The organism is Agromyces indicus, from assembly GCF_031432295.1.
Taxonomy (GTDB): Bacteria; Actinomycetota; Actinomycetes; order Actinomycetales; family Microbacteriaceae; genus Agromyces; species Agromyces indicus.
Map to the genome: position 1 here is coordinate 392767 of NZ_JAVKGS010000003.1, position 100884 is coordinate 493650.

97 protein-coding genes, 1 pseudogene and 1 riboswitch (1 of these 99 only partly in view) are annotated in these 100884 nt (G+C 72.0%); of the genes and pseudogenes, 50 read left to right on the forward strand and 48 right to left on the reverse strand.

The window, feature by feature from the left end:
* A protein-coding gene (locus RH861_RS11730) for an immune inhibitor A domain-containing protein (protein WP_310521110.1) crosses the window boundary here: on the forward strand, nt 1-1230 show its 3' portion. The gene continues 1080 nt to the left of window position 1, outside the view; 1230 of the gene's 2310 nt are visible here — the last part of the coding sequence; its start codon lies off the left edge, out of view; the stop codon is at nt 1228-1230.
* A gap of 121 nt (nt 1231-1351) precedes the next feature.
* On the opposite strand, the gene RH861_RS11735 is transcribed toward RH861_RS11730, so the two are convergent.
* Nucleotides 1352-1570, reverse strand: a complete 219-nt coding sequence (locus RH861_RS11735) for a hypothetical protein (RefSeq protein ID WP_310521111.1) — start codon at nt 1568-1570, stop codon at nt 1352-1354.
* A 182-nt stretch (nt 1571-1752) separates the two neighbouring features.
* Here RH861_RS11735 and RH861_RS11740 point away from each other — a divergent pair, with 182 nt between their 5' ends.
* Both RH861_RS11740 and RH861_RS11745 read left to right on the forward strand, forming a co-directional pair.
* A complete protein-coding gene (locus RH861_RS11740) occupies nt 1753-2643 on the forward strand; it encodes a bifunctional helix-turn-helix transcriptional regulator/GNAT family N-acetyltransferase (RefSeq protein ID WP_310521112.1) in 891 nt (296 codons plus the stop codon).
* Between the two features lie 134 nt (nt 2644-2777).
* Nucleotides 2778-3236, forward strand: a complete 459-nt coding sequence (locus RH861_RS11745; RefSeq protein ID WP_310521113.1) for a DoxX family protein — start codon at nt 2778-2780, stop codon at nt 3234-3236.
* 61 nt (nt 3237-3297) lie between these two features.
* On the opposite strand, the gene RH861_RS11750 is transcribed toward RH861_RS11745, so the two are convergent.
* Together RH861_RS11750 and RH861_RS11755 are read right to left on the reverse strand one after the other, a co-directional pair.
* Nucleotides 3298-4800, reverse strand: coding sequence for a DUF3482 domain-containing protein (locus RH861_RS11750; protein ID WP_310521114.1), 1503 nt, complete (start codon nt 4798-4800; stop codon nt 3298-3300).
* On the reverse strand, nt 4797-6365 hold the full coding sequence (locus tag RH861_RS11755; protein ID WP_310521115.1) for a DUF2868 domain-containing protein: 1569 nt from the start codon (nt 6363-6365) through the stop codon (nt 4797-4799). The genes RH861_RS11750 and RH861_RS11755 overlap by 4 nt, the downstream gene beginning before the upstream one ends.
* Nucleotides 6366-6762: 397 nt before the next feature.
* Between RH861_RS11755 and RH861_RS11760 the strand changes: the two genes are divergently transcribed.
* Together RH861_RS11760 and RH861_RS11765 are read left to right on the forward strand one after the other, a co-directional pair.
* The gene (locus RH861_RS11760) at nt 6763-7704 is read left to right on the forward strand and encodes a DUF1214 domain-containing protein (protein ID WP_310521116.1); all 942 of its coding nucleotides are present in this window, start codon (nt 6763-6765) and stop codon (nt 7702-7704) included.
* Between the two features lie 262 nt (nt 7705-7966).
* The gene (locus RH861_RS11765) at nt 7967-8383 is read left to right on the forward strand and encodes a CBS domain-containing protein (RefSeq protein WP_310521117.1); all 417 of its coding nucleotides are present in this window, start codon (nt 7967-7969) and stop codon (nt 8381-8383) included.
* Between the two features lie 75 nt (nt 8384-8458).
* On the opposite strand, the gene RH861_RS11770 is transcribed toward RH861_RS11765, so the two are convergent.
* Entirely contained in the window at nt 8459-8968 is a 510-nt protein-coding gene (locus RH861_RS11770) for a methylated-DNA--[protein]-cysteine S-methyltransferase (RefSeq protein ID WP_310521118.1), read from the reverse strand.
* Nucleotides 8969-9121: 153 nt separating this feature from the next.
* Here RH861_RS11770 and RH861_RS11775 point away from each other — a divergent pair, with 153 nt between their 5' ends.
* Nucleotides 9122-9277, forward strand: coding sequence for a hypothetical protein (locus RH861_RS11775; RefSeq protein WP_157356673.1), 156 nt, complete (start codon nt 9122-9124; stop codon nt 9275-9277).
* A gap of 263 nt (nt 9278-9540) precedes the next feature.
* On the opposite strand, the gene RH861_RS11780 is transcribed toward RH861_RS11775, so the two are convergent.
* From RH861_RS11780 to RH861_RS11790, 3 genes are all read right to left on the reverse strand, one after another.
* Nucleotides 9541-9774 carry a hypothetical protein gene (locus tag RH861_RS11780; protein WP_310521119.1) on the reverse strand — a complete coding sequence of 78 codons (234 nt, stop codon included), beginning with the start codon at nt 9772-9774 and terminating at the stop codon, nt 9541-9543.
* A gap of 410 nt (nt 9775-10184) precedes the next feature.
* A complete protein-coding gene (locus RH861_RS11785) occupies nt 10185-10976 on the reverse strand; it encodes an SDR family oxidoreductase (protein ID WP_310521120.1) in 792 nt (263 codons plus the stop codon).
* Nucleotides 10973-11479, reverse strand: a complete 507-nt coding sequence (locus RH861_RS11790; protein WP_310521121.1) for a hypothetical protein — start codon at nt 11477-11479, stop codon at nt 10973-10975. Before RH861_RS11790 ends, RH861_RS11785 begins: the two co-directional genes overlap by 4 nt.
* A gap of 86 nt (nt 11480-11565) precedes the next feature.
* Here RH861_RS11790 and RH861_RS11795 point away from each other — a divergent pair, with 86 nt between their 5' ends.
* From RH861_RS11795 to sigJ, 5 genes and pseudogenes are all read left to right on the forward strand, one after another.
* Entirely contained in the window at nt 11566-12066 is a 501-nt protein-coding gene (locus RH861_RS11795; RefSeq protein ID WP_310521122.1) for a nucleotidyltransferase family protein, read from the forward strand.
* On the forward strand, nt 12063-12398 hold the full coding sequence (locus RH861_RS11800) for a HepT-like ribonuclease domain-containing protein (RefSeq protein WP_310521123.1): 336 nt from the start codon (nt 12063-12065) through the stop codon (nt 12396-12398). Before RH861_RS11795 ends, RH861_RS11800 begins: the two co-directional genes overlap by 4 nt.
* Before the next feature lie 38 nt (nt 12399-12436).
* Nucleotides 12437-12739, forward strand: a pseudogene (locus RH861_RS16360) (choice-of-anchor Q domain-containing protein); the annotation flags it as partial.
* A 30-nt stretch (nt 12740-12769) separates the two neighbouring features.
* Nucleotides 12770-13141, forward strand: coding sequence for a PxKF domain-containing protein (locus tag RH861_RS11805; RefSeq protein ID WP_310521124.1), 372 nt, complete (start codon nt 12770-12772; stop codon nt 13139-13141).
* A 59-nt stretch (nt 13142-13200) separates the two neighbouring features.
* The gene (sigJ, locus tag RH861_RS11810; protein WP_310521125.1) at nt 13201-14184 is read left to right on the forward strand and encodes an RNA polymerase sigma factor SigJ; all 984 of its coding nucleotides are present in this window, start codon (nt 13201-13203) and stop codon (nt 14182-14184) included.
* Nucleotides 14185-14326: 142 nt separating this feature from the next.
* On the opposite strand, the gene RH861_RS11815 is transcribed toward sigJ, so the two are convergent.
* The 4 genes from RH861_RS11815 to RH861_RS11830 form a co-directional block, all read right to left on the reverse strand.
* Entirely contained in the window at nt 14327-15673 is a 1347-nt protein-coding gene (locus RH861_RS11815; protein ID WP_310521126.1) for a GmrSD restriction endonuclease domain-containing protein, read from the reverse strand.
* A 26-nt stretch (nt 15674-15699) separates the two neighbouring features.
* On the reverse strand, nt 15700-16470 hold the full coding sequence (locus RH861_RS11820) for a G5 domain-containing protein (RefSeq protein WP_310521127.1): 771 nt from the start codon (nt 16468-16470) through the stop codon (nt 15700-15702).
* A gap of 221 nt (nt 16471-16691) precedes the next feature.
* Entirely contained in the window at nt 16692-18359 is a 1668-nt protein-coding gene (locus RH861_RS11825; protein ID WP_310521128.1) for a DNA/RNA helicase domain-containing protein, read from the reverse strand.
* Between the two features lie 76 nt (nt 18360-18435).
* Nucleotides 18436-18756, reverse strand: coding sequence for a nucleotide pyrophosphohydrolase (locus tag RH861_RS11830; protein ID WP_310521129.1), 321 nt, complete (start codon nt 18754-18756; stop codon nt 18436-18438).
* Between the two features lie 620 nt (nt 18757-19376).
* Between RH861_RS11830 and RH861_RS11835 the strand changes: the two genes are divergently transcribed.
* From RH861_RS11835 to RH861_RS11865, 7 genes are all read left to right on the forward strand, one after another.
* Nucleotides 19377-20852: a DUF8370 family protein gene (locus RH861_RS11835; protein ID WP_310521130.1), complete on the forward strand. Its 1476-nt coding sequence runs from the start codon at nt 19377-19379 to the stop codon at nt 20850-20852.
* A gap of 138 nt (nt 20853-20990) precedes the next feature.
* Complete coding sequence (locus RH861_RS11840) at nt 20991-23462, forward strand: helicase C-terminal domain-containing protein (RefSeq protein ID WP_310521131.1); 2472 nt, start codon at nt 20991-20993, stop codon at nt 23460-23462.
* Between the two features lie 661 nt (nt 23463-24123).
* Nucleotides 24124-24327: a hypothetical protein gene (locus tag RH861_RS11845; protein ID WP_310521132.1), complete on the forward strand. Its 204-nt coding sequence runs from the start codon at nt 24124-24126 to the stop codon at nt 24325-24327.
* Nucleotides 24328-24401: 74 nt separating this feature from the next.
* Nucleotides 24402-24827, forward strand: a complete 426-nt coding sequence (locus RH861_RS11850; RefSeq protein ID WP_310521133.1) for a (deoxy)nucleoside triphosphate pyrophosphohydrolase — start codon at nt 24402-24404, stop codon at nt 24825-24827.
* 175 nt (nt 24828-25002) lie between these two features.
* A complete protein-coding gene (locus RH861_RS11855; RefSeq protein WP_310521134.1) occupies nt 25003-27975 on the forward strand; it encodes a DEAD/DEAH box helicase in 2973 nt (990 codons plus the stop codon).
* Between the two features lie 323 nt (nt 27976-28298).
* Nucleotides 28299-28448 carry a hypothetical protein gene (locus RH861_RS11860; protein WP_310521135.1) on the forward strand — a complete coding sequence of 50 codons (150 nt, stop codon included), beginning with the start codon at nt 28299-28301 and terminating at the stop codon, nt 28446-28448.
* A 92-nt stretch (nt 28449-28540) separates the two neighbouring features.
* On the forward strand, nt 28541-30127 hold the full coding sequence (locus RH861_RS11865; RefSeq protein WP_310521136.1) for an SLC13 family permease: 1587 nt from the start codon (nt 28541-28543) through the stop codon (nt 30125-30127).
* A gap of 14 nt (nt 30128-30141) precedes the next feature.
* Here RH861_RS11865 and RH861_RS11870 read toward each other — a convergent pair whose 3' ends face one another.
* From RH861_RS11870 to RH861_RS11880, 3 genes are all read right to left on the reverse strand, one after another.
* Nucleotides 30142-31398, reverse strand: a complete 1257-nt coding sequence (locus tag RH861_RS11870; RefSeq protein WP_310521137.1) for a hypothetical protein — start codon at nt 31396-31398, stop codon at nt 30142-30144.
* A gap of 85 nt (nt 31399-31483) precedes the next feature.
* Nucleotides 31484-32845, reverse strand: coding sequence for a hypothetical protein (locus RH861_RS11875; protein WP_310521138.1), 1362 nt, complete (start codon nt 32843-32845; stop codon nt 31484-31486).
* Between the two features lie 68 nt (nt 32846-32913).
* Nucleotides 32914-33348 carry a DUF1761 domain-containing protein gene (locus RH861_RS11880; RefSeq protein ID WP_310521139.1) on the reverse strand — a complete coding sequence of 145 codons (435 nt, stop codon included), beginning with the start codon at nt 33346-33348 and terminating at the stop codon, nt 32914-32916.
* 177 nt (nt 33349-33525) lie between these two features.
* On the opposite strand from RH861_RS11880, the gene ppk2 reads away from it, so the two are divergent.
* Nucleotides 33526-34368, forward strand: coding sequence for a polyphosphate kinase 2 (gene ppk2, locus RH861_RS11885; protein ID WP_310521140.1), 843 nt, complete (start codon nt 33526-33528; stop codon nt 34366-34368).
* 128 nt (nt 34369-34496) lie between these two features.
* Here ppk2 and RH861_RS11890 read toward each other — a convergent pair whose 3' ends face one another.
* Entirely contained in the window at nt 34497-35075 is a 579-nt protein-coding gene (locus RH861_RS11890; RefSeq protein WP_310521141.1) for an alpha-ketoglutarate-dependent dioxygenase AlkB, read from the reverse strand.
* Nucleotides 35076-35232: 157 nt separating this feature from the next.
* Here RH861_RS11890 and RH861_RS11895 point away from each other — a divergent pair, with 157 nt between their 5' ends.
* Nucleotides 35233-35424 carry a hypothetical protein gene (locus RH861_RS11895; protein ID WP_310521142.1) on the forward strand — a complete coding sequence of 64 codons (192 nt, stop codon included), beginning with the start codon at nt 35233-35235 and terminating at the stop codon, nt 35422-35424.
* An 89-nt stretch (nt 35425-35513) separates the two neighbouring features.
* On the opposite strand, the gene RH861_RS11900 is transcribed toward RH861_RS11895, so the two are convergent.
* The 5 genes from RH861_RS11900 to RH861_RS11920 form a co-directional block, all read right to left on the reverse strand.
* Nucleotides 35514-36320 (reverse strand): cytochrome c oxidase assembly protein, encoded by an 807-nt coding sequence (locus tag RH861_RS11900; RefSeq protein WP_310521143.1) that lies wholly within the window; start codon nt 36318-36320, stop codon nt 35514-35516.
* Nucleotides 36313-36810, reverse strand: a complete 498-nt coding sequence (locus RH861_RS11905; protein ID WP_310521144.1) for a DUF2243 domain-containing protein — start codon at nt 36808-36810, stop codon at nt 36313-36315. Before RH861_RS11905 ends, RH861_RS11900 begins: the two co-directional genes overlap by 8 nt.
* An 85-nt stretch (nt 36811-36895) precedes the next feature.
* Nucleotides 36896-37996 carry a LacI family DNA-binding transcriptional regulator gene (locus tag RH861_RS11910; protein WP_067945563.1) on the reverse strand — a complete coding sequence of 367 codons (1101 nt, stop codon included), beginning with the start codon at nt 37994-37996 and terminating at the stop codon, nt 36896-36898.
* Between the two features lie 17 nt (nt 37997-38013).
* Nucleotides 38014-38943, reverse strand: a complete 930-nt coding sequence (locus RH861_RS11915; RefSeq protein ID WP_310521145.1) for a PfkB family carbohydrate kinase — start codon at nt 38941-38943, stop codon at nt 38014-38016.
* Between the two features lie 96 nt (nt 38944-39039).
* Nucleotides 39040-40056 carry an SIS domain-containing protein gene (locus RH861_RS11920; protein WP_231878504.1) on the reverse strand — a complete coding sequence of 339 codons (1017 nt, stop codon included), beginning with the start codon at nt 40054-40056 and terminating at the stop codon, nt 39040-39042.
* Nucleotides 40057-40422: 366 nt separating this feature from the next.
* Between RH861_RS11920 and RH861_RS11925 the strand changes: the two genes are divergently transcribed.
* The 6 genes from RH861_RS11925 to RH861_RS11950 all read left to right on the forward strand — a co-directional run bounded on the left by RH861_RS11925 (nt 40423) and on the right by RH861_RS11950 (nt 46316).
* Nucleotides 40423-41742 carry an ABC transporter substrate-binding protein gene (locus tag RH861_RS11925; protein WP_310521146.1) on the forward strand — a complete coding sequence of 440 codons (1320 nt, stop codon included), beginning with the start codon at nt 40423-40425 and terminating at the stop codon, nt 41740-41742.
* The gene (locus tag RH861_RS11930) at nt 41720-42694 is read left to right on the forward strand and encodes a carbohydrate ABC transporter permease (RefSeq protein ID WP_082846916.1); all 975 of its coding nucleotides are present in this window, start codon (nt 41720-41722) and stop codon (nt 42692-42694) included. Before RH861_RS11925 ends, RH861_RS11930 begins: the two co-directional genes overlap by 23 nt.
* Nucleotides 42688-43524, forward strand: a complete 837-nt coding sequence (locus RH861_RS11935) for a carbohydrate ABC transporter permease (RefSeq protein WP_067945569.1) — start codon at nt 42688-42690, stop codon at nt 43522-43524. Before RH861_RS11930 ends, RH861_RS11935 begins: the two co-directional genes overlap by 7 nt.
* Nucleotides 43521-44372 carry a sugar phosphate isomerase/epimerase family protein gene (locus RH861_RS11940; RefSeq protein WP_310521147.1) on the forward strand — a complete coding sequence of 284 codons (852 nt, stop codon included), beginning with the start codon at nt 43521-43523 and terminating at the stop codon, nt 44370-44372. The genes RH861_RS11935 and RH861_RS11940 overlap by 4 nt, the downstream gene beginning before the upstream one ends.
* 62 nt (nt 44373-44434) lie before the next feature.
* A complete protein-coding gene (locus RH861_RS11945) occupies nt 44435-45448 on the forward strand; it encodes an SIS domain-containing protein (protein WP_067945574.1) in 1014 nt (337 codons plus the stop codon).
* A gap of 10 nt (nt 45449-45458) precedes the next feature.
* A complete protein-coding gene (locus tag RH861_RS11950) occupies nt 45459-46316 on the forward strand; it encodes a PfkB family carbohydrate kinase (protein ID WP_310521148.1) in 858 nt (285 codons plus the stop codon).
* A 67-nt stretch (nt 46317-46383) separates the two neighbouring features.
* On the opposite strand, the gene RH861_RS11955 is transcribed toward RH861_RS11950, so the two are convergent.
* On the reverse strand, nt 46384-47016 hold the full coding sequence (locus RH861_RS11955) for a response regulator transcription factor (RefSeq protein ID WP_310521149.1): 633 nt from the start codon (nt 47014-47016) through the stop codon (nt 46384-46386).
* Entirely contained in the window at nt 47013-48266 is a 1254-nt protein-coding gene (locus RH861_RS11960) for a sensor histidine kinase (RefSeq protein ID WP_310521150.1), read from the reverse strand. The genes RH861_RS11955 and RH861_RS11960 overlap by 4 nt, the downstream gene beginning before the upstream one ends.
* A gap of 112 nt (nt 48267-48378) precedes the next feature.
* On the opposite strand from RH861_RS11960, the gene RH861_RS11965 reads away from it, so the two are divergent.
* Nucleotides 48379-48870 carry a hypothetical protein gene (locus tag RH861_RS11965; protein ID WP_310521151.1) on the forward strand — a complete coding sequence of 164 codons (492 nt, stop codon included), beginning with the start codon at nt 48379-48381 and terminating at the stop codon, nt 48868-48870.
* A gap of 31 nt (nt 48871-48901) precedes the next feature.
* Here the strand turns inward: RH861_RS11965 and RH861_RS11970 are convergent, their stop codons facing one another.
* The gene (locus RH861_RS11970; RefSeq protein ID WP_310521152.1) at nt 48902-50074 is read right to left on the reverse strand and encodes a hypothetical protein; all 1173 of its coding nucleotides are present in this window, start codon (nt 50072-50074) and stop codon (nt 48902-48904) included.
* 162 nt (nt 50075-50236) lie between these two features.
* Nucleotides 50237-50348, forward strand: a riboswitch (TPP riboswitch).
* On the opposite strand from RH861_RS11970, the gene thiM reads away from it, so the two are divergent.
* The 3 genes from thiM to RH861_RS11985 all read left to right on the forward strand — a co-directional run bounded on the left by thiM (nt 50339) and on the right by RH861_RS11985 (nt 54839).
* Nucleotides 50339-51304 (forward strand): hydroxyethylthiazole kinase, encoded by a 966-nt coding sequence (thiM, locus tag RH861_RS11975; protein WP_310521153.1) that lies wholly within the window; start codon nt 50339-50341, stop codon nt 51302-51304. (Overlaps the previous riboswitch by 10 nt.)
* Nucleotides 51301-53517 (forward strand): bifunctional hydroxymethylpyrimidine kinase/phosphomethylpyrimidine kinase, encoded by a 2217-nt coding sequence (locus tag RH861_RS11980; RefSeq protein ID WP_310521154.1) that lies wholly within the window; start codon nt 51301-51303, stop codon nt 53515-53517. Before thiM ends, RH861_RS11980 begins: the two co-directional genes overlap by 4 nt.
* A complete protein-coding gene (locus RH861_RS11985; protein WP_310521155.1) occupies nt 53514-54839 on the forward strand; it encodes an MFS transporter in 1326 nt (441 codons plus the stop codon). Before RH861_RS11980 ends, RH861_RS11985 begins: the two co-directional genes overlap by 4 nt.
* Nucleotides 54840-54909: 70 nt before the next feature.
* Here the strand turns inward: RH861_RS11985 and panD are convergent, their stop codons facing one another.
* The 8 genes from panD to gap form a co-directional block, all read right to left on the reverse strand.
* The gene (panD, locus tag RH861_RS11990) at nt 54910-55338 is read right to left on the reverse strand and encodes an aspartate 1-decarboxylase (protein ID WP_310521156.1); all 429 of its coding nucleotides are present in this window, start codon (nt 55336-55338) and stop codon (nt 54910-54912) included.
* 42 nt (nt 55339-55380) lie between these two features.
* The gene (locus RH861_RS11995) at nt 55381-56070 is read right to left on the reverse strand and encodes a 4a-hydroxytetrahydrobiopterin dehydratase (RefSeq protein ID WP_310521157.1); all 690 of its coding nucleotides are present in this window, start codon (nt 56068-56070) and stop codon (nt 55381-55383) included.
* Nucleotides 56071-56143: 73 nt separating this feature from the next.
* Nucleotides 56144-57259 carry a fatty acid desaturase family protein gene (locus RH861_RS12000; RefSeq protein ID WP_310521158.1) on the reverse strand — a complete coding sequence of 372 codons (1116 nt, stop codon included), beginning with the start codon at nt 57257-57259 and terminating at the stop codon, nt 56144-56146.
* Between the two features lie 242 nt (nt 57260-57501).
* Nucleotides 57502-57690 (reverse strand): hypothetical protein, encoded by a 189-nt coding sequence (locus RH861_RS12005; RefSeq protein ID WP_067947467.1) that lies wholly within the window; start codon nt 57688-57690, stop codon nt 57502-57504.
* 104 nt (nt 57691-57794) lie between these two features.
* Nucleotides 57795-58439 (reverse strand): NADPH-dependent F420 reductase, encoded by a 645-nt coding sequence (locus tag RH861_RS12010; protein ID WP_310521159.1) that lies wholly within the window; start codon nt 58437-58439, stop codon nt 57795-57797.
* A gap of 73 nt (nt 58440-58512) precedes the next feature.
* Nucleotides 58513-58848 carry a hypothetical protein gene (locus RH861_RS12015; RefSeq protein WP_310521160.1) on the reverse strand — a complete coding sequence of 112 codons (336 nt, stop codon included), beginning with the start codon at nt 58846-58848 and terminating at the stop codon, nt 58513-58515.
* 125 nt (nt 58849-58973) lie between these two features.
* The gene (locus tag RH861_RS12020) at nt 58974-59528 is read right to left on the reverse strand and encodes a dihydrofolate reductase family protein (protein ID WP_310521161.1); all 555 of its coding nucleotides are present in this window, start codon (nt 59526-59528) and stop codon (nt 58974-58976) included.
* A gap of 263 nt (nt 59529-59791) precedes the next feature.
* Nucleotides 59792-60787: a type I glyceraldehyde-3-phosphate dehydrogenase gene (gene gap, locus RH861_RS12025; RefSeq protein ID WP_310521162.1), complete on the reverse strand. Its 996-nt coding sequence runs from the start codon at nt 60785-60787 to the stop codon at nt 59792-59794.
* A 189-nt stretch (nt 60788-60976) separates the two neighbouring features.
* On the opposite strand from gap, the gene RH861_RS12030 reads away from it, so the two are divergent.
* Entirely contained in the window at nt 60977-61432 is a 456-nt protein-coding gene (locus RH861_RS12030; RefSeq protein WP_310521163.1) for a VanZ family protein, read from the forward strand.
* Between the two features lie 72 nt (nt 61433-61504).
* On the opposite strand, the gene RH861_RS12035 is transcribed toward RH861_RS12030, so the two are convergent.
* Entirely contained in the window at nt 61505-62452 is a 948-nt protein-coding gene (locus RH861_RS12035; RefSeq protein ID WP_310521164.1) for a GlxA family transcriptional regulator, read from the reverse strand.
* Nucleotides 62453-62494: 42 nt separating this feature from the next.
* A complete protein-coding gene (locus RH861_RS12040) occupies nt 62495-63109 on the reverse strand; it encodes a TetR/AcrR family transcriptional regulator (RefSeq protein ID WP_310521165.1) in 615 nt (204 codons plus the stop codon).
* A gap of 68 nt (nt 63110-63177) precedes the next feature.
* Here RH861_RS12040 and RH861_RS12045 point away from each other — a divergent pair, with 68 nt between their 5' ends.
* Nucleotides 63178-64206, forward strand: a complete 1029-nt coding sequence (locus RH861_RS12045; protein ID WP_310521166.1) for an NAD-dependent epimerase/dehydratase family protein — start codon at nt 63178-63180, stop codon at nt 64204-64206.
* Between the two features lie 92 nt (nt 64207-64298).
* Here RH861_RS12045 and RH861_RS12050 read toward each other — a convergent pair whose 3' ends face one another.
* Entirely contained in the window at nt 64299-65042 is a 744-nt protein-coding gene (locus RH861_RS12050) for a glucose 1-dehydrogenase (RefSeq protein WP_310521167.1), read from the reverse strand.
* A gap of 201 nt (nt 65043-65243) precedes the next feature.
* Here RH861_RS12050 and RH861_RS12055 point away from each other — a divergent pair, with 201 nt between their 5' ends.
* A complete protein-coding gene (locus RH861_RS12055) occupies nt 65244-65432 on the forward strand; it encodes a hypothetical protein (RefSeq protein WP_310521168.1) in 189 nt (62 codons plus the stop codon).
* Nucleotides 65433-65492: 60 nt separating this feature from the next.
* Here the strand turns inward: RH861_RS12055 and RH861_RS12060 are convergent, their stop codons facing one another.
* The 5 genes from RH861_RS12060 to RH861_RS12080 form a co-directional block, all read right to left on the reverse strand.
* Complete coding sequence (locus RH861_RS12060; RefSeq protein ID WP_310521169.1) at nt 65493-66665, reverse strand: NAD(P)/FAD-dependent oxidoreductase; 1173 nt, start codon at nt 66663-66665, stop codon at nt 65493-65495.
* 48 nt (nt 66666-66713) lie between these two features.
* A complete protein-coding gene (locus tag RH861_RS12065) occupies nt 66714-67778 on the reverse strand; it encodes a Gfo/Idh/MocA family protein (protein WP_310521170.1) in 1065 nt (354 codons plus the stop codon).
* Nucleotides 67778-68548 (reverse strand): amino acid ABC transporter ATP-binding protein, encoded by a 771-nt coding sequence (locus RH861_RS12070; RefSeq protein WP_310521171.1) that lies wholly within the window; start codon nt 68546-68548, stop codon nt 67778-67780. The genes RH861_RS12065 and RH861_RS12070 overlap by 1 nt, the downstream gene beginning before the upstream one ends.
* Nucleotides 68545-69336: an amino acid ABC transporter permease gene (locus RH861_RS12075; RefSeq protein WP_310521172.1), complete on the reverse strand. Its 792-nt coding sequence runs from the start codon at nt 69334-69336 to the stop codon at nt 68545-68547. Before RH861_RS12075 ends, RH861_RS12070 begins: the two co-directional genes overlap by 4 nt.
* Nucleotides 69337-69420: 84 nt before the next feature.
* Entirely contained in the window at nt 69421-70275 is an 855-nt protein-coding gene (locus tag RH861_RS12080; RefSeq protein WP_248599733.1) for an ABC transporter substrate-binding protein, read from the reverse strand.
* Between the two features lie 203 nt (nt 70276-70478).
* Here RH861_RS12080 and RH861_RS12085 point away from each other — a divergent pair, with 203 nt between their 5' ends.
* Nucleotides 70479-71537 (forward strand): LacI family DNA-binding transcriptional regulator, encoded by a 1059-nt coding sequence (locus tag RH861_RS12085; protein ID WP_310521173.1) that lies wholly within the window; start codon nt 70479-70481, stop codon nt 71535-71537.
* Between the two features lie 12 nt (nt 71538-71549).
* Here RH861_RS12085 and RH861_RS12090 read toward each other — a convergent pair whose 3' ends face one another.
* Nucleotides 71550-72410, reverse strand: a complete 861-nt coding sequence (locus RH861_RS12090; RefSeq protein WP_310521174.1) for an NAD-dependent epimerase/dehydratase family protein — start codon at nt 72408-72410, stop codon at nt 71550-71552.
* Between the two features lie 112 nt (nt 72411-72522).
* On the opposite strand from RH861_RS12090, the gene RH861_RS12095 reads away from it, so the two are divergent.
* Complete coding sequence (locus tag RH861_RS12095; protein ID WP_310521175.1) at nt 72523-72942, forward strand: hypothetical protein; 420 nt, start codon at nt 72523-72525, stop codon at nt 72940-72942.
* Nucleotides 72943-72961: 19 nt separating this feature from the next.
* Here the strand turns inward: RH861_RS12095 and RH861_RS12100 are convergent, their stop codons facing one another.
* Together RH861_RS12100 and RH861_RS12105 are read right to left on the reverse strand one after the other, a co-directional pair.
* Nucleotides 72962-73489, reverse strand: a complete 528-nt coding sequence (locus RH861_RS12100; RefSeq protein WP_310521176.1) for a hypothetical protein — start codon at nt 73487-73489, stop codon at nt 72962-72964.
* 86 nt (nt 73490-73575) lie between these two features.
* Nucleotides 73576-74532, reverse strand: coding sequence for a 5'-3' exonuclease (locus RH861_RS12105; protein ID WP_310521177.1), 957 nt, complete (start codon nt 74530-74532; stop codon nt 73576-73578).
* A gap of 162 nt (nt 74533-74694) precedes the next feature.
* Between RH861_RS12105 and msrB the strand changes: the two genes are divergently transcribed.
* Genes msrB through RH861_RS12120 form a run of 3 tightly spaced genes read left to right on the forward strand, consistent with a single transcriptional unit; the run spans nt 74695 to nt 76841 of the window.
* Nucleotides 74695-75192, forward strand: a complete 498-nt coding sequence (msrB, locus tag RH861_RS12110) for a peptide-methionine (R)-S-oxide reductase MsrB (protein ID WP_310521178.1) — start codon at nt 74695-74697, stop codon at nt 75190-75192.
* Complete coding sequence (gene msrA / locus RH861_RS12115) at nt 75189-75734, forward strand: peptide-methionine (S)-S-oxide reductase MsrA (protein WP_310521179.1); 546 nt, start codon at nt 75189-75191, stop codon at nt 75732-75734. Before msrB ends, msrA begins: the two co-directional genes overlap by 4 nt.
* Before the next feature lie 21 nt (nt 75735-75755).
* A complete protein-coding gene (locus RH861_RS12120) occupies nt 75756-76841 on the forward strand; it encodes an FUSC family protein (RefSeq protein WP_310521180.1) in 1086 nt (361 codons plus the stop codon).
* 52 nt (nt 76842-76893) lie between these two features.
* Here RH861_RS12120 and RH861_RS12125 read toward each other — a convergent pair whose 3' ends face one another.
* On the reverse strand, nt 76894-77115 hold the full coding sequence (locus RH861_RS12125) for a hypothetical protein (protein ID WP_310521181.1): 222 nt from the start codon (nt 77113-77115) through the stop codon (nt 76894-76896).
* 147 nt (nt 77116-77262) lie between these two features.
* Here RH861_RS12125 and RH861_RS12130 point away from each other — a divergent pair, with 147 nt between their 5' ends.
* The 6 genes from RH861_RS12130 to RH861_RS12155 all read left to right on the forward strand — a co-directional run bounded on the left by RH861_RS12130 (nt 77263) and on the right by RH861_RS12155 (nt 85042).
* A complete protein-coding gene (locus tag RH861_RS12130; RefSeq protein WP_310521182.1) occupies nt 77263-80172 on the forward strand; it encodes an aminotransferase class III-fold pyridoxal phosphate-dependent enzyme in 2910 nt (969 codons plus the stop codon).
* A gap of 54 nt (nt 80173-80226) precedes the next feature.
* Nucleotides 80227-81435, forward strand: a complete 1209-nt coding sequence (locus RH861_RS12135; RefSeq protein WP_310521183.1) for an adenylate/guanylate cyclase domain-containing protein — start codon at nt 80227-80229, stop codon at nt 81433-81435.
* A gap of 134 nt (nt 81436-81569) precedes the next feature.
* The gene (locus RH861_RS12140) at nt 81570-82796 is read left to right on the forward strand and encodes a carboxylate-amine ligase (RefSeq protein ID WP_310521184.1); all 1227 of its coding nucleotides are present in this window, start codon (nt 81570-81572) and stop codon (nt 82794-82796) included.
* Nucleotides 82797-82877: 81 nt separating this feature from the next.
* The gene (locus RH861_RS12145; RefSeq protein WP_310521185.1) at nt 82878-83771 is read left to right on the forward strand and encodes a TspO-related membrane protein; all 894 of its coding nucleotides are present in this window, start codon (nt 82878-82880) and stop codon (nt 83769-83771) included.
* Nucleotides 83772-83879: 108 nt separating this feature from the next.
* Nucleotides 83880-84566, forward strand: a complete 687-nt coding sequence (locus RH861_RS12150) for an alpha/beta hydrolase family protein (RefSeq protein WP_310521186.1) — start codon at nt 83880-83882, stop codon at nt 84564-84566.
* Between the two features lie 62 nt (nt 84567-84628).
* Nucleotides 84629-85042 carry a TM2 domain-containing protein gene (locus RH861_RS12155; protein ID WP_310521187.1) on the forward strand — a complete coding sequence of 138 codons (414 nt, stop codon included), beginning with the start codon at nt 84629-84631 and terminating at the stop codon, nt 85040-85042.
* 57 nt (nt 85043-85099) lie between these two features.
* Here the strand turns inward: RH861_RS12155 and RH861_RS12160 are convergent, their stop codons facing one another.
* Nucleotides 85100-85855 carry an SDR family NAD(P)-dependent oxidoreductase gene (locus RH861_RS12160; RefSeq protein ID WP_310521188.1) on the reverse strand — a complete coding sequence of 252 codons (756 nt, stop codon included), beginning with the start codon at nt 85853-85855 and terminating at the stop codon, nt 85100-85102.
* Nucleotides 85856-86057: 202 nt separating this feature from the next.
* On the opposite strand from RH861_RS12160, the gene RH861_RS12165 reads away from it, so the two are divergent.
* Entirely contained in the window at nt 86058-87623 is a 1566-nt protein-coding gene (locus tag RH861_RS12165) for a molybdopterin-dependent oxidoreductase (protein WP_310521189.1), read from the forward strand.
* A 227-nt stretch (nt 87624-87850) separates the two neighbouring features.
* The gene (locus tag RH861_RS12170; RefSeq protein WP_310521190.1) at nt 87851-88327 is read left to right on the forward strand and encodes a hypothetical protein; all 477 of its coding nucleotides are present in this window, start codon (nt 87851-87853) and stop codon (nt 88325-88327) included.
* Between the two features lie 29 nt (nt 88328-88356).
* On the opposite strand, the gene RH861_RS12175 is transcribed toward RH861_RS12170, so the two are convergent.
* From RH861_RS12175 to RH861_RS12185, 3 genes are read right to left on the reverse strand one after another with little or no spacing between them, the layout of a single operon-like run.
* A complete protein-coding gene (locus RH861_RS12175) occupies nt 88357-90102 on the reverse strand; it encodes an amidase (protein WP_310521191.1) in 1746 nt (581 codons plus the stop codon).
* Complete coding sequence (locus tag RH861_RS12180; protein WP_310521192.1) at nt 90099-91139, reverse strand: agmatine deiminase family protein; 1041 nt, start codon at nt 91137-91139, stop codon at nt 90099-90101. Before RH861_RS12180 ends, RH861_RS12175 begins: the two co-directional genes overlap by 4 nt.
* On the reverse strand, nt 91136-92644 hold the full coding sequence (locus RH861_RS12185) for a purine-cytosine permease family protein (RefSeq protein WP_310521193.1): 1509 nt from the start codon (nt 92642-92644) through the stop codon (nt 91136-91138). Before RH861_RS12185 ends, RH861_RS12180 begins: the two co-directional genes overlap by 4 nt.
* Nucleotides 92645-92719: 75 nt before the next feature.
* Between RH861_RS12185 and RH861_RS12190 the strand changes: the two genes are divergently transcribed.
* Nucleotides 92720-93379 (forward strand): TetR/AcrR family transcriptional regulator, encoded by a 660-nt coding sequence (locus tag RH861_RS12190; protein WP_310521194.1) that lies wholly within the window; start codon nt 92720-92722, stop codon nt 93377-93379.
* Here RH861_RS12190 and RH861_RS12195 read toward each other — a convergent pair.
* On the reverse strand, nt 93333-93584 hold the full coding sequence (locus RH861_RS12195) for a hypothetical protein (protein WP_310521195.1): 252 nt from the start codon (nt 93582-93584) through the stop codon (nt 93333-93335). The two genes, RH861_RS12190 and RH861_RS12195, sit on opposite strands and share 47 nt — an antisense overlap.
* Before the next feature lie 93 nt (nt 93585-93677).
* Here RH861_RS12195 and RH861_RS12200 point away from each other — a divergent pair, with 93 nt between their 5' ends.
* The 3 genes from RH861_RS12200 to RH861_RS12210 all read left to right on the forward strand — a co-directional run bounded on the left by RH861_RS12200 (nt 93678) and on the right by RH861_RS12210 (nt 100663).
* Complete coding sequence (locus RH861_RS12200; RefSeq protein WP_310521196.1) at nt 93678-96545, forward strand: helix-turn-helix transcriptional regulator; 2868 nt, start codon at nt 93678-93680, stop codon at nt 96543-96545.
* Between the two features lie 184 nt (nt 96546-96729).
* Complete coding sequence (locus RH861_RS12205; protein WP_310521197.1) at nt 96730-100296, forward strand: TM0106 family RecB-like putative nuclease; 3567 nt, start codon at nt 96730-96732, stop codon at nt 100294-100296.
* Between the two features lie 82 nt (nt 100297-100378).
* Complete coding sequence (locus tag RH861_RS12210) at nt 100379-100663, forward strand: glutaredoxin family protein (RefSeq protein ID WP_310521198.1); 285 nt, start codon at nt 100379-100381, stop codon at nt 100661-100663.
* Nucleotides 100664-100884 lie beyond the last annotated feature (221 nt).

A 100884-nucleotide genomic window follows, 5' to 3' on the forward strand; every position in this document is an offset into this window, starting at 1 on the left:
ATGTCGAGCGGCTCGTGGCTCGGCGACGGCGACGGCTCCATCGGCAACAAGCCCAACTACATGGGCCCGTGGGAGAAGCTGCAGCTCGGCTGGCTCGACTACGCCGTGGTCTCGCCGGGCGAGTCCGGCGAGTTCACCCTGAGCCCCGCCGCCCGGCAGGTCGACGGCCAGGAGCAGGCGCTCGTGGTCGACGTCCCCGACGCGGGCATCACCACCGAGTACACCACGCCCGCCTCGGGCTCGTACGCCTGGTGGTCGGGCAGCGCTGACGACCTGAACACCACGCTCACGCGCAGCCTCGACCTCACCGGCATCCGCTCGGCGACGGTCACGGCGAAGGCGTGGTACGACATCGAGGCCGGCTACGACTACCTGTACGCCGAGTACCGTCCGGCGGGCACCACCGACTGGATCCGCATCGGCAAGCCCATCGACGGCTCGACGAGCGGCAAGTGGTCGAGCCTGCGGCTCACCGTGCCCGGTGGCGGCGAGGTCGACTTCCGGTTCCGCTACCAGACCGACGGCGGCGTGCACTACGCCGGCGCGTTCCTCGACGACATCGTCGTGAAGAACGGCGGCACCACGCTGTTCGCCGACGACGTCGAGTCGGGCGACAACGGCTGGACCGCGAACGGGTTCACGCGCAGCACCGGCACCGAGACGAGCGAGGGCGACCGTTACTACCTCGTCGAGAACCGGACCTACGTCGACTACGACACCACGCTGCAGACGGGCCCGTACCAGTTCAGCTACGGACTCACCGCGCCCGACAAGGTCGAGCACTTCCCGTTCGCCGACGGCATGCTCGTGTGGGCGGTCGACGAGGCGTACAGCGACAACAACACCATCGAGCACCCGGGCCACGGCCTGGCCTTGCCGGTGGACGCCCGGCCGGCGAAGTTCACCTACGCCGACGGCACCGCGCCGAGCAACCGGCGCCAGCCGCTCGACGCCACCTTCGGCCTGCAGGACGCCGACGGCGTGGTGCTCCACAAGGAGGTCACGGTCGGCAAGGGCAAGTCGCAGACCGTGCAGCAGGTCGGCGCCGCGGCGCCGAACGACCGGCAGACGGCGACGTTCACCGACCGCGTGGTCGACGCGTACTTCCACGCGTCGAACCCGCTCGGCGGCGTGAAGGTCGCCGGGCACGGCGTCGACGTCACGGTGCTCACGCAGGAGACCGGCGGCGTCATGACGGTGCGCGTCACCAACCCGGGGGTCCAGCCGTAAGGCCGGCGACCGGCGTCAGCGGATGACGCGGCGGGCCCGCTCCACTCGGAGCGGGCCCGCTTCGCGTTCGCGGGCCGTGGCGCGTCGCGTTGCGGCGGTGCCGCGTCGCGTGCGCGGCCGCTCAGTGCGACAGGCGGTGGGCCCGGGAGTGCTGCAGGGTGGCGGCTTCGACGACCGCGTGCCAGATCCGCTGCCTGATCGACGTCGTGGCGCCGGTCGCGGTGGTGCGCTCCTCGGTGCGGCGCTCGGCGGCGATGCGTCGGTACTCGTTGACGCGTTCGGCGTGTCGGGCGTCGGCGGCCTGCGTCGACTGGGCCAGGTGGTGGTTCGCGAGGTCCATGGTCTCGATCCCTCCGGTGGTCGGATGCTGCGGGATAGGGCCCGTCGGTGATGGATACGTCGAGGGTCGCGCGATCGCGCGGTCGCGGCATCCGTGGTGACCCGAGACCCGGACGGGTGGGGGCCCTGAGTCCGCCAGGCCCGTGCTTGATCCCCGCAAATCCTCTGACTAAAGTCAGAGATATGGACGGCATCACCCGGGTCCGCGAGTTCAACCGCACCGTGACCGAGCGCATCGGCGCGCTCGACGACCACTACCTCGCCCGCGGCCGCCCCCTCGGCCAGTCGCGCCTGCTGTGGGAGATCGGCGCCGCCGGGCCGGAGGGCGCCGAGCTCCGCGACCTCCGCGAGCGGCTCGGGCTCGACTCCGGATACCTCAGCCGGCAGCTCCGGGGGCTCGAGGCCGACGGGCTCGTGAGGGTCGAGCCCGCCGCCGACGACTCGCGTGTCCGCGTCGTGCGGCTCACCGAGCCCGGCCGCGCGGAGCGCGCCGAACTCGACCGCGGATCCGACGACCTCGCCCGCGGCATCCTCGACCCCCTCACCGACCGGCAGCGCACCCGCCTGCTCGACGCGATGGACGAGGTGCGACGCCTCATGACCGCGTCGGCCGTCGAGGTGCGCGTCGTCGACCCCGCCGAGCCGGCCGCGCGAGCGAGCATCGACGCGTACTTCGCCGAGCTCGCGACGCGGTTCGACGTCGGGTTCGACCCGGGGCAGTCGCGGCCCACGAGCGACGACGAGTTTCGCGAGCCGCAGGGCGCGTTCCTCGTCGCGTTCCTGCACGGCACCGCGGTCGGATGCGTCGGGGTGAAGCGGCGCCACGGCGACGAGTACGCCGAGATCAAGCGGCTCTGGGTCTCGCCCGACGCGCGCGGCATCGGGCTCGGGGCACGGCTGCTGCGCGAGGTCGAGGCGGCCGCGCGGCGGCTCGGCGCGGCATCCGTTCGCCTCGACACGAACCGCACGCTCACCGAGGCGATCGCGCTGTACCGCGCGAACGGGTACGTCGAGATCGACGACTTCAACGGCGAGCGCTACGCCGACTTCTGGTTCGAGAAGCCGCTCGACTGACCCACGCGGGTCCGCGCGCGCCGCGATGCATGAGAATCCGGGCGACGGATGCCACTGGGGCGCTGTGACGCGGATCCTGCTGCATTCGGGCAGGCTGCGGCTGCGGCGCAGCGGCCGCCTGCGAGACTGGGGCGATGCCCCGCCGTCGCCGCCCTGCCGGCCCTCCCGCCCGCCCCGCCCGCCCCTCGGTCGTCCGCACCGTCGCGCGCTGGCTGCTCGCGGGCCTGCTCGTCTTCGCCGGGGTCGCGCACCTGAGCTGGGGACGCCGCGGGTTCCGCATCGCGGTGCCCGACTGGGTGGCATCCGACCGCGCCGGGAAGGACGTCGTGGTGGTCACGTCGGGCATCGCGGAGATCCTGCTGGGCACCGCGACCGCCGTCGCCCCGGCGCGCGAGCGTCGCACGGTCGGCGCCGCGGTCGCCGCGTTCTTCGTCGCCGTGTTCCCGGGCAACGTGCACCACTGGCGCAGCGGGCGATCGGTGCCGTTCATGCGGACCGACCGGGCGCGGTTCCTGCGACTGTTCCTGCAGCCGGTGCTCGTCGCCTGGGCGCTGTGGAGCACCGGCCCGGCGGCATCCCGCCGCGCATCCTGAGCAAGCCCGCGCGTCGACGGATGCCGCGGCTCGCGGGCGGCGGGCGCCGCCCCGACGCCGCTCAGCCCCTGAACTCGACCTCGCGGAGCGCCCCCGGGTAGAGGCGGTCGAGCAGGCCGAGCGCGAGCGACCGGAGCACCGCCTCGAGCTCCTGCCGCATCCGCTCGTCGTCGCCGCGCGACCCGGCCGACTCGCGCGTCTGCGCCCACACGACCGCGAGCCGCTCCTGCTCGGCGACGACGGCCTCGACGACGAGCTCGCGCCAGAACGGCGGGTACTCCCCCTCCGTCCAGGCGCCGCGCCCGCGGCCGTAGTGCGCGACCGCCAGGTACCGCAGCAGCGACGACGTCACGAGTCCGTCGAGGAAGGCGTCCTCCCAACGCAGGCTGGCGTCGCTGCGGCCCCGGTACACGTTCACGCCGCGCGCGAGGCCCGCGCCGCCCAACGCGCCGACGATCGCGCCCGCGACCATGCCCGCGCCGAATGTGAGCCCGCCCGCGGCGAGGTCGGCGCCGAGCCCGGTGAGCGCCCCGGAGACCACGCCGCCGAGCGCGGCCGTCCGGCCCTCGTCGAGCGGCGCATCGACGTGCACGTCGTCGGCGACGCGCTCGAGCACCGCGTCGGTCGCGCGCCCCTCGAGCCGGTGGATGGCGATGAGCTCGTCGGTGCTCGCCCGCAGGTCGTCGCGCAGTCGGGCCGACATCCGCTCCGCGGCATCCGCTCGCGCCTGCGACCGTGCCGGGTTCGGCAACCCGAACGACCCGCCGACGCGCGAGGAGAGCGGCTCGGCCGGCAGCACGACCCGGTCGGCCGCGGCCCGCTCGATGGGCCCCGCGAGCGCCGCCATCGACCGCTCGAACTCGTCCATGCGCTGGTCGCGCCACGCGGCGGCGAGGCGCCCGAAGGCCGCCTGCGACCCGTCGGGGACGAGGTCGTCGATCGCGTCGAACAGCGTGAACTCCTGCACCCAGCACCGGGCGAACGCGTCGAGGGCGAGCACGCCGCGCACGTGCGGCCGGTCGGCGAGCGCGGCCTGCCAGCGCGCGGCATCCGCGGCTTCGACCGCCGGTTCGCGGGGCGGGCCGGTCTGGTTGAGCAGCACGAGCACGGGCTTGCCGATCCACTCGAGCACCTCGAGCTCGGGGCCGAGGTAACCGGCGTCGTCGGGCTCCTCGGCGGCGTTGACCAGGTAGAGCACGACGTCGGCCTGCTCGGCGACGTTGCGCACCGCGAGCTGGCTGAGCCACAGCGCGCGGTCGCGGTAGCGGTCCCACACCTGCGACAGGAACCAGCCGATCGGGTTGCGGTCCTGCCGCAGACGGCGCACGAGGCGCACGCTGTCGCCGAAGCCGGGCGTGTCCCAGAGAGTGAGCAGGTCGCCGTACGTGGTCTGCACGAGCGGATACGGGGTCGCCTCGGCGGTGACGTGCGGGGCGTCGCGCACCTCGCCGACGTCGCGGCCGAGGAGCGTGCGCGCGAGCGTGGTCTTGCCGGCGTTCGTGTGCGAGATGAGCGAGAGCGACACGGCGCCCGCGTCGCGGCCCGGCACGTCGGCGGCGGTCATCGCCGGCTCCGCCCGTCGGGGCGGGGTGCGTCGACGGATGCCGCCTCCGCGAGCTGCGCGGCCGCCCGCTCGGGATCGGGGTCGGCGAGGTCGACGAACAGGGCGGTGCCGCCGTGCGCCTCGACGAGCTCGCGCCAGGCGGCGCGGCGCGCCTCGCGGCGGGCGTGGTCGTCGGGCCAGCGGGTGAGGAACGGGGACTCGTCGATGAGGGCGACGGTGGTGGCGCCGGGGTCGGTGGGGCGGGCGGCGGCCGAGCGGGCGGCGGCCGCTCGGCCGGGGGCGGCAGGGCGGCCGGGGGCGGCGGGGCGAGCGGATGTCGCGACCCCACCCAGTTCGTCGAGGAACCGCCCGTGCGCGTCCTCCTCGGGGGTCGCGGTCAGCGAGAACAGGGGCAGGCGCAGGCCGGCCGGGCCCGCGGCATCCGTCGCCGTCGCCCCGCCGCCGCTCGCGTCGCCGAGATCGTCGCCCCACGCGACCGACCGCTCGATGGCGGCCGTTGCGTTGCCGAACGCGCGCGCGAGCACCGCCTCGAGGCCGGCGCGCGCGTCGGCGGCGAGCGTGTAGCTGTACGGGATGATGCGCACCGGCGTCGGCTCGCCCACCCACGCCGACACGAGCCGGCGGAAGTACGGGTCGCCGAGCGGCAGCGCCACGCGGCGCGCCCGACGACGCTCGACGAGCCACGCGGCGAGCGCGAGCACGAGCCGCGGCAGGACGACGACGGCGACGACGGTGGCGGCCATGAGGTGCATCCACGGTGCGGCGTTCTCGCTCGCGGGCGCGCGGATCGCCTCGATCGCGGCGACGTCCGGCACCGGGATGCCCGTGAGCAGCGAACCGGGCGCGAGCGTGACCGCGAGCAGCGCGTGCACCTGCTCGGCGCCGAGGAATGTGCTCTCCCACGAGGCCCGGTACTCGAACGCGAGGCCGCGCGTGTAGAGGCCCGCGATCACCCCGAGCGCCGTCGCCGCGGCCGCCAGGTGCAGCACGCGCGCGGCGCGGGCCGAGTAGAGCGGCGCGGCGATGCGCGCCCACTCGCCGGGCAGGCCGGTGAGCACCGACCGGCGGGCGACGGCGCCGTCGCCGCGCCATCCGTCGACCGCACCGCGCACGGCCGCCGCGCGGATCAGCACCGCCCGCACCGGACCGACCGCACCACCGCGGAGCACCACCGGCCGGAGCAGCAGCCACACGTACACCACGAGGTTCCACGCGACGAGCGCGAACACCGGCGGCGCGAGCAGGTTGATGCTCGACCCGCCGCCGATGCGGTCGACGACGACGCCCAGCACGAACGCGCCGAGCACCGTGACGACGCCCACCCACGGGCGCCAACGGATGCCGCGCACCGTGCGCGTCACGCCCGGTTGGCGCGTGCCGATGCGCTCGAGCACGAGTTGCGCGCGCCGGGCGAGGAACGCGTCGGCGCTCGCGCGCTCCCCCACGATCGCGGCGGCCGCGCGGCTCGCCCACTCGCGGTCGGCGTCGGACCACAGCACCCGGTCGCGCTCGCCGGTCTCGACGGCGCGCGCGGCGGTCACCTCGAGGGCGGCCTGCTCGTCCATACGCGTCACTCTATGCGGGCGCGTGGCGCGCACCATGGGGCTTGCGGATGCCGCAGGCCGGCGCGGCCGCCCTCGCGTCGGACGCGAATGGTCGCCTCGCGCGCCCCATACCGACCATTCGCGCCCGCCGGGGGACGCAACACGCCGCCGCCCGCGGGAGCCGCGCGGCATGTCGCGTCCTCTCGCGAACGGGCCCGCCGCCTCGCGGACCCACCTCACCCCGCGCCGGACTCGAATGGTCGCTCCGCGCGCCCCATCCCGACCATTCGCGCCCGCCGAAGGGACGCAACACGCCGTCGCGCGCGCGGGCCGCGCGGCGTGTTGCGTCCCCTCGCGAAGCGGGCCCGCCCGTGGCTATGGTGATCGCAGGATCGCCGACGGATCGAGGGGAACCCGGATGGCCGAGCACGTCAACGTCGACAACTTCGCGCGCGCCGAGACGAGCCGCATGTTCGCGGCCATCGCCGGCCAGGCGGGCGGCACGGGGCAGTGGTTGCACAACCGCACGCCCACTCCGCTCGACAACCAGCCGGTGATCCGGCAGAACCGCGACACGCTCTACAGCACGGTCCTCGTCGACGCGTCGCTGGGTGCGACGCTCACGATCTCCGACTCCGGCGGCCGGTACCTGTCGGTCATGGTCGTGACCGAGGACCACTACATCCCGCTCGTGCTGCACGAACCGGGCGAGCATCGGCTCTCCGCCGACGAGCTCGGGTCGCGGTACGTGCTGCTCGCGGCGCGCATCCTCGTCGACCCCGATGACGAAGCGGATGTCGCGGCCGTGAACGCCCTGCAGGACGGATTCGCCCTCGACGCGGCATCCGCTGAGCCCTATGCCATGCCCGAGTGGGACGAGGCCACGCTCACCGAGACGCGGCAGGCGCTGCTGACCCTCGCCCGCGGTCTCGGCGGGTTCGCGGGCGCGTTCGGGCGGCGCGACGAGGTCGACCCGGTGCACCACCTGATCGGCACGGCGGCGGGCTGGGGCGGGCTGCCGACCTCGGAGGCGTTCTACGTCAACGTCGAGCCGCGGCTGCCGGTGGGCGAGTACGCGCTCACGGTCGCCGACGTGCCCGTCGACGCGTTCTGGTCGGTCACGGTCTACAACGCCGACGGCTACCTCGAGGACGCCGGCGGGCTCGTCAGCGTCAACAGCGTCACGGCCGATCGCAACGCGGATGGCACGGTCGCGGTGCACTTCGGCGGGCCGGACGACGGTCGACCGAACCGGCTCGGGATCATGGACGGCTGGAACTACGTCGTGCGGCTGTACCGGCCGCGGGCCGAGGTCGTCGACGGGTCGTGGGCGTTCCCGGAGTCGCGGCCGGTCGCGTAGCGCTCGCGGCTGGCGTGGTTCTCGGGGTGCTCGTGGCGCTCCGGGCGCTCCGCGGACGTGAATCGTCGGAATCGGCCGCGCCGAGCGACGAATCGCGTCCGAGGCGAGTGGCGAGCGACGGATGCCGCGGCCAGGGCGAGCACCGGGTGCCGCTGCGGGTACGAGCAGCGGATGCCGCAGGCGGGCCGGGCGCGTCAACCCCCGTGCGGCATCCGCTGCCCGTGCCTACCGTGGCGACACGAGCACGAGAGAGGACGTACCCATGACCGTCGCACGTGACCTGATGACGCCCGACCCGACCTGCGTGAAGGAGGACGAGACCCTCGTCGACGCCGCCCGCAAGATGCGCGACCTGGACGTGGGGGCGCTGCCCATCTGCGGTAACGACGACCGCCTCAAGGGCATGCTCACCGACCGCGACATCATCGTGAAGTGCATCGCCGACGGCGGCGACCCGTCGAGCGTGACCGCGGGCAGCCTCGCCGAGGGCAAGCCCGTGACGGTGGGCGCCGACGACGACATCCGCGAGGCGCTCGAGATGATGCAGCAGCACCAGGTGCGGCGTCTGCCGGTGATCGACGGACACGACCTCGTCGGCATCATCAGCCAGGCCGACATCGCCCGATCGCTCTCGGCGGGCGCGACCGGCGAGACGGTCGCCGAGATCTCCGAGGACTGAGCAGCTCCCCGAACCGCGGCGGACCGGACGCAATCGCGACCGGTCCGCCGCTTCGTGCGCCGGGAGTGCGCCGGGTCAGAACAGCCGACGCTGCACGACCGCGGCGCCCTCGAGCTCGAGCAGGCGGTGCTTGCGTTCGAACCCGCCGGCGTAGCCGGTGAGCGACCCGTCGGCGCCGACGACGCGGTGGCAGGGCACGACGATGCTGATCGGGTTCCGCCCCACCGCGTTGCCCACGCGGCGCGCGAGGTTGCGGTCGCCGAGCCGCGCGGCCAGTTCGCCGTAGGTCACGGTCTGCCCGTACGGGATGTCGCGCAGCATCCGCCACACCGCCTGCTGGAAGTCGTCGCCGACCGGCGCGAGCGGCAGGTCGAAGGCGGTGCGGCGTCCGTCGAGGTACTCGTCGAGCTCGGCCGCGAACCGCGCGATGAGCGGGTCGCGCGCGGCGTCGCCCTCGGCGCCGAGCGTGCCCGGGGCCGGCGGATGCCAGTGGTCGGGGAAGTAGACGCCCGCGAGTGCGCCGTCGTTGGCGACCACGAGCAGGTCGCCGAGCGCGGTCGGCAGCGTCGCGTGTCGGCGGGTCATGCGTCGATTCTCACCCGCGGCGGGCGCAGGCGGGCGAGCGGATGTCGCGGGAATCGGACGTGGACGGCCCCGCGCGCCTGTCAACCCGGTGACGGCGCGCCCCCGCACGCGGGAGGGTGGAGGCACCGACGCCCGGACACGAAGGAGCGAGCGATGAGCGACACGAACGTCCCCGACGAGGAGTACCGCGACGAGCAGCCCGGCGACCCCGAGTCGCCCGAGACGCCCGGCGCGCCCGACAACGCCGACCCGATGAGCGAGTCCACCGACGGCGGGCTCGACGGCGGGGAGCCCGGCGTCGAGGAGTGAGGCCGGCGCGGCAGCGTTCGGCGCCGCGCGCACTGCTGCATGAGCATCCGTCGGATGGGCGCCCTGGGGCGCGCATCCGGCGGATTCTCCGTGTTCGTCGGGCGCCCGCGCGCCTGCGTGGGGCGGTGCCCCGGCCGCGTCGGACTCGAATGGTCGGAATGCCGTGCGCATTCCGACCATTCGTGTCCGGCGTGACACGGGGCGCGCACTGCGCGCGGCCCGGTTGGCGGGGGCGAGCGGATGCCGCGTACGCCCGAGTGCCGTCAGTCGCGGGGTGTGCGGTGCCCGCCGCCGGTGTCGAGGTCGGGGCCCGCCTCGAGGTCGGGACCATCGCTCTCGGTGATGTTCGCGCCCTCGAAGAACGGGTCGACGCCGAGCTCGCGGTCGTGCTCGGCCTTGAGCCGCGCCTGCTCGCGCGCACTGTCGGCGTAGGCGCGGTCGTCGGGCAGGTCGTCGTCGCTGCGGCGTCCCAGGTCGCGGTCGGTGTCGTCGCTCATGCGGTCCTCCGGTTCGTCGATGCGCTCAGGGTAGGTCGCCGCGCCGCTTGCCGCACGGGGTTGCGCCCGCCCGGCCGGCGCGTGCCGCCCCCGCGTACCGGCGACCGCCAGCCGGGGCCGATCACGCCCGCTGGCTCCCCGAGGGGACGCAACACGCCGCGCGCGACGACGACCAGACGGCACGTCGCGTCCCCTCGAACGGCGCGTGCCGCGCCCGCAGCTCCGGCCTGTTCCCGAGGGGACGCAGCACGCCGCGCGCGGGCACGACCCGACGGCGAGTTGCGTCCCCTCGCGGGGCGCGCGCCGCGGTTCGGGTGAGCGGATGCCGCGGCATCCGTCACTCGAGGCGCGTCGCGTCCCCTCGCGGTGCGCGCGCCGCGGTCCGGGTGAGCGGATGCCGCGGCATCCGTTCACTCGCGCGCGCCCGCCCCCTCGCGCGGCGCCCGCACCGCCGCGCGGTCGCCCGACCGCAGCCACTCGTCGAACGTGATGCGCCCGCGCGCGGCATCCGCCCCGCCCCGCGTCGCGCCGGTGGCGAGCGATCGCCCGAACGGCCCCGGGAAGCGCACCTCGAGCACCCCGCGTCGCACGCCCTCGACGGCGTGGAGCCGCCGCACCAGGTCGGCGAGCCGCTCGTCGCGCGGCCCGACGAGGTCGCGGGCGCGGCCGCCGACCGGCGTGCCCTCGGCGAGCTCGACGAGCCGCGCGCCGACCTCGCGCGCCGCGACCGGCCGGATCAGCGCCTTCGGCACGATCGTCACCGGTCCGTACGTCGCGGTCGCCGCGACCTGCGCCGCGAACTCGTGGAACTGCGTCACCCGCTGGATGGTGACCGGCACGGGACTGTCGGCGAGGAGGGCCTCCTGCGCGAGCTTGCCGGCGTAGTGCGCGTCGTCGACGCCGTCGATGCCGACGACCGACAGGGCGACGTGGTGTGCGACGCCCGCGGCGCGTTCGGCGCGCAGCAGGTTGCCGGTGACGTTCCTGAAGAACTCGCGGGCCCGGCGTCCGGACAGGGTGACAACGCTCGCGACGTCGACCACGGCGTCGACTCCGGCGAGCGCGGCGGCGAGTCGGGTGCCGGTCTCGAGGTCGTGCCCGTCGTGGCGCGTGAGGGTGAGCACGTCGTGTCCGCGCGCCTCGGCAGCGGCGACGACGTGGCGGCCGACGGCGCCGGTTCCCCCGGCGACGGCGAGCCTCATCGGGCCACCTCCTCGTGCGCGCGGCGGGCATCGGGGCGAGCGGATGCCGCGAGGCCGGCGGCACCGGCGAACCCGGCCGTCCCGGCCACCCCGGCCCCGGCCCCGCCCCCGCGCGCCGGGATCAGCAGCAGGACGCCGAGCCCGAGGCTGAGCGTCAGCGAGACGGCGGTGCCGATCGCGGCATCCGTTTCGAGGTGGTCGAGGTGGGTGGCGTGGTACCAGAGGTGGAGTGCGCCGAAGACCGTCCAGGCGAGGCCGAGCACGCGCGTGACGGCGGGGCTGCGCCAGGCGAACCCGGCGACGGATGCCGCACCGAGGGCGAGGTAGAACGCGCCGACGTCGCGCACGAGGTGCTCGTTGTACGGTCCGTCGGTGGAGACCCACTGCCCGAGCGCGCCCGGGAACGAGCCGTAGAACGAGGCGGGCGCGAACGACGCCCACCCGCCGACGAAGAACGCGATGGCCGCGGTCAGGGCGAGCGCGGCCGTGTGGATTCTGTTCATACCCGTACTGACGACGCGGGTGGGCGAAGTGTGAGGTGGAGATAAATCTGTACAGAATTATGTACATATTCGCTAGACTTCAGATCATGTCTTCCATGCCCCGCGACCTCGCCGGCGCCGCTGTCGTGGTGCCGGTCGCCGAGGCGCGCGCCGGGCTCTCCGGCGTGCTGCGGGACTTCCGGGCGCGAGGCACGGGGGCGCGGCCGGTCGTGATCGGATCGCATCGCCGGCCGGAGGCGGTGCTCCTCCCGTACGAGACGTTCGCAACGCTCTCGGCCGCGAATGCCGGCGCGGCACCCCGAGCCCTCGACCTCCTCCGGCGCAGGAAGTCGCTCATCGAGCGACTGGCGCGCGCGAACCGCATCCGCTCGGTCCTCGTGTTCGGTTCCGTGGCTCGCCGCGATGAGACCGCGGAGAGCGACATCGACCTGCTCGTCGAGCCCGAACCGGATGCCTCGCTGTTCGACCTCGCCCAGTTCGAGCTCGACCTCGAAGCGCTGCTCGAGCGCCCGGTCGACGTGGTGTCGCGCCGTTCGCTCGATCCGGAACGGGATCGAACCCTGCTGAACGAAGCCGTCGAGTTGTGAGACCGTCCGACCGTGTCGACCGCTGGCTCGGCGACCTCGCGGCGACGCTCGACACCGCGGCCGCGCTCGTGGCCCGCGGACGCGACGCCTTCGACCGCGATGCCGCCATCCCGCTCGCATTCGAGGCGCTTTCGAACCGAGTCGGCGACCTGGCGAAGCGTCTCGTCGCCGCCGATCCGGCGCGGTTCAGCGATCCCATCTGGTCCCAGGCCGCGCGCAATCGCGACTTCGTCGTGCACCACTACGATCGGGTCGACGCCGACGCGCTGTGGGTGACGGTCGATCGGAGCTTCGCCGAGCTTCGGGCGGTGCTCGACCGCGTTCGCGGCTGACCGCCGTACCGCGGAAGCCCGAATCGGGGGTGCGGCGGGTGCGTCTCCGCTCCTACCCTGCGATCAGGCGGCACCTCACAACGAGTCGGCGTTCCGCCGGTCGGCCCGGGTTCACGGCCCCGTCGGGCTCGGCGTGGGGCGGCATCGTCGACCCGCTGCTCGGGGCGCTCGCCGAGAACGGCGGCCCCGCGGGAACGATGTTGCCGCAGGGCTCCCCGGCAATCGACGCGACCGCCGCGGGTTAGCTCGCCTGCCCGGCTGCGACGTCGGCCGGGTCCGACCTGGTCACTGACCAGCGCGGCATCGCCCGCCCGCAGGGCCCGAAGTGCGACATCGGCGCCGTCGAGGTCGAGGTCGAGACGGACCCCGTCGTGTACACCGTCTCGCCCTTCGGGAAGCCGGTGACCAACCAGCCGGGCACGACCCGCCTGACGGCCGGCGACACCCTGCCGTTGCGGTTCACGGTGACGGATGACACGGGCGAGCGCATCACGGACCTCACCGGGACCGACGTCTCCCTGTCGGTGCTGCTCACCCAGTGCGGCGGTTCGACTCCCGTGGTCGACCTCTCGTTCGCGGCCGGCCCCGCCCTGCGCCTGCGCACCGACGGCAGCTACCAGGTCGACCTCAAGACGCAGCGGTCGTGGTCCGGCCTGTGCGGCACCGTCACGGTGAGCACGCCGAACGGCGGCGAGCGCACCGCGAACCTGCAGTTCACCGGAGGTGGCCGCGGCCGCGGCTGAGCGAGCGCGCCTCACACTCGTGGCATCCGTTTCGTCATGCTCTTCGTGAGGGGTGAACGATGACGGATGACACGATGGGTGCCGTGCGCACCGATGACGAGCTCGCCGACGTGGCCGCCGAGCGCCGCCGCCTGCTGGCGCTCGCGTACCGCATGCTCGGCACCACCGGCGAGGCCGAGGACGCCGTGCAGGAGACCTACGTGCGCTGGTACCGGATGTCGGACGCCGAGCGCGCCGCGATCGAGAACCCGCAGGGCTGGCTCACCCGCGTCGCGGGCCGCGTGTGCCTCGACATGCTCGGCACGGCGCGGGCCCGGCGCGAGCGGTATGTCGGGCCGTGGCTGCCCGAGCCGCTGCCGGCGGGGTTCTTCGCGTCGCGCGCGGGTTCGGCCGGCCCCGCGGCATCCGCTCGGCCCCGAACCGACACGACGACGGATGCCACGGCCGACCCGCTCGACCGCGTGACCCTCGACGAGGCCGTGTCGAGCGCCCTGCTCGTCGTGCTCGAGTCGATGACGCCGGCCGAGCGCGTCGCGTTCGTGCTGCACGACGTGTTCGCGGTGCCGTTCCCGGAGATCGCGGAGATCGTCGGCCGCTCCCCTGCGGCGGTGCGCCAGCTCGCGACCTCCGCTCGCCGTCGCGTCGCCGACTCGCGCTCACACACCGTGGCCCGCGCCGAGCACGACCGGGTGGTCGCCGCGTTCGGCGCCGCCGCGGCATCCGGCGACCTCGCGGCCCTCGTGTCGGTGCTCGACCCCGACGTCGTGCTGCGCTCCGACGGCGGCGGACTGGTCAGTGCGGCTCGCAAGCCCGTATCGGGCGCCGAGAACGTCGCCCGCTTCCTGGTCGGCCTGCTCGCCAAGTACCCCGACGACCAGGTCGAACCCCTCGAGACGACGGATGGCGCCGGCTTCGCCGTCCGCCGCGACGGTGCGGTGATCGGGGTGGTGAACCTGCGGGTCGTCGACGGGCGGGTGGCGGACGTGTGGATCGTGATGAACCCGGAGAAGTTGGGGGCGTGGCGGGCCTCAGGGCCCGCTTGACCCATCGCCGAGTCCCGCCGCTCGGCTCCCTGAAAGATGGAACCGATCCGGGCGTCCCGGCCGCGCTAAGCCGCGCCTGTCACCACTACCTCGGCGATTGCACGGCATCAGCATCACGACGGCCGTGGGTCGAGGGCGTGCACTACTCGCATGCGACCCCGTCCCCATCCCGGTCGAGCTGACGGCTGTAGCCCGGATCTCCGGCACGAATGGGCGCGGCCCCGACCGCTCGGACCTCGGTGCAGTTCGCGAAATCGACACTGGGTGCCGGTTCCGGCGCAGGGAACGGCGCTGGTTCCGGTTCTGGCGCCGGTGTATGGGCGGGGGGCGAAGGAGGTTCGGTGGCCGTCGGGGGCGCCACGATGGGCGCAAAGTCCGATGTGACCGCGGGCTCGTCGGGGCAGGTACCGAGAATCCTCGCCATCGCGTCATGCTCTGCCTGCGTCACCCAGAGTCCGTAGGTGGCCTTCACCGACACCTGCCTGGCGACATAGGTGCAACGGAATTTCTTCTCGGGTGGAAGCCAGGTCGCGGCGTCGCCAGCCCCCTTCTGCAGGTTGGTTGGTCCATCGACCGCGAAGAGGTTGATCGGGTCGTTCGCGAAACTGATTCGCTGGGCTTGAGTGAGCTGCTGGGCGCCGGTCTCCCAGGCGTTCATGAGTGAGACGACGTGGTCGATCTGAACCGCGCGTGACGTCTCATTGCCGCGGACGAACTGGATCCTGTTGCCGGTGTACGGGTCGAGGAGGGCCCCGGAAATGACTTTGCACGGCCCCGACGTCACCTCGTGTTCCAGGTCGCGGGAGAGGATGTCGTTGCGGGTGTCGCAGCCGTTCCGGTCGACGTCGAGCCAAGCGGTGCCGAACTGCTCCGCACGGTCGAACCCGGTCTTCGGGGCCCGCCCCTTGATCGGAATGGCTTCGAGGAGCTGAAGCGCCGTCATCTCAGTGGCCGGCCCGTCGCTCGCGCCAACGGACTGCCCTTCGACCGTCGCCGCGACCGGCTCTGGGGCATCGCGCTCCGCAGGCGTCGGGGACAGAGACTGCTCACCTGTTTCCCCAGCGACGGACGGTGAGGCCCCGGGAGTCGCTGCGCCATACAGGGCGCTCCCGATGATGGTGGTCAGCAGGCCTCCGACGAGAACCGCTGCGCCGCCCTTACGGCTGGCTGTGCGGGCCCATGACCCGCGGCCAGCAACAACCGCATAGGTGCCTGTGACCAAGCCGATCAACCCGATCATGATGAACCCACCAGCGACCCCGGTGCTCGCGAACGCGATCACCGTGAGGAGGGACAGGGCCGCGATGACGACCCATGAAAGCAGCGTCAGTGGGGCGAACCAGCCCCGCGGGGCGTTGCCAGCGGATGGCCCGGCCACGATCGCTGCGGCGCGACGCTCAACCCAGGACTCACCATCCCAGTAGCGCTGCAGTGATGCATTCGTCGGGTCGGGGTACCATCCGGCAGGCGGCGTAGGGGCAGCGCCCATTGGTCTCCTTGCTCCGCTCGCGGTGATCAGTCGCAGGCGACCCCATCGCCATCTCGATCAAGGTCGTAGATGTCCCAGCCCACCACATAGACCGGGCCCCCCACGTAGGCGGGGCCGTTTCCGCTTCCACCTGCGCAATCGACGTCATACGCGATAGGAACGCAGGCACCGGAATAGTTCGGGTCGCATCCGCTGCCGGAACCAGAGGCCTCTGGCGCGGGGGGCGGCGGCGGCTCGACCCATGTTCCCACCGCAGTGACCTCGTGAACGGGCTGCGCGCTGACGACGTTGCTGACCTCAGTGCGACTGACCTCACGGCCGTCCTCGTAAACCACCTCGTACGTGATCCGGCGGACTCCGTCGACTCCGGCGGTCGCGAGTACCCGGGTTCCGAGGTCGAGAGAGGAGTCCTCGACCTCGCGGGTCTCGAAAGGAATGGGTTCGCGCACTTCCTCCATCTCAACGGTTCGTCGTGGCGTCGGCGTCGGCGTCGGAGTCGGCGTCGGTTTCGGGGTCGCGTCGGATCGATCGACCGTGACCGAAGAGTTCGCCGATCCGGCCGTGGACGTTGCGCTCGCCCCTCCCAGGAACGCGCTGCCGAAGGCCATCGAGATAACCGCGGATGCGACGACCACCGAGCCGACGGCGCGTGACCGGATGCCGACCGCCGGCGCCGCACCCTTCGCCAGCGCAACGATGCCGGCTACAAGGCCCCCTACTCCGAGCACAAGCAGCAGCGATCCCCACCCGCCGCTGGCGGCCACAACGATCAGGAGGACGAGGGCGGCAATGAGCACGCCGCGCTTCCAGCCTCCTTTTCGCGGCGGCTTCGAATAGGCTCGCGGCTTGCGGAAGGGGGTGCTTCGGGGCGCCTCGTGCTGGTCCCGGTATACGGGAGACCATGCCGTTCCGTCCCACCACCGATCCCGACCGGATCCGTCGTCGTACCACCCGGAAGGTGCATTGGTCATTAGGCGTAGGGTCCTCTCGCGTCAGCGGCCCGCCGAGGCTATCGGCCTTACATTGTTGAACGATAGCCCCCATCTCTGGGGTCATCGATCGGCGTCAGGAATCGGCCCAGATACGCTCGCAGTTCGGGGTCGTCCGCGTAGACGTAAGTGCCGCGTACGCCTCTGGTCATGAGGACGGCGTAGATGTTGGCGATGAAGCGCAATAGATCATCGTCGGAGAACACGAGACCGAGCGTGGGATTGTTCTCCTTTCCCTTCTTGTCGTGATATGAATCACGATCGACGAAGAGCCGACCGGATCGCGGGTCGTATCGAAGATCTGGGCCGATGATGACGCCGGCATAGTTGAGGTCGTAGCCCTGCACCGTGTGGATGGATCCGACTTCGTCGACCGAGCCGGGCGAATTGATCCAGTCAACGGGCACGCTGTTCCAGCGGAGGCGACACCCGTCTACCTCGATGTCGAACGCCGTCGGGGCGGCCTTGCTCCTCCATGGCCAGGCATAGCCCGCGACGAGCCGCGACAGGCCGTATTCTGCGTCACGCCGCCGGATCTCGTCCCGCATCCGTCCCAGATCATCGAACAATCGCAAGTCGTAGCCGGGAAATCGAGTCGGATTGACCTCGGCTCCGGTGAGGATGCCGCGGACGTAGTCGATGTAATCCGACCCCGCGAGCACACGCATCTGCGATGACAGCGGGTAATAGCGCCAGTGTCGTCGCGCCTCGTCGACGAGCTGGTCGAGGACGCGTGTTGGCAGGTCGGCAGGCCGGACGCTTTGCGACGTATCGAGCAGGAACAACTGATGCGTGCTCTTCGCACGAATCCAGTCGAGTTGCGTCTTGGAGAGATCATCTCGGCCGAAAAGACGCTCCGTGATGGCGGCGAACTTCCTGTTGAGCGGCCCCGACGGCTGATTCGCCCGTTGGCTGAGTCGATGGGTCTCGTCCACGATCAGGAGGTCGAAGTGCTCTTGGCTCTCGCCGATGTCGAACGGCGAGTACACGAGTCCCTTGCCCAAGGCGGGCGTCCGCCTGAATACCTTGTCGATGGACTTGCGAAGCGATTGCTGCGGCACGACGAGGCCGATCTTGAAGTCTCGGAGCATCTCGGGGTAGCCCTCAGCGAAGAACTCCGAGAACAACGATTCCGAATCAAGCTTTTCGTGCGGATTCGAGTACTGGATATCGCGCAGCAGCTTGGTGAGGAAGATCCCGACGATCGTCTTGCCCGTTCCCGGCTCCCCTTGGATGACGATGCTGCTCCGATTCCCCTCTGCAAGATCGGCGAACAGACCCTCCAGGATGTCCTCGACGGCGACGGCCTGATCCTGATTCAGCGCCTTGAACGGGGAGAGCTTGAACAGGTCACTGTTCTCGATGTCTGGGAGCGAGCGGGTGAACATGCCCTGCGTCCGCAGTTCCTCGAAGATCCGCTCGAACGCGTCGCGATACCGGTCTCGGTCGTAGTAGTCCGAGTCGGTGATTCCTTCGTTCCGGTTCAGGACCTTGAACCGGGTGTCAGCGGCGAAGAGCCTAATGAGGTACGACTCCAGGTCGAGGCACGCGGACTTGTTGAAGGTCTCATCGATGACGATGCGCACGGCCTGCAGGTGCCGCTTCTCGGCCGATTCGAGATGCTGGCGCATCCGCACGGCGGCGTTCAACGTCTCGCCGACGTAGATCTCCTGGGCACCGTTGAGGGTGTACACCACAGGCCAGTTCGTGTGTCGACCGTTGGGGTCGGACCACGTCTTCAAGGCGCCAGGAGAGAACGGGAGCTGCTCGACTCTAAAGCTCGTCATACTTCGCGCTCCTGTCCCGCGCACGCTCGACGGGATACTTCTGCCGCGTGACCTCGAGCTTCTCCATGACGATCTCCTCCGGGTCGAGTCCAAGGCGATCGGCGAGCAGAAGGCAATACGTGAGCACGTCGGCCAACTCACCGGCGACGCGGTCGGTCGGCGCTTCGCCTCCCCACTGGTAGCACTCGAGTAACTCGGCAGCCTCGACGGAGATGCTCTTCGCCAGGTTCTCCGGCGAGTGGAATTGCCCCCAGTTCCGTTCCTCCACGAACTTCTTCAATGCGCCCCGCAAACTATCGTCGAACACGGTCGGAGCGTAACACTGAGCTCACGCCCAATCTCGGTGGACGGTCGCCGGCAGGTAACGGTGCGGCGACATCGGATGCCTCGGCCGACCCGCTCGACCGCGTGACCCTCGACGAGGCGGTGTCGAGCGCCCTGCGCGTCGTGCTCGACCCATACGTGACCGAAGGGATCCCGCTCTCGCCGCAGAAAACGGGCCGCTCTATCCGCTGGCGGCGAGCTTGCCTGACTCGACCAAGTACCCGGGCGCTTCCACGCCCACCGGAGCACGGCAAGCACGTAGTCACTCGTCAGCTGTACCTCTTCGCGTCACGGACCGGCTCGGCACCAATGACGTTCCGATGTTCATGCACAACCCCGACAAGCTGAAGCGCCCACTCGGGAGGCCTCTCGTTATGCGGAAAGAAGCTCCACCGTGGGTAGCTCATCCTTGGATTCTTCCGTACGCACCACCCGTTTTAGAGAACCGGCTCGTCGAGCCGTGTCGGTACCGGCGATGACCTCCCTTTACCGCTCGTATGAGTCGTGCGACGGCCAAAGTCTCGCTACCTCCGTGGCTCGATTTTGCTCAATGACCCGTCAAGCAACCGACACCCCATATGTTGGTGAGGTCGAGGGGAGCGCATGTACTTCAGTGAAGCGTTTGGCATTCCTGCTGGGGAAACGCCACATGATTGGTTCGATCCGCTCATGGAGATCGACACGCCCTTGTTCGTTGACCCCTTCTTGATCTACCGGGAGGACGCCGGACAGTGGACAGGTGCGGCCGATGCTCTGGCTGGTCACTTCGAATTGGGATTCTCTATCCTTGCCGGTCACCAGGCGAATCCTCGAAGCCAGCAGTACAAGAAGACCGTCGACCTGATGCTCTTCCCCGAGCCGCGCGAGTTCGGGCTCGGAGTCGCGTCGACAGGAACGGCCGGTTCTGGGACCGGGCGCGGCTTCGCCGAACGGATCGTTGGTGCAATGGCATTAGCGATCGAGAACGGCCTTCAGGACCTTCATCACTTTGAGGAACTTGGCCTCCTTGTTGAGCGGATTGGTCGGGATCGGATCTCGGACATCACCTGCAATGTGTTGAAGCGCAGATTCATCGAGTACACGCAGGAGGTCGCGCGAACGCATGACGTGCCGCTCGAAATTCACCGGGTAGCCAATGCGGCTCTGGACCCGTATCGGAAGCGCTGGGTGCCGGAGGATCATGATCTGCCGACGAACCCTGTCACTGGTGGGCCGGTTCTCCTTACACCGAAACGGTTCCTTCGCGAGCTGCCAACACTCAACGCGGACGACTGGTGGAACTACGTCGAGCCTGAACTGCGCGAGGACTTGAACTTGGACATCGGGTCGCGGCTTCCCAAAGCGCGCATCGTTGCCCTAGCGAGAAGTCATCCGCACCTTGTTCGTCAGTGGAGCGCGGCGCGTGAGTCCTTCAACGCCAAGCCCTATGATGTGGAACGCGATCCCGAGGGTCTTCACAACTGGCAGCGGGAGACGGCCAAGGTCAGCGAGGACTTGCCGATCGATTTTCCGAGTGTCGACGAAGAGAATCTGAACGACTTCATCAGAAAGGTGAATGAGCGGTTTCGCCACTTCGTTGAGGAGCAAGGAGGTTGGCGTCTTCTGCGCAACGACGACACCAACTCGCCCAAGAGGGAAACCTCCATCCAGTTGCTCTACAAGGGCGTCGTGGAGTCGTACTGCAAGGCACATCAAGTTCACCTCGATCGCGAGGTCGAACTTGGACGTGGGCCAGTCGACTTCATTTTCACCGCCAGCACTCAACGGGTCCTCATGGAAGTCAAGAAGCTCCGAAATGGGAAGTTCTGGAACGGGCTGGAGGATCAGCTCGTCTCTTACCTGACGAGTGCAGAGTGCTCAGCAGGGTGGTTTGTCGCGGTGCGATTGGGGAATACGCCAACCGAGCTGAGTCGCGTCGCGGCGCTTCCGACCAGGACAAGGACCGCGTCCGAGCGAACCGGCTTCGAACTTCGTAGCGTCCTTGTTGACGCTCGCATCCATCTATCAGCAAGCCTGCTCGACGGCGAGGGTGACGGCACGGTGGAAGGGCCCGACGACGACGAGGAGGGGCTCGACTGATCGCGCGCCGAAGGCGCTCGTGTTCTTTGATCTCTTACGGCGCTGTCTCACCGATACGGCATGTGTTCTCCGGAATACTGGCCGAGGCCTCGGACCGATGATCGCCCGAGGAGTACGCCCTCCGAGGAACGAGGACTGATGGATTTCGACGCGCTGCTTCGCGAGTCCGATGCAGACAACCCAACCGAGCCTCGGGAACTCTACGAGCAGCTCGAAGCCAAGGTTCCAGGCTATGGCTACCTCCGGGACGTTCAGGCGCAAGTGCTTGAGCCTTGGCACGACCGTCGGGACGAACGCGACCTGGTCGTGAAGGTGAACACCGGGGGCGGCAAGACCATTGACGCGCTGGTGATACTGCAGAGCTACCTCAATGAGGGAATCGTCCCCGCGCTGTACGTAGCCCCAGACAAGTATCTGGTCGATCAGGTTGTCCGGGAGGCCGGCAATCTGGGTCTTGAGGTCACCACCGACCCAGAATCGAGCGAGTATCTCGCTGGCGAGGCGATCGGCGTTGTCACAGCGGCTCGGCTCTTCAACGGTCGAACGATCTTCTCGGAGAATCGTCCATCCAAACCACAAGTTCCGATCGGTGCGGTAGTGATTGACGATGCTCATGTCGCCATCGCGACACTTCGATCGCAGTTCTCACTTGTCATCGACTCGGCCAACGATGGCTACCAAGCTCTCCTGGAACTCTTCGAGGAGGACCTCCAGGACCAAGCGCCCGACGTCTTGCTGGACATCAGAGCGAAAGTCGGTAACAGCTTTGCGCGCGTTCCCTTCTGGGCGGTTGAGAATAAGATCGACGATCTGAGGCAGGCGCTCCGCAAGTACAAGCCAGCGGACGAGCGCGACGGTCGCCTTGATGCCATCAGGGACGTCTTGCCCTTCTGCCGGATTGTTTTTACTCCGTCTGCAGTTACGATCGTGCCTCCCTGTCCTCCGATCAACCGCGTGACTAGCTTCGCCGAGGCCCAACGGCGGATCTATCTCACGGCGACCCTCGCCAACGACAGCGTCCTCGTGGGTAACTTCGATGCGGATCCCGATCAGGTGGCTAAGCCAATTCAACCCAAGACCGCGGGAGACATTGGCGAACGAATGATCCTGGCTCCGCAGGAGATAAACCCGGGCATCTCTGAGGACGAGGTTCGACAGGCGATCGTCGCGCTGAGTAGTAAGCACAACGTTCTGGCACTGGTCCCCAGCACAGCAGCGATGGACCGGTGGGGCACCTCCGCGGTTCGCGCTGACGCTGGCAATCTGTCGGACGTCGTGAAAGCCATGCGCGCGGGCCACGTTGGGCTCGTCGTAGCGGCCAACAAGTACGACGGCATTGACCTTCCGCAAGACGCTTGTCGGATTGTTGTACTCGATGGCCTGCCGCAGGCATTTAGCGGCGACGAACGCCTCGAATCTTTGATGACGCGGTCCACGGGAGGAATCGACGATCGCCAGATTCAGCGTCTCGAGCAGGGTATGGGGCGCGCTGTACGGAGTAACGAGGATCACTGTGTGGTGTTCCTCCTCGGACGTCGACTGGCACAGTTGACCGTGGATCCGAAGACTTTGGCACGATTCAGCCCAGCGACTGCCGCCCAGCTCAAGCTCTCCAGAACGCTGGCGAAGCGGATGGCCGATACACCGCTTACGAAGATACTCGAGACGACCCAGCAGGCTCTAGATCGGGACGAGGGTTGGACCAAGGTCGCGAAGCGAGCGCTGCGCAATCTGGCGCACTCACCGGCCAGGGTGGACCCGATTGCCGCAGCCGAGCGCGAAGCGTTCGACCGCGCCCTTGACAACCAGCGCAGCAAGGCCGTCGCCATTCTCACGGAGGCGGCTGACGCCTGCGAAGATCTTCGAACTAAGGGCCGACTCTACGAGCAGGCGGCAGCGTACGCACACTCATACGACCCCGCACAGGCTCAAACGCTCGTTGCGATTGGACGTTCGACGAACCCTTATGTGGTTCGTCCGCTCAGCGGGATCACGTACGAGCCGATCTCCTATGCGGGAAGCCAAGCCGATGTGGTGTCTCAGCGCCTCACGAGTATGTACGGAACTCCGGAACGAATGCGCGTCGCAGTTGAGGAACTGCTCGAGCAGCTGAAGTTTGATCCTGAGACGACTGAGGAGTTCGAACAAGCGATGCTCGAGTTGGGTCTCTTCCTGGGCTTCGGCTCGCAACGCCCAGAACAGGAGACTAAGTCGGGCCCTGACAACCTTTGGGCCGTGGCACCCGGCAACTACTGGGTCATCGAGGCGAAAAGTGGCGCGAAGAGCAGCAAAGTTGGGAAGACGGATGCTGCACAGCTGGCGATATCAATGGAGTGGTTCGGCAAGCGATACATAGCGTCCGAATCCGCGACCCCGATCATGGTGCATCCGGCGTACGAGTTCTACAAGGACGCGACCGCGCCTTCCGGCACGAGGGTGATCACCGAGTCAGTCCTCGCAGAGATTCGAGTGGCCGTGCGCCAGTTCAGCGTAGGTCTAGTCACGACGGGCTGGTCGAAGCCCGAGGACGTCGGACGCCTAATCGCCGGCCATGAACTCGATCATTCTGGCCTGCTCAAGCGAATGAGATCTGCGCGCGGCGGCTCGTGACGCAGTCACCGAATATCGCGAGCGGGCCCGCGACCGAGGATGCGTGCGCCTGCCATCCTCGAGCGGCAGAGAGCGCATCGATGGTCCGGTCGACTCGAAGACTCGTAAGCGATGGCAGCCGCTATACGCGGAGCGGGCCGCTGCCCCGGGGAGGGCGGGGCGGGGCCCGCTCACTAGTCGTGAGAGTGGCCGCAATGGACACAGCGCCAAGCGATAACACCGCCGCGGCGCGAGTGGGGCTCAGTCCTGTGAAGACAGAGCTCGCAGCTCGGCGACCCGAGCCAGTCAACTCGGAAGTCCACGAAAATGATGTCGCCCACGACCTCAACGTACTGGCGCAACGGCAAGCAGTGCGGTGTATCCACAACCTTCGGGTGGGCTAGAGCTTGTCGTACTTCGCGCTTGAGCCTCTGGCCCGATCGACAGCGTATCTCTCTGAGCCCGCGTCGCCAACCAAACAGGTGTGACTGTGCGACTGACTGAGCTGGCCCTCGCAGTGCGGAGCGACCCGTTCTAAGCTCATCGGGACGCGATCGCTGGCCTAAGGGCCCCCGCCGCAGCGGAGTGGACGAGGCACTCGTGGACCTCATCGCCGAGGTCAGAGACGCACTTGAGGAGGCGGGCTAACAGCTCTCCTCGCCGCCACAGCGAGGTGCAGACGTTGGTCACCGATCTGTCGGGAACCATGCCGCAAGCCGAGACCGTCGACCACGCCGCGTTCGATCGGCTGCGTGCGGCGATCCGGCGGTCGCGCCGGCGCAGCCAGGGCTGGGTGGCGGCGATCGTCGTCACGGCCGTCGCAGCGATGCCTGTGGCCTTCGTCACGACGTGGTCGGCGGCCCTCGCCTCGCTTCTTGTGGGGTGAGGATGTCCAGCGCCGTGCAACCCGAGCTCCACAATCCCGACGCCGCGTCACCGGGCACCGATAGATTCGCCACTATGACGACGGAGTTCGGGATCGCGAGGGCGGAATTGGAAGTGGTGGCGGCCGCGATCATCGACGACGGGGCCGTGCTTGCTTGCCGTCGCGCCGAAGGCAAGGCCGCGGCCGGCAAGTGGGAGTTTCCCGGCGGCAAAGTCGAAGGTGGCGAAGACCCGCGCGCGGCGCTTCGGCGTGAGCTCCTCGAGGAGCTCAACGTTGAGGTTCGGGTGGGCGAGCTACTGGACCGGTCGCGCACGCTGGTCGGGGACCTGGTCATCGACCTTGCGACTTATGACGCCACGCTCCTTGGCCCGCGGCCAGGCGAGAGCACCGACCACGACCAGCTGATGTGGCTCCGGGTCGACGAGCTTGCCGACCTTGGTTGGGCGGCGCCTGATCTGCCTGCGGTGTTCGCCCTAATCGAGAGGTTCAATCGTCCGTGAGCGCCCCTCCCCACGATGAAGCCAGCTACTCGCCAGTAGCGCTTGACGCGTCACAAATGCGTAATGGCCTCTAGAGAGCCCCCTGAGTGTCCGGCTGCGGCAGCAGCTTGAGACGCTGCCACCGTCGCAGCAGCGCGTCTCGCGTGTAGCGGATCCCGAGGCCTCCGAGCTTCTAGTGCAGCACGTGACCCGCGCTACTCAGCGCGCACTCGTCGACCTCCACAGCACGGAGGACCGCGTACGTGTGGTCAATCGAATTCTGGAAGAGCTCGGCCTACTCGAGGAAGTCCTCGAACCCGAACTAAGGATGCTTCAGCGGCTCGCACCCGAATCGGGCCCCGGCGTGATCACCTACCCCGATGTCCGTCCCGTAATTCCCCTTGGCGAGACGGCTCTCCTGACGAATGCACGAGATGAACCACAACTCGGGCACGAACTCCGGGCAGAGATCGACACGTCCGACAAGGTCGACCTGCTCTGCGCATTTGTGAAGTGGCACGGGTTGCGGGTGCTCGAGGAACAGCTTAGGCGGCTGCGCGAACGGGGCGCCGGACTGCGTGTCGTGACAACGACGTATATCGGTGCGACTGACCCTCACGCACTCCGGCGATTGGTCGAGCAGTTCGGCGCTGAGGTGAAAGTCCAGTACGACATCAGGCGCACCCGCCTTCATGCGAAAGCCTGGCTATTTCAGCGAAACACCGGCTTCGACACCGCCTATGTTGGCTCCTCAAACCTCTCGAAGGCGGCGCTTCTGGAAGGGCTGGAATGGAACGTGCGTCTCTCGAGCATTGCGACGCCGGGCCTGATCTCGAAGTTCCGTGCCACCTTCGACAGCTATTGGGCGGATGAGTCGTTCGAGCCCTACGACCCAGACCGTGACGAGGATCGTCTCAGGGGCGCACTCGCGGAGGCGTCCGGACGACGCACGACTGACCGCGTGACGGTTTCGCTCTCCGGGCTGGATGTGCGCCCATATCCTCACCAGACCGAGATGCTCGAAGCGCTCGACGCCGAGCGAAAGGTTCACGACCGCCACGAGAATCTGCTGGTAGCGGCCACCGGAACGGGGAAGACGGTGGTCGCGGCTCTGGACTACCGGCGGCTTCGTGAGCAGGCAGGTGGAAAGGACCTGAGCCTCCTGTTCGTCGCTCACCGCGGCGAGATTCTGACGCAATCGCTGCGCACGTATCGCGAGGTCCTCTCGGACGGCAGCTTCGGTGAGCCGTACCACACCGGCGAGATGCCGACTCGCTGGCGTCACGTGTTCGCCTCAGTGCAGTCACTTTCTCGGCTGGATCTCACCAGGATCCGCCCGGATGCGTACGACGTCGTAGTGGTCGACGAGTTTCATCACGCGGCCGCGTCGACGTATCGACGGCTTCTCGAACACCTGCAGCCGAAGGAATTGCTCGGGCTCACGGCGACGCCAGAGCGGACCGACGGCTACGACGTTCGGCAATTCTTTGGGGGACGCAGCGCACACGAGCTTCGAGTGTGGGATGCCCTTGACGCCGACCTGCTGGTGCCGTTCCACTATTTCGGGATCGCAGACGAGACGGATCTCACGCACATCGAATGGAAGCGCGGACGCTACGACGAAGCCCAGCTGAGCAGCCTTTTCACCGGTAACGATGCTCGCGCTCGAATCGTACTAAACCAGGTCCGGGACAAGGTCGGCGATTTGGACGCGATGCGCGCCGTGGGCTTCTGCGTCAGCGTCGACCATGCGCACTACATGGCCCGCGTCTTCCGCGACGCAGGCATCTCCTCCGCAGCCCTCACCGGAGACACTCCAGCAGAAGAGCGCGCGTCGATCTTGCGTCAGCTCCGCGGTGGGAAGCTGAACGCGGTCTTCGCTGTCGACGTGCTGAACGAAGGCGTGGATATCCCCGAAATCGACACCGTCCTCTTCCTGCGCCCCACCGAAAGCGCAACCGTGTTCATCCAGCAACTCGGTCGCGGACTCCGCCACAGCGATTCGAAGGCCGTATTGACCGCACTCGACTTTGTCGGAATGCATCGAAAGGAGTTTCGCTTCGACAAGCGCTTTCGTGCACTCACCGGCGCCAACCGAACCGGGATCCGCCCGCAGGTTGAAGCGGGGTTCCCCTTCCTTCCGGCTGGCTCCCAAATCGTACTCGACCGTGTGAGCAGGGAACTCGTCCTTCAGAGCATCCGCAACCAGCTCTCGCTCTCGACACGGGAGCTCATCTCGGAGGCTCGCTCCACCGACCGCAACAGCCTCCGCGACTTCCTCACCGCAAACGGACTTGAGCTCAGCGATGTCCTGCGATCGGGCACGCCGCCCCGCACCTGGACCACGATCAAGCGCGATGCGGGTCTTCCAACGCCGCCGGCTGGGCCAATTGAGCAGACGGTCTTGAAGCGAGTCCGTGCGCTCGCCCATGTCGATGACCCGGAGCGCGCTGACACGTATGTGCGGCTGCTGCGCGGACAGCTTTCGCCTGGCACGCTGACTCCGCTTCAGGAAGCTCACGCCGGGATGTTCTTTTACTCGATCTGGCCTTCTGGCGGGGGATTCTCTGACGTAGCGGCGGGCTTGGAGGCGCTTCAGAACGAGCCCGCAGCCCGCGCCGAAATCGCAGAGGTGGTTGAGCTCAGCATGGATCAGACCGGCCGACTCACCCGCGTGCCTGCGGAGCTGCCGAACACGCCCCTTCGAGTCCACGCCCAGTACCAGCGCGAAGAGATTCTGGCGGGCCTCGGATGGGTGCGGAAAGGGCGGACGCCGAATAACTTCCGAGAGGGCGTCGTCTGGATCGACGAGCTGCAGTCGGACGCGTTCTTCGTGACGCTGAAGAAGTCGGAGCGCGAGTACTCGTCGACGACGTTGTACCGCGACTATGCCCTAAGCCCGACGATGTTCCACTGGGAGTCACAATCGACGACCTCCGTCGATTCGAAGACAGGTCAGCGATACATCCAGCACCGAGAACGCGGCACGAACATCTTGATCTTCGTCCGCGAGGCGAAAGACAACGATCTGGGGACGTCGCCGTATGTCTTCCTTGGGCCGGCCGAGTACGTCTCGCATGAAGGCGATCGCCCGATCGCCTTCACCTGGCGGCTCAAGTACCAGATGCCTATGGAGCTGTTCCTCGCGGCGAGTGCGGTGGCAGCGTGACCGCGTCGCCGCCATCAGCTCGATCAGCGGGGCGGCTCGCGCGCGGCGCGGCGAATCGCGCGGTACGACAACTGACCGCCGCCGGCGGCACTGCGCCGTTCCCGATGCAGAACTGGATCACGGGAGGCTTCCGCGCCGAGGGCCGTGCGGGTCGGGCGCGGCGACCTGCAGGGGCTGTGAATGGGACAGTCGGGGCGACCCGCGGTACGCAAGGATGCGGGCGAGGTGTTCGCCGAGCTGCTGGCCGGGATCAGGTAGCGGCGCCCACAAGCTCCGGTGCCCGCACTTCCCCGCGCCGAGGCGGCCGAGAGGAGAATGGGCTCGTGGAGCAGCGCGACGCGGCATCCGACGCCGAGACCGACCCGGGCCTGGCGACGGGCGCGGTCTGCTGGCTCGCTGCGACCTGCGCCGAGTGCGGAGCGCTCGTCGAGGGCGGCACGTGCTGGAACTGCGGGACCCGCCGCTCGGAGTGAAACCCGGGCGACACCGCGACCGAACAGGGACCCTCGAGACCAAGCCCAGAATCCTCGGTGCGGCGACGCCCCGCGCCCACTAACGTCGAGCCATGGTCGACCCCATCGTCGCGACGTTCGTCATCCTGGCGCTCGCGATGGTCGGGTTCGTGAGCGGCCGCGTCCCGATCGCGCTCGTCGCCGTCGGCGTGGCGCTTGCGCTGTGGGCGACGGGCGTGATCACCCTCCCCCAGGCGCTGGCCGGGTTCGGCGATTCGACGGTCATCTTCATCGCGACGCTGTTCGTCGTGAGCGAGGCACTGGATGCCACGGGCGTGACCGCGTGGGCGGGCCAGCAGGTGATCGGCCGGGCGGGCACCGGCCGGCGGCAGCTCACCGTCGTCATCGCGCTGATGGTGGCGGTGCTGACCGCGTTCATCAGCCTGAACGGCGCCGTCGCCGCGTTGCTGCCCGTGGTGGTCGTCGTGGCGCTCAACGCGGGCATCGCCCCGTCGCGCCTGCTGCTCCCGCTCGCCTTCTCGTCGCACGCCGGTTCGCTGCTCGCGCTGACCGGCACCCCGGTCAACGTGCTCGTGTCGGATGCCGCGGCCAACGCCGGCGGCGAACGGTTCGGGTACTTCGAGTTCGCCTTGGCCGGCCTCCCGCTGCTCGCGATCACCGTCGCCATCCTCGTCACGTTCGGCGACCGCCTGCTGCCCGAACGGAATGCCGACCAGCTCGACACCGCACCCGCCGATCCGGCCGCCATGGCCCGGGAGTTCCGCCGCAGCTACGACCTGACGCACGACACCGGCACCTTCTACACGCCCGACGAGGGCGTCGCCGAGGTGATGATCACCCCGCGGTCGGAGTACATCGGGCGCAAGGTCTTCCCGGGCATGACCACCCTGCGCGAGAACCTCGTCATCATCGCGATCAAGCGGAACGGGGAGCGTCACGCAACCACCGACGAGACCGAACCCGAGGCGCTGCGCCCGGGCGACTCGCTGCTCGTCCGAGGCCCGTGGGATGCCCTCGAGCGCTACGTCCGCCTGCCCGGCATCATCCCGGTCACCCAGCCGCAGTCGCTGCGCCGGGCTGTACCGCTCGGTCGCGGCGCCAAGCGCGCCATCGGCGTGCTCGTCGCCATGGTCGTGCTGCTCGCGTCGGGACTCGTGCCGGCCGTCGTCGCCGGCCTCCTCGCAGCGGGCGCGCTCGTGCTCCTGCGCGTGCTCGACCTGCCGCAGGTGTGGCGCTCGATCCAGTGGAGCACGGTCGTGCTCATCGCCGGGCTGATCCCCTTGTCGACCGCGTTCATCGAGACCGGCGCCGCAGAGCTCGTCGCCGGCTGGCTGCTCGACCTCGTCGGCACGGCGAGTCCGCACCTCGCACTGCTGGCAATCTGCCTGCTCACGCTCCTGCTCGGTCAGGTCATCAGCAACGCGGCCACGGTGCTTGTCATGATCCCGATCGCCGTCTCGGTCGCCGCCACCCTGGATGCCTCGGTGCAGCCGTTCATGATGGCGCTCACCGTCGTCGGCGCGGCTGCCTTCTTCACCCCGATCGCCACGCCGGTGAACCTCATGGTGCTCGAGCCCGGCGGGTACCGCTTCGGCGACTACTGGCGCCTCGGCACCCCGCTCGCCCTCGCCTACGTGGTCATCGCGGTGCTCTGGGTTCCGCTCATCTGGCCGTTCTGAGCCGGCGCGACCGATCAGGATGCCGCGGCGACCCGCCCCTGCGCGCGGAACGCCTCCACGTCGCGGCGCGCCAGGTCGACGGCCTCGCTCGCGAGCGAGGCGACGCGACGCGCCATCGCCAGCACGCGCGCGCCGTGGTCCGCGTCGATCACCGCGACCGTCTCGGTCGGACTGCCGAGGCAGTGCGCCAGGGCGGTGCGAATGCGCTCGGACTCCGCGAGGCGCGTGAGCGCCTCGGCGCCGATCCAGCCGGGGTGACCGGCGATCGCGTCGCGCGCGGCGTCGAGGCGGCGGTCGGCGTCCTCGATCGCGTGGTGCACGTGGTGCGGGTGGTGCACGGATGCCACGGGCGACGTCGCGCGTTCGCGGGCCGGCGCGAGCGCGGCATCCAGCGCGGCATGCGCCTCGCGCACGCGCGCTAGGTGAGCGAACGGGTCGATGTTGACGCCCACCGCAGGCAGGTCGGCGAGTGCGGCCCGCAGCTCGGCGATCGCCTCGGCCACCCGGTACGGATGCGGCTCGGCGGGCACCGCGGCGAGCGCCCGACGGGCCTCGTCGACGGCGCCGGCGAGCGACGCTTCGGCGCGCAGCGCCTCGACCTCGAAGTCGTCCACGGCGTCGAGCAGCGCGGCGGCCCGATGCACGGCGGCAGCGGATGCCTCGAGCGCGACGCTCGCCGGATCCACCTGTCCGGCGGCCCGCCGCCGCGCGGCCACGGCGACCCCGTGCTCGGCGAACGCGAGCAGCTGCTCGGCCTCGGCCGCGTTGGCGGCGACCGGCGCCAGCGCCGCCCGCGCGTACCTTGCGGCCAGCCGCTCGAGCGTCTCGCGCGCGTGCGGGAGGCGTGCACGCAACTGCTCGGCGTCGGCGTGCACCCCGGCGAAGATCTCGGGCGCGCGTCGCAGCCGCGCAGCGGCCTCGGCGACGGCCGCCGTGTGCTCGGCGAGCACGCGCTCCACCGACTCGCACAGCTCGATCACCTGGAGCGAGCGCGCCCGACTCTCGGCCGACGACCCGGGATCCGCGTCACGGTTCCGTCGGTTCAGGCGGAACGCCTCGTTCAGGCTCCGGCGTGCCATCTCGAGGGCGGCACCGAGTCGGGCCGCGGCATCCGCTCCGAGCTCCGCCTCGGCGAAGCCGAGTTCCTCGGCGACCGCGCGGATGCGCTCGTCGGCGGCGAACAGGGCCGATCCGGCCCGCTTCGCCAGCTCGGCGTCGTGGACCTCGATGTCGCGCGCACTCCGTCGGCGGCTGACCCGGAACCCGGCCATAGTCCATGGTAGGCGCGAGCGTCTGCGCGCACCATGGGATCAGGACGGGCGCCGGCCGCGAGGCATCCGCTCGCCCCTCGCCCGGTCAGCCGTCGAAGAACCCGTCGAGGATGCTGCCGATGACGAGGCCGCCGAGGATGCCGCCCATCATGTCGCCGCCACCGCCGCGGCGGCCGCCTCCCCAGCCCGGACCGCCGGGGCCGCCCCACTGGTCGTACCCCTGCGGACGCGACGAGTCGATGTCGCGCCGCGCGAGGTGCAGCGCCTCCCCCGCGAGCTGCGCCGCTCGCCGGGCCATGAGCATGGCCTGTTCGCGGTGGTCCTCGTCGATGACGCTCGCGGTCGCCGCGGGCGTGCCGAGGAAGCGGTCGAGGTCGAGGCGGGTGCGCTCGGCCTCGGCGAGGCGGGTGCGCGCGTCGGCGCCGATCCAGCCGCGGTGCCCGGCGATGACGTCGCGGGCGACGGCGAGCTGCCGGTCGGCGTCGTCGATCGCGTGGTGCACGTGGTCGAGCGGCGGGATGGGACGTGCCGCGCGTTCGCGAGCGGCGGCGATCGCGGCATCCAGCCCCGCGTTCGCCTCCCGCAGGCGGTCGAGGTGCGTGAACGGGTCGGTGTTGACGCCCGCGGCCGGCAGCGCGGCGAGCGCGGCTTGCAGCTCGCCGATCGCCTTCGCGACGCCGGGCGAGTGCGGCTCCCTGAGGGCGACGGCGATGTCGCCGCGCGAGTCCTCGACGATCGCCGCGAGCGTCGACTCGGCCCGCAGCGCCTCCACCTCGAACGTCTCGACCGCGTCGAGCAGGGTCGCCGCACGACGCACCGACTCGACGGATGCCTCGATCGCGAGGTTCGCCTGCTCCCGCTGCCCCGCCTCGCGGCGCCGCTCCGCGACGCCGACGCCGTGCTCGGCGAACCCGAGCAGCTGCTCCGCCTCGGCCGGGTTCGCCTCCACCTGGGCGAGCGCCTCGGGCGCGTACCGGGCCGCGAGCCGGTCGACCGTGTCGCGTGCGGTCGGGAGGCGCTCGCGGAGGAGCGCGACATCCCCCCGCACCCCGGCGATGATCTCGGGAGCGCGCCGGGCTCGCGCGATGCGCTCGGCGAGCGCCGACGTCTGGTCGTCGATGACGTCCTCGGCCCACTCGCAGAGCTGCACGATGCGCGCGTTGCGCGTGCGCAGTTCTTCGCGGGTGTCGGGGATCTCGTCGTGGTTCAGCTGGTGCAGGTGGAACGCCTCGCTGAGGTGCGTGCGCACGGTCGTGAGCGCCTGGGTCAGCGGCTTCGTCGCGTCGGCGCCGAGCTCGGCCTCGGCGAACACGAGCTCGTCGGACGTCACGCGGATCCGCTCGTCGGCGGCGACCAGCGCCGAGCGGGCGCGCTTTGCGAGATCGGCGTCCTGCGCGTCGAGCTCCTGCTGCTCTTCCCGTTTGCGCTTGCCCCAGAACCCGGCCATGTGACGATCCTACGGTCGGCGGATCGGGGCGCTGCTGGGAGCGCGCTGGCTGGAGCGGCGGACCGCGGCTAGACGGTCCCCGCCGGCGGCCACACCCCGATGATGAGGCCCATCACGACCACCGTGACGAGCTCGTGCCCGATGTTCATCGTGGTGAGCGCCGAGGGCCGGCCCTCGAACGCGTCGTGCGTGATGAACCGCGCCGCGGTGAAGCCCGCCCACAGGATGAACGCGGTGAACATCGCCGCCATCAGGTAGCTGCCGCCGTAGAAGTGCCACGCGATCGTCGCCGCGCCCGCGAGCACCCACGCGGTCACGAAGCTGACGAGCACGGTGACCACGATCGGGCCGACGGCGCTCGAACCCGGCCGGTCCATGTCGACGTTCGCGAGCTTCGACCAGCGCGTGCCGAACACGCCTCTCGCGTACCAGATCGTGCCGACGACCATGCTCGACAGCGTCGCCAGCAGCACCGCCCAGTAGTTGATCTCGGGGACCGTCATCTCCGCCTCCTCGCCGCGACCGAGGCCGCTTGCCCGGGCGCTGCAGTCCGCAGCGCACGAGGTGTTGCTGGCCGCGAGCGTACTCCTCCCGGGGCGCGCGTGGGGGCGCAGCGCGCCGGATGCCGCGTGCAGCGCCGTGCCGCGGCATCCGCTCTAGGCTCTGGTCAGGGGTGCCCGATGACCAGACGGATGCCGAAGGCGCTGTACGAGCGCGAACTGCGCGCGTTGCAGGCGCAGCTCGTCGACATGCAGGCGTGGGTCGAGAAGACCGGCGCCCGGGTCGTGGTGATCTTCGAGGGGCGGGATGCCGCGGGCAAGGGCTCCGCGATCAAGCGCGTCAGCGAGTACCTGAACCCGCGCGTCACCCGCATCGTCGCGTTGCCCACGCCGAGCGAGCGCGACAAGACCCGGTGGTACTTCCAGCGGTACGTGCCGCACCTGCCGGCGGCGGGCGAGATCGTGCTCATGGACCGCTCCTGGTACAACCGCGCCGGCGTCGAACGCGTGATGGGGTACTGCACGAACGAGGAGTACCAGCGGTTCCTCCGGCAGGCGCCGATCTTCGAGCGGATGCTGGTCGAGGACGGCATCATCCTGCTGAAGTACTGGTTCAGCGTGTCGGACGTGGTGCAGGAGGAGCGGTTCCGCTCGCGGCTCGAGGACCCGATGCGGCGCTGGAAGCTCAGCCCCAACGACGTGATGTCGATCACGAAGTGGGAGGACTACTCGCGCGCGAAGGACACCATGTTCGTGCACACCGACATCGCCGAGGCGCCCTGGTACGAGGTCGAGAGCGACGACAAGCGCGCCTCGCGGATCAACATGATCTCCCACCTGCTGTCGAAGGTGCCGTGGGAGCCCGTGGAGTGGGAGCCGATCGTGATCCCGCGGCGGCCGCCCGCCGGTGGGTACGAGCGCCCGCCCCGGGCGTGGACGAACTCGGTGCCGGATGTCGCGGCCGAGCTCGTGCGGCGGGATGCCGGGGGCGGGTCGGACGCCGGGGGCGGCGCCGACGGCTGACACCCGCTCGCTTCCTCGGTCGCGGCTGCTGAGAGCCCGCTTCGCCGACCGGCATCGGAGCAGGGTCTCGGTCGTGAAGTCGGTACCGGAGTACCGAAGTACCGGACCACCGCGGTTCCGCCGGCCCTTCAGTCGTCGCGCGCTCGCCGCTCCGCGAGCTGCCGGAACGTCACCGACCACCGCTCCGCCGGGACGGCCGGGATCGAGTGCTGCCACGCCCACCGTGCTGCGCCCGTGAGCGCATACGCCGACCGCGGCGCCAGCGGCTGCTCGAACACCCGGCGCTCGCCGCTGGCCGCCGTCCGCTGGAACCGCATGACGCTCGCCGATCCCAGCGAGACGCCGACCACCACCGCGCCGAAGACCATCACGTCCTTGTGCCAACTGATGGTGGCGCCCGGCGGGTACCGCGTGACGAGCGCCTCGACGAACGTCGACGGGTCGACCTCCGCGAACTCGGCGGCGCGCTCGCGCAGTCCGAAGAGGTACTCCGGGATCGGTTCGACCTCCGAGGTGCTGCGGGAGTCGAAGTCGTACCCCACACCGAACGCACGGGTCAGCCGCCGCGACGGCACGCCGTGCAGCACCAGCGGCGTGACGTCGAGCGCCGCGAACCGCTCGAGGAGCGTCCGCTCCTCGCCCTCGGTGATGAGGTCGTCCTGGTACCGCAGCCCGGCCGGCCGCTCGACGACTCCGCGCATGGCCATGCCGCCAGTATCGGCGGCCCTCCTGTGGTTCGGCAGCGCCTTGCGCGTGACCGGCGAGTGCGGCATGCGGATGCCACGGCCGCGGCATCCGTGCTGTCAACCGCCTGCCGCCGCACCGCGGCCGCGTGCGAGCGTGGAGGAAACGGAAGGAGACACCGTGACCGACATCTCGACGGGCTTCCAGGACCCGGGCGACAACAAGGACGCCGACCGCGACCGCATCCCCATGACGCAGGTGGATGACGAGGAGGTCGCCAAGCACCGCACGACCACGGCTGACGCGCCCTCGGGCGAGGGCACCGGGATCGGCGGCGAGCCGACGCGGCTGCCCGCCGACGACGAGTCCTGACCGATTCGAGTCCCGCTTCGCCGATGGAGTCCGCCAGACGAGCGGGCTCCATCGCACGAACGGCACTCCAGCGGGGCGCGCCGCGGCGATCAGGCGGCGGACGGCGACCACCGTCCGGCCGACGGCGCGGACGCCCGCGGGCCCGGGGCCATGGCGCGGTACCAGCCCGCGAGCAGGATCACCAGGATGGCGACGTCGACGACGTCGCCGCCGTAGTACATGACCGCGGCGCCGAGTTCCGCCTGCGCCGCGCTCACCCCCGCGGGCGGGTGGGCCGCGATCCACTTGGCGAGCACGCCGTGCCCGGCGAAGGCGACGAGCAGGACGACGGTACGGAACGCCGGACCCGGCCGGTGCGGCGCCGGGTCCCGTCCGATCATCGACGCTGTGAAGAGGTAGCCGGCGACGAGGACGTGCGCAGTCACGGCCGCGGCCAGGAACGGGTTCGCGTGCATCCGCACGAACAGGTCCGTCGTGTAGAGCACCCACAGTCCGCCGACGTTCAGCACCGTCGCGGTCACCGGATGCGCGACGAACCGAACCGGCCGTGAACGGAGCAGCGCCGACAGGCGCCGCGCCGGCACCACCGCGAGCGAGCGCAGCGCGAGCGTCACCGGCGCAGCCAGCACCAGCAGCAACGGGGCCACCATCCCGACCAGCAGGTGCCCGGCCATGTGCGCCACGAACGCCGAACCGCCCGCCCCCGCGACCAGACCGGCGAGCCCCGCGTACACGGCGCCGAGCCCCAGCAGCCAGCACGCCGTCCGCGCGAGCGGCCACGGCCGACGGCGGCGCGAGCGGATGACGGCGGCGACGTAGCATCCGCCGACCGCCAGCAGCACCGCAACGAGGATCAGCTCGCCGGGCCACGCCGACGACGCCGCATGCTCAGGCATCGCCGCGCCGCCGTGCACTCACGAGCAGGAGGGCCCCGACGACGATCAGCGCGACCGAGACGCCGTTCCACACCAGGTCGTACGGCAGCAGGTCGACGCCGTACCGGATCTGGTGAACCCCGAGCGCCTTGTGGAGCACCGTGCCGTCGAACAACTGGAAGCCGCCGGAACCGAGCAGCACCGCGCCCCACCAGCGCATCCACTGCACCGAGTGCCGACGAGACAGGTCGGCGAGGAGGAACAGTCCCCCCACCGTCGCGAACCAGCCGAACGCGTGGAAGATCCCGTCGGAGACCAGCCCGATGTCGGGCGTCGACCGGTCGTAGAAGTGGTGCCAGTGGAGCAGCTGGTGGAACACCGCCTCGTCGATGAACGCGGCCACCCCGATGCCGAGCAGCACGCCGGAGGCGAGGTTCCGGCCGCGGGCGCGCTCGGGCGCCGCATCCGTCGTCGTGCGCGCCGCGGGTGCGGCACCGCGGTCACTCGGCATGGGTCCTCCCCGGCTCGGCGGTCCGCGCCAGTCTTCGACCCGCGTCGCCGCCGGGCAAGGAGGTTGCCGGTGCCCCGACCGGCTGCTAGCGATCCGCGACCGGCGGCGCCGACACCGACGCCCGCGAGATGAGCTTGGTCTCGAGGGTGTGGCGGGAACGCGGCGTGGCCTTGCCGTCGATGAGGGAGAGCAGGGTCGCGGCGGCCGTCTCGCCGAGCTCGTGCATGGGCTGCTCGATCATCGTCAGCGGCGGATCCATGACCGCGGCCCACGAGCTGTCGTCGAAACCGATGAGCGACACGTCGGCCGGGTAGGCGAGGCCCGCGGCGCGCACCGCGCGCAGCGACCCGGTCATGGCGTCGGTCTCGGTGCAGAACACCGCGGTCGCCCGCTCGGGCAGCGCCAGCATGCGCGTCACCTCGTCGGTGGCCCGCGACTCGGTCTTCTCGCCGACCATGACCAGGTCGGGGTCGAAGGGGATCCCCGCGTCGTCGAGCGCGTCGAGGTAGCCGCGGAGGCGTTCCGCGTCGGTCCAGAGGTTGCGGGATGCCGCGGCGAGCAGCTCGCGGCGGGTCGCCGGCCGCCCCTCGGTCGTGGGGCCCCAGACGAAGCCGATGCGGGTGTGGCCCGCCCGGATCAGGGAATCGACGGCCTCGCGGGCCGCCTCGCGGTTGTCGATCACGACCGCATCGAGGTCGAGGTGCGAGACCTCGCGGTCGACGAGCACCACGGGGATGCCGCGCTCGATCGCCGCCGTGAGGTGCGCGACATCCGCTCGCTCGACCGCCGCCGAGGCGACGATGACGCCGTCGACGCGCTTGTCGATGAGCACGTTCATGGCGGCGATCTCCTCGCTGAGCGACTCGTGCGTGCTCAGCACGATCGTGTCGAAGCCGCGCTCCCGCGACGTGTCGGAGATGCCGCGGACGACGCCGGCGAAGAACGGGTTGCCGATGTCGGCGACGATGACGCCGAGTGTGTGCGTGACGCCCGTCGACATGCTGCGCGCGAGCGCGTTCGCCCGGTAGCCGAGCTGCTCGGCCGCGGCGAGCACGCGCTCGCGGAGCTCGGGGCTCACGTAGCCGTAGCCTCCGAGCGTGCGGGCGGCGGTCGCGCGGCCGACGCCCGCGGTCGCGGCGACCTCGGAGATGGTGGGCGGGCTGGGTGTTCGCTCGCGTTCCGCCATGCTCCCGTGCCGCCCTTTCACCCGTGCGCCTCGACTGTCGCCATGGTAGCCGCGACGGGCTCGGCGGCGAGGGTGACGGGAGGGCCGGACGGGCGCGCGCGACCGAACGCGCCCTCGACGAAGCACTGGTCGTACGCGGCATCCGCCCCGGCGGCGAGCGCGGCCGCGAGCCGATCACGCGACGGCGCTGAGGCGCGCGTCCATCCGCTGCCGAGCAGGGAGACGACGAACCCCGCGAGGAACGCATCCCCGCAGCCCATGGTGTCGACGATCGTGGCCGGGTCCTCGACGAGCCGCGCCGGGGCGGCGACGGTGAGCGTGCCGTCGGTGACGACGGCGCCGTCCGTACCGCGGGTCGCGAGGGCGACGGATGCCCCGCGGTCGACGGCCCGCGCGAGGAGCGCCTCCGTCTCGTCGAGCCCGAGGTGCGAGCACGACAGCAGCACCAGGTCGGCGTGCGGCGCCACCAGGTCGAGGTAGGCGTCGGTCCGGAACTCGTCCTCGCTCGACAGGTCGAACGACACGAGCGCACCGGTGCCCGCGAGCTTCGGCAGCTGCGACTCGCTGCGCGAGTACACGCTCGAGTGCACGAGGTCGAAGCTCGCCGCGTAGGCGAGCAGGTCGTCGTCGAGCTCGAGCGGCGAGCGGACGGTGACGCCGCCGCCGTTCCAGCCGAGGAACGTGCGCTCGCCGTCCTCGACGCGCAGGGTCGACACCCCGCTCTCCCCCGCCCGGACGACGCACCGGCCGACGTCGACGCCCTCCGCCGCGATCGCCTCGCGCAGCAGCTCGCCCGCCTCGTCGTCGCCGAACACGCCGAGATAGCCGGCGTCGGCGCCGAGGCGGTGGGCGAACACGGCGACGTTGACGCTGTTGCCGCCGGGGTAGTCGAGGCCGCGGTCGAGGAAGCGGTCGACGATGTTGTCGCCGAAGCCGAGTACGCGCATGTGCGTCTCCTGAGGACGGGGTGGTCGAGGGGGTGGTCGAGGTCGACGGATGCCTCGCGGCGCGGTCAGCGGCCACGAGGCATCCGTCGGTGCGGCTCAGTAGTCGAGCACGCGGTAGTAGCGACGCAGGTCGAGGGAGTGCTCGCGCACCCGCTCGAGGTGCTTCGACACCCGGCCCATGACCGTGTCGAGCACGAGCGGCGCCAGGAGCCCGCGGAACTCGGGGCTGATGCCCTCGAGCGGGTAGTCCTTCGTGTCGAACACGGTCACGTCCTTCGAGATGCGCTTGGCGAACCGCTCGACGCGGTCGGTGAGCGCGCGGGTCTCGTCCTCGCCCTGGAAGACGATGACGCTCGTGTCCTCCTCGAGCAGTTCGAGCGAGCCGTGGAAGAACTCGGCGCTGTGCACGCGCGTGGTGCGCAGCCACTGCATCTCCTCGAGGATGCACATCGAGTAGAGGTAGGTGAAGCCCCACAGGTTCCCGCCGCCGACGAGGAAGTGGTAGTCGGTGCCGGCGTGCGCCTCGGCGAAGGCGGATGCCGCGGGCTCGGCCTGCTCGGCGACCTGCACGAGCACGTCGGGCAGCACCTGCAGCTCGTCGGCGAACCGCTCGTAGCCCTCGAACTCGCCGCGCTCCGAGAGCAGGCGGGTCATGAACAGCAGCATCTGCATGTCGAACGGCCAGGTCTTCGGCTCCGACACGAGCGCGATGTCGACCGCCTGCGCGATGGGCGACTCGGGATAGCCCGTGAAGCCGATCGTGGTCACGCCGCGCTGCTTGCAGTACTCGATCGCGCGCAGGCTGTCGTCGGTGGTGCCCGACACGGACGTGAAGATCGCGACGGAGTCGGCGCCGAGCGTCGCGTCGCCGGACTCGATGAGCTCGGCGGCGATGACCGCGCGCACCGGGAGCGTCGAGCTGCGGCGGGCGAGGTGCTCGTACGGCCACATCGCGGCGTACGTGCCGCCGGCGCCGATGAGGAAGAGGTTGGCGAAGCCCTCGGCGCGGAGGCGGTCGACGACCTCCTCGATCTGCGGGCGGAGCGCGACGGCGCTGGCCGTCTGCGCTCGGAAGGTGGTCTCGTCGAAGCCGAGCAGCGTGGTCTCGAGCATGGTGGTCCTTTCGATGCGGAACCGGCAGGTCGTCGTGATCTGGTACCGGTATCAGGTCGGCATCATGCTGACATACGCCGATCGGGGCGTCAACAACATCGGCGGGTCCCGCCCGGGTCGCGGGTCGCCATAATTGCCTTTGATCGGCGCTTTATATGTGCAGATATCGCTCACTCGCACCCGCCGAACCGTTACGGCGATGTATCGATCTCGATTCGCCCGAGAAAAACTCTGGTACCGGTATCAGATTCTGTGTAAAGTCATGCCCCACCAAGCAAGTCCGCGTCACACCTCGATCCAACGGCGGGTCGCCGGAGCGTCCACCTCCGGTCTGGTCCGACCTTCGCCTCGACCAAAAGGAAGACCATGCACGCACCGAGAATCACCGCAGTCACCGCCCTCGCCGCGGCATCCGCGCTCGCTCTCGCCGGATGCGCCGGGGGCAACGCCGCCCCGGCTGCCGACATCAGCGCCGAGCCGGAGTACTCCGGCACCCTCAGCATCCTCACGAAGTTCGGCGGCGACCCGCTCGGCCCGTACTTCGAGACCCTCGCGGCGGAGTACGAGGAGCTCCACCCCGACGTGACCGTCGAGCTCATCCAGGAGACCGACCAGAGCGTCAAGGACAAGACGAAGACGCTCACCGCATCCGGCGCCCTGCCCGACATCTACTTCACCTGGACCGGCAACTGGGCGCAGAACTTCATCGACGGCGGCCTCGCCGCCGACCTGACCGAGGTCATCGCCCCCGGCACCGAGTGGGGCGACACCTTCGGCGAGGCCTCGCTCAGCGCCTTCGAGGTGGACGGGAAGTACTACGGCATCCCGCTCTACAACAACGGCAAGTTCATGGGCTACAACACGGCGATCTTCGAGGAGGTCGGCATCGAGGTCCCCACCACGTTCGAGGAGCTCATCGAGAGCTGCGCGCCCCTCCGCGCCGCCGGCTACGAGCCGATCGCGTTCGGCAACAAGGACGGCTGGCCGGCCCTGCACTACCTGCAGCAGCTCTTCGCGTACAACGTGCCCGCCGACGTGCTGCAGGACGACTTCTCGCCTGCGACCGCGACCCTGGACCACCCGGGCTACGTCGCCTCGCTCGAGCAGTTCAAGACGCTCGTCGACGAGTGCACCGACACCGGCACGGGCACCAACGGCGTGCTCTACACCACCGCGCAGGAGGCCCTCGCCGGCGGTCGGGCCGCGATGTACTACCAGGAGATCCTCGAGTTCGACACCGTCACGGCCGAGGGCAACACCCTGACGCCGGAGGAGTTCGGCATCTTCCCGCTGCCCGTCCCCGAGGGCGCGGAGGGCGACCCCGAGGCGATCGAGGGCTCCCCCGAGGGCTACCTCATCAACGCCAGGTCGCCCCGCGCGGCCCTCGCGGTGGACTTCATGAAGTTCGCCACCACCCTCGAGAACGCCACGACGCTCTCGTCGCCGCCCTACGGCCAGCCGAGCACCGTGGTCGGCGCGGTCACCCCCGAGACGTCGAGCGTCGCCGTCTACGACGGCATCACCAAGGTGAACGAGGCCTCCGACCTCGTCATCTGGCTCGACACCGTGACCGTGCCCGAGGTCGCCGACGCCTGGCTCGCCGGCGGCGAGGCCCTCATCAGCGGCGGCTCGACGCCCGAGCAGATCCTCGAGAGCGTGCGGAATGCTTCTGACGCAGCCCAGTGAGCGCGTCGGCGCGGTGCCGGTGGCCCAGGCCGCCGGCACCCCGCCGGGCCGCCGCGTCCGACTCCCACGCCGCGGCATCCGTCGCCTCGCCGGCCTGGCGTGGATCCTGCCGGCGCTCGTCGTCCTCGCCGTCTTCGTGTACCTGCCGCTCGTGCAGAACCTCGGGTTCTCCACGATGGAGTGGGACATCTACAGCGGCAGCCAGGAGTTCATCGGGGCCGACAACTACGCCAAGCTCGTGCGCGACCCGATCTTCTGGTCGTCGCTCGGCAACAACGTGCTCTACGCGGTGATCTCGCTCGCCTTCCAGGTGTTCGGCGCGATCGTGCTCGCCGCGATCATCGAGGGCATCCGCAGCGACCGCTGGCGCCGCAGCCTGCGCGCGATCTACTTCGTGCCGTCCGCGATCTCGCTCACCGTCGCCGGGCTCCTCTTCTACTTCATCTACGAACCCAACCTCGGGTTGCTCAACCACGTGCTCGAGCAGATCGGCCTCGCCGCGTGGGCGCAGCCGTGGCTCGGACAGGAGAGCACCGCCATGGTCGCCGTCATCGCCATGAGCCAGTGGCAGGGATTCGGCTACTCGACGCTGCTCTTCGCGGTCGCGATCCAGCGGATCCCCTCCGAGCTCTACGAGGCCGCCGCGATCGACGGTATCGGCACCATCCGCCGCTTCTTCACGATCACCCTGCCCCTCGTGCGCGAGATGACGGGGCTCATGATCATCGTCACGATCTCGGGCGCGTTCCAGGTCTTCAACGAGGTCATGGTCATGACCTCGGGCGGCCCGAACAACTCCACGCAGGTGCTCGGCACCTGGCTCTACCGCAACGGGTTCGTGCGCAACGACTTCGGCTACGCCGCGGCCATCGCGACCGTCATCTTCGTCGTCACGCTCGCGATCGCGCTCGTGCAGCTCTGGATCAACCGCCGCAGAAGGGTGGAATGGTGACCCGTCTCTCGTTCGCCGGCACGGTCGGTCGCGTCTTCGTCTGGAGCTTCCTGCTCTGCCTCGTCGTGGTCGTCGTCTACCCGCTCACCTGGATGGTGCTGAACGGCTTCAAGACCAACGCCGAGCTGTTCGGCAACCCGTTCGCGCTGCCGCTGCAGTGGGGCTGGGACAACTACGCGGCCGCTTGGAACCGCGGCGTCAGCAACTACCTCACGACGAGCATCCTCGTCACGGTCACCTCGACGATCGCGACCGTGTTCATCAGCGCGTGGGCGGCGTACGGCCTCACCCGGGTGAACATCCCGCTGTCGCGGACGTGGGCGGCCGTCATCCTCGGCGGGCTCATGCTCGCCCCGACCGTCGCGCTCGTGCCGCTCGTGAAGATGTTCCAGTCGATGGGCCTGTACAACACCTTCTGGGCGCTGCTCATCCTCTACACCGCGTTCCGCATCCCGTTCACGACGTTCCTCATCCGGGCGTACATGATCGACCTCCCCCGCGAGGTCGACGAGGCGGCGGAGGTCGACGGCGCCAGCCGGTGGACCGCGTTCTGGCGCGTCATCCTGCCCATGTGCCGGCCGATCATCATCTCGGTCGTGATCCTGCACATCCTGTTCGCCTGGAACGAGTACCTGTTCGCGATGGTGTTCACGAGCGGGACCGAGATGCAGACGCTCCCGGTGGGACTCACGAGCCTCATGAGCAAGCACGGCACCGACTACCCGGTCGTGTTCGCCGGCATGGTCATCGCCGCGCTGCCCGTCGTCGTGCTGTTCTTCGCCTGCCAGCGGTATTTCATCAAGGGCCTCGCCGACGGGATCGGCAAGTGAGCGGCATCCGCCTCGACCGGATCACCGGGTCGAACTTCTCGTACCAGCACCTGCCGTTCGACCGGTTCCTCGACGACATGGTCGACCTCGGCCGCGAGCGCGTCGAGCTGTGGGGCATCGCGCCGCACCTGCACGTGCCGCACGTGAGCGCCGAGGAGGCCCGCGGCATCCGTCGCCGGCTCGCCGAACGCGGCCTCGCGGTGCAGTGCCTGACGCCCGAGCAGGTGATCTACCCCGTGAACGTCGCCTCGCCGGTGCCGTGGCTGCGGGCGTCGAGCATCGCGATGTTCCGTCGCGCGGCCGAGCTGTGCGGCGAACTCGGGTCGCCCATGCTGTTCCTGACGCCCGGGCGGGGCTTCGAAGACGAGCCGACGGATGCCGCGTGGCGGCGTTCGGTCGACGCGATCGGCGAGATCGCCGCCTATGCCGCCACGCTCGGGCTCGAGTGCGTGCTGGAACCGCTGCAGCGGGTCGAGTCGAACCTCGTCAACGACGCCGCGACGCTGGCGCGCATGCTCGACGAGATCGGCGCGCCCAACCTGGGTGCGGCGCTCGACACCGTCGCGATGGCCGTCGCGGGCGACACCGTCGACAGCTACTTCGACGCCCTCGGCGACCGGATCCGCCACGTGCACCTCGTCGACGGCACGCCGGCCGGGCACCTCGCCTGGGGCGACGGCGACCTGCCGCTCGGCGAGATCCTCGCCGCCCTCGCCCGCCGCGGCTACGACGGCTTCGCCACGTTCGAGCTCTTCGGCGACGGCACCTACGCGTTCGACCCGCGGCCCGCGCTCGAGCAGTGCCTCGCCGCCGTGGAGCGCGAGCTCGCGGCGCGTTCCGCCGCCTGACCTCGCGGCGCCGCGCCATCCGGGCGGCACCGCCACGACCCCACCACCACGAAAGGACCACCATGCTGAACTTCGACGAGGCCCGCTTCCTGGGCATCCAGGCCGGCGCCGTCGCACTCGCCGGACCCATCGACGCGTTCATCCGCGAACGCCTCGACGCCGGGGCCGCGAACGTCTTCTTCCTCGGCTCGGGCGGTGCCGGGATCCTCATGCAGCCCGCGGTGCGGCTGCTGCAGACCCGGTCCACGTTCCCGACGTTCCACGAGATGCCCGCCGAGCTCGTCGAGACCGGGTCGGTGCACCTCGGTCCCGGCTCGATCGTCGTGATCCCGTCGCTCTCGGGCACGACCGCCGAGAGCATCCGCGTGCTCGAGTACGCCCAGGAGCGCGGCGCCACCGTGCTCACCCTCACCGGGCACGCCGACACGCCCCTCGCCGAGCGGGCCGACCGGAACCTCACGACGTTCGCCGCCGACGACACCTCGAGCGAGACGTTCACGGTGCAGTCGCTGCTCATCGCGCTGTCGATCATGCGCGCCCGCGGCGAGTTCGACGACTACGACGCCGTGCTCGCCCAGCTCGCCACCCTGCCGGACGCGCTGCTCGGCGTGAAGCGCTCGTTCGAGCCGCGCGCGGCCGAGCTCGCGCGCGTCATCGCCGGGTCGGACTACCACGTGATCACGGGCGCCGGCGCAAGCTGGCCGGAGGCGTTCTACTACGGCATGTGCATCCTCGAGGAGATGCAGTGGATCCGCACGCGGCCCGTCCACGCGTCGGACTTCTTCCACGGCACGCTCGAGCTGCTCGAGCCGGGCGTGAGCGTCATCGCACTGAAGGGCGAGGATGCCGGCCGCGCCCTCGTCGAGCGGGTCGAGGCGTTCGTGCCGCGCATCACCGACACCCTGCAGGTGATCGACACCGCCGACTTCGAGCTGCTCGGCTTCACCCCGGAGGTGCGCGCGCTCCTGGCGCCCGCGCTGCTCGCGACCGCCCTCGAGCGGGTGAGCGCCCACCTCGAGGTGCTCCGCGACCACCCGCTCACGACGCGCCGCTACTACCGGCAGCTGCAGTACTGAGACCGACCGCATGATGCGCGCCTCCCGCGGATCGAGCGGCCTCGTCGTCGCGACGGTCGGCGACAACACGATCGACCGGTACGTCGGCGACGAGTCCGCCCGGTTCGCGGGCGGCAACGCGTTCAACGTCGCCGCGCAGCTCGCGATGCGCGGGGGCACCGTCGCGTACTTCGGTGCCGTGGGCGCCGACGCACACGCGCGCACGATCACGCGCGGTCTCCATCGCGCCGGGATCGACCCGGCCGGCCTCGTGACCCTGCCCGGGGCGACCGCCGTCACGACCATCCGGGTCACCGACGGCGACCGCGTCTTCGAGCACGAGGACTTCGGGGTGACGGCGGACTACTTCCCGAGCGATGCGCAGCTCGAGCGGCTGGCGGGGGCCCGCTGGGTGCACGTCGGCATGCTGCCCCGAGCCGACGAGCTCCGCGCGCAGCTGCGCTGGCGGCGGGACGCCCGCGGCAGCGGGCCGATCGTGAGCCAGGACTGCGCCGTCTCCGCGGGCTTCACCGACCTCGACGTCGCATTCGGGTCGGTCGGCGAAGACGGCGATGCCCGCGCCTGGGCCGTGGCCGCCCTCGAGGGCGGCGCCCGGTTCGCGGTCGTGACGCGCGGCGCCGCGGGCGCCGTCGCGACGGACGGCTCGGCGTGGTTCGCGCAGCACGCGATGCCGACCGACGTCGTCGACACCACCGGCGCCGGCGACGCCTTCATCGCGGGCTACGTCGATGCCCGCGTGGGCGGACTGGGGCAGGAGGTCGCCCTGGAGCGCGGCGCCCGCTGGGCCGCGGCTGCCTGCCGGCACCGCGGCGGCTGGCCGGGCGCCTCGGCGTCGGCCGAGAGCGCGGCGCTCGCCGACCTCGCCTGAGCGGCCGCGGCGCGGCGCGCGCTGCCCGTCCGGGCGGGCGCGGCGCAGCGCGCCCCGCCCGTCCCGATCAGATCCACCCCTGCTGCCACGCGATCTCGGCGGCCTCGTGCCGCGAGGCGGCGCCGAGCTTCGTCATCGCCGACGAGAGGTAGTTGCGCACGGTGCCCGGCGCGAGATGCAGCCGATCGGCGATCTGCACCACGCTCATCGTCGAGCGGCTGAAGCGGAGCGCGTCGAGCTCGCGGTCGGTGAGCGGGCACCGCTCGGCGGTGAGCGCGGTCGCGGCGATCTCCGGGTCGATGTAGCGGCGGCCGGCGGCCACATCGCGGATGACGTGGGCGAGCTCCTCGGCGGGCGTCGACTTCGGCACGAACCCCGACACGCGAGCCGCGAGCGCGCGTCGCAGCACGCCCGGCCGCGCGTGCCGCGTCACGATCACGACGCGCGTCGGCACCGTCGCGAGGATGCGCGTGGCCGCCTCGATCCCGTCGGCGCCGGGCATCTCGAGGTCGAGCAGGCACACGTCGGGCCGGGTCGCCGCCGCCTGCTCGATCGCCGCGAGGCCGTTGTCGACGCTCGCGACCACCTCGATGTCCGGCTCCAGGCCGAGCAGCGCCGCGAGCGCGCCCCTGATGAGGTGCTCGTCGTCGGCGATGAGCAGACGGATGCCGCCACCCGCCGCGTCCGCGCCGGTGCTCATTCGCCCACCCCGGCCGTGGCGCCGACCGCGACGGGCACGGTCGCCCGGAGCACGAACCGCTCGCCCGTCGCAACCGGCCCCGCGTCGAGGCGTCCGCCGACCGCGGCGAGTCGGTCCCGCAGTCCGGCGAGTCCGCTGCCCGGCACCCGCCGCGCGGCATCCGTCACCGCCTCGGCCGTCGCGCCGTCCGGAGCGGGGTCCGGAGCGGGGTCGGCGACGCCGTCGTTCTCGATCTCGAGCGTCACCCGGCCGTCCGCGGCCGCGAGTGCGATCCGCACCTGCGACGCCTCGCTGTGCCGCAGGATGTTCGTCGTCGCCTCGCGCACCACCGATGCGAGCACGGTCCGCGTCGCGGCATCCGTCGGCAGGTCGCCCACGTGCAGCTCGCACCGGGCCCCCGCGGCGGCGAGCACCTCGCGGGCGTTCTCGAGCTCGTCATCGAGGGCGACCTCGCGGTAGCCGGCGACGAGTCGGCGGGTCTCCTCGAGGGCCTGCTTCGCGATCAGGCGGGTCTCGTGCACGTGCTCGCGCGCGGCATCCGGATCGATCGAGAGGAGCCGCTCGGCGAGCTCCGACTTCAGCGAGATGACCTGCAGGTGGTGGCCCTGGATGTCGTGCAGGTCGGAGGCGAACCGCAGCCGCTCCTGCGCGACGGCGAGCTCGGCGGCCGCGCGGCGGTGACGGTCGAGCTCGACCACGATCTGCCACCACCAGAGGCTCGTGAGGACCATGAACGGCAGAAACGCCGAGTAGAACACGAGCACGCCGGTGCCCGGCCCGGCGCCCGCCTGGACGCCGCGGCCGATCACTCCCGCCAGCAGCGGATGGCACGCCGTGAGTGCCGCGCCCCCGACGAGCAGCGCCCAGCGCGCCGACTTCGGCAGCAGGGCCGCGACCAGGCAGATCGCGACCCACAGCGGCAGCGCGCCGAGCAGCGACCCTCCCGGGGCGACGAGGCCGATCACCCATGCGGCTCCCGCCGGGGCGAGCAGCGCCACCGTCCACCCGGTCGCGGGCAGCCCGCCACCGCGGCCGACGCGCAGGAACCACGCGTACCGCACCTGCACCACGACCGACAGGAGCACCGCCACGACGAGCGCCACGGTCGCCGGATCCGCTCCGTCCGCCATCGCCTCGGCGAGCGCGAGCAGGAGGAACCCGTCGAGCAGGATGAGCACGAAGACGATCGAGCTGAGCGTGTAGAGCCAGGTGGCGTGGACTCCGCGGGCGGAGTCGCGTGGTGGAGCCATGCCCCCGAGCGTAGGCCCATGACATTTGTCACGGTCCTGCGTGCGCGATCACCCGGCAACCGGTGACGCCGCGACACTGGGCGGGAGCGGCGCGCGACGCGAGGCTGGAGGCATGATCGAAGCGCTCCAGGACTTCACCTCCTCCCTCCCCGTCTTCCTCCAGTGGTTCGGGGTCATGCTCGCCGCCGCCATCCCGTTCGTCGAGTCGTACGCGGGCGCCGTCATCGGCGTGCTCGCCGGGCTCAACCCGGTCGTCGCGATCATCGCGGCGATCGTCGGCAACTTCGTCTCCATGGTCGTCGTGGTGCTGAGCGCCCACCGCGTGCGCACCCGGGTCGCCGCCGGCCGCGGGGACGACCTCGGCGGCGATCCGGTCGAGGAGTCGCCGCGACGCCGGCGGCTCCGGGAACGGTTCGACCGCTATGGCGTGCCCGGCGTGAGCCTGCTCGGGCAGACGATCCTGCCCAGCCAGATCACCTCGGCCGCGATGGTGTCGTTCGGCGCGTCGAAGAACGCGGTGATCCTCTGGCAGACGATCTCGATCGTCATGTGGGGCGTCGTGTTCGGCGTGCTCGCCACGCTGGGGGTGTCGGTGCTGCGCTGACCCCCGACCGGATGGCCCTCGCGCCGCGCCGTCACCCGCCGAGCGCGCGGCGGGCCACCCGGTACTTCTCGACGAGGCGGAGCTGCGTCTCGTAGTCGAGCCGACGCAGTCGCCAGCGCGCCGTGTTGTCGTCGATGTCGGCGAGCTTCACCCGCCGGGCCGCGTCGTGGGCGCGGATACGCGCGTAGTACTCCTCGGCCGCGACCCCCGGCGAGCGCGTCAGCAGCCGGACGACCTCGATGACGTCGGGCCGGACACCGGCCTCGAAGAGCTCGTGCGCGGTCACCGGCGTGTCCTCGAGCACGTCGTGCAGCCAGGCCGCCGCCGCCTCGAGGGGGTGCGTCGCGGGGTCGAACCGCTCGGCCATGCGACCCGGGTGATCGATGTAGGGCGCGCCGCCCCGGTCGAGCTGCCCGCGGTGCGCGACGAACGCGATGCCCTTCGCGAGCGCGACCTGCTCGACGGCTTCCGTGCCGGCCAGTGTCGGAGGTTCCGCGGCAGCGGGCTGGGGCTCGGGCTCCGGGTCGGGGTCGGGTGCGGTCTCGCGTTCCGCGTCGTCGACGGATGCCACCGGCTCGGCCTCGTCGACGGATGCCGCGGGCTCGGACTCGTCGACGGATGCCACCGGCTCGGACTCGTCGACGGACGCCACGGGCGCGGCGTGCACGAACGTCGAGCGTCGCGACTCCGAGGCGGTCGTCTCCGCGTCCTCCGTCACGCCCTCCGCGTCATCGTCCCGCTCGGGCTGCGGGTGCTCGTCCACGTCGTCTCCGGCCTCCTCCTCCGCCTCCGCGATCGGGTCGCGGCCGCGGACGGGCCGCACGAACCCGAGTTCCGCCTCGAGCTCGCCGAGCTCGCGGTCGTCGAGTTCCAGGAGCGACCGGCCGCCCTCGCTGCTGCGGCGGTCGAACCAGTCGTGGTCGACCTCGTCCATCCGCACGCCGTCGCGCGTGGTGAAGTAGCGGCGGCGCGCGCCATCCGTCACCGCGATGATGACCGCGTCGAACTCGCCGCTCGGCTCGACGCTGCTGAGGAAGTACCGGCGCCGGTCGACGACCGACCGGCGGGCGGGCACGCTCGGCACCTCGATCGGCTGCGCGTGCGCGCCGGTCCGGCCTTCGGCGTGCGACGGGATCACGGGCACGGGCGCGTCCGCGCGCTCGCCCGGTGTCGGGGCGAGGTCGTCGTCGGCGAGGTCGGTCATCCGGACTCCTGGTGGCAGCGGGGGTGTGCGGAGCGGAGGGGTGGGAAGCGGATCGGGGTGGCGGGATGGGGGCCCGCAGGAGCGATGCTACGACGTCGCGACGCGGATGTCGCGGAATGAACGCGTGCTCGCGGCATCCGTTCGCCGGCCGCTAGGCTCGCCGGCAGTGACACGGGGTGCCGCCCCACCCGCCGAGCGGGCCGGAGCGGCTGAGATCACACCCGTCGAACCTGATCTAGTTCGGACTAGCGAAGGGATGTCGCCATGCGCGCACGTCTGTCCATCGACCCTGCCCACCAGTCGGCCGTGCCGGCATCCGACGCGGATGCCACGGCCCACGAGACCGCGGCGGAGACCGCCGCACGCCTCCTCGGCGCCCTGCGCGAGCAGTCGCCGCTCACCCACTGCATCACCAACAGCGTGGTGACGAACGTCACCGCCAACGCGCTCCTCGCGATCGGCGCCGCGCCCGCGATGGTCGACCTCACCGGCGAGGCCGGCGCGTTCGCCCGCGTCGCGGGCGGCCTGCTCGTGAACCTCGGCACGCCGCACCCCGAGCAGCGCGACGCGGGCCGCGAGGCCGTCGCCGCCGCCGCGGCGGCGGGCACGCCGTGGGTGCTCGACCCGGTCGCGGTCGGCGCGCTGCCCGTGCGGACGGCGCTTGCCCGGGAACTGCTCGCGGCACGGCCGACGGCGATCCGCGGCAACGCGTCGGAGATCCTCGCCCTCGCGGGGGCCGGCGCGGGCGGGCGCGGGGTCGACGCCGCCGACCGCACGGATGCCGCAGCCGACGCCGCCGCGGAGCTGGCTGCGACGCACGGGTCGGTCGTGGCGGTCTCGGGGCCGGTCGACCTCATCACCGACGGCGTCCGGACGGCGCGGATCGCCAACGGCGACGCGCTGCTCACGCGCATCACGGGCGGCGGGTGCGCGCTCGGCGCCGTGACCGCGGCGTTCCTCGCGACGGCCCGCACGACCGGCGACGACGCGTTCGACGCGACCGTCGCCGCCACCGCGGTCTACACGGTCGCCGCCGAACTCGCCTCCGGGCGGGCCGATGGCAGCGCCCCGGTGGGTCCCGGCACGTTCGGCGTCCGCTTCCTCGACGCCCTGGCCACCGTCGACGCCGCCGACCTGCGGGCCCGCGCGCACCTCACGGTGACCCGCGCCGCCGCGCACGCCGACGCCGCGCCCGCGCTCGCCGCCGTCGCGGCCGGAGCCCGCACGTGAGCGCCCGCCGCGCGCTCGACCTGTCCCTCACCCTCGTCACGGATGCCGCGCAGTGCGGCGCCCGCGGCGTTGCATCCGTCGTCGCCGACGCCGTCGCGGGCGGCGTGCGCACGGTGCAGCTGCGCGACAAGGCCGCCTCCGACACCGAGGTGCTCCGGCAGCTCGAGGCGCTCGCCGACGCGATCGACGGCCGTGCGACGCTGCTCGTCAACGACCGGCTCGAGGTGGTTGCGGCCGCCCGCCGCGCCGGACTGCCCGTCGACGGCGTGCACCTCGGCCAGGGCGACGTCCCGGTGCTCCGCGCACGCGACGTGCTCGGCGCCGACGCGATCGTGGGCCTGACCGCGAACACGGCCGCGCACCTCGAGGTGGTCGAGCGGATGCCGCGGGGCACCGTCGACTACCTCGGCGTCGGCGTCATCCGCCCCACCGCGACCAAGCCCGACCACCCGCCGGCACTCGGCATCGAGGGATTCGCGCGGATCGCCGCAGCCAACCCGCTGCCGTGCGTCGCGATCGGCGGAGTGCGAGCGGAGGACGTCGCGGACCTGCGGGCTGCGGGCGCGGCGGGCGTGGCCGTGGTGTCGGCCGTCTGCGCCGCCGCGGACCCGCGGGCCGCCGCGCAGGAGTTCGCGCGCGCGTGGACGAATCGCGAGCGGCGCCCGGCCGCGTCCGGTGCGGTCCGACCACCGCAGGCGACGGTGCCGCGCGTGCTCAGCATCGCCGGCAGCGACCCCTCCGGCGGCGCCGGCATCCAGGCCGACCTCAAGGCGATCGCCGCAACGGGCGGATACGGCATGGCCGTGATCACGGCCCTCACCGCCCAGAACACCCGCGGGGTCCGCGCCGTGCACGTGCCGCCCGCGACGTTCCTCGCCGAGCAGCTCGACGCGATCGCCGACGACATCGCCGTCGACGCGGTCAAGATCGGCATGCTCGCGAACACGGAGGTGATCCGCACGGTCGGAGACTGGCTCGCGCGCACGCGCCCGCCCGTCGTCGTGCTCGATCCCGTCATGGTCGCCACGAGCGGCGACCGCCTCCTCGACGCCGACGCCGAGGCGGCGCTGCGCGACCTGCTCCCCCACGCCGACCTCGTCACGCCGAACCTCGCCGAGCTCGCCGTGCTCGCGGGCGCCGACGCCCCGGCCGGCACGTGGTCGGAGGCGATCGCGCAGGCCGAGGCGCTCTCGGCGACCACCGGCGTGCGGGTGCTCGCGAAGGGCGGGCACCTGGGCGGCGCCGACGCGCCCGACGCGCTCGTCGACGCGGCATCCGCTCGCCTCGTCGAGTACCCGGGCGAGCGCATCGCGACGACCGCGACCCACGGCACCGGCTGCTCGCTGTCGTCGGCGATCGCCACGCGACGCGCCGCGACCGGCGACTGGGAGACCGCCGTCGCCGAGGCGCGCCGCTGGCTGCGCGAGTCGCTCCGCCACGGCGAGACCCTGCGGGTCGGCGGCGGCCACGGCCCCGTGCACCACTTCGCCGGGCTGTGGGAGCGCGGCGGACTCGCCACCGCCCCGACGCCCGCCGAGGTCGAGGCGGACTGGTGGGACGGCATCGCCGACGTGCGCCGCGGCATCGACGAACTGCCGTTCATCCGCGGACTCGCCGACGGCACGCTCGAGCGCGAGCCGTTCCGGTTCTACCTCGCGCAGGACGCGCTCTACCTGCGCGACTACGCGCGCGTGCTCGCCGTGGCGGCGGCGCTGGCACCGGATGCCACGGCGCAGGCGTTCTGGGCGAGGTCGGCCGAGGGCGCCATCGCGGGCGAGCTCGAGCTGCACCGGTCCTGGCTCGGCCGGACGACCGCGCCGCCCGACCCGGCACCGGCGACGACCGCGTACCTCGACCACCTCGCTGCGGCCGGTGCGCGCGTCGACTACCCGGTGCTCATCGCCGCGCTGCTGCCGTGCTTCCAGCTGTACGCCGACCTCGGCGCGCGCCTCGCGGCGGGCGAGTTCGGCCCCGCGGCGCTCGACCCCGCGCACCCGTACGCGTCGTGGCTCGCGACCTACGCCGACCCCGGCTTCGCCGTCGCGAACCGCCAGGCGATCGACCTGGTGTCGGCGACCGCGGCGCACGCGACGCCCGAGGTACGCGAGCGGATGCGGCGCGCCCACCGGCGCTCGTCGGAGCACGAACTCGCGTTCTTCGCGGCGCCCCTCACGACATCGGCCATTGCGCCGGGCGAGGAGGTGCCCGCATGAGCGCCACGACCGCGACCGGCCGGCCCGCGGCATCCGCTCACCCCACCGAGCCGCCGCGCGACCCGGCGAGCACCCGGCGTGCGGTCACGGCCGCGTCGCTCGGCACGGTGCTCGAGTGGTACGACTTCTTCCTCTACGGCACCGCGGCGGCGCTCGTGTTCCCGGTGCTGTTCTTCCCCGGCGAGGACCCGCTCACCGCCGTGCTGCTCTCGTTCGCCGTCTACGCGACCGGGTTCGTCGCCCGGCCGCTCGGCGGACTCGTCTCCGGGTATTTCGGCGACCGCATCGGCCGACGGCGCACCCTCATCGCGACGCTGCTCGTCATGGGCACCGCGACCGCGCTCATCGGGCTGCTGCCCACGCACGCCCAGGTCGGGGCGCTCGCGCCCATGCTGCTCGTCGGGCTGCGGCTCGTGCAGGGCGCCGCGACCGGCGGCGAGTGGTCGGGCGCCGTGCTGCTCGCCCTCGAGCACGCCCCGAGCCGGCGGGGGCTTCGCGGCGGGTTCATCTCGAGCGCCGTGTACGTCGGGCTGATCCTCGGCAACCTCGCGTTCGTCGTGCTCGTCGCGGTGCTCGACGAGGCGGCGCTGCTCGCGTGGGGATGGCGCGTGCCGTTCGTCGCGAGCCTCGTGCTCCTCGCCGTGGCGGCGTACCTGCGCTGGCGCGTCGACGAGTCGCCCGAGTTCGCCGCGGTCCTCCGCGACGGACGCCGCGCCCGGCGCCCGCTCGTGGAGGCCGTGCGCCGGCCCCGCAACGTGCTCGCCGTGTTCCTCGTGCGGCTCGGCCAGAACACGAGCTTCTACGTCATCTCGGTGTTCTGCCTCGGCTACGCCTCGACCGTGCTCGGCATGCCGCGATGGGTGACGCTCACCGCGCTGCTCGCGGGTGCGACGGTCGCGGCCGTGCTCTGCCCGCTGTGGGGCGCGCTCGGCGACCGCGTCGGACCGCGCCGGGTCGTGCTCGTCGCGCTCGGCGGACTCGGCGTGCTCGCCGTGCCGCTGTTCGTCGTGCTCGACACGGGGTCGGCGGCGCTCGTCATCGCCGTCGTCACGCTCGCGATCGGCTTCGTGAACGCCGCGGCGGACGGGGTGCAGCCCGCGTGGTTCGCGTCGCTGTTCGACGTGCGCGTGCGGTACTCGGGCATCACGATCGGGCGCGAGGCCGCGTCGATCGTCGGCGGCGGGCTCGCCCCGCTCGCGGCGACCGCGCTGCTCGCCGCGACCGGGCACTGGTGGCCGATCGCGGCGCTCATGCTCGGCAGCGCGGTGCTCGGCGTGCTCGGCGCCGCGCTGGCCCGCCCCGTGGCCGCTCCGCGCGCCTAGCGGCGCCGGCCTCCACCGTGCGCACCGCCGTGGACACCGCCCGCCAAGGGAGACGCGGCAAGCGCGGCCGTCACCGCCCGACGAGCGCGTGCGGGGGCGTCGCGAGCCCCTCGACGACGGATGCCGCCGGGTCGTCGCCGAGCTCGACGATGCGGTTCGCCGCGTCGACGTGCACGATGCGCGGCGCGAAGCCCGCGGCATCCGTCGACTCGACCGAGGCCCACGAGATCACGATCACGAGATCGCCCGGCGCCGCCAGCCGCGCCGCCGCCCCGTTGATGCCCAGCACGCCCGAGCCGCGCTCGCCCGCGATCGTGTACGTCTCGAAGCGTGCTCCGGTGTTGATGTTCACCACCGTGACCAGCTCGCCGGGCAGCAGGTCGGCGGCCTCGAGCAGGTCGACGTCGATCGTGATCGAGCCGACGTAGTGCAGGTCGGCGTGGGTCACGGTCGCGCGGTGGATCTTCGACTTCAGCATCGTGCGGGAGAAACGGGTCATGCTCCGATCCTGCCGCGTCGCCGCCGCACGCGCCGCCGCACGCTACACCGGACGCTCCTCCTCGAGACGCACCGAGCCCCTGCCGATCCACGCCGTGACGTCGACCTTGTGGTTCTCGGCGTCGGCGAGCGTCCACCAGTCGGGTGCCTCGGAGTCGTCGACCAGGCGACCGCCCGCGGCGAGCGCCGCCTCGATGCGGGCCTGCACGAGGTCGTACGGCACGCAGACGTCGACGTGCATGCGTCCGCGGTTCGGACGCACCGCGTCCGTCGGCTGCAGGAACACCGACGAGCTCCGCCGCAGCGGGTCGACGAGGTGCGTGTCGTTCGGACGCACGTACCCCAGCACCGCCTGCCAGAACGGCGTCACGTCGGCCGACTCGGGCGACGCGACCGCGGTCTGCACGACCTGGAGGGCCGCGACATCCGCTGCCAGCCCGTGCTCGCGCGCCACCGCCGAGATGCGCCGTGCGACGTCGAGATCACGGGTGCTGAGGTTCCGGATGTCGCGGCTGATGAGCTTCACGGCGACGCCCTCGTGCCGCAGGTCGATGTCGGGCTCATGCCGCACCACCTCGTCGAGCGCGGTGATCGCCGCGACGAATCGGGCGCCCGCCGCATACGACCCGGTTCGGAAGAACGCGTGCGCGCCCCAGTACAGCACCCGCCAGTCGTCGGTGCCGTCGGCGTCGTGGAACTGCTTCGGGGTGATCGGGTCGGGCGCGGCATCCATTCGGCCATGCTCGCGTGCCCCGCCGACACCGGCAACCGCGTGGGGGGCCGCGGTCGCCGGGCCGACCGGGGAGCTATCGGGTGAGGCTCGCGCGCTGCTCGACGAGCGGGCACGTGAACGGGTCGCGTTCGCCGAGGCCGACCCGGTTGATGTACCGCAGCACGATCCCGTAGCTCTGCCAGAGCCCGGTGACCGTGTACGCGACTCCGCGCTCACGGCAGTACGCGGCGACGAGGGGCGCGGCGCGACGCAGATGCGGACGCGGCATCGACGGGAACAGGTGATGCTCGACCTGGTAGTTGAGGCCGCCCATCATGAAGTCGAGCACCCGGTTGCCGCGGATGTTGCGGCTCATGAGCACCTGTCGCCGGAGGAAGTCGAGCTTCAGGCTCTTCGGCACCAGCGGCATCCCCTTGTGGTTCGGCGCGAACGACATGCCCATGTAGACGCCGAACACGCCGAGCTGCACGGCGAGGAACGCCGCCGCGACGCCCGGCGACAGCACGAGGAAGACGAGCGCGACGTACCCGACGATCCGCACGCCGAGGAACGCGATCTCGACGGGGCGGCGCGCGACGGGCGCGCGCTGGAAGACGCGGCGGACGCTCGACGCGTGCAGCGACAGCCCCTCGAGCAGCAGGATCGGGAAGAAGAACGCGCCCTGGTGCGACATGACCCACCGCACGAGCGGCGTCCGCGCCTTCGCTGCCCGGTCGGGCGTGACGGCGATCACGGGCAGGTCGATGTCGGGGTCGACGCCGACCTGGTTCGGATTCGCGTGATGGCGCGTGTGCTTGTGCTGCCACCAGCCGTAGCTCATGCCGACGAAGAAGTCGCCGAGGATGAGGCTGATCCAGTCGTTCCAGCGCCCCGACCGGAAGATCTGCCGGTGGGCGGCGTCGTGCCCGAGGAACGCGGTCTGCGTGAACAGCACCGCGAAGACGACGGCGGTGAACAGCTGCCACCAGGTGTCGCCGATCCAGATGAACGCCGCGACGAGGGCGATGTAGGCGAGCGGAATCAGGCTGAGCTTCGTCCAGTAGTACCCGTATCGTCGGCGCATGAGCCCGGCGGACTTCACGAGCCGCGCCAGGTCGGTGAAGTCGCTGTTCGCCGCGGCTCGGTCACCTCGACGCGCCTTCGTCGCGATGGTGGCCGCGGATGCCGCGGCAGGTGATGTTTTGGCCATTCCGGACCTGCTTCCCCGCACGACCTCGTGCGTGGGCGACCCGGGATTCCTCGACGTTCGGGTGCACTCTGACCCGCCGCTTTCAGGCTACGCGCGAGGCGACCCGCCGAACCGGATACACGAGGGATTCTCAGGTCGTGCGTCGGAGTCGGCGGCATACTCCCTCGACCACGCCGACCTCGCCGGGCAGGCCGGGTTCCACCCGCCGCGGCGTCGTCCCACCACGCCTGCGGCGTGCGGGGTCAGGCGCCGGCCGGCTCGCCCTTCAACTCGGAGTAGCGCTGCGCATGCACCTGCGCCAGGTCGATCGACCCGGTCAGCAGGGCCTCGGCGCACTCGCGCGCGGCCTCATCGAGCTCGACCTCGCGGTGGCGCCCCTCGGTCGTGGCCTGCAGGGCGCGCTTCAGGCGGTCCCGGTCTTCGTAGATCATGGTCTCCTCTTCTCGGCCTTCGGAGCGATCATGACGCCGTCGTCAACCGGTGAGACGAGAACATACCGCCCCGGAGCGGTCCGTGCCAAGGGCCGGCGCGCCGCTCAGGCGGCGAGGCGCTCGGCTCGGGCGAGGTTCGCCACCAGCTCGTCGCGGGTCTGCGGCACGACGTACGCGGGCTGGTCGCGCTCGACCCGCCAGCTCTCCGCGAGCGGGCCCACGTTCACGGTGTCGAAGCCGAATCGGTCGTACAGCTCGGTCACGAAGGCGACCGCGTCGTCGTGGTCGCTCGAGGTGGCGAGGGCGCGACGTCCGGGCGTGCCCGCCGGGGCGCCATCCGTCGTGATGTCCTTCGCCATGATGTGGTTGAACCCCTTCACCACGCGGCTGGTCGGCAGGTGCTCCTGCAGGAGGCCGGACACCGTCGCGCGCCCCTCGTCGATGGCGGCGATGCGGCCGTCGCGCTCCCAGTAGTAGTTGTTCGTGTCGATCACGATCTTCCCCGCGAGCGGCTCGACCGGGATGTCGCGGTACGCCTTGAGCGGCACGGTCACGACGACGACGTCGCCCGCCGCGCCCGCTTCCTCCGCGGTGGCCGCCCGCGCCCGGGGGCCGAGCTCCGCGACGAGGTCGGCGAGCGTCTCCGGCCCGCGCGAGTTGGCGATCACGACGTCGTACCCGTTCGCCACGGCCGCGCGCGCGACCTGGCTGCCGATGTTGCCTGCTCCGATGATTCCGAGTGTGGTCATGGTGTCAGGCAACGGATGCCGCGGCCGTCCTCTTCCCGATCCGCGCCGATCCGCTCCAATCCCCAGCCGCCGCTCAGCCCAGCAGGGCGCCGACGGATGCCGCGACGAAGAAGAGCACCCACACGGCCACGATCGTGAGGAACACCGACAGCGTCGCGATCCCGAGCACCGACGCCGCGAGGCCCAGCAGTCGCCCGGGCAGCCGCGCGCCCACGGGAGGAGCCCAGTACAGCCGCCAGTCGCTGCCTGCCCGGAGCATCGCCCCCGAAACGGCGAACGGTCCCGCCATGGCGAGCCCCATCCACGCGAGAGCCGCGGCGCCGGCACCGGATGCGACGCCGGGCAGCGACGTCACGATGAGCGCGGGCAGGCACACCACCAGCAGCACCGCCGCGATGGGCAGCTGCACATGCCCGGCCCACCACACACCTCGCGCGAAAGGGGTGTGGCCGGCGGGTGGACGGCGCTGCCACCACCACTCCCGACGCACCGCGGGAGCGGGCGTGGCCGGCTCGGCCGGCGGCATCCGCTCGCTCATCGCATCACGTCGAAGACCTGCTTGACGACCCCGTTCGAGTACACCTCGTGCTCGACGAGCTTCAGCGAGCCCTGCTCGCGGCCGTTGAAGAGGCGCTTGCCCTCGCCGAGCACGACGGGGAACACCAGCAGGTGGTACCGGTCGACGAGACCCGCCTCGGCGAGACCCTGCGCGAGCGTCAGGCTCGCGTGCACGATGATGGTGCCCTCGCCGTCGCCCTGCTTGAGGGCGGCGACCTCGTCGAGCGAGCGAAGCACGGTCGTGTTGTTCCACTCGGGGTCGGTGAGGGTCGACGAGACGACGTACTTCGGCATGGCGTTGTAGACGTCGAACTCGTCCATGGTCGGCCAGACCGGGGCGAATTCGTCATAGCTGACGCGGCCCAGCATCATGGCGCCGGCCTCGTCCTGTTCGCGGCCCTTGAGGTCGTACATCTCCTCGACGAAGGGCACCTCGTTGAAGGTCCAGCCCGCCCGCGGGTGCTCGCCACCACCGGGCGAGTCGACCACGCCGTCGAGGGTCATGAACTCGGTGACGATGAGGGTGCGCATGGCGGTCTCCATTCGGGATCGGTCCGGGGCGGTCCGTCCGCCCCCTCACTCTGGACGTCGAACGGCACCGCCGGGAATCGACACGCGCGTCGAGTTCGCGTTCGAACCACGTTCTCGCCGCGGAACCACGGCGGAGCAGGGTTCGGGCGCGACAACGTGGTTCCAGCGCGGCGCACCCCGCGCGGGGCGCGGACGCGAATCGCGCCGGCGGGGGCTCCACTCCCCCACCGGCGCGACATCCGTTCTCGCGTTCGACCCCGACGTCAGGCCGCGAGCAGCTCCAGCGTGTCGATCACGCGGTTCGAGAAGCCCCACTCGTTGTCGTACCAGGCGACGACCTTGACGTGCTTGCCGTCGACGCGGGTGAGCTCGGCGTCGAAGATCGACGAGTGCGGGTTGCCGACGATGTCGCTCGAGACGAGCGGCTCCTCCGAGTACTCGAGCACGCCCGCGAGCTCGCCGTCGGCGGCCGCACGGTACGCGGCGAGCACCTCGTCGCGCGTGACGTCCTTCGACACGGTCGCGTTGAGCTCGACGATCGAGCCGACCGGCACGGGCACGCGCATCGCGTCGCCGTTGAGCTTGCCGTCGAGCTGCGGCAGCACGAGGCCGATGGCCTTCGCGGCACCCGTCGACGAGGGCACGATGTTCTCGGCGGCGGCACGGGCGCGGCGCGCGTCGGAGTGGGGGGCGTCCTGCAGGTTCTGGTCCTGCGTGTACGCGTGGATCGTGGTCATGAACCCGTGCTCGATGCCGGCGAGGTCGTCGAGGACCTTCGCGAGCGGGGCGAGCGCGTTGGTGGTGCAGGACGCGTTCGAGATGACGGTGTGAGCGGATGCGTCGTACGCGTCGGTGTTCACGCCGTAGGCGAGCGTGACATCCGCGCCCTTCGACGGGGCGCTCACGAGCACCTTCTTCGCGCCCGCGGCGAGGTGGGCGCGCGCGGCCTCGGCGTCGGTGAAGCGGCCGGTCGACTCGAGCACGATGTCGACGTCGAGCTCGCCCCAGGGCAGCTTCGCCGGGTCGCGCTCGGCGAGCACCTTCACGCGGTGACCGTCGATGACGAGCACGTCGCCGTCGACCTCGACCGAACGGCCGAAGCGGCCGCCGACGGTGTCGTACTTGAGCAGCCGCGCGAGCGCGGCGGGGTCGGTGAGGTCGTTCACGGCGACGACCTCGAGGGTCGAGTCGCGCTCGAGGAGGGCACGCAGGGTGTTGCGGCCGATGCGTCCGAAGCCGTTGACGGCGATGCGGGTCATTTGCGGGGTGTTCCTTTCTCATCCGCGAGATGTCCGAGTCCACCTTCGCCGTGGAGCCCGCCAAGCGGCAGTGGCTTGCACGACAACGTTCGAAAGGATCTCGCCAATCATGGAGTCCACCGGCGGCACACCGGACCCACTGAGCCGACTTCAAGCGGTGCTTCAGGCAGGTTGGGAAGAATGTCGCGAATGCGCCCCCTCCGACCTGCACCCGTGCTGCTCGTGCTGTACGTCGCGCTCGTGCTCTGGGCGACCCTCGGCCCGGTGCCGTGGGCGGGCCACGGCTACCAGGCTCCCGACGGCGTGCTCGACTGGCGCATCTGGTTCGACGCCGACACGTGGACGTCGGGCACTCGCACGGAGTTCATCCTCAACGTGCTCATGTTCGTGCCGCTCGGCGCGCTCCTCGCGCGCACCATGCGCCGCGCGCCGCTGCTCGTCGTGACCGCGGTCGCGGTCGGGCTCGGCGTGATCATCGAGCTCACCCAGATCGGCATGGTCGACCGCATCTCCGACCCGCGCGACGTCGTCGCGAACGCGGGCGGCGCGCTCGTCGGCGTGCTCATCGCCCGGGGCGTCGCGGCGCTCGCCGGCGCGTTCTCGTCGCCGTCGCCGGCGCGCGCCCGCGCGCAGCGCACCTCCTGACGCCGATCGCGACCGCGCCGGCGACACCGACGGCGACGCCGACGCGACGACGGCCGCGAGCGCGCGAGCGCCTCAGGCGGCGAACGTGTGACGGTACTCCGACGGCGACGTGCCGAGGATGCGCTGGAAGTGCAGTCGCAGGTTGGCGCCCGTGCCGAGCCCGACCTGCGCCGCGACCTGCTCGACGCCGAGGTCGGTGCGCTCGAGCAGCTCGCGCGCGAGGTCGATGCGCGCCCGCAGGATCCACTGCATGGGCGTGTAGCCGGTGTCGTCGACGAAGCGCCGTGAGAACGTGCGCGGCGACACGGTCGCGTTGCGCGCGAGGTCCTCGAGCGTGATGGGCTCGTGCAGGTGCTCGAGCGCCCACTGCCGGGTGGCCGCGAACACGTCGCCGAGCGGCTCGGGCAGCGCCCGCGGCACGTACTGCGCCTGCCCGCCGCTGCGGTACGGCGCCGCGACCAGACGGCGGGCGGCATGGTTCGACACGGCGACGCCATGGTCGCGTCGCACGAGGTGCAGGCAGAGGTCGATGCCGGATGCCGCGCCGGCCGACGTCAGCACCTGCCCCTCGTCGACGAACAGCACGTTCTCGTCGACGTTGACGAGCGGATGCCGCGCCCGCAGCGCCCGCGTGTAGTGCCAGTGCGTCGTGGCCCGCCGCCCGTCGAGCAGCCCGGTCGCGGCGAGCGCGAACGCCCCCGTGGAGATCGCCGCGATCCGCGCGCCGCGGGCGTGCGCGGCCAGGAGCGCGTCGACGACGTCGGCCGGCGGGTCCTCGCGGTCGGGATGCCGGTATCCCGGGATGAAGATCGTCTCGGCCCATTCGAACGCCTCGAGCCCGTCGGCGACGTGGTACGAGAGCCCGTCGCCGCCGGTCACTGGCCCCGGGCGGGCGCCGCAGACGCGCACCTCGTAGGGCATGCTCGCCCGGGTGGTGAAGGTCTGCGCCGGGATGCCCACGTCGAGCGGCTTCGCCCCCTCGAGCACGAGCACGGCGACGCGGTGGTTGGTCCTCGTCATGTGGCAAGGATGCCACCGACCGCAAGGATCCCGCAGCGGGAGTCAGCGCGCCTGCGGCCACCAGCCGGGCATGAGCGTCGCGATGCGCGCAGCGGATGCCGCGGCATCCGTCTCGTCGCCCATCGCCCACGTCTCGATCGCCCCGACGAGCCCGCCGGCCACGTATGCGGCCGCCTCGTCGATCGCCGCGGCGGCGACCGGCGCGCCGGGCACGCCCTGGGCGCGCCACACCTCGAGCGCGAGCCGGGCGCGCCGCCGCATCCGCTCGTCGAGGGCCGTGCGGAACACGCCGCGGCTCGCCGAGCCGAACAGCGCCCGGTAGCCCGCACGCTCGACCGCGACGTGGTCGAGCACCCTCGTGAGCGAGTCGAGGTAGCGTTCGGCGACGTGCTCGGGCGTCTCACCGGCGGGCTCGACGTCGACCGCCGTGAGCCGGTCGAGGTCCTGCGTGAAGACGGCGAGCGCGAACGCGTGCACGCTCGGCGCGTGCGCGTAGAACGTCGTGCGGTGCACGCCCGCCTCGCGGCAGAGGCGCGCGACGGTGATCGCGTCGAGCGGGTCGTGCTCGAGCAGCCGCAGCAGTGCGTCGGTCAGCGCGGCCCGCGTGCGCCGCTGCCGGGGGTCGTCGAGCGTCGGGTCGGGGCCGGTCTCGCTCATGCCGTCACCCTATCCGCGGCTCGCCGCACGCTCGGGACCGCCCGGTAGAGTCCGTCCCGGAGGTGCGCATGGACGACGAACTGGTCCTGGTGACGGGCGGCACGGGGTTCGTGGCCCTCCACTGCATCGTGCGACTCCTCGCCGATGGCACGCGCGAGCGGGCGACCGTGCGGCACCCGCAGCGGGCCGACGACCTGCGTGCGCTGGTGCGGCTCGCGGGGGCCGATCCGGCCGGACTCGAGGTCGCGACGGCCGACCTGCTCGACGACGCGGGCTGGCCGGCGGGCGTGCAGGGGGCCACGCACGTGCTCCACGTGGCCTCGCCGTTCCCGGCGCGCCAGCCGAAGGACGAGGACGAGCTCATCGTGCCCGCCCGCGACGGGGCGCTGCGGGTGCTGCGCGCGGCCCGCGATGCGGGAGTGCGGCGGGTGGTGCTGACGTCGTCGTTCGCGGCGATCGGCTACGGGACGCATCCCGGCCGCCGGTTCACCGAGGAGGACTGGACCGACCCGTCCTCGCGAACGATCACGCCGTACGTGCGGTCGAAGACGCTGGCCGAGCGCGCGGCGTGGGACTTCGTGGGCCGGGAGGGCGGCGACCTCGAACTGGCGACGGTGAACCCGGTCGGCATCTTCGGTCCGGCGATCGGCACCGACCTATCGGCCTCGCTCGAGCTGCTGCTCGCGCTCCTCAACGGCAAGTACCCTGCGGTGCCGCGCGGCACGGTGAACGCGGTCGACGTGCGCGACGTCGCCGACCTGCACGTGCGCGCGATGCGGCATCCGGATGCCGCGGGCGAACGGTTCCTCGCCGTGTCGGGCGACGCGTTCGAGTACCGGGAGCTGTCGCTGCTCATGCGCGCCGAACTCGGCGACCGGGCCCGCCGTGCGACGACGCGGGTGCTGCCCGACTGGGTGGTCCGCGCCGCGGCCCCGTTCGTCGGGGAGGCGCGGACGATCGCCGCCGAACTCGGCCGGCGCGTCGACGCGTCGCACGAGAAGGCGACCCGCCTGCTCGGCTGGACGCCGCTCCCGCGCGAGGAGGCCGTGCTGGCCGCGGCGCGGAGCCTCGTCGACCTCGGGCTCGTCCGCCCCTGACCCCGGTCCGCCCTGGGCGGCATCGAACGGGCGAGCGGATGCCGCGACGCGAGGCCGCGGCATCCGCTCGAGGGGGCGCATCGGGCGCCGGCTCAGCTCTCGTAGTGCGCGAGCCCCGCGGTCTCGCCGCCGTCGGCGACGAACTCGGCGCCGGTCGAGAAGCTCGACTCGTCGCTCGCGAGGAACAGGATGAGGTTCGACAGCTCGATGGGCTCGCCGACGCGGTGCAGCGCCACGTGGTTCTGCGGCGTCTCCAGCTCCTCGGTCATCGGGGTGCGGATGACGCCCGGGTGCACCGAGTTCACGCGGATGTTGTAGCGCCCGAGGTCGAGGGCGGCGTTCTTCGTGAGGCCGCGCACGCCGAACTTCGCCGCGTTGTAGCCGGGCAGCGCTTCGTAGCCCTGCAGGCCGGCGGTCGAGGAGATGTTGATGATCGAGCCGGCGCCCGACTCCTTCAGCGCGGGGATCGCGGCCTTGATGCCGTAGAACACCCCGGTGAGGTTGATGTCGATGATCTTCTGCCAGGCGTCGATCGGGTACTCCTCGATCGGGCCGAAGTTGGCGATGCCGGCGTTGTTCACCACGATGTCGAGCCGGCCGAACGCCTCGGTCGCCGCCGCGACGGCCGACTCCCACTGGGCGTAGTCGGTCACGTCGAGGTGCACGTACCGCGCGTGCTCGTCGCCGAGTTCGGCCGCGAGCGCCGCGCCCTCGTCGTCGAGCAGGTCGCCGATCACCACCTTCGCGCCCTCCGCCACGAGCAGGCGGGCGTGCGACGCCCCCATGCCCCGTGCTCCACCGCTGATGAGTGCGACCTTGCCGCTGACGCGTGCCATGTTGACGCTCCTTGTCTCGCCGCGGGCGATCGGCCCGCGGCATCCGTTGCCTTCTGGGCCCGGGGTCGGATGGCTCCGGGTACGCGTCTAATCTACACGTGTCGATTACGTGGCGGCTGGGTGCGCGCTGGGATTGTCAAGCGCTGGCCGCGACGAACGGATGCTGCGAGCGTGGAGGGACCACGGAGGAGAGGAGCGACCATGAGCGACATCCCACCCGAGGAGGACCGCGAGGACCGCACGGGCACCGCGGGCGACGACCGCCAGGACGGCGCCGGCAGCCAGGGCACGATCCCGGACGCGCCGGACGGCGTCGGCGTCGGCGTCACCGAGGAGAAGAACACGTTCGAGCCCGAGGAGGACCCGGACGTCACGGGCGTGCACGAGTGAACGCCGACGGGGGCCCGCCATGACGGCGGGCCCCCGTCGCACTCTGGGAACGGGACGCGGCTAGGCCGTGACGGGCGCCCACGCACCCGTGCCGACCGCCTCGGTCGCGTCGATCGCCGCGAACCGGTCGACGCGGAACGACGCGAGCACGGGCGACGGGGTTCCCGTCAGGATCTCCTCGGCGAGCAGTTCCCCGAGGATGAGGCCGAGCGTCGCGCCGGAGTGCGTGAACAGGGTGTAGAGGCCCGGGATGGCGGGGACCGCACCGGCGACCGGCTCGCCGTCGCCCGGGATCGGCTTGAGTCCCGCGCCGACGCGCTCCGCCGTGAGGCGCGGGTTGCCCGCGAGCACCTCGGAGGCCGCGTCGAGCAGGCCCTGCACGGCCTCATCGGGCACCGTGACGGTGCCGTCGTCGGCGACCGCGACGGACTTCTCGGCCCAGTCGGCGTCGAGCACGAGCCGGCCGTCGGGCGTGGGGCGCACGGCCACGCGGGGCGTGTTGAGCACGGTGCGCACCTCGACGGCGACCGGATCGGTGAACAGCACGAAGGCGGCCGGCGTGGCGTCCGGCACGGTGACGCCGAGGGCCGCGAGCTGCGCCGGCACGTCGCCGCCCGTGGCCAGCACGACCCGCTCGGCGGGCACCCGGGTGCCGTCGCCGAGGATCACGCCCGCCGCTGCGCCGTCCCGCACGTCGACGCGCACGTCACCGGCGCGCTCGACCACGGTGGCGCCGTCGGCGACGGCCTCCTCGACGAGTGCCGCGATGAGGTCGGGCAGGCTCACCCATCCCTCGCCGGCGTTGAAGATCGCGCCCTCCTCCGCGACCGAGGCCGGGTCGACGTCGGGCGCGACCGAGGCCACGTCGTCGCGCTCGACCCAGAGGGCGTCGTAGCCGCCCGCGCGCTCGAACGCGAAGGTCTGCCGCAGGCTCTCCCCCGGGCCCGCCCACTTCATCGCGCCGTCGAACCGCAGGTAGCTGCGGCTCTCCGGGTGACGGACGCTCCAGGTGCGGTACCGGTCGAGCGCCAGCAGGCGCAGGTAGTGGTAGGCCGGCGAGCGGTCGCCGGACGAGTTCAGCCAGGCGATGGAACGGCCCGACGCGCCGTCGGCCAGCGCACCGGCAGTGACGAGGGTGACCGGCGCGCCGGCCCGCGCGAGGTGCGCGGCCGTCGAGGCGCCGAGGATGCCGCCGCCGATGACGACGACGGGCTTCGGTTCGATTGCAGACATGGGTGGGGTTCCTTCCCAGGTGGTTCGGGTGATCGGTGCGTTGCGCGGTCAGGCGGTGACGGATGCCGCGGCGTGCGCCTGCTCGATGAGCTCGAGCACGGCGACCGCGTCGGCCGGGTCCACGGGCACGGGCGCGCCGTCGCGGATCGCGGCGGCGAGGAGGCGGTAGAACTCGCCGTAGTCCCCGCGATCGGTCGGGACGGGCCGGGCGGCGCCGTCGACGCCGAGCACGCCCCACCGCGCCCCCGGCGTCTCGCCGAAGCCGGGGTCGGTCGGCAGCGCGCCCGCGATGAGCGCGGGCTCCTGGCCGTCCAGGCCCCAGCTCGTGTACCCCGCGCGGGAGCCCAGGACGTGGAAGCGCGGGCCGAATACGGGCGCGACGGCGTTCATCCAGAGGTGCGACCGAACGCCCGACTCGTGTCGGAGCGCGACGAACACGTCGTCGTCGGCCGCAGCGCCGGGGCGCCGGCGATCGATCTCGGCGGTCAGCTCCGCGACCGGACCGAACAGCTGCACGGCCTGGTCGACGAGGTGCGTGCCGAGGTCGTAGAGGATGCCGCCGCCGTCGGCGGGCGTCGCCTCGGTCTTCCACGAGGCGGGCGGCTGCGGCTTCCACCACTCGAAGCGCGACTCGAACCGGCGCACCTCGCCGAGCGCGTCGGACTCCACGAGTCGACGCACCGTGCGGAAGTCGCCGTCCCACCGGCGGTTCTGGAACACCGTCAGCGTCCGGCCGAGCCGCGCCGCCTTCGCGATGAGCGCCCGGCCCTCGTCGGCGGTGACGGCGAACGGCTTGTCGACGACGACATCGAGGCCCGCATCGAGCGCCGCGTCGGCGAGCGCCGCGTGCGTGCCGCTCGGCGAGCCGATCACGACGAGGTCGAGCCGGTCGGCGGCCGCCCACAGGTCGTCGACCGTGGCGACGGTCGCCGCCGACGGATGCCGCGCCGCGGCGGCCGCGCGACGGGATCCGTCCCGCGTCACGATGACGTCGAGCGAGTACGCCGGATCGGCATCGAGGAACGGGGCGTGGAACACCCGCCCGCTGGTGCCGAAGCCGACGACGGCGGTGCGGATGGGGTCGCCGACGTGGGCGGATGCGGCATCCGTCATCACAGCACCTCGCTGAGGAAGCGGCGCAGGCGCGGGCTCTGCGGGCGGTCGAAGAGGTCATCGGGGTGGCCGTGCTCGACGACGCGACCCTCGTCCATGAACACGACCTGGTCGGCGACCCGGCGGGCGAAGCCCATCTCGTGGGTGACGACGAGCATGGTCATGCCGCGCTGGGCGAGCTGGGCCATGAGGCTCAGCACGCCCTTCACGAGCTCGGGGTCGAGCGCGCTGGTGGCCTCGTCGAAGAGCATGACCTCGGGCTCCATCGCGAGCGCCCGGGCGATGGCCACCCGCTGCTGCTGCCCGCCGGACAGGTCGCGCGGGCGGTGGTCGGCGCGCTCGGCCAGCCCGACCTCGGCGAGCCGCTCGTGCGCGATGCGGTTCGCCTCGGCCCGCGACATCCGCTTCACGTTGCGCAGGGCGAGCGCGACGTTCTCGAGCGCGGTGTGGTCGGGGAACAGGTTGAAGTGCTGGAACACCAGGCCGATCCGTCGCCGCACGACGTCGGGCTTCTGGCGCAGCACGCTCTCGCCCGCGAGGAGGACGTCGCCGCCGCTCGGCTCGTGCAGGCGGTTCACCCCGCGCAGCAGCGTCGACTTGCCCGAACCGGACGGGCCGATGATGCACGTGGTGGTGCCCGGCTCGACGGTGAGGCTCACGTCGCGGAGCACCTCGATGTCGCCGTAGGCCATGGTGAGCCCGCGCAGCTCGAGGCTGGAGCCGGTGTAGAGGTGCCCGTCGGTGATCGGCACCGGAGACGTGTACGTCATGTGTTGCTCCCGTAGGTGAGTGCGGTCGGCGGGGTCTGCTGCTCCTCGACCTCGTCGAGGCCGCTCTTGGGCGGCGCCGCCTTGCGTCGGCCGGTGCGGAACCGCTCGTCGAAGTGGTTCACGAGGTGCGTCAGCGGCACGGTGATCACGAGGTAGAAGAGGCCGGCCATCACGAGCGGCGACAGGTTGCCGGTGAGGACGGCGGCGTCCTGGCCGACCCGGAACAGCTCGCGCTCGGACACGAGCAGGCCCAGGAAGTAGACCAGGCTCGAGTCCTTCACGATCGCGATGAACTGGTTGACGAGCGCGGGCAGGACCCGGCGCACGCCCTGCGGCACGACCACGAGGCGCATGGCGCTGCCGTAGCTCATGCCGAGCGCGCGGCACGCCTCGAGCTGGCCGCGGTCGACGCTCTGGATGCCGGCGCGGAAGATCTCGCCGATGTACGCGCTCGCGATGAGGCTGAGGGCGAGGATGCCGAGCGGGTACGGCGACGGGCCGAAGATCTGCTGGCTCATCCGTGCGAAGCCCTGGCCGATGAGCAGGATGGTGAGGATCGCGGGCAGGCCGCGGAAGACGTCGGTGTAGATGCGGGCGGGCACGCGCAGCCAGCGCGAGCGCGAGATGCCCATGATCGCGACGATCATGCCGAGCACGACGCCGATGACGGTGGCCGCGATCGAGATGACGAGCGTGTTCACGAGGCCGACGCCGAGCAGCTGCGGGAACACCTGCCACATCGCGTCGAAGTCGAGGAAGGTGGCGACGAGGTTGTCGAGCCAGTCCATGATGTGCTCCGTTTGTTCGGGTGGTGGTCCGGTGCGGGCCGCGGGAGTGCTGCGGGCGGCCCGCACCGGGACGCGAGGCGAGGGCTACTCGCCCTGCTCGCTCGAGGGCAGGTACTGCTCGGGCATGGGCGAGCCCGGGAACCACTTCTGGTAGAGCTCCTTCCAGGTGCCGTCCTCCATGGCCTCGTGCAGGGCCTCGTTGAGGGCCTCCTGGAACTCGGGCTTGCCCTTGGCGATGGCGAAGCCGGCGGGGGCGTCGAACGACGGGATGTCGATGGCGTTCTCCAGGCCGTACTGCGCCGCGTACTCCTTGGCGGCCTCGTAGTCGAGGAAGTGCGCGTCGACCGCGCCGGAGTTCACCGCGGAGATCGCCGCGTTGTTGTCGGGGAAGCGGACGAGCTCGGTCTCGGTGAAGTTCTTGACCGCGTACGCCTCCTGCAGGGTGCCCTGCACGACGCCGAGACGCTTCCCGGCGAGGTCGTCCTCGTCGGCGATGTCGGCGTCGGGGCTCGCCATGACGGTGAGGTAGCCGGCCAGGTAGCCGTCGGAGAAGTCGACGGTCTGCTGGCGCTCCTCGGTGATGCCGATCGCGGCGACGCCGACGTCGAACTGCCCGTTGGCGACGGCGGCGAGCAGGCCCGAGAAGTCCTGGCCGGTGAACACGACGTCGTCGATGCCGATGCGGCCGGCGACGTCGGTGAACAGCTCGACGTCGAAGCCGGTGAACTCGCCGCTCTCGTCGGTGAAGGTGTAGGGCTTGGCGTCGCCGAGGCTCGCCACGCGGATCTGGCCGGGGGTGATGAGGCCGTACGGGTTGTCGTCGGCCGCGTCGGTCGCCTGGTCTCCCGCGGCGCCGCTGGCGCAGGCGGACAGGACGAGGGCGGTGGCCGCGGCGACGGCCGCGACGGCCGTGCGGCGGAGGAGGGTGCGCTGCTTCACGGTGCGTTCCTTCGGTTCGGAATGTGGGTGGTGGTGCTGGTCGGGTGGTGCTCGGGTGGTGCGGACGCGGGGCGGGCTGGTGCGGCCCGGCTCTTGTTGAGACCGGTCTCAATCGCGTAGATTGAGACCGGTCTCAATGCGTTTCCGGCACACTAACCGTCGCTCGAGACATCCGTCAACAACTTTTTCCGAGGAGTGCTCGAATGCCGGTGGATCCGCTGAACGGCCGCAGGGAGGTCACGGTCAGCGACGTCGCCGCCGCGGCCAAGGTGTCGAAGGCGACGGCGGCCCGCGTCCTCGGCGGCTACGGCGCCGCCAGCGAGGCCGTGCGCGACCGCGTCCAGGCCGCGGCCGAGCAGCTCGGCTACCACCCGAACGCCCTGGCCAAGACGATGACCACCGGCCGGTCCAACTCCATCGGCATCATCGTCGGCGACATCGAGAACCCGTTCTTCGCCCAGGCGACGCGAGGGGCGGCGGATGTCGCGAAGGCCGCCGGCTACGACCTGATCCTGCTGAACTCCGACGAGCACGCCGTCGCCGAGGAGAACGCGATCTCGGTGCTGCTGGCCAAGCGCGTCGACGGCATCCTCGTGGCGCCCGCCTCCACCACCGACCCGTCGAGCCTGCGGGAGGCGGTCGAGCGGGCCCGGCCGATGGTCCTGTTCGACCGCGTCGCCGACGGGCTCGACGTCGACACGGTCGTCGCCGACAACCTCGCGGGCGCGCGACGACTCGCCCAGCTGCTGCTCGACGCCGGACACCGCCGGATCGCGTTCGTGTCGACCATCGCGCACGCCGACGAGTACCGGGTCGGCGATCGACTCGGCTCGAGCTCGGTCGACGACCGCGTGCGCGGGTTCGTCGGGGCGCTCGCCGACGCGGGCGTCGACGATCCCGCGCGGTTCGTCCGCCTGAACGCGCGCGACGGCGTGCCGGCGGTCGTCCGTGCGCTCGTCGACGACGGCATCACCGCCATCGTCGCCTCCGACAGCCTCATCGCGCAGGCCGCCTTCCGGGAGCTCCGCACGTTGGGGCGCCGGATCCCCGACGACGTGTCGCTCGTCGCGTTCGACGACGCCGACTGGACCAGCCTGTCCGCCCCCGGCATCACCGTCATGGCCCAGCCCATCCACGAGATCGGCGCCGAGGCCGCGCGGCTGCTCATCCGGCGCATCGCCGGCGACGGCGCGCCGACCGAGCACGTGGTCCTGCCCCAGCGCCTCGTCGAACGCGAGTCCATCGCGCCGCCGCGGAGCTGAGGCCGGAAGTCGTCAGGCGTCGCGCCAGCCGTGCTGCGGTTCGAAGCCGAGCTCGGCCCGCGCCCGGTCGATCGCGAAGAGCGACTCGTGCTCGCCGAACTCCCGCCGCAGCTCGACGCCCGGGAAGAACTCCTCGATGAGCGCCGCCGTCGACCGCGACATGACGGTGTCGCGGTTCGCGATCACGTAGCTGCGGGCCCCGGTCACGTCGGCTTCGAGGGCGAGGCGAACGGATGCCGCGGCATCCCGCACGTCGATGTAGCCGAACGCGTTGAACAGCCGCGACTCGGGCGCCTCCTCGAACCCGGGGAACTCGCCGTAGCGGTCCGGGTCGATGACGTTCGAGAACCGCAGCGCGACGAACGGGATGCCGGACCAGTCCGAGATGTGCTCGGCCATGGTCTCGCCGAGCACCTTCGAGAGCGAGTAGGTCGTCGTCGGCCGCGGGTAGTGGTCCTCGTCGATGGGCAGGTAGGCCGGCGGGGCGTCCCGGGTGAAGTCGAGGCCCAGCGTCGTCTCGCTCGAGGCCCACACGACCCGCTCGACCCCGGCGCGTGCGGCGGCGAGGAAGACGTTCGAGTTCACCGCGTTGTTGACGTTCAGCGTGCGGGCGGGCGTGAAGATGGACGGCGCGGGGATCGCCGCGAGGTGCGCGACCGCGTCCACCCCGTCGATCACCTCGAACGCATCGCCGGCATCGGTCAGGTCGGCCTGCGTGTAGGTCAGGTCGGGCCGCGACCACCGCGCCGGCAGGAGCGGTGACGGCGCCACCACGTCGGTCGCGAGCACCTCGTAGCCGTGCTCGAGCAGGTCGGTCACGACCGCCCGCCCGGCGAGGCCCGACGCCCCGGTGACGCAGATCCGCTTGCCCATGCCGCTCCCCCTCGTCGCCGTCGCGCGACGGCCCCGCCCATTCTCAGGGCGGGGCCGGACCGCCGTCCACCCCCGCCGACCGATGGGTGCGGCGCCCGCGTACGATCGACCCATGAGCGAGCCGGCCGAGCAGGACCCGCGCGATCCGACCCCGTGGTGGCAGGACCAGACGGATGTCGGCGGACTCGGCATGGCCCGCCTGTTCGCCTGGGCCGCCCTCTTCATGGGCGTCGGCGCGCTCGGCATCGCCGTCTTCGCCCCGCTCGAGGGCGACGCGCTCCGCACGGTGTGGATCGCCGGCTTCGGGACCGTGGCGATCTGGGTCGCCGGCATGGCGGCGCCGCGGTACCGCCGGGAGGGCGTCCGGATCTCGTGGGCGGTGCCCGCCGCGATGGTGCTGGGCGGCCTCGCCATCCTCGTCGCGGCCTACGCGTTCGTCGTCATCGTCGCGGCATCCGGCGGGGTCGAGCTGCCCGCGCCCGAGCACTGGCTGCCGGCGTCGGCACCGGCGCGGCCCGGCGTCCCCACCTGATGCGAGCGGATGCCGCGGGTCAGGCTCCCCCGAGCGGTCGGTTGTAGTCGGCGATCGACTCGTCGGCGACGTCGCGCGCGATCGACCCGAACAGCTCCCACTGCGGCTCGCCCATGGTGCCGCCGACGATGCACTCGCTGCCCGCGACGTCGACGAGCTCCGGTTCCTGGCTCGGGTCCTCGACGTCCATGTAGACGTACCAGAGCCCGTCGTCGCGCTGCAGCACCGTCGCCGCGTCGAAGGGCGCGAACACCGTCCGGCCCGGGTCGCCGTAGAAGCGGCCGGTCTGGGCGCGGCAGAGCGCGTACGCGTCGATCGCCTCGAGCGAGCTGCCCGCGCCGCGGGCGGCGGGCTCCTCGGACGGCGGCGCGGTCTCGGTGGCGGGCGGCGTCGTCTCGGCGGGCTCGCTCGTCGTCGGCGGCGCGCTCGGCGTGGTGGTCGGGCCGGGGTCCCCGGGGGCGCACCCGGCCAGGAGGCCGGCGAGCGCGACCGCGCCGGCCAGGAGCGTGACGGCGGGCGCTGGTCCGATGCGAGTGGTCCGGTTCATCTCCGCAGGCTAACGGCGCCGCAGGGCGGTCGGCCCGAGGGCGCGCCCGCGCGCACCGGACCGGCCGGAGGCGCCGCGGCCGCCGTTCAGCTCGTGCGGTCGAGCGCGGCGAGCACGCGGGGCACCGCGCCGCCGAGGTTCCACTCGTCGGCGAGCGCGAGCAGCGCCTCACGGGGCCCGTCGGCCGGGGGCGCGAGGCGGGCGCCGGCCTCCTCGGCCGACGGGAGTTCGAGGTCGCGGACGACGTTCACGACCCGGGGCGCGACCGCGAGGTAGTCGTGGGCGCCCGCGAGCTTGGCGCGCATGGTGGCCGACATCCGCGGGGCGGCGTCCGCGACATCCGGATCGCCCGACGCCACCACGAGCATCGCGTCGAGGGAGCCGAAGTCGCCCAGGAGCCCGGCGGCCGTCTTCTCGCCGATGCCCGCGACGCCCGGGAGGCCGTCGGACGTGTCGCCGCGCAGCACCGCGAAGTCGGCGTACTGCGACGCCTCGATGCCGTACTTCGCGACGACCCACTCGCCGGTCACCAGCTCGAGCCGGCTCATGCCGCGCGCGGTGTAGATCACGCGGATCCCGCGCTCGTCGTCGACGAGCTGGAACAGGTCGCGGTCGCCCGTGACGACGTCGACCGGCATCGTCGCCTGCGTCGCCATCGTGCCGATGACGTCGTCGGCCTCGTGCTCGGCGACGCCCACCACCGGGATGCCGAGCAGGCCCAGCACCTCGCGGATCATCGGCACCTGCGCCTCGAGCGGGTCGGGCACCTCCTCGACGTCGGGCCCGCCCGCCACGACCTCCTCCACACGGTGCGCCTTGTAGCTCGGGATGAGGTCGACCCGCCACTGCGGCCGCCAGTCGTCGTCCCAGCAGGCGACGAGATGGGTCGGCTCGAAGTCGCTCGCGAGCTTCGCGATCATGTCGAGCAGCCCGCGCACCGCGTTCACGGGCGTGCCGTCGGCGCGCCGGATCGAGTCGGGCACGCCGTAGAACGCACGGAAGTACAGCGAAGCGGTGTCGAGCAGCATCAGACGATCGGCCATGGGGCGATCCTGTCACAGCGAACCCACAGCCAGGCGGGCCGGATCGCGGAACAGCCCGGCCCGCTCGACGGTTGTTCCGGATGACGCCACGACACCGCCCCGTGCAGTGTCGCGTTCGGGCGCCGCAGCCGGCGGCGACCATGGCGTCCAGGAGGAGGAACCGTGTCCCACGACTACCGCAGCACTCCCGAGGCGATCGCCCGCCTCACCCCCTTGCAGCGCAAGGTCACCCAGGACGACGCGACCGAGCCGGCGTTCCGCAACGAGTACTGGAACAACCACGATCCGGGGCTCTACGTCGACGTCGTGTCGGGGCAGCCGCTGTTCGCCAGCGTGCACAAGTACGACAGCCGCTCCGGCTGGCCGAGCTTCACCCGCCCGATCGACGACGGCGCCGTGACCGAGCACGTCGACCGCTCGCTGTTCATGAAGCGGGTCGAGGTCCGCTCGTCGGGCGCCGACAGCCACCTCGGCCACGTCTTCGACGACGGCCCCACCGAGGCCGGCGGCCTGCGCTACTGCATCAACTCCGCGGCGCTCCGCTTCGTCCACCTCGACGACCTCGAGGCCGAGGGCTACGGCGAGTACCGCCACCTGTTCGAGACGGCGGATGCCGCAGCATCCGCCCGCACCACCACCGAGAGCGAGGACCGCGCATGACCACCCCCGGCGCCATCACGACCCTGCCCGGAGCCGAGACCGCCGTCCTCGCGGGCGGCTGCTTCTGGGGCATGGAGGAGCTCATCCGCAAGATGCCCGGCGTGCTCGGCACGCGCGTGGGCTACTCGGGCGGCGACGTGCCGAACGCGACCTACCGCAACCACGGCTCGCACGCCGAGGCGATCGAGGTCGTGTTCGACCCCGCGAAGCTCAGCTACCGCGAGCTGCTGGAGTTCTTCTTCCAGATCCACGACCCGACCACGAAGAACCGCCAGGGCAACGACATCGGCACCAGCTACCGGTCGGCGATCTACCCCACGAGCGCCGAGCAGCACGACACGGCGATCGACACGATCGCGGATGTCGACGCGTCGGGCATCTGGCCCGGCCCGGTCGTGACCGAGGTCGCCCCGGCCGGCGCGTTCTGGGAGGCCGAGCCGGAGCACCAGGACTACCTGCAGCGCATCCCCTGGGGCTACACCTGCCACTTCGTGCGCCCGGACTGGAAGCTGCCGAAGCGCGACACGGCGCAGGCCGGGTGACGCCCCGCTAGCGTGGGGCGCATGCGGTTCTCGATGCGCGTCCCGGAACGGCTCCGCGTGTCGGAGCGGTTCCGGGCCACGAAGCGGTCACCGCTGCTCCAGGTCCTGAAGTCGGCGGTCGCGACGGTCGCCGCGTGGCTGGTCGCCGGGTGGCTGATCCCCGGCCCGCTGCCGGTGTTCGCCGCGATCGCCGCGCTGCTCGTCGTGCAGCCGAGCGTGAACCAGTCGCTCGGCAAGGCCGTCGAACGCAGCGTCGGCGTCATCGCGGGCGTCGTGATCGCGTCGGCGCTCGGCCTCGTCTTCGGACCCGCCGGGTGGGTGGTGCTCGTCGCGATCGTCGCCGCGATCCTCATCGCGTGGGCGCTGCGCATGACCACGGGTACGTCCAACCAGGTCGCGATCAGCGCGATGCTCGTGCTCGCGCTCGGCGGCACCTCCCCGGAGTACGCCCTCGACCGGGTCATCGAGACGCTCATCGGCGCCGCGATCGGCATCGTCGTGAACGTCCTCATCGTGCCGCCCGTGCTCGTGGCGCCGTCGCGCGACCACCTCGCCCGGCTCGGCGGCGAGCTCGCGGCATCCGTCGACCGTCTCGCGACGGCCCTCGAGACGCCGCAGCAGCCGGCCGACCTGAACGGCCTCATGATCGAGGCGCGGCTGATGCGCCCCATGCGCGACGCCGCGGATGCCGCCATCGCCGAGGCCGAGGAGTCCCTGACCCTCAACCCGCGGCGCTCGGCGCACCGCGGCGACCTCGCCGAGCAGCGCAAGCTGCTGAATCGGCTGAGCCCGATCGTCACCCAGGTCGTCGGCATGACGCGCGCCTTCGTCGACCACTACGACGACGGGCTGCACGAGGAGCCCACCGTGCGCGCGATCGCCGAGCAGCTCCGCCGTGCCGCGCACGACGTGCGGCTGGCGGTGCACCTCGCCGACGTGGAGCCGCAGCCGCTCACCTCGGCCGTGCCGGCGCTCACGTCGCCGCTCGTGATCTCGCCGCCCAAGTCCGACCACTGGATCCTCGTCGGCTCGCTCATGGAGGACCTGCGTCGCATCCGCGAGGAACTCCTCGAGGACGAGGTCTCGCCCGACGCCGCCGGGTTCTGACGGTTCGGCCACCCTCACCGGACGTCGGGGAGAGCCGGAATCGGCCTGGGGGTCAGCTGAGCAGGTCGCGGATCGACTCGCCCCACTCGAAGCCGCAGTCGCGGCAGTCGAAGATCGGGTCGTCGGCGTGGGCGCCGGCGGACGGGGCGTCCGTCGCCTCGACCTCGAAGTCGAGGGGGCCGTACACGATCACGCGCACCGCGGCGGAGCCGCAGCGGAGGCAGGGCTCGTCGAGCACGTCGGGCTCGAGCGTCGGATGCGTCTGGTTCGTCATGGCCATCACGGTAGGTGAGCCCTCCGACATCCGGTGGATCCGGCCCGCGCGTCGCCCGCACGGCGGACGGACGGTCGGCACCTCGACACGGCGGCGGTCGGCCGGGGCATCCGCGGTGGCTAGGGTCGAGGCGGAAAGGGGTGCGCCATGACGGGAACGGTGCGCGCGAGCGGCTTCGACTTCTTCTCGGCCGGCGAGCTGCCGGCTCCGAACCTCCCCGCGGCGGAGGTCGCCGCCATCGTGCGCGAGCACTGGGGACTCGACGTCGCCCTCGAGCCGCTCGGCAGCCAGCAGGACCAGAACTTCCTCGCCACCGCGGGCGGCACGCCGGTCGGCGTCGTGAAGATCACGAACCCGGCGTTCACCGCGGCCGAGCTCGACGCGCAGGACCACGCCGCCTCCCGCATCGCCGCCGCGGCGCCGCAGCTGCGCATCGCCACGACCACGCGCGCCGGCGACGGCACCCCTCGCTCGGTCGTCGCCGAGACCGGCGAGGGCCCGCTCGCGATCCGCCTGCTCGAGTACCTGCCCGGCGGCACCCTCACCGGCGGCGCGCACCTCTCCCCCGCGGTCGTCGCCCGCATTGGCGAGCTCGCGGGGCACGCCAGCCTCGCGCTCGCCGGCTTCGAGCACCCCGGCCTCGACCGGGTGCTGCAGTGGGACCTCCGCCACGCCGACCGCGTCGTCGACCTGCTCGCGCACTACCACCCCGACGAGGCCAAGCGGGCGATGGTGACGGATGCCGCGGCGCGCGCCTGGGCCGACGTGCAGGCCGTCGCCGCCGACCTCCCCGTGCAGGCCGTGCACCTCGACCTGACCGACGACAACGTCGTCTGCACGACCGAGCGCGGCATCCGCATGCCCGACGGGATGATCGACTTCGGCGACGTCACGGCGAGCTGGGCCGTGTCGGAGCTCGCGATCACGATCTCGTCGGTGCTGCACCACGCCGGTGCCGAGCCCGCGTCGGTGCTGCCGGCGGTGCGCGCCTTCCACGGCCTGCGACCGCTGTCGCCCGTCGAGGTGGCCGCGCTCTGGCCGCTCGTCGTGCTGCGCGGTGCCGTGCTCGTCGTCAGCGGCGAACAGCAGGTGCAGATCGACGGCGGCGCGAACGCGTACGCCGCGGCGGGCGTCGAGCGCGAATGGCGCATGTTCGAGCAGGCGACGTCGGTGCCGTCCGAGGTGATGACCGGTGTGATCGCCGACGCGCTCGGCGTGCCGCTCGGTGGTCGAGCAGGCGCGCCGAAGGCGCACCGTATCGAGACCTCCCCCGGGTTCGACCCCGCCCGCGCCGCGCGCCTCGACGTGTCGATCACCTCGGACGACGTCGATGCGGGCGCCTGGCTCGACCCCGAGCTCGAGGATCGGCTCGCACTCCGCGCGCTCGACGCCGGAGCCTCCGTGGCCTGGCTCGAGCGCGGCACCCCGCGCCTCTCGGCGAGCCGCATCCGCTCGGCCGGGTCGACCGCCACGGTCCCGACCGGCGTCGACGTCTGGTTCGCCGAGGCGCAGCACCTCCAGTCGGTCGGCGACGACGCCCGCCTCGTGATCGAGACGACGGATGGCGCGACGATCCTCGACGGCACCGTGCCGTCGCGACAGCGCGCCCGGATCCGGCTCGAAATGCCGGACGCGCCGCGGGTGCCGCACCTCGTCCGCCCGGAGTACGCGCCGGGGTGGCTCGCGCTCACCGAGGATCCGGCGGCGGCGATGGGCCTCGAGGACGCGGGCCCCGGTACGCCGGTGCGCGGCTACTCGACCACCGGAGGCGCCGACGCGTCCGAGCTGGTCGCCCGTCGCGAGCGCGCCTTCGCCGAGGTGCAGGAGCACTACTACGCCGCCCCGCCGCGCATCGAGCGCGGTTGGCGCGAGCACCTCGTCGGCACCGACGGCCGCGTCTACCTCGACATGGTGAACAACGTGACGCCGCTCGGGCACGGACATCCCGGGCTCGCGGCCGCCGTCGCGAAGCAGCTCCGCACGCTCAACACGAACTCGCGCTTCAACTACGGCGCCGTCGTGGAGTTCTCCGAGCGGCTCGCCGCGCTCGCACCCGACCCGCTCGACACGGTGTTCCTCGTGAACTCGGGCTCGGAGGCGACCGACCTCGCGATCCGCGTCGCCATGGCGGCGACCGGCCGTCGCGACATCGTGTCGCTCCTCGAGGCCTACCACGGCTGGACCTACGCGTCCGACGCCGTCAGCACATCCGTCGCCGACAACCCGAACGCGCTCGCGACCCGGCCCGACTGGGTGCACCCGATCGACGCGCCGAACCCGTTCCGCGGCGTGCACCGGGGGGCGGATGCCGCGCGCTACGCGCCCGAGGCCGCCGACCGCATCCGCGGGCTCGCGGCATCCGGTCGCCCGCCCGCCGGGTTCATCGCCGAGACCTTCTCCGGCAACGCCGGCGGCATCCCGCTGCCCGACGGGTACCTCACCGAGGTCTACGCGGCCGTGCGCGAGGTCGGCGGGCTCGCGATCGCCGACGAGGTGCAGGCCGGATACGGCCGGCTCGGGAACTGGTTCTGGGGCTTCGAGCAGCAGGGCGTGGTGCCGGACGTCATCGCGGTCGCGAAGGCCGCCGGCAACGGGTACCCGCTCGGAGCGGTCATCACGACGCGCGAGATCGCGGCGCGGTACCGCACCCAGGGGTACTTCTTCTCGTCGACGGGCGGCAGCCCCGCGTCGAGCGTCGCGGGACTCACCGTGCTCGACGCGTTCCGCGACGAGCGGCTGCAGCAGAACGCCGCCGAGACCGGCGCCTACCTGAAGGGCCGCCTCGAGGCGCTCGCGGAGCGGCATCCGCTCATCGGGATCGTGCACGGACTCGGGCTGTACCTCGGCGTCGAGTTCGTCCGCGATCGGGCGACGCTCGAGCCCGCGACCGAGGAGACGGCGGCGATCTGCGACCGGCTCCTGGCCCTCGGCGTGATCATGCAGCCCACCGGCGACCACCAGAACGTGCTCAAGGTCAAGCCGCCGCTCATCGTCACGCGCGAGAGCGCCGACTTCTTCGTCGACATGCTCGATCGGGTGCTGACCGAGGGCTGGTAGCCGGGCCACGCGAGGCACTGTCCACCGCGCCCGACGAGGGCTACGCTCGGCCTCGTGGACGGAACGGGCGGCCGGTACCCGCTCGACGAGCTCGTGTCCCGATCGGGGGTCGACCGCGCGTTCGTCGAACGGCTCGTCGCGCTCGGACTCGTGACGCCCGACCCCGACGACCGCTTCGGCGGCGGCGACGTGCAGCGCGTGCGCCTCATCGAGGCGTGCGACCGCGCGGGCATCGGGGTCGAGGTGGTCTCGGCCGCCGCGGCATCCGGTCACCTCAGCCTCGACTTCCTCGACGGCCCCCAGTACCGGTGGTCCGAGCTGTGCGAGGAGACCTTCGACGAGCTCGCCGAACGCCTGGGGATCCCCTTCGACGTGATCCAGCGCATCGGCGCGGTGCTCGTCAACCGGCACGTCTCGCCCGAGGACCGGACGCGGGCGGACGACGACGCGCTCTACACGCCGACGGGCATGGTCGCGGCCTGGGCCGACCTCGACGCCGTGATGCGCATCGGGCGGGTCTACGTCGACGCGCTCCGCCGGGTCGCGGATGCCGAGGCCGAACTGTTCCAGACCCACCTCGTGGGCGGGCTCATGCAGACCGGGCTCACCTACGGCGAGGCGCTCGAACGCTCGACGTGGCTCGCCGCCCGGATGACGCCCCACATGGATCGGATGCTCCTCGCCGTGTACCACCGCCAGCAGGAGCGCGGCTGGACCGAGGGCATCGTCGAGGGGATCGAGCGCGCCGTGGAGGCGTCGGGCGCGCACGCGGGACCCGCGCGACCGCCGGCGTTCGCGTTCATCGACCTCGCGGGATACACCGCCATCACCGACCAGCAGGGCGACGCCGAGGCCGCACGCCTCGCCCGGGAGCTGAGCTCGATGGTCGACCGCATCGTCGCCGACCACGCCGGCACCCCGGTCAAGTGGCTGGGCGACGGCGTGATGGTGCACTTCCGCGACCCGGGGGACGCCGTGCGCGCCACAGTCGAGATGGTGTCCGCGGCCCCGGTCATCGGGCTGCCCGCCCATGCGGGGATCGCCGCCGGCCCCGTGGTGACGCAGGACGGCGACTACTTCGGCCGCGCCGTGAACCTGGCCTCGCGCATCTCGGGAGCCGCCGCCGCCGGTCAGACGCTCGTCACCGGCTCGGTGGTCGACCTGGCCGATGATCCGTCACTGGCGTTCCGCGAGGTCGGACCGATCGAACTCAAGGGGTTCGCCGATCGCGTGCCCGTCTTCGAGGCGGCGCCCGCCGGGTGACTTCGGGACGGATGCCCCCGCCCGAATGCATGGACGACGGCTCTCGGGAAGGGCCTTGACAGCCGCTCGCCTCCCATCGGAACCTGCCACCACGTGCGACGGGGTCCGGACCGCCCCGCGCGAGGGGGGCGGCGATGACCACGTTCGGCATCGAGGAGGAGTTCTTCTTCCTCACTCCTGACCGGATGCTTCCCGCCGACATGGCGGAGGACGTCTACGGGCGACTCTCCGAGGATCCGACCTGGGCGCCGCTCGTGCACCGGGAGTTCCTCGCCTCGCAGATCGAGCACGCCAGCGCGGTGTTCACCGACCTCGGCGACGCCGCCGAAGGGCTCCTCGGCTTCCGGCGCGAGATCGACGCCGACGCCGGACGCCACGGCGTGAGCGTCGCGAGCATCGGCACGACGCCGGACGCGCAGGCCTTTCCGACGATCGCCGACGTCGACCGCTACCACCGGGTGGTGCGCGACATGGCCGGGGTGATCGCCGACCACCAGATGTGCGGGCTGCACGTGCACGTCGGCATCCCCAGCCGCGAGCACGGCGTCGCCGCGATGAACGCCGCGCGGCCGTGGTTGCCGCTGCTCACCGCGATGTCGGGCAACTCGCCGCTGTGGCGGGGGCACGACACCGGCTACGAGAGCTGGCGCACGGTGCAGCTGCGTCGCTGGACGACCGCCGGCTGTCCGCCGCGCTTCGCGGATGCCGCGGACTACGACCGCCGCATCCACCAGCTCGTCGGCGTCGGCGGCGTGACCGATGTGGCCCTCATCGCCTGGAACGTGCGGCTCTCGGAACACGCGCCGACGATCGAGTTCCGCATGTCCGACGCGCAGCTCACCACCGACGACACGCTGCTCGTCACCGCCCTGTGCCGCGCGCTCGTGCTGCGCGCCATCGACGACGTCGAACGGGACGGCCTCGCCTCCGCCGCCCGCGTGCGGCCCGTTCGACCCGTTCGGCCGGCAGGCGAACCCGACCTCGACGTGCCGCCCGAGCTGCTCAGTGCGGCCATGGTGCACTCCGCGCACACCGGCCTGTCGGACACGGCGTTCGACCCGGTGAGCGGATGCCTCGTGCCCGCGGTCGACCTGGTGCGTCGCCTCGAACGCCACCTCGCCGAGCCCCTCGAGCGCATGGGCGACCGCGAGATCGTGCACGAGCTGATCGACCGGCTGCTGCGCGACGGCACGGGCGCGGCGCGGCAGGTCGCCGCGTGGCGTCGCAACGGCATCGCCGGGCTCCGTCGGCTGTACGCGTCGACGATCACCGCACCCTCGATCACGCGGTCGACCGCCGCGGTGGGCGGCGGCCGGGGACCCGCGCCCGACGTGGAGCGGCTCGCGGGCGGCATCCGCTGATTCAACCGAACGGTTGAGGCGTCGCGTCGTGCGGCGTGCCTACGGTGGAGCCAGCCAGGAGGTCGACCACGAGGAGATCCGATGAGCACGACCCGAGACGCCACGACCGACACCGCCCGCCGCACCGAGACGAGACCCGCCGGGCCCGCCGACACCGTCCGGCAGGTGGTCGTGCTCGTCACGAGCGTGCTCGCCATCGTCGCGGCGTTCATCGGTTCGGGCGCGTTCGTGGGCACGCCCATCCAGCAGGCGGCGGGCGGATGGCTCGACGCCGACTCCACGCTCATCGCCCCCGGCCGCCCGGCGTTCTCGATCTGGAGCGTGATCTACACGGGCATGCTCGCCTACGCGATCTGGCAACTGCTGCCCGCGCAGCGCACCGACGCCCGGCACCGCCGGATCGGGTACGCGGTCGTCGCGTCCCTCGTGCTCAACGCGCTGTGGATCGGCGTCGTGCAGCTCGACCTGCTCGGGATGAGCCTGCCGGTCATCGTCGTGCTGCTGGCCGTGCTCGCGTGGCTCTTCGTGCAGCTGCGACGGATGCCGCCGAAGAACCTCGTCGACACCATCGTCACCGACGGGTCGATCGGGCTCTACCTCGGCTGGGTCGTGGTCGCCACCGCGGCGAACGCGACCGCCGTGCTCGCCGCCGCCGACTTCTCCGGATGGGGCCTGCCCCACGAGACGTGGGCCGTGATCGTGATCGCCGCAGCGGCCGCCGTCGGCGTCGGCCTCGCGGTGTGGGGCCGCGGGCGCATCGCGCCGATGCTGTCGCTGTGCTGGGGGCTGTCGTGGGTCGCGGTCGCGCGACTCACCGACCAACCGGAATCGACGACCACGGGCATCGCCGCCGTCGTCGCCGTGGTCGTGGTCGTCCTCGCGACGCTCGGCGCCCGGTTCCTGGCGATGCGAGCCGGTCCCGCGGGCGATGCCGGCCGCACCGATTCCTCCGTCGCGGAGGGCGCGACGACCTGACCCCGGGGGACGCTGCGCGGGGGCGCAGCACGAGGAGCCGGGGCGTGGTTCGGGTCGCCCCGGCTCCGTCGTGTCCGCGGACGGCGCTGCCTCGGGCACCATGGGGTGATGCGCCCGCATGAACGGCTCCTCCGCGTCGAGGTCGGCGAGGACCTCGGCAGTGTCTCGGCGGTACTCCTGCGCCCCGACGGGTCGAGCGCGACCGTGGTCGTCGCGCACGGCGCGGGCGCCGGGCGGGAGCATCCGTTCATCACCGGGTTCTGCCGGGCGCTCGCCGACCTCGGCGTCGCGACCCTGCGCTTCGACTTCCCGTATCGCGAGGCGGGGCGCCGGTTCCCCGACCGCCCGCCGGCGGCGATCGCGACGTGGCGCGCTGCGGCGGCGGTCGCCGCCGCCCACGCGCGCGACGGGGAGCCGGTGTGGGCGGCGGGCAAGTCGTACGGCGGGCGGATGGCGTCGATGGCCGTCGCCGAGGGGATGCCCGCCGCCGGGCTGGTGTTCCTCGGCTACCCGTTGCACGCACCCGGAAAGCCCGACAAGCCGCGCGACGAGCACTTCGCCGCGCTCGCCGGCGTCCCGATGCTGTTCCTGCAGGGCCGCAACGACCCGTTCGCGATCCCGAACGAGCAGCTCGACGAGCTGGTCCGCCGGATCGGCGAGCCGGCCGTGCTCGACTGGATCGAGGGCGGCAACCACTCGTTCGAGGTGAAGGGCGCGCGTCGCCCGCCCGCCGAGGTCGGCGCGGGCCTGGCTCCGCGCGTCGCCTCGTTCGTCGCAGCGCACGCGACCGGCTGAGGGGACCTTCGGCCCCGCTGCGCTGCCCGTGCTGCGGCAGCATCGTCCGCAGGAGGTGCGCCATGACCGCTGACCCGTCCGGGACGTCCGGATACGTGAATCCGCAGGTCGCCCGCGCGGCCGCCGAGAGCAGTTCCTCGCGTTCGTTCATCGCGACGTGGCTGTTCGCGTGGCTCCTGGGGGTGCTCGGCGTGGACCGCTTCTACCTGGGCAAGGTGGGCACCGGCATCCTGAAGCTGCTCACGATCGGCGGCTTCGGCATCTGGTGGCTCGTCGACCTGGTCCTGACGCTCACGAACTCGCAGAGGGACGGCGACGGACGTCGGGTGATGGGCACCCGGCAGGAGCAGATGATCGCGTGGATCGTCACCGCCGTCGGCGTGCTGCTCGGCTGGGTGATGGGCGCGGTCACGCAGGGCTTCGCGGTGCTCGTCGACGACGTGCTCCCGGCCATGCCGTGGTGGCCGGCGGGCTGATCGCTCTGCGGCGGGCAGTCCGCGCGGGCGCGGTGGTTCCGCCGCGCCCGCGCGAATTCAGACGGCCGTGTACCCGCCGTCGACGAGGTGGTAGCTGCCGGTGATGAAGCTCGCGGCATCGCTCGCGAGGAACGCGACGAGCGCCGCGACCTCTTCGGGCTGCCCGAGCCGGCCGATCGGGTGCTTGCCGACGAGGAACTCCTGCGTCGCCTCGTCGAGGTTCGCGTCGATGAGCGGCGTCTTGATGAACGCGGGTCCGACCGAGTTCACGCGCACGCCCTGCGTGGCGTACTCGAGCGCCGCGTTCTTCGTCAGGCCGACCAGGCCGTGCTTCGCGCTGACGTAGGCGGACGAGCTCGCGAATCCGACGCTGCCGAGGATCGAGGCGATGTTCACGACGGCGCCGCCGCCGTTCTCGACGATGGCGGGAAGCTGGGCGCGCATGCCGTGGAACACGGAGCTGAGGTTGACGGCGATGACCTTGTCCCAACCGTCGACGGGGTACTCGCCGATCGGCGCGGCCGGCCCGCCGATGCCCGCGTTGTTCACCGCGATGCGCAGCGGCGCGAGCGCATTCGCGGCGTGGATGGACGCCTCGATCCACGTCGGGTCGGTGACGTCGCCGACGGAGGCCTCCGCATCGCCGCCGGCCGTGCGGATCTCGTCGACGACCGCATCGGCATGGTCGCCGTTCATGTCGTTCACGAGCACGGATGCTCCGTTGGCGGCGAGCAGCAGCGCGACCGCTCGGCCGATGCCGCTGCCTCCTCCGGTCACGATCGCCGAACGGTCGGCCACGTCGTACTGGGCCATGAGTCGTCTCCTGTCGATTCGAGGTGGGGTGACGGATGCCACCGGCATCCGTCGTCGCACCCTCACGCTAGGCGCGACGGCGCCGACCCGACAGGGCCTTGCGACCCCCGGCGGATCGCGCACTCCTCGGAACTCCTTACGGTCTGGTGACGCTTCGGCCGCCGGAGCCCGGTGGGCCCGGACGCGGACGTAGCCTGAGGCCATGCCCGCGCCGAGCCGCCGACCGATGCCCGCCTGGGCGCTGCCCGCCGTCGCGGGCATCGCCTCGGCGGCGGTCGGCGCGGGGGTGGGCGAACTCGCCGCCGCGGTGATCGCGCCGGCCGCGTCGCCGTTCGCCTCGATCGGGTCGCTGCTCATCGACCTCGCGCCCCCCTGGGCGAAGGATGCCGCGATCGCGCTGTTCGGCACGGGCGACAAGCTCGCGCTGCTCATCGGCATCGGTGTCGTGCTCGCGGCGCTCGGCGCGTTCGCGGGCGTGCTCGAGGTGCGGCATCCGCGCTGGGGACGTGGGCTCTTCGCGTTCGCCGGCGTGTTCGGCGCGCTCGCGGCCGCCACGCGCGCGAATGCGTCGATGCTCGCGATCCTGCCTGCGGCGCTCGGCGCGATCGCGGCCATGGCGGCGCTCACCCTGCTGCTGCGTCTTCTGCCGGCGACGGGTGCCGCGCCGCAGGCCGCCGACGTCGCTCCGGCTCCCGCCGCGCTCGATCGCCGGCGATTCCTCGCGTGGGCCGGCGGCGCGGCCGCGGTCGGCGTGCTCGCCGCGATCGGCGCCACCGTGCTCACCGCGGGGTCGCGCGCGGTCGTCGCGGTGCGCGACGCGCTGCGGCTGCCCGCGCCCGTGCGCCGCGCCGCGGTGCCGGCATCCGCTGAGCTCGGGATCGACGGCCTCGCGCCCGTGATCACGCCGAACCGCGACTTCTACCGCATCGACACGGCGCTGAACGTGCCGCAGGTCGACCCGGCGGACTGGCGGCTGCGCATCCACGGCATGGTCGACCGCGAGGTCGAGCTCACGTGGGACGACCTGCTCGCCCTGCCCCTGTCGGAGAGCATCACCACCCTCGCGTGCGTGTCGAACGAGGTCGGCGGCGACCTGATCGGCACGGCCGTGTGGCTCGGGTACCCGATCCGAGAACTGCTCGCCGAGGCGCGTCCGTCCGCCGACGCCGACATGGTGCTCTCGCGCAGCATCGACGGGTTCACCGCCTCGACGCCGCTCGAGGCCCTCACCGACCCCGGCCGCGAGTCGATCCTCGCCGTGGGCATGAACGGCGAGCCGCTGCCGCTCGAGCACGGCTTCCCGGTCCGGATGGTGGTGCCGGGCCTGTACGGCTACGTCTCGGCGACGAAGTGGGTGGTCGACCTCGAGGTGACGCGGTTCGACCGCGACCGCGCCTACTGGTCGGACCGCGGCTGGAGCGAGCGCGGCCCCGTCAAGCTGTCGTCGCGCATCGACGTGCCGCGGCAGGGGCAGACCGTCGACGCCGGCCGCGTCGTGGTCGCGGGGGTCGCGTGGCACCAGCACACCGGGATCGCCGCGGTCGACGTGCAGGTCGACGACGGCGACTGGCAGCCCGCGACCCTCGCCACGGCCGTCTCGGCCGACACCTGGGTCCAGTGGCGCTTCGAGTGGGATGCCGCGTCCGGCCCCCACACCCTCCGCGTCCGCGCCAACTCGGCGGACGGCGAGGTGCAGACCGCCGAGGTCGCCCCGGTCGCGCCGGACGGCGCCACCGGACTGCACGAGCGCCGCGTCGAGGTGCGCTGACCCGGCCTCCCGCGCCGAGCCGCCGACCCGTCCTCCCCTATCGGTCCCGCGCCCGGCTTTCCCCGGGTCGTGCCCTCGTCCGAGGCGCGTGCCCGATCGGATGCGAGCGTTCCTCTCGCGGGGACGCGGTACTTCGGTACTTCGGTACCGAAGTGCGACGAGAAACGATGCTTCGCGGAGCCGCCATCCCACGCCCCCCACCCGCTCGCCCACTCCCGAGGACCCCTGTGACCGAGAAGCCGATCAAGGTCGACCAGGCGACGGATCGCGTCGTCACCGAACTGGCGTTCTTCCTCCGCTGCACGAAGAAGTCCATCGTCGCGGCCGCCGTCGCCGAGTACGCGGCCAAGGCGGACTCCGTTCGAGCCGCCATGGCGGCCGGCCCCGAGCGTCCCACCATGCTCGAGCTCGCACCGCTCGACCGGCTCGCGCTACGCCGTGGCGAACTCATCCGCGCGTTCGCCGCCCGGAACGCCACCGGGATCCGCGTCGCGGAACTCGAACCGGAGTCGATGGGCGCCTCCGACCTCGTCCTGCTGGCCGAGACGGATCCCCTGATGAGCGGGGCAGGGGAAGCGATGCGGCTCTCGCGGATCGCGTCCGACCTGCTCCACGTCCACGTCGAGGTGCTGTGCCTCAGGACGATGCGCCGGTTCGCGCCGGCGTCCCGCCGGACGGCCCTCGAACTGTCGCGCCCGCTGTGACGCGAGACGCGACGCGAGCCGGAGCCCGCTCAGGCGAGCGGCGGGGTCCGGGGCGGGGCGACGCGGCGCGGCGCGAGGGCCTCGAACGCGGCGGCGAGACGCAGCAGGGCCGTGTCGTCGTAGGCGCGTCCGGCGAACGTGAGGCCCACCGGCATCCGGATGTCGCCCATGAGCCCCATGGGCACCGTCACGGTCGGGATGCCGAGGTGCCGCGGCACCAGGTTGCCGTTCGCGACCCAGACGCCGTTGCGCCAGCCGAGGTCGGCGGAGGCGGGGTTCACGTCCATGTCCGCGGGCCCCACGTCGGCGACCGCCGGGAACGCGACGGCGTCGAGACCGAGCCCGTCCATCCACTGCTCGAGGTCGATGCGGCGGGTCTCCTCGAGCCCGCGCAGCCCCTCGGGCAGTTCCGGCATGTCGGTGAACGACGCGCCCGCGTTCGCGCGCACCCAGGCCGGGTACTCGGCGATGTCGTCGTCGAAGCCCGTGTACCGGTCGGGCAGGGCGCCCTCGGGCTGCGGGAAGATCCGTGCCCCGTCGACGTCGGCGAGCGAGTGCAGTGCCGGGTCGCCGTTGGCCTGCAGGAAGTCCTCCCAGCCCCACGCCGACAGGTCGACGATCTCGCGCTTCAGGTACTCCGGCGTGACGAGTCCGCGCGTCGCGATCGTCGGCGCTCCGGGGCGGTCGCCCTCGTAGTTCGACACGACGGGGAAGTCGACGAGCACGACCTCGGCGCCGGCCGCCTCGAGGTCGCGGCGTGCCGCCTCCCACAGCTCGATGACCGACTCGCGCGTGTCGATGCGCTGCCCGGTGGGCCCGCCGATGCCGACGCTCCCGCCGGGCTCCGCGGTGCCGGCCTCCGGGTCGGCGTTCACGTACATGCGGGGCACGCCGACGCGCCGGCCCGCGAGTGCAGTGCGGGCCGCGGCGGCATCCGTCACCTGCAGCGCCGGGTACGACTCGGGGCGGACCGCGGATGCCGCAGGCAGCTCGACCCACGGCTGCGCCCGCCAGAAGTCGCCGCGCGTCTCCGGGTCGTCGGCGACGATCACGTCGAGCACCTCGAGCAGGTCGGCCATGGTGCGCGTGTGCGGCACGACGACGTCCATCGTGGGCACCAGCGGCCAGTTGCCGCGCACCGAGATGACGCCGCGCGAGGGCGTGTAGGCGCACAGGGCGTTGTTCGACGCCGGCGCCCGGCCCGACGACCAGGTCTCCTCGCCGAGGCCGAACGCCGCGAACGACGCCGCCGTCGCCGTGCCCGAGCCGTTCGACGAGCCTGAGCCGAACGCGGCGGTCAGGTACCCGGCGTCGTACGGGCTCTCGGCGCGGCCGTAGACGCCGCGCTGCATCCCGCCGTTGGCCATGGGCGGCATGTTGGTGAGGCCGAGGCAGACGGCGCCCGCCTCGCGCAGCCGCTCGATCGTGAACGCGTCGCGCTGCGCGACCAGGCGCTCGAACGCGGGGCTGCCGGCCGCCGCGGTGAGCCCGCGAACGAGGTAGGAGTCCTTCGCGGTGTACGGGATGCCGTCGAGGGGGCCGCGCGTCTCGCCGCGCGCGCGCCGCTCGTCGGAGGCGCGCGCCTCGGCGAGCGCGTCGGGGTTCCGCACGACGACGGCGTTGAGGGCCGTCTCGGTGTCCGGCCCGTCGTACGCGTCGATGCGCGCGAGGTAGGCCTCGACCAGTTCGACCGCGGTCGTGCGGCCGTCCTCGAGCGCCGCACGCAGGTCCGCGATCGACGCCTCCACGACGTCGAACGGCTCAGTCGTGCTCATCGGGTCGCCTCCACCTCGGGCTGCTGCTGCGTGATGCAGTGGATGCCGCCGCCGCGGGCGAAGATCGGCCGCGAGTCGACCGTCACGACCCGGCGGCCCGGGTACGCGTCGGCGAGGATCGCCGCCGCCCGCGCGTCCGCCTCGGGCTCCCCGAAGCCGCACGCGACGACGCCGTCGTTCACGACGAGGTGATTCACGTAGCTCCAGTCGACGAAGCCCTCGTCGTCTCGGAGCGTCGCGGGCGCGGGCAGGTCGACGATCTCGAAGGTCCGGCCCGCGGCATCCGTCTGCCCCTCGAGCAGGTCGCGCAGCTCGCGCGTCACCGTGTGGTCGGGGTGTGCGGCGTCGGGCTGGTGGTGCAGCAGCAGGCGCCCGGGCGACGGGATGGTCGCGACGATGTCGACGTGCCCGTTGGTGCCGAAGTCGTCGTAGTCGCGCGTGAGCCCCTGCGGCAGCCAGATCGCCTTGGTCGTGCCGATCGTGCGCGCGAGTTCGGCCTCGACGCGGGCCCGGTCGGCGTAGGGGTTGCGGCGCGGGTCGAGCTGCACCGTGTCGGTGAGCAGCACCGTGCCCTCGCCGTCGACGTGGATGCCGCCGCCCTCGTTGACGAGCACCGAGCTCACGAGCTCGGCGCCGACGTGCGCCGCCGCGAAGCGGGCGATCTCGGCGGAGACCCGCCACTCGGCCCACTCGGGCGCGCCCCAGCCGTTGAAGATCCAGTCGACGGCGCCGAGGACGCCGGGCCGCTCGTCGTCGAGCACGAAGGTCGGGCCGAAGTCGCGCATCCAGAACTCGTCGAGCGGCGCCTCGAGGATCTCGATCTCCGACGACAGCATGCGCCGGGCGCGGTCGAGCTCGGTCGGGTCGACCACCATGGTCACGGGCTCGAACTCGGCGACCGCGTGGGCGACCGCGGTCCACGCCGCGTAGCCCTCCTCGCGTTCGGCGGCGCCCTCGCCGAGGGTGATCCCCTCTCGGGGGAACGCCATCCACGTGCGCTCGTGCGGGGCGGTCTCTGCGGGCATGCGCCAGGTCATGCGGGCACCTCCTGGGTGGTGGGAGCGGATGCCGCGGCATCCGTCTCGGTCTCGGCAGCGGGGTGAGCGGATGCCGCACCCGGCCGTCGCGCCGGGTCGCGGTACGGGGTCGTGGTCAGCCACAGCAGCGCGTAGAGCCCGCCGCCGAGCACGGGCCCGACGATCGCGGAGAGGTCGGCGCCGCCGAGCGCCCCGGAGATCGGGCCGACGTACAGGGTCGTGTTGGCCGAGAGGACGGCGACGACGACCGCGACGACCATGGCGACGACGCCGGCCGGGAAGACGCCGCCGCGGTACCAGAACGGGCTCGCGGGCGTCGTGTCGTCGAGGGAGCGACCGTCGTAGCGGTTGCGGCGCAGCACGATGTCGACGGCGTAGATCGACACGAGCGGCCCGAAGACCGTGACCGACAGTTCGAGCGAGGCGCTCAGGGCGTCGAGGAAGCTCGGCGTGAGGAAGAGCACCCATCCCGCGGCGGCCGTCGCGACGACGCCGGTGACGACGGTGACCGCGGCCCGCGAGATGCGGGCGCCGAGCGCCTGGGCGTAGAAGCCGGTGGAGTACGCCACGAGCACGTTGTTCGTGATGCTCGAGAGCACGATCATGCCGAGGAAGACCGGTGTGAACCACGCGGGGACGATCTCGCCGATGGTCAGCTGCGGGTCGGTCATGTCGATCGCCGTGCCGGCGACCACCCCCAGGGCGCCGATGAGGACCGCGGGGATGAAGCCGCCGAGCGCGGTGTACCAGGCGACCTTGCGCTTCGAGACGTCGGCGGGCAGGTACCGCGCGTAGTCGGCGCCGGTCCCCCATGACAGCGGGCTCGACGCGACGATCGCGAAGCCGAGCATGACGAGCGCCCAGTGGTCGGCGACCGGCAGCGGCGCGACCTCGTACGACCAGTCGGCGGCGCCCAGGACGAACCCGGCGAGCACGACGAAGACCACGGCGAGCGCCGCGGAGAACCACGGGGCGAGGGCGAGGATCGTCGCGTGGCCGTAGACGCCGATGATGAAGCTGAGGATGCCGACGACGGCGAGCACCGCCCATTCGCCGCCGGGCGGCAGGCCGATGCCGAAGTGGGCGAGCAGGGCGATCGCCGCGAGGGTGGCGAAGGCGACGTTGATGATCTCGTAGAAGATGCCGATCGCGACGCCGAGCCCCGCACCGAAGACCTTGTTGCCGCGGATGCCGAACATCGCGCGCATGATCGTGACGCTCGGCGCGCCCGCGGCGGGGCCGCTGACGGCGAGCCAACCGACGAGCGCCCACCAGAGGTTGCCGACGACGGTGATGACGAGCGCCTGCCAGAGCGGCAGGCCGAGCAGGACGAGCACGCCGCCGACCACGAAGTAGAGGTAGCCGACGTTGGCCGACATCCACACCCAGAACAGGCCCGAGGGGCGACCGTGCCGCTCGCTGGCGGGGATGTGCTCGATGCCGTGCGTCTCGACGTGGCCGACTCGGTCGGCGGCCGGGGCGCCCGGCGGGGTGGTGGGGGTCATATGCGAACCTCGTCGTCCGGAAACTTATTGATCAGTTGATCAATAGTGCAGGAGGTTACATAGACTGGCCGCACGATGTCAACACCCGCCCGCGCGAGGGCGTCGCGCAAGAGCCCGGCCGAACGATCCGCCGAGATCGCGGATGCCGCGCGCGGCGTCGCACTCGAACAGGGCCTCGCCGCCGTCACGCTGCGCTCGATCGCCGCGCGGGCCGGCGTCGCGCCCGCGCTCGTCGCGCACTACGAACCCAACATGGACGCGCTCGTCGCCAGCACGTTCAGCACGATCGTCGGCGCCGAGACCGACGAGGTCGCCCGGCTCATCGCCGCGCAACCCGAACCGCGCCGCCGCCTGGGCACCCTGCTCGACACCCTCCTCGACGGCGCACGCGACGACGTGACGGTGGTCTGGGTCGAGGCGTGGGCGCTCGGTCGGCGCAACGACGCGCTCGCGGCATCCGTTCGCGATCAGATGGACGCGTGGCAGGTCGTCGTGCAGGGCGTGATCGAGCAGGGCGTGGCCGAGGCCGGGTTCGAGACGGATGACGCGGCCGCCACCGCCTGGCAGCTGCTCGGCATGATCGACGGCCTGAACGCGCAGGCGCTCGTGCGCTGGGGCGACGCTGGCGACCGGGGCTCGCTCATCCACCGAGCGGTGGAGGGCCTGCTCGGGCTGCCGCGCGGGGCGCTCAGCGCGGCGCGCTCGGCTTCGGGAGCCGGTCGAACGACGAGGTGAGCGTGCGCTCGGCGGCGTCGGCGGTCAGCGACGCCCCCGTGCCGCCCGCGGCGGCGCTCCAGTACTCCGCGGCGTCGGCCGTGGCCGGCGACGCGACGAACGCCGCGGCGGTCGCCTGCTGGGGAGCCGGCGCTTCGACGTTCGCCGCGACGACCAGTGCCAGGTAGCCTCCGACGAGCACGACGGTCAAGATGATGCGGTCCATGGGGCCACCGTGCCGCGCGGGACGCGCCCCCACATCAGGGGGAGATCCTCAGAATCCCGTGAGGTTCCCTCAGATGAATGCCACACTGGGGGTGTGCCGCGCGACGCGACCCAGCTCGTGGGCCGGGAGCGCGAACTCTCGTCCCTCCGACACGAGCTGGCTGCCGCCGCCCGCGGATCCGCACGCACCGTCCTGATCCGGGGCGAGCCGGGCGTCGGCAAGACCGCGCTCATGCAGGCGGCCTCCGACGCCGCCGACGGGGCCGATGACTCGACCGCGGTCCTCACGACACGGAACCTCCCCCTCACCACGCGCGTGCCGAACCTCGCCGTGCGAGCCCTCCTCAAGCACGCCGGCGAACTCGAGCGGGCCGACGCCGCGCACCGGCCCGCGCCGCTCGCGCTCGACGACGCGGTCGATCGCCTGCTCGCCGACGGACCCGTCATCGTCGCCATCGACGACCTGCAGTGGGCCGACCCGAGCACCCTCGACGCGCTCATGTTCCTCGCCGGGGGCGCTGAGGACCGCCCGCTCGCGATCCTCGCCACCGTGCGGGCCGGTGCAGGACGACCCGTCGACCGCTGGGCCACCGACCTCCTCCGCCTGCCCGGAGCACGGGCGCTCGACCTCGACCCCCTCGACCGCGCCGCGACGCGCGAGCTCGTGGCCGCGGTCATCGGCGGCACGCCCCACGAGACCCTCGTGAGCGACGTGTTCGAACGGACGCGCGGCAACCCGTACCACGCCCGGCTCCTCCTCGAGGGCGTGGGCCCCGCCGCCGCCACCGCGCCCGCGACCGTCGCGCCCGACCTCGGCTCGGCCGTCCTGCAGGCCTGGTCGCAGCTGCCGCCGTCCACCCAGCACCTCTGCGTGATGCTCGCGCTGCACGGCAAGCCGGTCCGCTCCCGCGCGCTCGCCGCCGTCGACCCCGCCTGGGCCGAGGCCGAGCGCGACCTGCGGCCCGCGCTCGCCACCCGGGTCCTCGAACAGGATGACGCCGGACGGCTCTGGTTCCACCATCCGCTCATCGCCGAGGTGCTCGTCGCCGAGATCCCGGAGGCCGAACGACGCGACCGCCACCGGCAGCTCGCCCGGAGCACCGAGCGGGTGATCGACTCGGGCGAGGCATCCGTCGACCTGCTCGTCGACCTCGCCGACCACCTGGCCGCGGCGGGCGACCCGAACGGATGCCGCGATGCGAGCCTGCGCGCCGTCGACGCGCTCGCCGGCACCGGCGACCACGCCACCCGGCTGCGCCTGCTCCGCCGCTGCGTCGACCTCCAGGCGGCCGACGTGCACGCGGCGGCGCCCGCCGAGCGGCGCCACCTGCTCGAGCAGTGGGCGGATGCCGCGGCGGACGCCGGCGACAGCGACGACGAGTACGCCGCCGTCTCCGAGATGCTCGAGGACGCCGACGCCGACACCGAGCCGCTGCACGTCGCCGCGCTGCTGCTGCGCCGCCAGCACCTGCGCTTCCGGGTCGGCGGGGACCTCGCCGACTCCGCCCCGGCCCGTGAGGCCCTGCGACTGGCGTCCGACCACCCCGACAGCCGCGAGTACGCCCTTGCCCTGGTCGAGCTCGCGCACGCCGAGATCCTCGAGGGCGACCCGGCGTGCGCGGTCCACGCCGCCGAGGCGGTGCAGCGGGCCACGGCGCTCGGCGACACCGCGGTGCTCTCGTCCGCGCTCGCGACGACCGGCCAGGTCGCGGCGCTCATGCGCGACCTCCCCCGCGCCCGCGAGCTCGCCGAGCGCACCCGCGCCATCGCGCTGCCCGCGCGGCACTTCTGGTCGGCGATGCTCGCCTCGTTCTGGGAGGCGTACGCCGAACCGGACTACCGCTCCGCGGCACGCACGCTGAGCGCCATCCGTGCCGACCTCGAGGCCGCGGGAGCGCCGTACGTCGTCACCGCGACCGTCGCCCTCACCGAGGCGCGCACCCGGATCACCATCGGCGAGATCCCCGCCGCCCGCGCCGCCTTCCGGCACGTGCGCGCCGAGGATCCGCCGCGCTTCATCGACCTCGGGCTGCGGACCGCGTCGGCGCTGCTCGCCGCGTTCCAGGGCCGCGCGGACGACGCCGAGGCGCACCTCAGGCGCGCCGTCGAGCGCTTCCACGAGCCGCCCGCCTACACGCGATCGTCGATGGCGCACGCGCAGGCGCTCGCCCGGTTCGCGCGCAACGACGCGGCCGGGGCGCTCGCGGCCGTGATGCCGCTCGTCGACGCCCGCGCGGGCGACAACTCGTGCGAGTGGCTCATCCCGCTCGCCGTCCGGGCCCTCGCCGACCTCGCCGACGAGGCGCGCGACCGGCACGAGGACCCCTCCGAGGTGCTCGACCGCCTCGACCGGCTCGACGCCGAGCACCCGCACGTGCTCGCGCGCACGCTCGGCGTCTCGTACCCGGCCGACCTCGTCGCGCTCGACGCGGTCGCCGCCGCGGAGCGCGCCCGGGCCAGGCGCACGGCCGGCGCCGGCGTGCTGTGGGCAGCCGCGGCCGAGGCGTGCGGGGCCGCCGACCTCGCATGGGAGGAGGCGTACGCGTGCCGCCGCGGCGCGGAGGCCGACCTGACCGGCGACGGCGGCGAGCCGGCGCGGGGCCGCGAGCTGCTCCGGCGCGCGGCGACGCTCGCTCGGCGACTCGAGGCCGATGCGCTGCTCGACGAGGTCGAATCGCTCGCGCTGTGGTCGCGCGTGCGCCTGTACGACGACGAGACGACGGATGCCGCGGCCCTCGACGCCGACGGCCTCGAGACGCTGAGCGGGGTCGCCCTCACCCGACGCGAACGCGAACTGCTGCCGTACATCGTGGACGGCCGCACCTACGCCGAGATCGCCGCGCTGCTCACGATCAGCGAGAAGACCGTGAGCTCGCACATCTCGAACCTGCTGCGGAAGACCGGGGCGGCCAACCGCGTCGATCTCGCGCGGATGGCGGAGGCGCGCGAGCGCTCGGCGTGACGCGGGCGCCGCGCCGTCGCGGTCGCCGTCGCCGGGCAGCCGTCGGCCCGTCGCGGCCGGCGCGTCCGGCGTGCCGGCCCGTCCGGCGTGCCGGCGCGTCCGGCGTGCCGGCCGTCGCGTGCGCGTGCGCCGGTGTCGGATGTCGCGGCTAGCGTTGATCGCACGACGAGGTCGGGAGGCTCGGATGTACCTGGTGGGCGACACGGTCGTCACGAGCGCGAGCGACCTCAAGAAGGCGTCCGACTGCGAGTTCGCCTTCCTCCGCGAGCTCGACGTCAAGCTCGGCCGCGACACGCTCTTCGAGCCCGCGACCGATGCCATGCTCGAACGCGCCGGCCGGCTCGGCGACGCGCACGAGGAACGCGTGCTGCAGCACTACCGCGACGAGTTCGGGGTCGGCGTGGTCGAGATCGCGCGACCCGACCTGCGCGACCCCGAGCAGCTCGACGCCGCCGTCGAGGCGACGCGAGCGGCGTTCGAGTCGGGCGCGCCGGTGGTCTTCCAGGCGACGTTCGTCGACGACGGGTTCGTCGGATTCGCCGACTTCATCGTGCGACAGCCCGACGGGCGCTACCTCGTGCAGGATTCCAAGCTCGCGCGGCGAGCGCGCGTGACCGCGCTCCTGCAGCTCGCCGCGTACGCCGCCCAGCTCGACCGGCTCGGCATCCCGCGCGCCGAGACCGTCGAGCTGCTGCTCGGCGACGGCACCACCAGCTCCCACCGCCTCGACGACATCGAGCCCGTCTACCTCCTCCGTTGCGACCGCCTCCGTCGGATCGTCGACGAGCGCCTCGCCGACGAGGCGCCGGTGGCGTGGGGCGACCCGCGCTACACGTTCGACGGGCGATGCCCGACCTGCGACCTCGAGGTCCAGGCCCACCGCGACCTGCTGCTCGTGGCCGGCATGCGCACCACGCAGCGGGCGCACTTCGTCGACGCCGGCATCACGACGATCGACCAGCTCGCCGCCTCCTCCGGCCCCGTCGAGGGTGTGCTCGACGCCACGCTCGACGGGCTCCGCGTGCAGGCGCGGCTGCAGCTCGCGGCCGAGGCGGCCGAACTCGACGCCGCGGCATCCGGCACCCGCACCCCCGACGACCCGCCGCTGCCGCCGCCCGTCGAGGTGCGCGAGCCCGGCGCGCTCGCCGCGATCCCCGAGCCCGACCCCGGCGACCTCTTCTTCGACTTCGAGGGCGACCCGCTCTACACCGAGGGCGCCGCGACGCAGTGGGGCCTCGACTACCTCTTCGGCATGATCGACGTCGAGGAGCGGTTCACGCCCATCTGGGCGCACAGCTTCGACGAGGAACGCGAGGCGCTCCTGCGCTTCCTCGCGTTCGTCCGCGAGCGGCGGCAGCGGTACCCGAACCTGCACATCTACCACTACGCCAGCTACGAGCGCACGCACCTGACCTCGATCGCCGCACGGCACGGGGTCGGCGAGGCCGAGGTCGACCAGCTGCTGGCCGACGGCGTGCTGGTCGACCTGTACCCCGTCGTCAAGCGCGCCGTTCGCGTCGGCAGCCGCTCGTACTCGATCAAGAAGCTCGAGCCGCTCTACATGGGCGACGAGCTGCGCGAGGCCGACGTGAAGTCGGGCGGCGACTCCATCCTCGAGTACGTGCGGGCGCGCGAACTGCGCGAGACCGGCGGGTTCGACCCCGCAACGGGACTGTCCGGCGAGGCCGCGGCACAGCACGTGCTCGACGACCTGGCCGAGTACAACCGCTACGACTGCGTGTCCACGCTGCGCCTCCGCGACTGGCTCCTCGGGCTCGCGCGGACGCGCGGCATCGCGCCCGTTCCCGCGCTGCTGCTCGCCGAGCCCACCGGCAAGCAGTACGTGGCCAGTCCGCTCGCCGTCGAGCTCGAGCGGCTCGCCGGTCCGGCCGAGCAGCGCGCCGCCGATCCCGACCGCCGGGCGCTCGCCATGGCGGCGGCCGCGATCGACTACCACGACCGGGAGATGAAGAGCTTCTGGTGGGGGCACTTCTTCCGCGTCGAGCAACCGCTCGAAGCCTGGGAGGACCACCGCGACGTCCTCGTCGTCGACCCGGCGCAGACCCGGGTGACGCAGGACTGGTATCGCGAGGGTCGGCAGCAGCAGGATCGCCGCGAGCTGCTCCTGCGCGGCCGGATCGCCCCCGGATCGCGCTTCAGTCCGGGCGCCGAGCTCCATCTGCTCTACGAATGGCCGGCGCCGTTCCCGTCCGACGTGCGGCGTCCCGGGTCCCGCGCGAGCACGCGCGCCACGGTGCTCGAGGCCGCGCCCGACGGCGTGCTCGTGTGCGAGCGCTCGGTCGCCGGCGAGACGTGGCGGGAGCTGCCGTCGGCGCTCGTGCCGGGCAATCCGCCGCCCGCGGGCCGCCAGAAGGACGCCATCGCGGAATGGGCGCGCCCGATCGTCGATCGGCAGCCCGACTGGCCGCGCGACCCGGCCGTCGACCTCCTGCGCCGCATCCCGCCGCGCACGAGATCGGGATCGCTCGCTCCGCTGCCCGACCACGACTACGTCGGCGCCGTCGCGCGGTCGCTCGGCGAGCTCGACGACTCCTACCTCGCCGTGCAGGGGCCGCCCGGCACGGGCAAGACCTACGTCGCTTCGCGGGTCATCGCGAGACTCGTCGGCCACCACGGCTGGAAGATCGGCGTGGTCGCGCAGTCGCACGCCGTCGTCGAGCACCTGCTCGACGCGGTCGTCGCCGCCGGGCTCGATCCCCGCCTCGTCGCGAAGGCGCCGAAGGACCGCGACGACGGCGTCGACCGACCGTGGACCACGATCGAGAAGGACGGCGCGTCCGCCTACCTGGCAGCGAACGCGGCCACCGGGTTCGTCTACGGCGGCACCGCCTGGGACTTCGCGAACGCCGGTCGGGTGGGGCGACACGCGCTCGACCTGCTGGTGATCGACGAAGCCGGGCAGTTCTCCCTCGCGTCGACCATCGCCGCGTCGGTCGCGGCGCGACGCCTGCTGCTCCTCGGCGACCCCCAGCAGCTCCCCCAGGTCAGCCAGGGCACGCACCCCGAGCCGGTCGACATGTCGGCGTTGGGCTGGATCGCCGACGGGCACGACGTCCTCCCCGACGAGCTCGGCTACTTCCTCGCGCAGAGCCGCCGCATGCACCCCGCGCTCGCCGCGCCCGTCTCCCACCTGTCGTACGAGGGCGAGCTCGAGTCGCACGAGTGCGCCGCGCTCCGCTCGATCGAGGGCGTCGACCCGGGACTCACCCCCGTCCCGGTCGTCCACGACGGCAACACGACGGAGTCGCCCGAGGAGGCGGCCGAGGTCGTGCGCATCGCCGCGTCCCTGATCGGCCGCACCTACACCGATGCGAGCGGCGGAACCGATTCGGGCCCCGCCGACGCGCGCCCGCTGACGCAGGCCGACCTCATCGTGGTGACGCCCTACAACGCCCAGCTCTCGCTCGTGCGCGACGCGCTCGACCGCGCCGGGCTCCGCGACGTGCCCGTCGGCACGGTCGACAAGTTCCAGGGGCAGGAGGCGGCCGTCGCCATCGTGACGCTCGCCGCCTCCTCGGCTGCCGCCGCGCCGCGGGGCATCGAGTTCCTGCTGCTCAAGAACCGCCTCAACGTCGCCATCTCGCGGGCGCAGGTCGCGGCCTTCCTGGTGTACTCCCCCGGCCTGCTCGACGCACTGCCGCGGACCCCGCAGGGCGTGGCGCAGCTCAGTGCCTTCGCCCGGCTCGTCGGCGTGGAACTGCCGACGCTCGACCGCGCCCCGGTCCGCTGAACGCGCCGGACGCGTTGCCCGTGCGAGCCAGCGGCGACCGTCGCTGAGAATTCCTCACAGCATATCCACGTAGGGTATCCGCATGACCACCTCGACCGACGTGAACCCCGACCGCATCACCATGTACGGCGCCGACTGGTGCGGCGACTGTCGCCGTTCGAAGGCGCTGCTCGATCGCCGCGGCGTCGACTACGAGTACGTCGACCTCGAGGTCGTCGTCGAGGGCGCGGCCCGCGCGAAGGCCATCTCCGGCCGCACGAACATCCCCGTCGTCGTGTTCCCCGACGGCACCCACTTCACCGAGCCGTCCGACGCTGCGCTCGCGGCGAAGCTCGACGAGATCGAGGCGGACTCCGCCGCCGCCTGAGCCGCGGCATCCGTCGCCCCGACGCCGAACGGCCCCCGCCCACCCGGGCGGGGGCCGTTTCGCGCTGCCCCGGTCCGCGCCATCCGCTCGGCCTGCGCCATCCGCTCAGCCCGCGCCATCCGCTCGGCCTGCGCCATCCGCTCGGCCCGCGCCATCCGCTCAGCCCGCGCCATCCGCTCAGCCCGCGCCATCCGCTCGGCCTGCGCCATCCGCTCGGCCCG

Excerpts from the sequence above, each read along its gene's own strand:
- RH861_RS11735 (WP_310521111.1), bottom strand. The coding sequence starts at position 1,570 with ATGGACCTCGCGAACCACCACCTGGCCCAGTCGACGCAGGCCGCCGAC.
- RH861_RS11740 (WP_310521112.1), top strand. The coding sequence starts at position 1,753 with ATGGACGGCATCACCCGGGTCCGCGAGTTCAACCGCACCGTGACCGAG.
- RH861_RS11745 (WP_310521113.1), top strand. The coding sequence starts at position 2,778 with ATGCCCCGCCGTCGCCGCCCTGCCGGCCCTCCCGCCCGCCCCGCCCGC.
- RH861_RS11750 (WP_310521114.1), bottom strand. The coding sequence starts at position 4,800 with ATGACCGCCGCCGACGTGCCGGGCCGCGACGCGGGCGCCGTGTCGCTC.
- RH861_RS11755 (WP_310521115.1), bottom strand. The coding sequence starts at position 6,365 with ATGGACGAGCAGGCCGCCCTCGAGGTGACCGCCGCGCGCGCCGTCGAG.
- RH861_RS11760 (WP_310521116.1), top strand. The coding sequence starts at position 6,763 with ATGGCCGAGCACGTCAACGTCGACAACTTCGCGCGCGCCGAGACGAGC.
- RH861_RS11765 (WP_310521117.1), top strand. The coding sequence starts at position 7,967 with ATGACCGTCGCACGTGACCTGATGACGCCCGACCCGACCTGCGTGAAG.
- RH861_RS11770 (WP_310521118.1), bottom strand. The coding sequence starts at position 8,968 with ATGACCCGCCGACACGCGACGCTGCCGACCGCGCTCGGCGACCTGCTC.
- RH861_RS11775 (WP_157356673.1), top strand. The coding sequence starts at position 9,122 with ATGAGCGACACGAACGTCCCCGACGAGGAGTACCGCGACGAGCAGCCC.
- RH861_RS11780 (WP_310521119.1), bottom strand. The coding sequence starts at position 9,774 with ATGAGCGACGACACCGACCGCGACCTGGGACGCCGCAGCGACGACGAC.
- RH861_RS11785 (WP_310521120.1), bottom strand. The coding sequence starts at position 10,976 with ATGAGGCTCGCCGTCGCCGGGGGAACCGGCGCCGTCGGCCGCCACGTC.
- RH861_RS11790 (WP_310521121.1), bottom strand. The coding sequence starts at position 11,479 with ATGAACAGAATCCACACGGCCGCGCTCGCCCTGACCGCGGCCATCGCG.
- RH861_RS11795 (WP_310521122.1), top strand. The coding sequence starts at position 11,566 with ATGTCTTCCATGCCCCGCGACCTCGCCGGCGCCGCTGTCGTGGTGCCG.
- sigJ (WP_310521125.1), top strand. The coding sequence starts at position 13,201 with ATGACGGATGACACGATGGGTGCCGTGCGCACCGATGACGAGCTCGCC.
- RH861_RS11815 (WP_310521126.1), bottom strand. The coding sequence starts at position 15,673 with ATGGGCGCTGCCCCTACGCCGCCTGCCGGATGGTACCCCGACCCGACG.
- RH861_RS11835 (WP_310521130.1), top strand. The coding sequence starts at position 19,377 with ATGTACTTCAGTGAAGCGTTTGGCATTCCTGCTGGGGAAACGCCACAT.
- RH861_RS11840 (WP_310521131.1), top strand. The coding sequence starts at position 20,991 with ATGGATTTCGACGCGCTGCTTCGCGAGTCCGATGCAGACAACCCAACC.
- RH861_RS11850 (WP_310521133.1), top strand. The coding sequence starts at position 24,402 with ATGACGACGGAGTTCGGGATCGCGAGGGCGGAATTGGAAGTGGTGGCG.
- RH861_RS11865 (WP_310521136.1), top strand. The coding sequence starts at position 28,541 with ATGGTCGACCCCATCGTCGCGACGTTCGTCATCCTGGCGCTCGCGATG.
- RH861_RS11870 (WP_310521137.1), bottom strand. The coding sequence starts at position 31,398 with ATGGCCGGGTTCCGGGTCAGCCGCCGACGGAGTGCGCGCGACATCGAG.
- RH861_RS11875 (WP_310521138.1), bottom strand. The coding sequence starts at position 32,845 with ATGGCCGGGTTCTGGGGCAAGCGCAAACGGGAAGAGCAGCAGGAGCTC.
- RH861_RS11880 (WP_310521139.1), bottom strand. The coding sequence starts at position 33,348 with ATGACGGTCCCCGAGATCAACTACTGGGCGGTGCTGCTGGCGACGCTG.
- ppk2 (WP_310521140.1), top strand. The coding sequence starts at position 33,526 with ATGACCAGACGGATGCCGAAGGCGCTGTACGAGCGCGAACTGCGCGCG.
- RH861_RS11890 (WP_310521141.1), bottom strand. The coding sequence starts at position 35,075 with ATGGCCATGCGCGGAGTCGTCGAGCGGCCGGCCGGGCTGCGGTACCAG.
- RH861_RS11900 (WP_310521143.1), bottom strand. The coding sequence starts at position 36,320 with ATGCCTGAGCATGCGGCGTCGTCGGCGTGGCCCGGCGAGCTGATCCTC.
- RH861_RS11905 (WP_310521144.1), bottom strand. The coding sequence starts at position 36,810 with ATGCCGAGTGACCGCGGTGCCGCACCCGCGGCGCGCACGACGACGGAT.
- RH861_RS11910 (WP_067945563.1), bottom strand. The coding sequence starts at position 37,996 with ATGGCGGAACGCGAGCGAACACCCAGCCCGCCCACCATCTCCGAGGTC.
- RH861_RS11915 (WP_310521145.1), bottom strand. The coding sequence starts at position 38,943 with ATGCGCGTACTCGGCTTCGGCGACAACATCGTCGACCGCTTCCTCGAC.
- RH861_RS11920 (WP_231878504.1), bottom strand. The coding sequence starts at position 40,056 with ATGCTCGAGACCACGCTGCTCGGCTTCGACGAGACCACCTTCCGAGCG.
- RH861_RS11925 (WP_310521146.1), top strand. The coding sequence starts at position 40,423 with ATGCACGCACCGAGAATCACCGCAGTCACCGCCCTCGCCGCGGCATCC.
- RH861_RS11930 (WP_082846916.1), top strand. The coding sequence starts at position 41,720 with ATGCTTCTGACGCAGCCCAGTGAGCGCGTCGGCGCGGTGCCGGTGGCC.
- RH861_RS11935 (WP_067945569.1), top strand. The coding sequence starts at position 42,688 with ATGGTGACCCGTCTCTCGTTCGCCGGCACGGTCGGTCGCGTCTTCGTC.
- RH861_RS11945 (WP_067945574.1), top strand. The coding sequence starts at position 44,435 with ATGCTGAACTTCGACGAGGCCCGCTTCCTGGGCATCCAGGCCGGCGCC.
- RH861_RS11950 (WP_310521148.1), top strand. The coding sequence starts at position 45,459 with ATGATGCGCGCCTCCCGCGGATCGAGCGGCCTCGTCGTCGCGACGGTC.
- RH861_RS11955 (WP_310521149.1), bottom strand. The coding sequence starts at position 47,016 with ATGAGCACCGGCGCGGACGCGGCGGGTGGCGGCATCCGTCTGCTCATC.
- RH861_RS11960 (WP_310521150.1), bottom strand. The coding sequence starts at position 48,266 with ATGGCTCCACCACGCGACTCCGCCCGCGGAGTCCACGCCACCTGGCTC.
- RH861_RS11965 (WP_310521151.1), top strand. The coding sequence starts at position 48,379 with ATGATCGAAGCGCTCCAGGACTTCACCTCCTCCCTCCCCGTCTTCCTC.
- RH861_RS11970 (WP_310521152.1), bottom strand. The coding sequence starts at position 50,074 with ATGACCGACCTCGCCGACGACGACCTCGCCCCGACACCGGGCGAGCGC.
- thiM (WP_310521153.1), top strand. The coding sequence starts at position 50,339 with ATGCGCGCACGTCTGTCCATCGACCCTGCCCACCAGTCGGCCGTGCCG.
- RH861_RS11985 (WP_310521155.1), top strand. The coding sequence starts at position 53,514 with ATGAGCGCCACGACCGCGACCGGCCGGCCCGCGGCATCCGCTCACCCC.
- panD (WP_310521156.1), bottom strand. The coding sequence starts at position 55,338 with ATGACCCGTTTCTCCCGCACGATGCTGAAGTCGAAGATCCACCGCGCG.
- RH861_RS11995 (WP_310521157.1), bottom strand. The coding sequence starts at position 56,070 with ATGGATGCCGCGCCCGACCCGATCACCCCGAAGCAGTTCCACGACGCC.
- RH861_RS12000 (WP_310521158.1), bottom strand. The coding sequence starts at position 57,259 with ATGGCCAAAACATCACCTGCCGCGGCATCCGCGGCCACCATCGCGACG.
- RH861_RS12005 (WP_067947467.1), bottom strand. The coding sequence starts at position 57,690 with ATGATCTACGAAGACCGGGACCGCCTGAAGCGCGCCCTGCAGGCCACG.
- RH861_RS12010 (WP_310521159.1), bottom strand. The coding sequence starts at position 58,439 with ATGACCACACTCGGAATCATCGGAGCAGGCAACATCGGCAGCCAGGTC.
- RH861_RS12020 (WP_310521161.1), bottom strand. The coding sequence starts at position 59,528 with ATGCGCACCCTCATCGTCACCGAGTTCATGACCCTCGACGGCGTGGTC.
- gap (WP_310521162.1), bottom strand. The coding sequence starts at position 60,787 with ATGACCCGCATCGCCGTCAACGGCTTCGGACGCATCGGCCGCAACACC.
- RH861_RS12030 (WP_310521163.1), top strand. The coding sequence starts at position 60,977 with ATGCGCCCCCTCCGACCTGCACCCGTGCTGCTCGTGCTGTACGTCGCG.
- RH861_RS12035 (WP_310521164.1), bottom strand. The coding sequence starts at position 62,452 with ATGACGAGGACCAACCACCGCGTCGCCGTGCTCGTGCTCGAGGGGGCG.
- RH861_RS12040 (WP_310521165.1), bottom strand. The coding sequence starts at position 63,109 with ATGAGCGAGACCGGCCCCGACCCGACGCTCGACGACCCCCGGCAGCGG.
- RH861_RS12045 (WP_310521166.1), top strand. The coding sequence starts at position 63,178 with ATGGACGACGAACTGGTCCTGGTGACGGGCGGCACGGGGTTCGTGGCC.
- RH861_RS12050 (WP_310521167.1), bottom strand. The coding sequence starts at position 65,042 with ATGGCACGCGTCAGCGGCAAGGTCGCACTCATCAGCGGTGGAGCACGG.
- RH861_RS12055 (WP_310521168.1), top strand. The coding sequence starts at position 65,244 with ATGAGCGACATCCCACCCGAGGAGGACCGCGAGGACCGCACGGGCACC.
- RH861_RS12060 (WP_310521169.1), bottom strand. The coding sequence starts at position 66,665 with ATGTCTGCAATCGAACCGAAGCCCGTCGTCGTCATCGGCGGCGGCATC.
- RH861_RS12065 (WP_310521170.1), bottom strand. The coding sequence starts at position 67,778 with ATGACGGATGCCGCATCCGCCCACGTCGGCGACCCCATCCGCACCGCC.
- RH861_RS12070 (WP_310521171.1), bottom strand. The coding sequence starts at position 68,548 with ATGACGTACACGTCTCCGGTGCCGATCACCGACGGGCACCTCTACACC.
- RH861_RS12075 (WP_310521172.1), bottom strand. The coding sequence starts at position 69,336 with ATGGACTGGCTCGACAACCTCGTCGCCACCTTCCTCGACTTCGACGCG.
- RH861_RS12085 (WP_310521173.1), top strand. The coding sequence starts at position 70,479 with ATGCCGGTGGATCCGCTGAACGGCCGCAGGGAGGTCACGGTCAGCGAC.
- RH861_RS12090 (WP_310521174.1), bottom strand. The coding sequence starts at position 72,410 with ATGGGCAAGCGGATCTGCGTCACCGGGGCGTCGGGCCTCGCCGGGCGG.
- RH861_RS12095 (WP_310521175.1), top strand. The coding sequence starts at position 72,523 with ATGAGCGAGCCGGCCGAGCAGGACCCGCGCGATCCGACCCCGTGGTGG.
- RH861_RS12100 (WP_310521176.1), bottom strand. The coding sequence starts at position 73,489 with ATGAACCGGACCACTCGCATCGGACCAGCGCCCGCCGTCACGCTCCTG.
- RH861_RS12105 (WP_310521177.1), bottom strand. The coding sequence starts at position 74,532 with ATGGCCGATCGTCTGATGCTGCTCGACACCGCTTCGCTGTACTTCCGT.
- msrA (WP_310521179.1), top strand. The coding sequence starts at position 75,189 with ATGACCACCCCCGGCGCCATCACGACCCTGCCCGGAGCCGAGACCGCC.
- RH861_RS12120 (WP_310521180.1), top strand. The coding sequence starts at position 75,756 with ATGCGGTTCTCGATGCGCGTCCCGGAACGGCTCCGCGTGTCGGAGCGG.
- RH861_RS12125 (WP_310521181.1), bottom strand. The coding sequence starts at position 77,115 with ATGACGAACCAGACGCATCCGACGCTCGAGCCCGACGTGCTCGACGAG.
- RH861_RS12130 (WP_310521182.1), top strand. The coding sequence starts at position 77,263 with ATGACGGGAACGGTGCGCGCGAGCGGCTTCGACTTCTTCTCGGCCGGC.
- RH861_RS12140 (WP_310521184.1), top strand. The coding sequence starts at position 81,570 with ATGACCACGTTCGGCATCGAGGAGGAGTTCTTCTTCCTCACTCCTGAC.
- RH861_RS12145 (WP_310521185.1), top strand. The coding sequence starts at position 82,878 with ATGAGCACGACCCGAGACGCCACGACCGACACCGCCCGCCGCACCGAG.
- RH861_RS12150 (WP_310521186.1), top strand. The coding sequence starts at position 83,880 with ATGCGCCCGCATGAACGGCTCCTCCGCGTCGAGGTCGGCGAGGACCTC.
- RH861_RS12155 (WP_310521187.1), top strand. The coding sequence starts at position 84,629 with ATGACCGCTGACCCGTCCGGGACGTCCGGATACGTGAATCCGCAGGTC.
- RH861_RS12160 (WP_310521188.1), bottom strand. The coding sequence starts at position 85,855 with ATGGCCCAGTACGACGTGGCCGACCGTTCGGCGATCGTGACCGGAGGA.
- RH861_RS12165 (WP_310521189.1), top strand. The coding sequence starts at position 86,058 with ATGCCCGCGCCGAGCCGCCGACCGATGCCCGCCTGGGCGCTGCCCGCC.
- RH861_RS12175 (WP_310521191.1), bottom strand. The coding sequence starts at position 90,102 with ATGAGCACGACTGAGCCGTTCGACGTCGTGGAGGCGTCGATCGCGGAC.
- RH861_RS12180 (WP_310521192.1), bottom strand. The coding sequence starts at position 91,139 with ATGACCTGGCGCATGCCCGCAGAGACCGCCCCGCACGAGCGCACGTGG.
- RH861_RS12185 (WP_310521193.1), bottom strand. The coding sequence starts at position 92,644 with ATGACCCCCACCACCCCGCCGGGCGCCCCGGCCGCCGACCGAGTCGGC.
- RH861_RS12190 (WP_310521194.1), top strand. The coding sequence starts at position 92,720 with ATGTCAACACCCGCCCGCGCGAGGGCGTCGCGCAAGAGCCCGGCCGAA.
- RH861_RS12195 (WP_310521195.1), bottom strand. The coding sequence starts at position 93,584 with ATGGACCGCATCATCTTGACCGTCGTGCTCGTCGGAGGCTACCTGGCA.
- RH861_RS12205 (WP_310521197.1), top strand. The coding sequence starts at position 96,730 with ATGTACCTGGTGGGCGACACGGTCGTCACGAGCGCGAGCGACCTCAAG.
- RH861_RS12210 (WP_310521198.1), top strand. The coding sequence starts at position 100,379 with ATGACCACCTCGACCGACGTGAACCCCGACCGCATCACCATGTACGGC.